The 115,343-nt window shown below is 27.1% G+C and carries 96 protein-coding genes, 2 riboswitches and 1 other annotated feature (1 of these 99 running past the window's edge); of the genes, 22 read left to right on the top strand and 74 right to left on the bottom strand.

Going from position 1 to position 115,343, the window contains the following annotated elements; all coding sequences use genetic code 11:
* Positions 1-281: 281 nt before the first annotated feature.
* The 8 genes from NG901_RS01605 to NG901_RS01570 form a co-directional block, all read right to left on the bottom strand.
* Positions 282-686, bottom strand: a complete 405-nt coding sequence (locus tag NG901_RS01605) for a hypothetical protein (RefSeq protein ID WP_252211915.1) — start codon at positions 684-686, stop codon at positions 282-284.
* Between the two features lie 14 nt (positions 687-700).
* A complete protein-coding gene (locus NG901_RS01600; protein WP_252211913.1) occupies positions 701-1,246 on the bottom strand; it encodes a rubrerythrin family protein in 546 nt (181 codons plus the stop codon).
* A 202-nt stretch (positions 1,247-1,448) separates the two neighbouring features.
* Positions 1,449-2,819, bottom strand: coding sequence for a SpoVR family protein (locus NG901_RS01595; protein ID WP_252211912.1), 1,371 nt, complete (start codon positions 2,817-2,819; stop codon positions 1,449-1,451).
* Positions 2,820-2,823: 4 nt separating this feature from the next.
* A complete protein-coding gene (locus NG901_RS01590; protein ID WP_252211910.1) occupies positions 2,824-3,999 on the bottom strand; it encodes a YeaH/YhbH family protein in 1,176 nt (391 codons plus the stop codon).
* Positions 4,000-4,007: 8 nt separating this feature from the next.
* On the bottom strand, positions 4,008-5,930 hold the full coding sequence (locus NG901_RS01585; protein ID WP_252211908.1) for a PrkA family serine protein kinase: 1,923 nt from the start codon (positions 5,928-5,930) through the stop codon (positions 4,008-4,010).
* 161 nt (positions 5,931-6,091) lie between these two features.
* Positions 6,092-7,345: a 2,3-bisphosphoglycerate-independent phosphoglycerate mutase gene (gene apgM / locus NG901_RS01580; RefSeq protein ID WP_252211907.1), complete on the bottom strand. Its 1,254-nt coding sequence runs from the start codon at positions 7,343-7,345 to the stop codon at positions 6,092-6,094.
* 21 nt (positions 7,346-7,366) lie between these two features.
* On the bottom strand, positions 7,367-8,128 hold the full coding sequence (locus tag NG901_RS01575; RefSeq protein ID WP_252211905.1) for a hypothetical protein: 762 nt from the start codon (positions 8,126-8,128) through the stop codon (positions 7,367-7,369).
* A 13-nt stretch (positions 8,129-8,141) separates the two neighbouring features.
* Positions 8,142-9,617 carry an SLC13 family permease gene (locus tag NG901_RS01570; protein ID WP_224656120.1) on the bottom strand — a complete coding sequence of 492 codons (1,476 nt, stop codon included), beginning with the start codon at positions 9,615-9,617 and terminating at the stop codon, positions 8,142-8,144.
* Positions 9,618-9,818: 201 nt separating this feature from the next.
* On the opposite strand from NG901_RS01570, the gene NG901_RS01565 reads away from it, so the two are divergent.
* Positions 9,819-10,706, top strand: a complete 888-nt coding sequence (locus tag NG901_RS01565) for a LysR family transcriptional regulator (RefSeq protein ID WP_252211904.1) — start codon at positions 9,819-9,821, stop codon at positions 10,704-10,706.
* A 187-nt stretch (positions 10,707-10,893) separates the two neighbouring features.
* Here the strand turns inward: NG901_RS01565 and recQ are convergent, their stop codons facing one another.
* The 13 genes from recQ to NG901_RS01500 all read right to left on the bottom strand — a co-directional run bounded on the left by recQ (position 10,894) and on the right by NG901_RS01500 (position 26,770).
* Positions 10,894-12,657, bottom strand: coding sequence for a DNA helicase RecQ (gene recQ / locus NG901_RS01560; protein ID WP_252211903.1), 1,764 nt, complete (start codon positions 12,655-12,657; stop codon positions 10,894-10,896).
* Between the two features lie 372 nt (positions 12,658-13,029).
* The gene (locus NG901_RS01555) at positions 13,030-13,692 is read right to left on the bottom strand and encodes a hypothetical protein (RefSeq protein ID WP_252211901.1); all 663 of its coding nucleotides are present in this window, start codon (positions 13,690-13,692) and stop codon (positions 13,030-13,032) included.
* Between the two features lie 15 nt (positions 13,693-13,707).
* Positions 13,708-14,271: a hypothetical protein gene (locus NG901_RS01550; RefSeq protein WP_252211899.1), complete on the bottom strand. Its 564-nt coding sequence runs from the start codon at positions 14,269-14,271 to the stop codon at positions 13,708-13,710.
* Between the two features lies 1 nt (position 14,272).
* Positions 14,273-14,971, bottom strand: coding sequence for a hypothetical protein (locus NG901_RS01545; protein ID WP_252211898.1), 699 nt, complete (start codon positions 14,969-14,971; stop codon positions 14,273-14,275).
* Between the two features lie 10 nt (positions 14,972-14,981).
* The gene (locus NG901_RS01540; protein ID WP_252211897.1) at positions 14,982-16,283 is read right to left on the bottom strand and encodes an SPFH domain-containing protein; all 1,302 of its coding nucleotides are present in this window, start codon (positions 16,281-16,283) and stop codon (positions 14,982-14,984) included.
* Between the two features lie 406 nt (positions 16,284-16,689).
* Positions 16,690-18,402: an ABC transporter ATP-binding protein gene (locus NG901_RS01535; protein ID WP_252211896.1), complete on the bottom strand. Its 1,713-nt coding sequence runs from the start codon at positions 18,400-18,402 to the stop codon at positions 16,690-16,692.
* The gene (locus tag NG901_RS01530; protein WP_252211894.1) at positions 18,395-20,161 is read right to left on the bottom strand and encodes an ABC transporter ATP-binding protein; all 1,767 of its coding nucleotides are present in this window, start codon (positions 20,159-20,161) and stop codon (positions 18,395-18,397) included. Before NG901_RS01530 ends, NG901_RS01535 begins: the two co-directional genes overlap by 8 nt.
* Positions 20,162-20,283: 122 nt before the next feature.
* Positions 20,284-21,246 carry a helix-turn-helix domain-containing protein gene (locus tag NG901_RS01525; RefSeq protein WP_252211892.1) on the bottom strand — a complete coding sequence of 321 codons (963 nt, stop codon included), beginning with the start codon at positions 21,244-21,246 and terminating at the stop codon, positions 20,284-20,286.
* Positions 21,247-21,412: 166 nt separating this feature from the next.
* Positions 21,413-23,389, bottom strand: coding sequence for an FtsX-like permease family protein (locus NG901_RS01520; RefSeq protein WP_252211890.1), 1,977 nt, complete (start codon positions 23,387-23,389; stop codon positions 21,413-21,415).
* The gene (locus tag NG901_RS01515; protein WP_252211889.1) at positions 23,382-24,149 is read right to left on the bottom strand and encodes an ABC transporter ATP-binding protein; all 768 of its coding nucleotides are present in this window, start codon (positions 24,147-24,149) and stop codon (positions 23,382-23,384) included. The genes NG901_RS01520 and NG901_RS01515 overlap by 8 nt, the downstream gene beginning before the upstream one ends.
* A 393-nt stretch (positions 24,150-24,542) precedes the next feature.
* Positions 24,543-25,559, bottom strand: a complete 1,017-nt coding sequence (locus NG901_RS01510; protein ID WP_252211888.1) for a sensor histidine kinase — start codon at positions 25,557-25,559, stop codon at positions 24,543-24,545.
* A gap of 1 nt (position 25,560) precedes the next feature.
* A complete protein-coding gene (locus NG901_RS01505; RefSeq protein ID WP_252211886.1) occupies positions 25,561-26,235 on the bottom strand; it encodes a response regulator transcription factor in 675 nt (224 codons plus the stop codon).
* A 178-nt stretch (positions 26,236-26,413) separates the two neighbouring features.
* The gene (locus NG901_RS01500) at positions 26,414-26,770 is read right to left on the bottom strand and encodes a hypothetical protein (protein ID WP_252211884.1); all 357 of its coding nucleotides are present in this window, start codon (positions 26,768-26,770) and stop codon (positions 26,414-26,416) included.
* A gap of 247 nt (positions 26,771-27,017) precedes the next feature.
* Between NG901_RS01500 and NG901_RS01495 the strand changes: the two genes are divergently transcribed.
* Positions 27,018-27,362 carry a hypothetical protein gene (locus NG901_RS01495; RefSeq protein WP_252211882.1) on the top strand — a complete coding sequence of 115 codons (345 nt, stop codon included), beginning with the start codon at positions 27,018-27,020 and terminating at the stop codon, positions 27,360-27,362.
* Positions 27,363-27,468: 106 nt separating this feature from the next.
* Here the strand turns inward: NG901_RS01495 and NG901_RS01490 are convergent, their stop codons facing one another.
* Entirely contained in the window at positions 27,469-27,885 is a 417-nt protein-coding gene (locus NG901_RS01490; protein ID WP_252211880.1) for a MarR family winged helix-turn-helix transcriptional regulator, read from the bottom strand.
* A 172-nt stretch (positions 27,886-28,057) separates the two neighbouring features.
* Here NG901_RS01490 and NG901_RS01485 point away from each other — a divergent pair, with 172 nt between their 5' ends.
* Complete coding sequence (locus tag NG901_RS01485; protein ID WP_252211879.1) at positions 28,058-28,516, top strand: DUF2798 domain-containing protein; 459 nt, start codon at positions 28,058-28,060, stop codon at positions 28,514-28,516.
* A gap of 67 nt (positions 28,517-28,583) precedes the next feature.
* On the opposite strand, the gene rbr is transcribed toward NG901_RS01485, so the two are convergent.
* The 11 genes from rbr to NG901_RS01430 form a co-directional block, all read right to left on the bottom strand.
* Positions 28,584-29,174, bottom strand: a complete 591-nt coding sequence (gene rbr, locus NG901_RS01480) for a rubrerythrin (RefSeq protein WP_252211878.1) — start codon at positions 29,172-29,174, stop codon at positions 28,584-28,586.
* 228 nt (positions 29,175-29,402) lie between these two features.
* Positions 29,403-30,362, bottom strand: coding sequence for a patatin-like phospholipase family protein (locus NG901_RS01475; RefSeq protein ID WP_252211877.1), 960 nt, complete (start codon positions 30,360-30,362; stop codon positions 29,403-29,405).
* A 409-nt stretch (positions 30,363-30,771) separates the two neighbouring features.
* Positions 30,772-31,134, bottom strand: coding sequence for a response regulator (locus tag NG901_RS01470; RefSeq protein ID WP_252211876.1), 363 nt, complete (start codon positions 31,132-31,134; stop codon positions 30,772-30,774).
* Between the two features lie 75 nt (positions 31,135-31,209).
* A complete protein-coding gene (locus tag NG901_RS01465; RefSeq protein ID WP_252211875.1) occupies positions 31,210-34,059 on the bottom strand; it encodes a response regulator in 2,850 nt (949 codons plus the stop codon).
* A 17-nt stretch (positions 34,060-34,076) separates the two neighbouring features.
* Complete coding sequence (locus NG901_RS01460; RefSeq protein WP_252211874.1) at positions 34,077-35,147, bottom strand: HD-GYP domain-containing protein; 1,071 nt, start codon at positions 35,145-35,147, stop codon at positions 34,077-34,079.
* 475 nt (positions 35,148-35,622) lie between these two features.
* Entirely contained in the window at positions 35,623-36,255 is a 633-nt protein-coding gene (thiE, locus tag NG901_RS01455) for a thiamine phosphate synthase (RefSeq protein ID WP_252211873.1), read from the bottom strand.
* A gap of 82 nt (positions 36,256-36,337) precedes the next feature.
* Positions 36,338-37,168: a hydroxyethylthiazole kinase gene (gene thiM / locus NG901_RS01450; RefSeq protein ID WP_252211872.1), complete on the bottom strand. Its 831-nt coding sequence runs from the start codon at positions 37,166-37,168 to the stop codon at positions 36,338-36,340.
* Between the two features lie 38 nt (positions 37,169-37,206).
* Complete coding sequence (thiD, locus tag NG901_RS01445) at positions 37,207-37,992, bottom strand: bifunctional hydroxymethylpyrimidine kinase/phosphomethylpyrimidine kinase (protein ID WP_252211871.1); 786 nt, start codon at positions 37,990-37,992, stop codon at positions 37,207-37,209.
* 76 nt (positions 37,993-38,068) lie between these two features.
* Positions 38,069-38,180: riboswitch (TPP riboswitch) on the bottom strand.
* Between the two features lie 79 nt (positions 38,181-38,259).
* Positions 38,260-39,138 (bottom strand): L-serine ammonia-lyase, iron-sulfur-dependent, subunit alpha, encoded by an 879-nt coding sequence (gene sdaAA / locus NG901_RS01440; RefSeq protein ID WP_252211870.1) that lies wholly within the window; start codon positions 39,136-39,138, stop codon positions 38,260-38,262.
* Between the two features lie 2 nt (positions 39,139-39,140).
* Positions 39,141-39,821 (bottom strand): L-serine ammonia-lyase, iron-sulfur-dependent subunit beta, encoded by a 681-nt coding sequence (gene sdaAB, locus NG901_RS01435; RefSeq protein WP_252211869.1) that lies wholly within the window; start codon positions 39,819-39,821, stop codon positions 39,141-39,143.
* A 254-nt stretch (positions 39,822-40,075) separates the two neighbouring features.
* Positions 40,076-41,722: a nucleoside kinase gene (locus NG901_RS01430; protein ID WP_252211868.1), complete on the bottom strand. Its 1,647-nt coding sequence runs from the start codon at positions 41,720-41,722 to the stop codon at positions 40,076-40,078.
* A 134-nt stretch (positions 41,723-41,856) separates the two neighbouring features.
* On the opposite strand from NG901_RS01430, the gene NG901_RS01425 reads away from it, so the two are divergent.
* The 11 genes from NG901_RS01425 to NG901_RS01375 all read left to right on the top strand — a co-directional run bounded on the left by NG901_RS01425 (position 41,857) and on the right by NG901_RS01375 (position 55,035).
* On the top strand, positions 41,857-42,555 hold the full coding sequence (locus NG901_RS01425; protein ID WP_252211867.1) for a DUF421 domain-containing protein: 699 nt from the start codon (positions 41,857-41,859) through the stop codon (positions 42,553-42,555).
* Complete coding sequence (locus tag NG901_RS01420) at positions 42,555-42,935, top strand: DUF4363 family protein (RefSeq protein ID WP_252211866.1); 381 nt, start codon at positions 42,555-42,557, stop codon at positions 42,933-42,935. Before NG901_RS01425 ends, NG901_RS01420 begins: the two co-directional genes overlap by 1 nt.
* A gap of 191 nt (positions 42,936-43,126) precedes the next feature.
* Positions 43,127-44,059 carry a class II fructose-1,6-bisphosphate aldolase gene (fba, locus tag NG901_RS01415; RefSeq protein WP_252211865.1) on the top strand — a complete coding sequence of 311 codons (933 nt, stop codon included), beginning with the start codon at positions 43,127-43,129 and terminating at the stop codon, positions 44,057-44,059.
* Positions 44,060-44,729: 670 nt separating this feature from the next.
* Positions 44,730-45,953 (top strand): argininosuccinate synthase, encoded by a 1,224-nt coding sequence (locus tag NG901_RS01410; RefSeq protein ID WP_252211864.1) that lies wholly within the window; start codon positions 44,730-44,732, stop codon positions 45,951-45,953.
* A gap of 2 nt (positions 45,954-45,955) precedes the next feature.
* Positions 45,956-47,353 (top strand): argininosuccinate lyase, encoded by a 1,398-nt coding sequence (gene argH, locus NG901_RS01405; RefSeq protein WP_252211863.1) that lies wholly within the window; start codon positions 45,956-45,958, stop codon positions 47,351-47,353.
* Positions 47,346-48,380, top strand: a complete 1,035-nt coding sequence (gene argC / locus NG901_RS01400) for an N-acetyl-gamma-glutamyl-phosphate reductase (protein WP_252211862.1) — start codon at positions 47,346-47,348, stop codon at positions 48,378-48,380. Before argH ends, argC begins: the two co-directional genes overlap by 8 nt.
* Before the next feature lie 201 nt (positions 48,381-48,581).
* On the top strand, positions 48,582-49,805 hold the full coding sequence (gene argJ, locus NG901_RS01395; protein ID WP_252211861.1) for a bifunctional glutamate N-acetyltransferase/amino-acid acetyltransferase ArgJ: 1,224 nt from the start codon (positions 48,582-48,584) through the stop codon (positions 49,803-49,805).
* Positions 49,806-49,907: 102 nt separating this feature from the next.
* Positions 49,908-50,762 (top strand): acetylglutamate kinase, encoded by an 855-nt coding sequence (gene argB / locus NG901_RS01390; protein ID WP_252211860.1) that lies wholly within the window; start codon positions 49,908-49,910, stop codon positions 50,760-50,762.
* A gap of 23 nt (positions 50,763-50,785) precedes the next feature.
* The gene (locus NG901_RS01385; protein ID WP_252211859.1) at positions 50,786-51,961 is read left to right on the top strand and encodes an aspartate aminotransferase family protein; all 1,176 of its coding nucleotides are present in this window, start codon (positions 50,786-50,788) and stop codon (positions 51,959-51,961) included.
* 140 nt (positions 51,962-52,101) lie between these two features.
* Positions 52,102-53,022: an ornithine carbamoyltransferase gene (gene argF, locus NG901_RS01380; protein ID WP_252211858.1), complete on the top strand. Its 921-nt coding sequence runs from the start codon at positions 52,102-52,104 to the stop codon at positions 53,020-53,022.
* A 297-nt stretch (positions 53,023-53,319) separates the two neighbouring features.
* Complete coding sequence (locus NG901_RS01375; RefSeq protein ID WP_252211857.1) at positions 53,320-55,035, top strand: sensor domain-containing diguanylate cyclase; 1,716 nt, start codon at positions 53,320-53,322, stop codon at positions 55,033-55,035.
* 242 nt (positions 55,036-55,277) lie between these two features.
* On the opposite strand, the gene NG901_RS01370 is transcribed toward NG901_RS01375, so the two are convergent.
* Positions 55,278-56,318 (bottom strand): nucleoid-associated protein, encoded by a 1,041-nt coding sequence (locus tag NG901_RS01370; protein ID WP_252211856.1) that lies wholly within the window; start codon positions 56,316-56,318, stop codon positions 55,278-55,280.
* Positions 56,319-56,480: 162 nt separating this feature from the next.
* On the opposite strand from NG901_RS01370, the gene NG901_RS01365 reads away from it, so the two are divergent.
* Entirely contained in the window at positions 56,481-57,041 is a 561-nt protein-coding gene (locus NG901_RS01365; protein WP_252211855.1) for a class IV adenylate cyclase, read from the top strand.
* A gap of 264 nt (positions 57,042-57,305) precedes the next feature.
* Here NG901_RS01365 and NG901_RS01360 read toward each other — a convergent pair whose 3' ends face one another.
* The 10 genes from NG901_RS01360 to NG901_RS01315 all read right to left on the bottom strand — a co-directional run bounded on the left by NG901_RS01360 (position 57,306) and on the right by NG901_RS01315 (position 66,578).
* Complete coding sequence (locus NG901_RS01360; RefSeq protein WP_252211854.1) at positions 57,306-58,283, bottom strand: type I phosphomannose isomerase catalytic subunit; 978 nt, start codon at positions 58,281-58,283, stop codon at positions 57,306-57,308.
* A 448-nt stretch (positions 58,284-58,731) separates the two neighbouring features.
* The gene (locus NG901_RS01355; protein ID WP_252211853.1) at positions 58,732-59,658 is read right to left on the bottom strand and encodes a 1-phosphofructokinase family hexose kinase; all 927 of its coding nucleotides are present in this window, start codon (positions 59,656-59,658) and stop codon (positions 58,732-58,734) included.
* Positions 59,659-60,102: 444 nt separating this feature from the next.
* Positions 60,103-60,960, bottom strand: coding sequence for a tagatose bisphosphate family class II aldolase (locus NG901_RS01350; protein ID WP_252211852.1), 858 nt, complete (start codon positions 60,958-60,960; stop codon positions 60,103-60,105).
* A 44-nt stretch (positions 60,961-61,004) separates the two neighbouring features.
* The gene (locus tag NG901_RS01345; protein ID WP_252211851.1) at positions 61,005-61,436 is read right to left on the bottom strand and encodes a PTS sugar transporter subunit IIA; all 432 of its coding nucleotides are present in this window, start codon (positions 61,434-61,436) and stop codon (positions 61,005-61,007) included.
* 174 nt (positions 61,437-61,610) lie between these two features.
* Complete coding sequence (locus NG901_RS01340; RefSeq protein WP_252211850.1) at positions 61,611-62,774, bottom strand: SIS domain-containing protein; 1,164 nt, start codon at positions 62,772-62,774, stop codon at positions 61,611-61,613.
* 52 nt (positions 62,775-62,826) lie between these two features.
* Positions 62,827-63,552 carry a GntR family transcriptional regulator gene (locus NG901_RS01335; RefSeq protein ID WP_252211849.1) on the bottom strand — a complete coding sequence of 242 codons (726 nt, stop codon included), beginning with the start codon at positions 63,550-63,552 and terminating at the stop codon, positions 62,827-62,829.
* A 202-nt stretch (positions 63,553-63,754) separates the two neighbouring features.
* A complete protein-coding gene (locus tag NG901_RS01330) occupies positions 63,755-64,603 on the bottom strand; it encodes a PTS system mannose/fructose/sorbose family transporter subunit IID (protein ID WP_252211848.1) in 849 nt (282 codons plus the stop codon).
* Entirely contained in the window at positions 64,593-65,360 is a 768-nt protein-coding gene (gene agaW, locus NG901_RS01325) for a PTS N-acetylgalactosamine transporter subunit IIC (RefSeq protein WP_252211847.1), read from the bottom strand. Before agaW ends, NG901_RS01330 begins: the two co-directional genes overlap by 11 nt.
* Positions 65,361-65,419: 59 nt before the next feature.
* A complete protein-coding gene (gene agaV / locus NG901_RS01320) occupies positions 65,420-65,896 on the bottom strand; it encodes a PTS N-acetylgalactosamine transporter subunit IIB (protein ID WP_252211846.1) in 477 nt (158 codons plus the stop codon).
* A gap of 139 nt (positions 65,897-66,035) precedes the next feature.
* Positions 66,036-66,578, bottom strand: a complete 543-nt coding sequence (locus tag NG901_RS01315; RefSeq protein ID WP_252211845.1) for a hypothetical protein — start codon at positions 66,576-66,578, stop codon at positions 66,036-66,038.
* A gap of 176 nt (positions 66,579-66,754) precedes the next feature.
* Here NG901_RS01315 and nagA point away from each other — a divergent pair, with 176 nt between their 5' ends.
* The gene (gene nagA / locus NG901_RS01310) at positions 66,755-67,894 is read left to right on the top strand and encodes an N-acetylglucosamine-6-phosphate deacetylase (RefSeq protein WP_252211844.1); all 1,140 of its coding nucleotides are present in this window, start codon (positions 66,755-66,757) and stop codon (positions 67,892-67,894) included.
* Between the two features lie 213 nt (positions 67,895-68,107).
* Here nagA and NG901_RS01305 read toward each other — a convergent pair whose 3' ends face one another.
* From NG901_RS01305 to putP, 11 genes are all read right to left on the bottom strand, one after another.
* A complete protein-coding gene (locus NG901_RS01305; protein WP_252211843.1) occupies positions 68,108-68,941 on the bottom strand; it encodes a prephenate dehydrogenase in 834 nt (277 codons plus the stop codon).
* A gap of 15 nt (positions 68,942-68,956) precedes the next feature.
* The gene (gene aroF / locus NG901_RS01300; protein ID WP_252211842.1) at positions 68,957-69,970 is read right to left on the bottom strand and encodes a 3-deoxy-7-phosphoheptulonate synthase; all 1,014 of its coding nucleotides are present in this window, start codon (positions 69,968-69,970) and stop codon (positions 68,957-68,959) included.
* 132 nt (positions 69,971-70,102) lie between these two features.
* Positions 70,103-70,600: a shikimate kinase gene (locus NG901_RS01295; RefSeq protein WP_252211841.1), complete on the bottom strand. Its 498-nt coding sequence runs from the start codon at positions 70,598-70,600 to the stop codon at positions 70,103-70,105.
* 12 nt (positions 70,601-70,612) lie between these two features.
* Positions 70,613-71,425, bottom strand: coding sequence for a shikimate dehydrogenase (aroE, locus tag NG901_RS01290; protein ID WP_252211840.1), 813 nt, complete (start codon positions 71,423-71,425; stop codon positions 70,613-70,615).
* A 25-nt stretch (positions 71,426-71,450) separates the two neighbouring features.
* Complete coding sequence (gene pheA, locus NG901_RS01285) at positions 71,451-72,593, bottom strand: prephenate dehydratase (RefSeq protein WP_252211839.1); 1,143 nt, start codon at positions 72,591-72,593, stop codon at positions 71,451-71,453.
* Positions 72,594-72,676: 83 nt separating this feature from the next.
* The gene (gene aroC / locus NG901_RS01280; RefSeq protein ID WP_252211838.1) at positions 72,677-73,750 is read right to left on the bottom strand and encodes a chorismate synthase; all 1,074 of its coding nucleotides are present in this window, start codon (positions 73,748-73,750) and stop codon (positions 72,677-72,679) included.
* The gene (gene aroA / locus NG901_RS01275) at positions 73,728-75,029 is read right to left on the bottom strand and encodes a 3-phosphoshikimate 1-carboxyvinyltransferase (RefSeq protein WP_252211837.1); all 1,302 of its coding nucleotides are present in this window, start codon (positions 75,027-75,029) and stop codon (positions 73,728-73,730) included. The genes aroC and aroA overlap by 23 nt, the downstream gene beginning before the upstream one ends.
* A 105-nt stretch (positions 75,030-75,134) precedes the next feature.
* A complete protein-coding gene (gene aroB / locus NG901_RS01270) occupies positions 75,135-76,187 on the bottom strand; it encodes a 3-dehydroquinate synthase (protein WP_252211836.1) in 1,053 nt (350 codons plus the stop codon).
* 60 nt (positions 76,188-76,247) lie between these two features.
* Positions 76,248-77,261: a 3-deoxy-7-phosphoheptulonate synthase gene (gene aroF / locus NG901_RS01265; protein WP_252211835.1), complete on the bottom strand. Its 1,014-nt coding sequence runs from the start codon at positions 77,259-77,261 to the stop codon at positions 76,248-76,250.
* A gap of 379 nt (positions 77,262-77,640) precedes the next feature.
* On the bottom strand, positions 77,641-79,074 hold the full coding sequence (gene cls / locus NG901_RS01260) for a cardiolipin synthase (protein ID WP_252211834.1): 1,434 nt from the start codon (positions 79,072-79,074) through the stop codon (positions 77,641-77,643).
* Positions 79,075-79,634: 560 nt separating this feature from the next.
* Positions 79,635-81,107 (bottom strand): sodium/proline symporter PutP, encoded by a 1,473-nt coding sequence (gene putP, locus NG901_RS01255; RefSeq protein ID WP_252211833.1) that lies wholly within the window; start codon positions 81,105-81,107, stop codon positions 79,635-79,637.
* Between the two features lie 172 nt (positions 81,108-81,279).
* Positions 81,280-81,497, top strand: a binding site (T-box leader).
* 180 nt (positions 81,498-81,677) lie between these two features.
* Here putP and leuS point away from each other — a divergent pair.
* Positions 81,678-84,128, top strand: a complete 2,451-nt coding sequence (gene leuS / locus NG901_RS01250; RefSeq protein ID WP_252211832.1) for a leucine--tRNA ligase — start codon at positions 81,678-81,680, stop codon at positions 84,126-84,128.
* 605 nt (positions 84,129-84,733) lie between these two features.
* Here leuS and NG901_RS01245 read toward each other — a convergent pair.
* The 3 genes from NG901_RS01245 to NG901_RS01235 all read right to left on the bottom strand — a co-directional run bounded on the left by NG901_RS01245 (position 84,734) and on the right by NG901_RS01235 (position 89,064).
* Positions 84,734-86,836 (bottom strand): methyl-accepting chemotaxis protein, encoded by a 2,103-nt coding sequence (locus NG901_RS01245; protein WP_252211831.1) that lies wholly within the window; start codon positions 86,834-86,836, stop codon positions 84,734-84,736.
* 58 nt (positions 86,837-86,894) lie between these two features.
* Positions 86,895-87,629: an acyltransferase gene (locus NG901_RS01240; protein WP_252211830.1), complete on the bottom strand. Its 735-nt coding sequence runs from the start codon at positions 87,627-87,629 to the stop codon at positions 86,895-86,897.
* 380 nt (positions 87,630-88,009) lie between these two features.
* Positions 88,010-88,099, bottom strand: a riboswitch (cyclic di-GMP riboswitch).
* A gap of 209 nt (positions 88,100-88,308) precedes the next feature.
* The gene (locus tag NG901_RS01235) at positions 88,309-89,064 is read right to left on the bottom strand and encodes a methyltransferase domain-containing protein (protein WP_252211829.1); all 756 of its coding nucleotides are present in this window, start codon (positions 89,062-89,064) and stop codon (positions 88,309-88,311) included.
* A 255-nt stretch (positions 89,065-89,319) separates the two neighbouring features.
* On the opposite strand from NG901_RS01235, the gene NG901_RS01230 reads away from it, so the two are divergent.
* Complete coding sequence (locus NG901_RS01230; protein WP_252211828.1) at positions 89,320-89,649, top strand: HesB-like protein; 330 nt, start codon at positions 89,320-89,322, stop codon at positions 89,647-89,649.
* 41 nt (positions 89,650-89,690) lie between these two features.
* Here the strand turns inward: NG901_RS01230 and NG901_RS01225 are convergent, their stop codons facing one another.
* The 5 genes from NG901_RS01225 to yjbM form a co-directional block, all read right to left on the bottom strand.
* Positions 89,691-90,386: a hypothetical protein gene (locus tag NG901_RS01225; protein ID WP_252211827.1), complete on the bottom strand. Its 696-nt coding sequence runs from the start codon at positions 90,384-90,386 to the stop codon at positions 89,691-89,693.
* 75 nt (positions 90,387-90,461) lie between these two features.
* Entirely contained in the window at positions 90,462-91,793 is a 1,332-nt protein-coding gene (locus NG901_RS01220) for a vWA domain-containing protein (RefSeq protein ID WP_252211826.1), read from the bottom strand.
* A gap of 117 nt (positions 91,794-91,910) precedes the next feature.
* A complete protein-coding gene (locus NG901_RS01215; RefSeq protein ID WP_252211825.1) occupies positions 91,911-92,999 on the bottom strand; it encodes an AAA family ATPase in 1,089 nt (362 codons plus the stop codon).
* Between the two features lie 83 nt (positions 93,000-93,082).
* Positions 93,083-93,862: a hypothetical protein gene (locus NG901_RS01210; RefSeq protein WP_252211824.1), complete on the bottom strand. Its 780-nt coding sequence runs from the start codon at positions 93,860-93,862 to the stop codon at positions 93,083-93,085.
* Between the two features lie 78 nt (positions 93,863-93,940).
* Positions 93,941-94,732, bottom strand: coding sequence for a GTP diphosphokinase (gene yjbM / locus NG901_RS01205; RefSeq protein ID WP_003373100.1), 792 nt, complete (start codon positions 94,730-94,732; stop codon positions 93,941-93,943).
* A gap of 186 nt (positions 94,733-94,918) precedes the next feature.
* On the opposite strand from yjbM, the gene NG901_RS01200 reads away from it, so the two are divergent.
* Together NG901_RS01200 and NG901_RS01195 are read left to right on the top strand one after the other, a co-directional pair.
* A complete protein-coding gene (locus NG901_RS01200) occupies positions 94,919-95,599 on the top strand; it encodes a DUF2225 domain-containing protein (protein WP_252211823.1) in 681 nt (226 codons plus the stop codon).
* 46 nt (positions 95,600-95,645) lie between these two features.
* Positions 95,646-96,611, top strand: coding sequence for a methyl-accepting chemotaxis protein (locus NG901_RS01195; RefSeq protein WP_252211822.1), 966 nt, complete (start codon positions 95,646-95,648; stop codon positions 96,609-96,611).
* Between the two features lie 158 nt (positions 96,612-96,769).
* Here NG901_RS01195 and NG901_RS01190 read toward each other — a convergent pair whose 3' ends face one another.
* The 7 genes from NG901_RS01190 to NG901_RS01160 all read right to left on the bottom strand — a co-directional run bounded on the left by NG901_RS01190 (position 96,770) and on the right by NG901_RS01160 (position 106,725).
* Positions 96,770-99,154 carry a peptidoglycan-binding protein gene (locus NG901_RS01190; protein WP_252211821.1) on the bottom strand — a complete coding sequence of 795 codons (2,385 nt, stop codon included), beginning with the start codon at positions 99,152-99,154 and terminating at the stop codon, positions 96,770-96,772.
* A 297-nt stretch (positions 99,155-99,451) separates the two neighbouring features.
* Positions 99,452-100,144 carry a metallophosphoesterase gene (locus NG901_RS01185; RefSeq protein WP_252211820.1) on the bottom strand — a complete coding sequence of 231 codons (693 nt, stop codon included), beginning with the start codon at positions 100,142-100,144 and terminating at the stop codon, positions 99,452-99,454.
* Between the two features lie 30 nt (positions 100,145-100,174).
* The gene (locus NG901_RS01180; RefSeq protein WP_252211819.1) at positions 100,175-100,435 is read right to left on the bottom strand and encodes an EscU/YscU/HrcU family type III secretion system export apparatus switch protein; all 261 of its coding nucleotides are present in this window, start codon (positions 100,433-100,435) and stop codon (positions 100,175-100,177) included.
* 47 nt (positions 100,436-100,482) lie between these two features.
* Positions 100,483-102,381: a flagellar hook-length control protein FliK gene (locus NG901_RS01175; protein ID WP_252211818.1), complete on the bottom strand. Its 1,899-nt coding sequence runs from the start codon at positions 102,379-102,381 to the stop codon at positions 100,483-100,485.
* Between the two features lie 272 nt (positions 102,382-102,653).
* Entirely contained in the window at positions 102,654-103,874 is a 1,221-nt protein-coding gene (gene tyrS, locus NG901_RS01170) for a tyrosine--tRNA ligase (protein WP_252211817.1), read from the bottom strand.
* A 336-nt stretch (positions 103,875-104,210) separates the two neighbouring features.
* Positions 104,211-105,329: a Ger(x)C family spore germination protein gene (locus NG901_RS01165; RefSeq protein ID WP_252211816.1), complete on the bottom strand. Its 1,119-nt coding sequence runs from the start codon at positions 105,327-105,329 to the stop codon at positions 104,211-104,213.
* Positions 105,319-106,725 (bottom strand): spore germination protein, encoded by a 1,407-nt coding sequence (locus tag NG901_RS01160; RefSeq protein ID WP_252211815.1) that lies wholly within the window; start codon positions 106,723-106,725, stop codon positions 105,319-105,321. Before NG901_RS01160 ends, NG901_RS01165 begins: the two co-directional genes overlap by 11 nt.
* A gap of 179 nt (positions 106,726-106,904) precedes the next feature.
* Here NG901_RS01160 and NG901_RS01155 point away from each other — a divergent pair, with 179 nt between their 5' ends.
* Positions 106,905-107,996: a GerAB/ArcD/ProY family transporter gene (locus NG901_RS01155; RefSeq protein ID WP_252211814.1), complete on the top strand. Its 1,092-nt coding sequence runs from the start codon at positions 106,905-106,907 to the stop codon at positions 107,994-107,996.
* A 154-nt stretch (positions 107,997-108,150) separates the two neighbouring features.
* On the opposite strand, the gene NG901_RS01150 is transcribed toward NG901_RS01155, so the two are convergent.
* On the bottom strand, positions 108,151-108,699 hold the full coding sequence (locus NG901_RS01150; protein WP_252211813.1) for an ECF transporter S component: 549 nt from the start codon (positions 108,697-108,699) through the stop codon (positions 108,151-108,153).
* Positions 108,700-108,979: 280 nt separating this feature from the next.
* Here NG901_RS01150 and trpS point away from each other — a divergent pair, with 280 nt between their 5' ends.
* The gene (gene trpS, locus NG901_RS01145) at positions 108,980-109,990 is read left to right on the top strand and encodes a tryptophan--tRNA ligase (protein WP_252211812.1); all 1,011 of its coding nucleotides are present in this window, start codon (positions 108,980-108,982) and stop codon (positions 109,988-109,990) included.
* A gap of 203 nt (positions 109,991-110,193) precedes the next feature.
* Here the strand turns inward: trpS and NG901_RS01140 are convergent, their stop codons facing one another.
* From NG901_RS01140 to galU, 3 genes are all read right to left on the bottom strand, one after another.
* A complete protein-coding gene (locus NG901_RS01140; RefSeq protein WP_252211811.1) occupies positions 110,194-112,215 on the bottom strand; it encodes a methyl-accepting chemotaxis protein in 2,022 nt (673 codons plus the stop codon).
* Between the two features lie 262 nt (positions 112,216-112,477).
* Entirely contained in the window at positions 112,478-114,487 is a 2,010-nt protein-coding gene (locus tag NG901_RS01135; RefSeq protein ID WP_252211810.1) for a methyl-accepting chemotaxis protein, read from the bottom strand.
* Positions 114,488-114,724: 237 nt separating this feature from the next.
* Positions 114,725-115,343 carry the 3' portion of a UTP--glucose-1-phosphate uridylyltransferase GalU gene (galU, locus tag NG901_RS01130; protein WP_252211809.1) on the bottom strand. The gene runs 254 nt beyond the window's last position, so only the last 619 of its 873 coding nucleotides appear in the window; the start codon falls outside the window, past its right edge; its stop codon occupies positions 114,725-114,727.

Raw genomic sequence — 115,343 nt, 5'->3', positions numbered from 1 at the left:
TAATATTTTCAAATTAATATATTATATTAATTTTATTTTTAGTAAGTATTTTTTATGTCCTTGTTGTATAAACTCAATCCTAAAAGACTGTACTACATCTCTTAATTAAAAGCGGAGAGATACAAATTTATCATTATAATTTAAACTTTGCAAATTTGCTAAAATAGTATATTTTTGAAATTTCACTTTGAATTTTTACTAGCTCTCCACTTTTTCTTTATAATTTCCTATATAACATTAAATTTTATCATATTTTTAAATTTAAACTTTTATCATTTTTACTATTTCATCAATTGACTCTCTGAATATTCTTCATCTATTTCTTCCCATATTTTTTTATTTTTAATGTCTTTTAATCCTTCTTCGATAGAAATGCCTTCTTTTCTTTCTACTTCTTCTATGATTTCTTTTTGTGTAATTTTACATTCATCTGAAAAATCACATTTACTTGCTATAAATTCACTAAATTCCTCATCATTTATTACTTCATCAATTCCTTTTAATCCACGTTTACTTAAAAGTACTTCTTCTTTTTCTTCTTTAATTTCCTCTTCTATTACTTCGTTTATCTCTTCTTCAATTTCTTCACTTTTATCTGTTCTTAAATTTTCTATATCCAAATTATCTATTAAATCACTTACTGATTTAACAGGGATTAAAAAATCATTTGGAAATTTAAAATACATAATCAATTATCCCCCTATTTTTTCACATCTTTTTCACAGATTTTCTCAAAGTATGCTCTAGGATATTTACATAATGGACATACATTTGGAGCTTCATTTCCTTCGTAAATATATCCGCAATTTAAGCATTTCCAATAACATGTCTCTTCACATTTAAACAATATACCTAATTTAACTTTTTCAGCTAATTCTAAATATCTTTTTTCATGTGATTCTTCAACCTCTCTAAGTTCTTTATAAAAGTCAGCTATTTCTAAAAATCCTTCATCTCTAGCAGCCTCTTCAAATTCCTTATAAATATTTTTATTTTCATTTGCCTCTCCAATTGCAGCTGATACTAAATTTTCTTCTGTTGTTTTTACATTACATAAATATCTCTTAAAAACTTCTCTTGAATGAGCGTATTCATTTTCAGCTGTTTCATCAAATACTTTAGCAATCCATCTGAATCCCTCTAACGTTGCTTTTTCTGCATATAAGTTATAAGTACTTCTAGCCCTACATTCTCCTGCAAAAGTCTTATATAAATTTTTTTCTGTTTTACTCCCCTTTAAATTCATGCTTATCTCCTAAATATTATTTAGACATTAATTAAATTTCTAATGTCATACCTTATATTAAAATATTCATTTTGTTTCTTTTTGTTACAACATCATTATGTTAACTAAACTTATAACATTTATAATATCTTTTACAAATTTTAATTAAATATAAAAGTAAAAGGATATAAGAAAAAATCTCATATCCTTTTTGGGGAATAATTCAACTAATTGTAATTTCTTTATCCATATTACAAGTTATAATAACATCCTTTTTGTCAGAGTCTTTAGTTATTAACTTTACTTTTTTACCCCATAACTCTTGAATGTATTTTAACGTTTCCTTTGCATAGCTCAATTCTAATTCCCTTCCATCAAATACATGCTCTAAAGTTAGTGTATAATCCTTAGTATTAAAATCAATAACTCTAATATAGGGAATTCCACCTATACCACAAGTATAACTTAAATTGTCTCTAATTGCTTTCCATCCATCTTCATCAGAAACTTCTTCAATAACAATATCAAATGTTCTTTTATTATACTCAAATAAATTAAGTTCTTCACACAATTCTCTAGTCAAATATCTTCTCAAGAATGAGCTATCTCTTTCAATTTCTCTTACTTCAAATATTTTTTCTTTTCCATACTTTTTATCTAAATCTTTAAATATCTTAAATCCCACATAATAAGGATTTAATCCACCTACTATAGGAGCTATAACGTCATTATGCCTCTTTAAGAATTCAAAATGTAATCCTTCGGGTAAGTTTAACTCTTTTAATATATTATAATGAGTATAACTTGCCCAGCCCTCATTCATTATCTTAGTTTCAATTTGTGGAAGAAAGTATTCTGTTTCTCTTTTTACAATTCTCAAAATTGTTCTTTCCCATTCTTGTAAATCTCCGTACTTTATTATAAAATCCACTACATCATCTTCTGGCTCTATAGGAATTTTGTCTAAATCCGGAAATTTAATCTCCTCACCTTGATTTAATATTCCTCTATTATCTAATTTACTTTCATAATCTTTAATCATATTTTCTTTTATTTCTTCATCTGATAACTTTTTAACCCCAATAACTCTTCCAATCTGATACCTTATAGCATGAGCTGCATCTAATATTCTCTCAACTTTTTTATATCCAATACTTGGATTATTAATATATCTTCTTATAATATCAGCATCTAGTTTAAACATTTCAATGGCATATTTTGCATTAGTTCCTTCTTTAAATAACCTATTATTCTTAAAAAAATCATTATGTCCATATACGTGAGCCATAGTTAATATTTGAAGTAATAATGTATTTTCTTTCATTAAATATGCTAAACAAGGATCAGAATTAATTACCATTTCATAAGGAAGTCCTGTAAGATTTAATGAATACAACATTTTATTTTTTTCATAGGCTTTGCCATAGCTCCAATGAGGATATTTGGATGGCATCCCTACATACGATTCATAACCTAGCATCTCATTAAAGTCTATAAACTCGAATTCTTGACTATAAAAATCTAAGCCATATTCTATTACTTTTTTCTCTATTTTATCATTCCATTCTTCAATCTCCCTTAAAGTGTAGCTCATTTTACTAATCCTCCTTTAATTCCTGTTTAAGCATAGTCTTTAAAGCTTCCCATAAATCCTTTTTCTCTTTAATAACTACAGAAATAAAATTCTTTTCATTAATGTCTTTATTGAATTTATAGTACATAGTTTGAGTATAAGTTGATGGTAAAAGCTCTGCATATCCAAACATATTACTAATCTTACAAATTTCCTTTACTGATTCTATTGCTTTTATATTATCTTCAGACCAATTATCACCATCACTGGCATAAACAGGATATATATTCCATTCACTTGGAGGATATTTTTCATCTATTAATTTTATAGCCTCTACTATTCCACTAGATATATACGTACCTCCCGATTCAGATTTGTGGAAAAATTCATATTCACTTACTCTTTTAGCAACAGTAGTATGGTATATAAATTCAAATGCTATATTGTTATATTTTCTTTTTAAAAATCTAGATAATACAAAGAAATATGATCTTGCTAAATATTTCTTTGTTGAATCCATAGATCCTGAAGCATCCATAATAAATATCATAACTGCATTACTTGCTTTTTTAGGTTGCATTTTAACTTTATAATATCTAAGATCTTCTTCTCTAAACGGAAATCTTTCAGTTTCATAATCTCTGCCTTCTTCTATTAGGGCCCTTTTTTTACTTTGCTTTCTAGATATCTTAGCCATAACTGTTCTTTTTTTAGCAAGTCTTGGCCTTATTCCATGTCTTTGATATCCTTTTTTCTTCCCGCAGCTATCAGTTATTATTTCTGAATACTTCTTCTCATCTAAATTAGGTAAATTCAATTCATCCGATATATATTCCATAAGTTCATCAAGGGTAATTTCAGTTTCATAAACCTCATCACCCTCTTCATTGCCTGCACCCTTATTACCTTTTCCCATTGCTTTTTTAGAACCTGACTCTATTTTATCGCCACGTTTTTCCTCACCTGTTCCAGTAGCTACCCCTTTAGAATTTTTACCATATACAAATTGATATTCTTTAATACTTTTTATTGGTATTTTAAATTTTTTATTTTTACTTTGACCGACTATACTCTCTTCAGATAAGATATCGCCTAAATTTTCTTTAATTGATTTTTCAACTAATTGCCTATGTCTTCTTTTATCTTCTATTGCTCTATCGTGATCTACTTGTTTATCAGTTCTATCTCTAAAAATTGCCATATGCTAACTTAGTCCTTCCATAGGTTGTTAGCCGCATATTTTAATATTACATCACAACAATGAAGACAATAGCCATTTCGTTTCATTTCATCTACCATAGAATTATATTTCTCTGCTTGCTCTTCATTTCTAACTTTTGATTTTGTTATAATTCTAGACAAATCTTTAACTGAAGCTATAAGTTTCTTTTCTATTGCATCTTTAAGTGGTTCATATGAAGTATAATCAATCTTTCCACCATTTCTAACAACATAGAACATATATGAAGTGACATCACTTCTGAATCCTTTAGATGATGCATCATAAACTCCTATTTGCTCTTCGATACTTCTCATAAACTCTTCATCCGGATTAAGCTCTTCTCCAGTAGATACATCCTTAATTTTACTCTTATTTACAAAAGCCTCAGCATTATCTATATAATTATTAAATAAGCTTTCTGCTTGTTCTCTAAATGAAACTATAAATGCTTTTGTAATTTCTTTTTCTAAAACTTTATTATATTCTTTTCTTATAGTATCTTGAATAAATCCTAGATACATCTTCTTTTCATCAGCTGATATATCCATTTCCTTAACTGATCTTATTAAACTTTCCATTATGCTTAAAGGATTTATACAATCGTATTCTGAATCAGCAAGAGCATTATCTATAACCTTTATAATAAATCTAGTGCTAATTCCTTTCATACCTTCATACTGTCCAGCTTCTTCTCTTAACTCCAATATGTCGATTCTCTTAGTACTTCCCTTTTCTACAATCTCTTCACCATTATAAATCTTTAACTTAGTTATTGGATCAACTTTAGCTGATTGAGATAATCTTGATAAAATTGCAAACATAGCTGCTATCTCAATAGTATGAGGTGCTACATGAGCTTTGAAATTACTTCTATTTAAAATTTTCTTATATATTTTTACTTCCTCATCTAATTCTAAGCAATAAGGAACTTCTATTTTTACTATTCTATCTAAAATAGCTTCATTGGTATGATCTGATTTAAATTTACTCCATTCTGCTTCATTTGAATGTGCTAATATTACTCCATCAAAATAAAGCATTGAGCCTTTTCCTGGTGAAGGTATTGATTTTTCTTGTGTTGCAGTAATAATAGTGTGAAGATATTCAACATCATTTTTGAAAACTTCTATAAATTCTACCATACCTCTATTTCCAACGTTAAATGCTCCGTTTAAAGAGAATATTCTTGGATCATCCTCAGAATATAAATCCATTTTAGATATATCAATAGATCCATTTAAAATAGAAGTATCTTGATTATTAGGATCTACTGGTGGTACAACACCTATTCCTTTTCTAGATCTTACTGAAAAGTCTGTTGTTTCAATTGGGAATTCTTCATATTTTCCTTTAAACTCATGACTTAATCTATATTTACATATAGGACATAAGTCTCCTTCAATTTGAACTCCTAACATCTCTTCAAATTTAGGCCTTAAATGCTTAGGTATAAGATGCAATGGTTCTTCATGCATAGGGCATCCCTCTAATGCATATATAGGATCACAATCTTCAAGTGCATTTTTTATACTTTCAACCAATGAAGATTTACCAGCTCCAACTGGACCTACAAGATATAATACTTGCCTTACTTCTTCACCTTTCATAGCTGCTGATTTAAAATAGTTACATATTTTCATGATTACTTTATCAATACCATAAAATTCATCCTTAAAAAATCCATATCTTCTTATTACATCATTGCCATATATTTTTCTTATTCTAGGATTTTCATCCCCTTTTAGTTCCTCTACTCCTTGTTTTAAAATCATATCATAAACTCTTTTATGTGATAGTTTAGCAATATCAGGATCACCCTTTACCAATTCTAAATAATCTAAAAAAGTTCCTGAAAATTTATTTTTACCATTCTTTTCTCTATCTATTTGTATAAATTCTTTAAAGTCCATATCCCCGCCTCCTTTTTATTAAAATATATTCAACAAAAAGGTAACAGTATGACAAATTTTTGTAAATTCATTAATATACTTAATAAAAACAAAGAACTGTATACTGAATTTTTTCAAAAAATATCCAGATACAGTTCTCTTAAACTTATATTATTTAATTTTTATGCTCCTCTTTTCTTAGTAAATCCCATAAAATCCATTTGTAACATGAAAATATCAGATGCAGTAATATTATTTAAACAACCATTATTAAAGTATTTTTCTCCAGTTAACTTAACCTCATCTTTTCTAACATCTTCTCCCCATATTATAGTTGGAACCCCGTCTCCAGTATGATCTCTTGCTTCACATGGAGTTGAATGATCTGCTGTAAAACTCACATAACATTTCGTTTTATCTATATTGTCTAATACATATCCAACCATCTTGTCTATCTTCTCTATAACCTCAACCTTTTTCATAGGTAAATTATCATGACCTGCAAGATCTGTTGCCTTGACATGAACCACAACCCAATCATAACCTTTATTTATATATTCTATTGCCTTTTCAGCTTTTTTATCTATTCTCGTATCAAAATTCGCAGTAAAATCATCTTCAGTATATTTTTCCATTCCTGCTAAATTTGCAATACCATAAACTGTTTTATCTCCAGCTATACATACTGCCTTAATTCCAAACTTTTCTGTTATCTTAGACATGAATTTCTTTTGTCCAACACCTCTGGTCAAAATTGTATTTGCAGGTTTTTCTCCCTGTTCAATTCTTTTTAAATTAACTGTATGATTTTTTAATATTTTATTCGCTTTAATTGTAAACTCAAGAAGATTTTTTGCTGTTTTTTCACTTTTAATATCATTTTTATCTATTGCTGTTGGAATTACTAACTTCTCACCTTCACAAGCTGTTCCTGGATCTGTACAAATTATTTCTTTTCCCAAACCCTCTCCTCTTAATACAACAGCTACTCTATGATCAGTTAGTTCCTTAACTAAAACCTTTGTCCCATCTTCTAATAACATTCCATTTAATGACTTTGCTAATAAATCTGTATCTTTTCTAATACGTCCAGCTCTTCTATCAATAACAATATCATTCTCATCTATAGTTCCAAAGTTACCTCTAAAAGCAATATCTCCATCATTAATTTCTATACCAGCACTTACAGCTTCAAGTGGTCCCCTACCTGGATAGACTTTACTGCTATCATATCCAAATATCTCAAGATGACCTACATCAGTACCTACTCTTATACCTGGTGCTATTGGATGTACATTTCCACACATTCCTTCACTCACTAATCTATCTAAGTTAGGAGTATTAGCTTTTTCAAGTGGAGTTAATCCATTTAATTCTTTATTAGGTCTGTCACCCAAACCATCTGCTATTATTAATATGCCTTGTCTTTTCCTCACTTTATTCACCTACTTATTATATTATATATTCTTCATTTTTAAACTTTTGTTCTTTAATTTTTCTTCTTTAGCCTTTGTTAATAAATCCTTATTCTTAACCATAAACAATATTGAAATTATTATAGCCATTCCCCAAACTATATAATTAAAAGTTTTATTTTTGTTATATATATTAATTGCAAGTTTCATATCAGATCCACTTTTAATTTTTCCAAATGCATATTTACCAAAAATTTTTCCGTCTTTTTCAAAAACTTCATATTCTTTTTCTGGATCAAAGTTAACTATATTTAAAAGTTCATATCCAATAGGAGCTGCTAAATTAATTGTGTAATTTTCAATATTTAAAGGAGAATTATTTTTATCTTTAAATTCAATCATATTTATATTTTTAGGAAATGTACTTCCTATTTTAGCTCCCTTTTCTACATAAGTTTTTTCTTGTATAATTTCAAGATCAAATGTAACTTCTGTATTTTTTTCTTTGAAGTTTAATGAGTTATATTCTATATCTCCATTTTTTATAAGCTCAACATTTCCATTTTGTGTTCCATTTTCTATTGTAATTTTATTTATTTTGCTATCTTTATAAGATGGAAAATATATATTTCCATTTGAATCAGTTATAGCTTTTATACTTTCTTTTATATTTGCATTTTCTCCGTCTTTAGTAATTACATCTTCTATAGATACAAGCTTTGCATCTTTATCTGCTGCAAAAACTGGCACTGATGATGAAGTCACTAAAGTTAATACTAATACTATAGTTAGTAGTTTTTTCATATAAATTTCCCTCCTAAACTATTCCTAATACTTTAAACCAAGTAAATGAAGCACCCATTAAAATTGCCCATTTTACTAATAATACAAGTAATCCATAGATTAATTCTTGTAATACAGTAAAGTATCCTGTGTTGTAGTATATAAGATTAACCTTACTACTTGGCGGTAATGTAATCGTATCCGCAATAGTTAATGCTGCTGGTAATGCCAATGCTATTGGATTATAACCTGATGTTTTTGCTATTGCTATTATTGTTGGTATAAGTATTATTGTTCTTACTGTTTTTGATGTAAATACTAAATGACTAAAACTTGAAATAAACATTATTGTTGCAAATAAAGCATAAAAACTTAAATTTTCAATTCCCAAAGAAGTAAATATACTATTAAGCACCCATGATGCAACGCCAGTATCATTTAATGCAACTCCACCTGCATATGCTCCACATGCAAATATTAATAAGTTCCATGATATCTTGGCCTCTTTCCATTTTAATATTCCTATATAAGGCATAAAGAATAATGCTGCTGATAATATTGCAACCATAACTAAACTTAATCTAAATCCTAATATTTTAAGTTGTCCTTTATCTAGTGCCCACATAATAACTGTGAAAGCAAAAATAATAAGTGCCTTCTTTTCTGTTATTGACATTTTTCCAAGGCTTTTATATTGATCGTTCAGTTTTTTCATGTCTTCTACAGTTACTTTTTTATTATGAACTTTAAATAATGACTTACCTATAAAAAATGAAGCTATTAATGTAAGTATAGTTATTGGAGCTGATGCCATAAACCATTCACCCCATGAAATTTCATGACCTGAAAGATCTCTTATAAAGCTGACTGCAAGTATTTGTGATGATGTAGCTGTTAAAATAGCGGCAGTTGATAAGTTATTTGATTGAATTCCTTGTAATGCTAATAATCTACCAAAGTTATTTTTAGGATCATCTAAATTAACATGAAAAGCTTCTATTACTAGCATTACTATAGGGAACATCATCGCAGCACGAGCAGTTGTTGATGGAACAACAAAAGCTATTAGAAAATTTGTTGCCATAAGTAATGCTAATATATTATTAGTACTCTTTCCAAATTTAGTAATAAGAAATAATGCTAATCTTTTAGCAAGTCCACTCTTTTCCATACCAGATGCTATTATGAAGGCTGCAAAAGTTAACCAAATAACTTCATACCCTAAAACCCCCATAACTTGAGTCTCGTTCCAAGCACCAGTTAATGGTAAAAGAACTATAGTAAGTAGTGCTGTTACATAATTAGGTATACTATTTGTTATCCATAATGTTAATGCAAATAAGAATACCCCCATTGCCATCTTTCCTGAATAAGAAAGTCCGTTTGGTGTTGGCATTGTAAAAATTATTGCAAATAATATAAGTGCTATTGGTAAACCAAAAAATTGCATTCTTATCTCAAAAGGACTTTTTTGTTTTTTTATCTTTACTTCTTTTTCTGAATTGCTCAAAATACATTCTCCTCTCATTTTTGTATTAGTTTCCTCGAGAATTATTCTAACAGTAAATCAAGTTACATATCCAATTACAAATACTTATTAAAAATTTTCTTTTTACTTTTACTATAAGCATTTTTTATAGTTACTTGTTTATTAGATTATTAATGTGTAGTATAATTTTACTAAAATAAACATATATTAAGGGGTATTGAAATGAATATTCAAAATATAAAAACATTTCTTATTCTCTCTGAAAATAAAAACTTTACCAAAACTTCCGAAGAGTTATTCTGTACTCAAGCTGCTGTGTCCCTTAGAATAAAAAGCTTAGAATCATATTTTAATACAAAGCTATTTTCACGAGATAATAAAGATGTAAAATTAACTGAAGCTGGAAAAGAATTTTTACCATATGCTAGAAAAATATTAGAATCAACAAATGAGGCTAAACTCAAGATTTCACTATTAAATGATTTAAAAGAACAGAAAATAAACATTTCATGTTCTAGCACACCAGGAACTTATATACTTCCTGATATAATATATAAATTTAATTTAAAACATCCATACATCTCTATATTAAACGATGTCAAATACGCTAAAGATGCAATACAAAATATAAAAGATAATGTATGCTCAATTGGTTTAATAAGCCAACCTGAATTTTTTGATGATGATTTAATTTGTGAAGTTATTGGTGAAGACCCATTGGTGTTATTAGTAGGTAATAACCATCCTTTTACCCAAAAAAAATCTATAAGTATAAATGATTTAAAAAACAGTACTTTCCTAATATCAAATCCTAAAAGTTCAATAACTAAATATCTTGAAAGTATAGGTAATTTTAAATTCAATTCTGAAAAGATTTACACAATAGGTAATATTGAAGCTATTAAACAAGGAGTTATTTCAAACATTGGAGTATCAGCTTTATCTTACTACTCAGTCAAAAATGAACTTAATTATGGACTAATTAAATCTATTCCATTTAAAGAAAACATAAAAATTAGTAGAAAACTTTATCTTATAAAAAATAAAAATTATAAAAAATGTATAGCTGATGAAGTATTTATTGATTTTTTAAGGCATTCTTTGAAATAATTATAATAAGATTTTCTTATACACAAGTATTATTTTATTAACGGTAATGTTATTTTCTGCTAACTGCTAAACTCTCTCATAAATCATTAGTGTAACCAACATAATATTCTAAATAAAAACAAGTGAAGTCTATACTAATTTAGTTTAGTTAAACTTCACTTTCCTTTAAATACATCGTGATATTTGTTTAAAACAAAGCGATTATTTTTAATATTTCTTCCCCATAATCATTTATTTTCTTTTCACCAATACCTCTAATATCTAATAATTTTTCTGCATTATCAGGTTTACTATTACATATATCAATTAAAGTTGTATCTGAAAAAATTATGTATGGTTTTTTATTTTCTTTAAACGCTTTTTCTTTTCTCCATTTTTTCAATGCTTCAAATAATTCTATATTTAAAATGCTTTCTTCTTTATCTAAAATTTTAAATATAACTTTTTCTTTGTTTTTTAAGACTTTATATGAACGTTGATTAAGTTTTAACATTGAATATGTTCCTTCTTTTAAATCTACATATCCTTGCTTTAATAAGCTATTAATCAAATCTTTAATTAATGAACTACCATATTCTCTCATTATTCCATAAGTTGTTACTTTATCCAAATTATTTTGTATTATCTTAGGGCCTTTAAACCCTTTTAATATATCTATAAGTACTGATATTCCATATTTTTCTCTTGTTCTAAAAACAGTTGATAAAACCATTTGACTTTCCTTTGTAAAATCTTTTAGCTCATCATCATTTAAGCAATTACTGCAATTATTGCAGTAATTTAATTTTCCATAATTTCCAAAATAATTTAATATATATTTTCTATAACATTCTTTTAAATTACAATAATCAATCATATATTGTAATTTTCTAAGATGAACTTCTCGTGTTTTAAAAGATGAACTCTTATTTATTATATATTCGACTCTTCTTATATCACTTTCATAATAGAAAAGATAACAATCGCATTTTTCTCCATCTCTTCCCCCTCTTCCTATTTCCTGATAATAACATTCTATATTTTGAGGGATAGTAAAATGTACTATAAATCTTATATTTGACTTATCAATGCCCATTCCAAATGCATTAGTTGCAATCATTACATTAAATTTTTCAAATAAAAAACCTTCTTGAAAACTTTCTTTTTCTTCATCTTTAAGCCCACCGTGATATTTTCCGACACTATAGCCTAAATCATTTAAATAGTAATAAAGATTATCTACTTCTTTTTGTGAAGCACAATATACTATTCCTGATTGTTCTTCATGACTTCTTATAATATCTTTTAATTCTTCTAATTTATCAATTTCTTTTAAAACAGTTAATTTTAAATTTTCTCTATTAATATCACCTATGTATATATATGGTTTAAATAACCCTAAAAGATTTATTACATCATCTTTTACCTCTTTTGTTGCTGTTGCTGTAAAAGCAGAAATTATTGGTTTATTCTTTAAAAGTTTATAAAACTCTAAAATTTGCAAATAGCTTTTTCTAAAGTCATGACCCCATTGAGATACACAATGAGCTTCATCAATAGCTATTTGAGAAATATCTAAATCTTTTATCATATTTCTAAATATATTTGATTCCAATCTTTCAGGTGCAATATATATTATTTTATATTCATTTATGGAAGCTTCTAATAATATGTTTTTAATCTCCTCAATACTTTGAGTGCTGTTTATGTATGCTGCTTTTATACCACTTTCAACAAGATTATCAACTTGATCTTTCATTAGAGATATTAACGGTGAAATTACAAGAGTTATACCATTAAAAATTAAGGCTGGTATTTGATAACAAATTGATTTTCCTGCACCTGTAGGCATAAGGCAAAAGGTATCTCTACAATTAAGAATACTGTTTATTATTTCATATTGTCCTCTTCTTAAAGTGCTATATCCATAATACTTCTTTAATACATAAAAAACCTTTTCTCTATTATCCATAAATTCCTCCCCCTTAATAATTAATTTAAAGTGTCTCTAAATAAAGTATATATTATTTAATCCAAATAATAAGCCAATTGTTTCATTCCTTGAACTGCTTTACTATTTACAGACATTCTATATCTAATTAACCCCAAAATAGCTATTATAATTACAATCATTAATATTAATATTTTTTTTATTTTTAAATTTCATAATTTATTCTTCTTTCTTTTATATCTCATATTCTCATTATATAGTATATACCAGAGATAATAATTCTCAAACATATCTATTCACATTTTAATTTGATTAATAAATTTTCCCGCATAAAATTTACACTAAATAATAATAAAGCTATGACTAAAAAGTCATAGCTTTATTATTATTTTACTACTCTAATATAGAACCACAAAATTCACATTCACAAACTTTATCTGAAACTACTTTATTGTTAGCTCCACAATTTTTACATTTAACAGCTCTAATTTTAGGTTTCATATCTTCTGAATTATTATGAATTTCCCTATTAGTTTGTTGCATTGCTGTTTGTGGCAAAACTATTTTTCCTGTATTTAAATCTATATGTGCTCCTCCAAAAAAACCCTTATTAATCATTTCATTTAAATCATTAAATACCTGCTCAGAATTTGTAGAAAATGATGTTGCTATATTATTAATAGATGTTTCATTTTCATTTGCTACAATTGAAATATACTTTTTACACTTCTCTGCATTTAACTTCATTTTTTTAGCAGTGTGTATCATAAAAATAGAACCTCCAGCAAAAAAAATCATTGCAAAATATATTCCAGTAGCAATGGAACCATCTTCACGTTTAGCATTTCCTCCTAATATCATAGAGAGATAAATAAATGCAAAACAAATGAAAACCCAACCAATACCTCTTAAAATTTTACTATTTCTTAATGCTAATGTTTTATCTTCCGTTAATTTTTTATAAAGAAAATATATTCCAACTGGCCAAAATATAATTAATAGTAAAATTACAAGCCACCATGGAGTTGATTTCTTCTCATTAGAATTTGATAACATATTTTTCCTCACTCCTTATCCTATCTGTGAACCACAAAATTCACACTCACAAACTGTTCCTTTTTGTACTTTATTACTAGCCCCACAGTTTTTACATGCTATTGCAACGTACTCAACATTAGATTGAGAATTCTCTTCTTTTACTTGTCCAGATTTATTAATTTTTTCTCCTAGTTTTGATGGGAAAACTATACTATTATTTTCAACATCAATATAAGCGTTAACAAAATATTTTTCATTAATCATTAATTTTAAGTTTTTTAACACTGCATCTTGAGATACTCCTAAACTAGATACTAAATTTTCTATAGAGCCAGTTGGATCATTAGACAATATTTGTGCATAACTTTTGAAATCTTCAATTAGCTTATGGCGTTTTTTACTCATAGCTATAAAGGTAATTCCTAAAGCTATAAAACAAAGTGACATTAAAATAACTCCTCTAGTTCCTTCCGTTCCTGCACTTCCAAAAATAGCCATTGAGAATATCAGTATAATAATTATTCCCATTATTAACTGTATTTTCTCAATTATTTTATTAAAAACAATAACAGATTTTTTTTTATTTCCTTGATTCATTTTAAATTCCCCCTAGTTTTGCATTTTTAACTTCTGCTTTCCTTTTATTTATTAAAATGAATATTTCCTCTATTAATTCTGTTACTTTATCACTTTTAACATCATCACTATTTAATAAAGCAATTTCTAAATTGGTAATTTTAGTTTCTAACTCAGAATCACTGGGTACAATAGTTGAAGTATCACTATACCTTAGATCGTCATAAATTTTCTCAAGTAACTTTTTATACTTATTATTATTAATATTGTTCTTAAGTAAATTAATTCTGTCAATAAAAGTATTAATGTAACCAGTTGCTTGTAATACTTTATCACTATCTTGTTTTACTTTATTAGCACCAGTTATAAGAGATATAATTAAAATAGTTTCTAAAATAATAAAAATTAACTGTAAGCTTATAAAATACTTAATAAAGTCCTTCTCTAAATTAATAAACACTAGCGAAGTTACAAAAGATATTATCCAATATCCAAACAATGTGGTACCTACACCCGCCCTAATAATAATTTGAGATGATTTTTGTGCAATATATTCAATTAATATATATCCTCCAAATAAAATTAATTCAGATAATATCATAAAAATTAAACATAACCATACTATAGATGTCCTATCTTTTGTAAGCATAAAAAACAAAAAGACGGTTAAAATTTCAATAAGAATTCCAATAATGGAAAATAACTTTACTCTATTATTCATAAGCTCCTCCTTAGATAAGATTATCCCCACATTCTGGACAGAATTTAGGGGTTCCTTCAATTACTGAATTGCACTTTGGACACCTATTAACCAAAGATTCTCCACATTCTGGGCAGAACTTAACTTTTTTAGATATCATAGCTCCACATTTACTACATTTACGTGGAAGTTCATGTCCACAAATTGGACAACTGTCACTATCAGTTGGTATATCTGCTCCACATTCCTTGCACGGATTATATTTTTTTCCACATTCTGGACAAAATTTTGTTTTTGTAGATAATTCACATCCACATTTAATACATATTATTTGCTTCTTTTTTTCAACTTCCTTATTTTCTATATCAAAGCCACATGCCCCACAAAATCGTTGGTTTCCCTCTAGCTGAGAATGACATTTAGGACATTCTTTTTTATTTCCAACATTTTTTGTATTAATCTCTCTAGACATGTTTCCAAAGGCTCCACCAAAAGCTCCACCTAAGCCAGCACCCATTCCAAGTCCTAAGCCTGCTCCCATTATGTCACTGGCAGATGAACTTTTGTTTTTAGCTGCACCTTCTAAAGTATCAAATGAACGTTCTTGCTCATAATTATAACCAATAATATTCATTTCAGCTCTTTTGGCTAATGCATCTTTTAGTTTAATTACAGCTTGATCATCTTCAGGAACGCTTATATCATTTACATAAAAATTAGCTAATTTTATTCCATATTCTTCTAATGTTGGTTCAATCTTGTCTTTCATATAATTAGAAATTTCATCAATATACGCATTAATTTCTAAAACACTTACTTGTTTATGTATCAAGTAAGAAGAAACTGCATCTTTTACTTTTGTAACATATAATCCCCTAAAAAATTTGACAAGAGTACTTTTATCAAATATTTGTAAAGCACCTACAAGCTTAATTAAAAATTTCTTTGAATCCTCTATTTGAATTCCAAACATTCCATTAGAACGTACTGGTACAAATACACCATATTTAGGATCTTGTATCTGAATAGGTGACGATGTTCCCCATTTTATGTCTAATGAATACACTTTATTAACATACCAAACTTCTGCTGTAAATGGCGAACGTCCACCAAAAGGTAAATTTACTAATTTATTAAGAAGTGGTATATTACCTGTATCTAATGTATGTCTACCACTTTCAAAAATATCTAAAACCTTTCCACCTTTAAGAATAATGGCTTGTTGTGATTCATTAACAATTAATTGTGTCCACGTACCTAATTCTTCACTTGGATATTTCCATGCAAATACGTCTGGTCCACCATTATATTTAATAACTTCTACTATAGACATCTAATCCCTCCCAAGCTAATAATTATCGTAAAATACATAAATATACATAGTATATTTTACCATTAATACTTATATTATTCAATATTTAAATTATCAGTATAATTTATAATATTATTCCTTAATAACTTGTTTTTTGTATATTATAAATCCTATGACTACATTTATAATTTTTACAATAATTCTCAAACCTAAGTTAAAGTATTTTTAGATTTCTCCTTGTTTAACTGTAAAATTATGTGTAAATTATTAGCATATAAGAACAAAAGATATACAGATAATTTTAAAGAGATAATAATAAATTTATATGAATAACTTTAAAACGTCTATGCTACAATAATTCTAAATAAAAAAGTTGTATCATAATTATTATAATTAAACTTGATACAACTCTTTTTAATACTATTTTTTATTTATAAAGTTCTTTTTCAGCATTCCACATATTATAGTATTTGCCACTATTATTAATCAATTCATCATGCTTACCCTGCTCAATAATTTTTCCATCAGACACAACGATTATTTTATCTGCATTTTGAATAATTGAAAGAGTATGAGCAATCATAATAACAGTCTTTTTATTTTTAAGAAGATTGAGAACTGCAGATTTAACAGCTATTTCATTTTCAATATCCAAAGAAGCTGTTGCTTCATCTAAAAGTAATATTGGACTATTTTTAAGAATAGCTCTTGCAATGGATAAACGTTGACGTTCACCACCTGAAAGTGCATTACCATTTTCTCCAACAAATGTATCATATCCATGTTCCATCTTTCTAATAAAACTATCACAGTTTGCTACCTTGCAAGCTTCTATTATTTCAGCATCTGTAGCATTCTGTCTTGCATGGCGAATATTATTTTTAATACTATCATTAAATAAAAATACATCCTGATCTACTATTGATATATAACTTAATACTTTTGAAGAATTAATATTATTTATTACAGTTCCTCCTATTTTAATTTGTCCAGACTGTGGTTCATAATATTTTGCAATCAAATTTAATATTGTTGATTTTCCTGAACCGGACTCTCCAATAATAGCTGTTAACTTTTCATTTTCAGCTTTAAAACTAACATTTTTAAGTATTTTTTCATTTTCTTCATAAGAAAAACATACATTGTCAAAATTTATTTCATGAGTTTTTGGTTCAAAATTTATACTAGATATTTCTTCTTCTTCTTCATCTACTACTCTTTCAATAGCTCTTCTTGAAATCATCATATTTTTATAAGAAGTAAAATCTACAAAAATTGCTGTTATAAGTTTACAGGCAAAAGTTGGTATCATAATTTCCATAATAAAATCAATTACATTTAATGTGCCATTTAATATTGATGATTGTCCTACAAGTATTATAGCTGGCATACAAAGACCAGTAATGACAGCTTGTACAGATCCAATTGGTATTACTTTTGCTTCATATTTATAACTTATATCAGAATACTTTTTCATGGACTTTGTAACTGTTTGATTTTTCGTTCCACCAAGTCCATATGCACGAAATGTTTGTATTCCTGTTATATATTCAACAACATTACTTACATTTTCACTTATAGTATTATTTTTTTCAGTACCATACTTCTTAACAACTCTTGCAGACAAGTATAATGCAGGAAACATTATTAAAGTCGCCACAAATATAATTAACCCGCCCTTAAAATACACACTACCCATAAATATAGTAAGCATACTAAGAAGTGAAATGTTTTTTATTATATCTCCTAATTTATGTGTCAAAATATTTTCATAATTGCTTACATCACTTGTTACTACATTAATATATTCTCCTGTCTTAACCTTGGTAAATTTAGAAAGTGGAATTTTTTTAATCTTATCACCTAAAAATAGCCTGATTTTTTGTGACATCTCTGCCCCTGCTATATGTCCACCCGTATATGCTATAGTATAAATAATTAATCTAAGAACAAATATGCCTATTAGTAAAGTACTATAATTCATAACTAATTCTCTACTTAAGGTTTTACCCACAAGTGATTTTATTAAAAAATATAACACTGCAAAGTTAGTTCCTGACATTAATCCTTCTACAACATTTAATATCATTGAAATATACAATTTCTTATTTTTTTTCATAACATTATTACTACTATTCATTTGAAACACCGCCCTCCATAACGTATGAAATATTACGTGCTTCATTATAATCATGCCATGATTTTTTGTAATATTTATTATTATTTAAAACCTCTTCATGTGTTCCTATAATTTCAATTGTGTTGTTTTCTACTACTGCAACACGATTGCAATTTTGCACTAATCCCAATTGATGTGCTACTATTATTACAGTTTTTCCTTCACAAAGATTGTACATAGCCTTATCAATTTCAACTTGATTTTCTGGATCTGCTGCTGAGGTTGCTTCATCAAGAATTAAAATAGGAGCATTTTTAAGAATCGCTCTTGCAATGGCTATTCTTTGTTTTTGTCCTCCTGAAAACCTTGATCCATAACCTCCAACAAGTGTATTATATCCATTTGGAAGATTAATAATAAAATCATCTATCTGTGCTTTTTTAGCTGCAGATCTCACTTCTTCTAGTGTTGACTTCTTTCCCATAGCTATATTTTCAAAGACACTTCCGCTACTTAAAAATGTCTTTTGGAAAACAATAGCTACATTTTGTAAAAGTGTTTCATAATCAATATCTTTTATATTCTTTTCACCAATTAATATTTCACCTTGATTAATATCATAAAATCTTGCAATAAGCTGTACAATAGTACTTTTGCCATTTCCAGATTTTCCAATCATTGCAATCTTCTCTCCATCTTTTATATTTAAATTTACATTTTTAAGTACATTAGTTTTTCCATCATAAGAGAAATCTACATTTTTAAGTATAATATCATGATTTTTAGGAAACTCTTTTGTACCACCTTTAAACATTGGTATATCTAAAATTTCTTTTATCTTTATTACTCCATTTAAAACTTGTGAAAAATTTGATCCTAATTCAAGCAATGGACGAAGTTCAGTTAAATATAATGATCCAACAAATGCAAATAATATAAATGTACTTGCTGTTATGTTTTCATTAAGTAACATAATTCCTCCAATTGGTGCAATTAAAATCAATCCACATTCGATTATAATTACATACATTGAAAATGGTATTCCCATTTTGCGTGACATCCTTTTCCAAACAGAACGTTGATCTTTAATTGCCTTAGCGTATTTTTCAAATGATTTACTTCCCATATTATAAGCTTTAATTAGTCTCATTCCGCTTATATACTCAATCATTGTTGAATTTAGAGATGCAAGTGAACTGTTCATTTCATCAAGTAAAGTTCCCACTCCACAAAACATAAAACATTGACAAAGTAATGCAATTGGAATTGGAGTCAATGAAATTAATGCTAATTTTAAGTTTACTGTGCAAAGATAAATGAAAACTGCTAATGGTCCACTTGCATACATTACAAGTTCTGGTAAGTGATGTGCTAAAAATAATTCTAGTTTTTCAATGTCCTCATTTAACACTTTCTTAATTTCACCAGTACTTCTTTCATTTAAATGACCTAATGGAATTTTAGCCATATGCTCATTAACCATGCATCTAACTTTAAATAATGTTTTATAAGCACCTTTATGTGACAATATTCCTGATGTCCCGAATGATATACACCTTATTATCACTGAAGCTCCAATAATAACTGCATTTTTAAATATAATTACACTTGAAATATCTTCTTTAAAAACAACATCAATTATATTGTAAATACACAAATATGGAATTATAATACATATTCCACTTATAAATGCACAAAATATAGATGAATATAAATAATATTTATCGCCTTCCGCCCATTTAAATAAGAGTGCTAGCGGCTTTTCTTTTTTTCGTTTCATTATAATTACCTTCCTTTCTTTCTGTAATTAAATGATAATGATATTCATTTAATATTTCTGCTCTTTCTTTTAGGTAATAGCCCGATTGAAAATTTTTTCAAAAATAATAGAGTGCATCAAACTTATTTTGATGCACTCATCTCTTTTCTATATTGTGTTGGTAGAACTCCAAAAGTTTCTCTAAACGCTTTTGCAAATTTACTCCCATTAGAATATCCACATAATAATGAAATTTCTAATATAGGAATCTTCTCATTTGAAATAAGCTCCTTTGCTTTCTTCATTTTATACATTTTACTATATGAAAAAATGGTATAACCATAAATGCTCTTAAATCCTTTTTCTAAATCAGTAGTATTCATTCCAACCATTCTAGAAAGACTTTTTATTGTAATAAACTGATCCACTTTGCTTAAAATAATTTTTCTAGCTTCTTTAATCTTCTCCACAGAAGTTTTAGAAAAATAAATTGTCTCATTTTTCTTATAATCTGTTCCTGATATTAAATATAGAATTAATTCAACTACTTTAATCTTCATAAGATAATTTTTATATTCATCTGGCAATACATAAAGTTCTTTAAAAATATGATGTATACTTTGGTTACCATGAGTTATGATACATCTATCAGAACAAAAAACATTTTTGAAGAAAGTATCTCCTTTAAATTCATTTGTTCCAAGCATAATATTTAGATTTTGTAAAAATTCATCTATATAAATCATAACTCTAATTCCAACAAAATGTTTTAAACTAAAGTCACATGAAATTGCCTTTGTTTGATATCCAAATAAAGATATATCACCATCTGCCATATAAGCATACTTTTCATTCCCAAATTTTATCTCAACTTGTCCTTTTAAACAGTAAGTTATTTCAACACAATTGGTTTCAACATTCATCATATTTTTAATAGGATTTTTTAGCTTTAAATCATTATATATAAGCTCTATTCCAGGCATTACTTTAAAACTTTGCATAGTTCCTTCTCCTGCCTGTGATGCAATTTTATAAATTATAGAATCTTTTTTACATATGCGTTCTCCTATAATTTGTTTAAAAAAATCTTTGTCTAAAGACCTCAAAATGATCCACCTATCACAGTAACTACTGCAAATAACGCACTAAAAATGCCTGTTATAACTAAATCTTTAACTGTTAATCTTTGATTTCTTTTAATAATTGTATTTTGCATGATATACCCCCTTTAAATTTTATTTAATTTACTATTTATCATCAAATTGTATTTAACTAATCTTCTTGTTCAACAATTTTATAATAAGTTTTTGCTGTTATCATATAAACTAATATATAAACTATAGCAAAAGTAATCATTGTTCCTAAAGTACATTGTAAAAATATACTTGTATTGCTTATTGCAAATAAAGCTAACATTTTTTTCATTACTTTGAAGGCAAAAACAATATGAATTACAGCTGTAACTAATGGTAAGAAAAATACCATTAATATTTGTTTACTAATAGTCCTTTTAACTTCTTCTTTACTCATACCAACCTTTTGCATTATCTTAAATCTTTCACTATCATCATAGCCTTCTGAAATTTGCTTATAATAGATTATTAAAACTGTAGCCATTGTAAATAATAAACCTAAAAACACACCTATAAATAAGAATCCACCATTAATTGTAAAAAGCTCTTGTCTATCAGTATAAATGCTAGTAAAGTCTCCCTTATACATTTCATTAACCTTACTACTTATATCACTACAAAAATTCATAATATAATTTTTATCACCACTGACATCAAATGAGATGTTATATTTTATACTTTCTAAATCTTCATTAGTCATATCCTTATATATATTTTTTAAAACATCACTATCCTTTACAACAATATAATAACCTTTTATTATAGCAGTATCTTGTTTATTTACGAATCTCAGACTATTAAGTTCATCTTTTATTTTATATTCCTTTTGCCCAATGTTTATAGATTCTTCATTAAAAGTTCCTTCCTGCGAAAATATTAATACCTCATTATTTTCTAAAGAACTATCTTTTCCTTCAATTTGATTGTAATCTTTTAATGTTAATAAAGTTAAACCATATAATCTACTTATATTAGACATATCTTTTTGTGCAACTTCAAAAGCATCTCCATTTTTTATTGTCATCATTTCAATATAATTAAATGTAATCTTATTATCTAAATTTATATTATTATATTTTACTTCTTCATTTATCACATAGTTAATGCTCTCTGCATTTTCATTTGCTCCATTGTCTATAGATATACTTATATCTTGAGGATATTTATCTCTAAGACTATCTTCCTGTCCAACATATAAACATACTGTAGTAGATACTGTTAATAATACTGCTGTACTAAGTATACATATATTAGCAAGTCCTATCGCATTTTGCTTCATTCTATATATCATTCCTGATACTGAAATAAAGTTATTTGTCTTATAAAAAAACTTCTTATTCTTTTTTAATAATTTTAATAAAGCTATACTTCCAGCTCTAAAAGTACTGTATGTTCCAGCCATTACTAAAAGTACAGCTATAAAAAATAATTGAAGTGCTTCTACTGGAGATTTTACTGTAATTGCTATACCATAACCTATCATCAATTCAATAATTCCTGAAATAGCCAAGAATTTTGATGTTTTAGGCACTCTTTCTCCCTTTTCCCCACCTTTTAATAATTCTATAGGATTAGATATTTTAACTTGTATAAAATTCTTAATTAATATAACTATAAAAGTTATATTAAAAATCTTAACCGTAGAAATTATTGCTGGAATTGATATTGAAAAAGATAATGTAACTTTAAATTTCATTAAATTAAGCAATATTAAAAACAATAACTTGCTTATTAGAATTCCACCTATTAATCCTAACACTAAACTTATAACTGCTACTATTAGTGTTTCAAAAAAGAGTACTTTTGCAATATGTTTTTTTTCCATTCCAAGAATATTATAAAGCCCAATTTCTTTTTTTCTACGTTTTATTAAAAAACTATTAGTATAGAATAGAAATATTATGGAAAATATAGCTATTACATATGATGTAAATCCTAATAAGGATTTTAATGCATAAGCACCTCTCATTGTGTCTAATCCTTTGTTTAATACCATAGACTTCATAGTATAAAATGTAATTACTGCACAAATTGCCGCTATAATATAAGGAAAATAAGTCTTACCATTCTTCTTCAAATTAGTCAGAGCTAATTTAAAATAAAATGAATTATTCAATTTCAGCACCTCCTGTTGTTAAAACAGTAAGACTGTCTGAAATCTTTTGATACATCTCATCATTATTCATAGCGCCACGATAAATTTGATGAAAAAGCTTTCCATCCTTTATAAATAACACACGACTTGCATGACTAGCTGCTTTAGTGCTATGAGTAACCATTACTATTGTTTGACCTGCTTTATTTATATCTGAAAATAAATTTAATAGTTCAGTAGATGATTTTGAGTCCAATGCTCCTGTTGGTTCATCTGCTAATACTAATTTAGGATTTGTTATAAGTGCTCTTGCCACTGCTGCTCTTTGCTTTTGTCCTCCGGATACTTCATATGGATACTTTTCTAATAAATCTCTAATTCCTAATTTACTAGCAATTGGTTTTAATCTTTCATTCATCTCTTTATATTCTTTTCCTGATAATACTAAAGGTAAAAATATATTATCTTTTAATGAAAATGTATCTAATAAATTAAAATCTTGAAATACAAATCCTAAATGATTTCTACGAAAAGCAGAAATTTCTTTTTCTTTTATATTCACAATATTATTTCCTTCTAATAATACTTCACCATTAGTTGGTTTATCTAATGATGCTAATATATTAAGTAATGTAGTTTTTCCTGAACCTGATTCTCCCATAATAGCAACATATTCTCCCTCTTCCACTGAAAATGAAATATCAGATAATGCCTCTACCTTATTTCCACCAAATCTTGTAGTATATATCTTCTTTAAATTTTTAACTTCTAATAATGCCATTTATTATTACCTCCAAATCTTTAGATACATAAAATAATAAACTGAACATACTTATTTATTATTTTCTTTATGTTTTAAGTAAATGTTGATATTTTAGTATAAGGGCGAACTGGCATTGGAATTTGCTTTTTAGAACTCTTAATGAAGATTTGTACAATTAATTGCTTGTCATCAATCTTTGATTGGGAACATGCATTAATTGGACTAAGCTTTATTTTAGTGTTCTTAAAGTAAATTCCTCTGTCCATGAGCTTTATACTAAAATATCAACAATGTTTTAAAACATAGTCATTATTTAATGTACCTTATTACAAATTAAGTATAATAAAAAAAGAAATGTACTGCCTTAACCTTGACTTACATTTCTCCTTTTAATCTTACAATTGTGTAAGGTTACTCTATTTCAATATTTTTTCTTGAAAAATCAATAGCCACTTTTGTTCCTTTTCCGACTTCTGAAGTAATAAATATTTTATTAGAAAGGTTGTTTAAAATTTCTTTACATAAATATAACCCTATTCCCGTAGATTTTTTATTCATTCTGCCATTATATCCTGTAAATCCTCTTTCAAATACCCTAAATATATCTTCCTCTTCTATTCCAATACCAGTATCTTTAATTATTAAAGTATCTTCTCTTTTCTTATCCATATAAATAGAAATTTTTCCTTCTCTTGTGTATTTTAATGCATTAGATAAAATTTGTTCTAATACAAAAATAAGCCACTTTTCATCAGTAATCACTTTATAATCTATTTGTTCTAAATCTAATGAAATCTTCTTATTTATAAATATCATAGAATGTTTTTTTACTACTTCATGAATAATATTTTGTAACTCATACTCTTCTAAACGTAAATCACATGACATACTTTCTAATCTAAGATAATGAAGTACCATTTCAACATATTGCTCTATTTTAAATACTTCTTGATCCATAATCTTTTTGTATTTACCAGAATCCATAGATTGCAAAATCATGTGCAATGCAGAAATAGGAGTTTTTATTTGATGAACCCACATTGTATAATAATTTATCATTTCACTACGATTGTTATTAACTTTATGTTCTAACTCTACATTATTTTTATGTAACGCTTTAATAATACTTTGATAGTCTTTTTCTATTAAACTCTTATTTCTAGGTAAATTATCTAACTTTTCTTCTACACCATTGAGAATATCTTTTAAATATATATGCTTATTATAAAACTTATGAAAATCATATACACTAAATAAAAAAGCTAATGTAAAAGTTAATAGCATTGAATATAAGACTGGTTCTAATGATACATGATACAAAAGATATACTGTAAAAAATATAAGTATAAATATAAAAAATACCAAAATAGTTTTTAACTTTTCTCTAATATAAGAACATATCATAAATAAAATAGATTCTCTCTTCATATTAATCACCCACTATATATCCAATACCTTTTTTAGTTTTAATAAAATCCTTAAGTTCTATATCTTCTAACTTTTTTCTAAGTCTAGTAACATTAACAGTTAAAGTGTTATCATCAATAAAACTATCACTATTCCAAAGATGCCTCATAATATCGTCACGCGGAACAGTTTTATTTTTATTTTCTAAAAGTATTTGCAGTATCTTAAATTCATTTTTACTTAATTCTATTTTTTTATTATTATATGTAAGAGTTGTATCACCTAAGTTAAGAACAGCTCCATTACTCTCTAAAATATTTGTCTGTCCTTGAAATGAATAAGTTCTTCTAATTAGAGCCTGTACCTTTGCAACTACTACATTTAAATCAAAAGGCTTAGCAATAAAATCGTCTGCCCCCATATTTATAGCCATAATTAAATTCATATTATCACTTGCTGATGATGCAAAAATTATTGGAACTTTAGATATTCTTCTAATCTCTGTACACCAATGAAATCCATTATAAAAAGGTAATGTAATATCTAATATTACTAATTGTGGATCATACTTAATAAAGTCTTCCATAACATTGTTAAAATCAGAAATAATTTCTGCCTCATATCCCCATTTGCATAAATAATTTTTCAAAATACTTGCTATAGTTAGGTCATCTTCTACAATTAATATCTTATACATTATGTCTACTCCTATATCTTAAATTTTTTCTATTATTATTCTGTTAAATGCTCTAATATTTCCTAATTATACCTTATTATTAATAATAAGATAACTCTTTTCTAACCTATTAAGCAATATTAAATAAGAACTAGTAACATTAAGCATAATTTAAGTTACTAGTTCTTATATAAGTTATTTATTTTCTTTTCTTTTTAAATATTTTTCCTAATGCTTCAAAACAATTTATAAAATTAATGCTCTCTTTTGCATCTTTTATAGACTGTCTAAATTCTTCATCTCTATAGTTGCATTTTTCTGCTTTATAAACATCTTTCCCATCAATAGAAACAGTAAAATTATATATATTATTCTTTCCATCTATTTTTATTGCTTCACCTTTTCTAAGTTGAATAATCAAATTAAATGTATTTACTTTCTTATTATCTTTTGTAATTTCCTTTTGTTCAGATTTTAGTATTGTTCCTATTTTAGCCCTACTTACATAGTGCTCTATATCCTTAATTACTTGTGAATTATATTTACTAAAGTCCATTGTAGCTCCCTCCAATCAATATTCTGTAAGTTATAACCTTTTTACAAATATATTCTGTTAAGTATATTTGTATTACAGATATATGATATTAAAAAACTTCAATAGAAATATCGCTTTATTTTAAATATATCTATACTTTATTTATATATAATTTTTATCTGATTTGCATAGTTATTTTAAAAATAATAGTAATAATATTATCTAAATAAAGAACACTACTAAGGAAAGGATGTGAAATATATATATAATGAAAAAATTACTTATTTTTATTTTTATTATTTTTTGTATAATCATAAATACACCTTTAAAAGCCAGTGCATATAAAAGTGAACCAGTTCCTACTGCAAAAATTTACACTGAAGGTATATATCATTTTGATAAAAGTATTGGACAAAAAGTAACATTAAGATTAATCACACCTGAGAAACCAATAACTGTAATAATAATAGAAGATTCAAATGATAAATTAAAATACTATTTTAATCTTAATAATAATATTAATTTGACAAATGTATTCTTAAATATTCCAATAGATAAACATACTGTAATATTAAAAGGTGAAGGTCAACTTTCTCTTACATTTGAAGAATAATTTTTATTAATCTAAAATAAAAAGCCGTTATGGACTAATGATATAACTCATTCCATAACAGCTTATTTTGTTTATATTACATATATATATTACTCTTATAGTATTATTATTTTATCCATCTCTTATTTAATAATTCTTTAAGCATTCTTATATTTTCCTCACCTAAAACATCAGAAATTTCTTTTTCTATACTCTCCTTTAATTCTTTGCTTCTTCTACAATAATCTTTACCTTTCTCTGTTAGATCTGTATATTTATTATTGCTTTCATCTATTACAAATTTTAAGTATCCTCTTAGCTCTAATTTTTTAGCACATTTATACATGGCTTGACGAGATATATTAGCTTGCCTAGCAACTTCAGCAATAGATATCTTACCCATTTCAATTTTAGCTAAAAAAAGTGCTTCAGTATGAGAAATCTCCTCATCTTCTACAGCTTCCCATCTATCTTCCACTTCACGTCTGAGTACAATATGTTTTTCGCTTATTAAATCTATTATATTTAAATTACTCTTCATCATTCTCACCTTATTCTTTATTTTCATATATTGTAACATATATTTTTCTGCATTTCAGATTTAATAAGTACCGCACCGAGTCAACTAAGTTGACACAACACAGAATAATTGTTATAATTCATTTTGTCAACTTAGTTGACTTTAAAAATATTTAATATGGGGGAAAATTTTTATTATGGGACAAACAAAATTACAAAAATTTATTTTTACTTTAATGATGTGCTTTGGTATGGTTTTAGGTATGACCATTTATAATATGCTATTAAATGAAGGCTTTCATAGTCAATTCTTTAATAATCTTTTAAAAGATTTTTGGCTTGGATTTATTGTTGCACTTTTATTAGATGTGTTTATTGTCGGTAAAATTGCAAAACCAATTGCACTAAAAATTGTGAAACCTAATAACGAAACTAAACCAATTAAGGTTATATTAACTATCTCATCATGTATGGTAATAGGTATGGTGCTTTGTATGTCTATGTATGGTGCTATAACAGCTGTTGGCTTTAATAGTGGAGCATTAAAAATTTATCCATTATGTATTATTAGAAACTTTATTATGGCATTACCTCTTAATATGCTTATTGTATCTCCAGTTGTAAGATTATCATTTAATAAAGTATTTTCTAATTAATCAAAAAAGACTATTACCATTTTATAATTAACAATAAATAGTAATAGCCTTTTTAGTTTAACAATCTTTATTCAAAAGGTGAATTTTTAAATGGAATAAAGAATCCTTTAGGATGCACACAAACAGGGCATACTTCTGGTGCTTCTGTTCCTTCATAAATATATCCACAATTAGTACACATCCATTGTTCATTATTAATTTTCTTAAATAGATTCCCATTTTCTAATTCATCCGCATATTTTTTGAATCTATTAGAATGAATTTTTTCGATTGAAGCTATCTTATCAAATAATGTTCCAATTTCATCAAATCCTTCTTCTCGTGCAATTTTTGCAAAACCACTATAAATATCATCATGTTCAGCTGCTTCATGCTTTTCTGCTGCTCTTAAAAGAACTAATGTACTTGTTTCTACTTCTGCTGGATACGCTGCTGTTATAGTAATGTCTTCTCCTGAAAATTCTTTTAATCTTTTCATAAATTCTTTTGCATGAGCTTTTTCTTGATTTGCTGTATAGTTAAATAAATCTTGTAAAATAGAATATCCTTCTTTCTTAGCCACTGATGCAGCAATGTTATATCTATTTCTTGCCTGACTTTCTCCCGCAAATGCTCTCATTAAGTTTTCTTTAGTTTGACTTTCGTTAAAATTATTCATAAATATATACCTCCTTGTATAATCTAGTTGTAATATTTTTAACATTCTTATTATTTGAAGATTAAAAATAATTATTCTTTACTTATGTAATAATAAAAATAAATGTATCAACAAAATTAAAATGAGCCATCTCAGCTAATGATTTGAAAAATCATTCTAAGATAGCTCCTTTTATTTTCATTGCTATTTCTTTAACTAAAATTATGCTCTAACTTCAAATACAGACTTTTATGCTGCATCTCTATAATTCTTGACATACTTTCCAAAATCCCATTCTTTTAAGAATTTTTCAGTGCTATCATATCCAGATTTATATAATGCTAAACTCTTTTCTTTTGATAAGTCAAAATCTGTTGTACTCACTCCAAGTGTTGGTATATCTATTGTTCTGACCAAATCCTTATCTCTAATATAATTATCTTCACTATTATGACTAAAAATGCAAGTGCTTAATACATCATATGAATAGTATAAGAAATTAGTCTTACCTTGTGCTGTATAACTTAACTCATTCTCATCAAGGTTAAATCCAAATGTAGGATATTCTGGTTTACCTTCTGAATCAAATATCCATATAGGATAATTAGATAAAATTCCACCATCCACAATAAAATTAGTACCTTTATCAGTATTTAATTCTACTGGCTTAAAGAAGAATGGAATACTCATACTCATTCTTACAGCTTTTGATATTTCAAATTCCATAGGATCTATTCCATATTTTTTAAGATCATCAGGCAATATTAACATAGTGCTATTAGTTATATCAGCAGCAATTATTTTTAATCTTGACTTACCATTGACACATACATCCTTAAATTTAGTTTTTAATTTTGCTTTAAGAAGCTTGTCTATCCATTTTTCAAAGTAATCTCCACTATAAAAACCTTTGTCTGTAAATAAATTGTACATATGAGATGCTTTTTCTAATATATTCCCAGTACTTAATATAGATATATTTTTATCTAAGAAATTATTATAATCTGTATTAAGCATAATCTCTTTTACTTCTGCTGCTGTATATCCTACTGCTAAAAGTGCTGATATTATAGCTCCTGCTGATGTTCCTGCACATCTTTCTATTGAATATCCTTCCTCCTCAAGTTTAGCTATGGCTCCTACGAAAGCTACACCCTTTACTCCTCCGCCTTCAAATACAGCATCAAATTTCTTGTTATCATTATTCATATTTATCATCCCTTCTTATAAATTAAGTTTATTTTTGAAGATTTTTTCAATCGATTGTGTTGTCTTCTATATACTAAAAGATCTCTTCAATTCAAAATGTAAACTTTAACTTATAAAAATTTTAAATATGAAATGTAATAACTTGTCATTTGTTTCATATACCTGATAAACTCTTTTCGCTAATAGATAAATTACAGGTTGTTATTGGTCTTGATCTTGAGATTAAACGCAAACAAAAAGATGCCCCATCCTCGCAAGATTAGCATCCTTTTTGTTAATATATTCCGTTAAATCCAATATCCCTAAAACAAAATAAGCACTATGTGAAAGCAACTAATACCAAATGTAATATTTGGATTATATGCTTTTGTTCTAAGGATTGATTAGTGTTATCATCACTAGGCTTTTTTTATTTATATTCTTCTAATGTCTTTAATATAGTCTCAGTATCGAATGGTTTCTTAATATAACTCTTAGCTCCCAATTCAATACATTCATCTTTAAAATTTTCGTATCCCGACGCTGATACAATAATTACAACTGCTTCAGGATCAATACTCATTATATCAATTAATGTATCAATACCTTCCCTCATAACCGCAGAAATATTCAAATCTAAAGTTACAATATCTGGTTTCTCAGTTTTAAACATCTCTATTGCATCATCTTTAGTTGATGCCTCAAATATCGTATACGAACCTCCTTTTTGAATAATTTTTTTTAAAAACATTCGCATATATGATGAATCATCAATGATTAATACCTTTTTCATACTAAAAACTCCCCTATATCTCTTATTTTTTTTAATTTAATTACTAAATTTTTGAGTATCACCTAATGCATCTACTTAATAAAACAACTCCTTTATTTTAATAAAAAGCCTAGCACATTCATCTATTTCTCTTTTCGTAGTTTTTTCCTCAAGCTTTATTGCTAATTCATAAATAGACGTTATTCTTAAAGTTCCAGTGGAACCTTTTAACTCATGAGTCAACTTTGCTAATTTCTTAAAATCATTACTTTCAATGGCATCATTAATACCTGCCAATAAATTTGGCAAATATTTTATATAGTCTTCAAATATTTCTCTCGCATCATCTTTTTCAAGTCCTGTGATTTCAACAAAATGATCAATATTATTATCTATTATACTAATATAATCAGCTCTAAGCTCCCTCTCTTTAATATTCACTTCTATCATATTAAACATAGTATCAAAATTAATAGGCTTGCTAATATACTCGTCCATTCCAGATTCAATACACTTTTCTGAGTCACCTTCCATGGCATTAGCAGTCATTGCAATAATTGTAGTATGCTTTTTATCTCCTTCAATCAACCTTATTTTAGATGTACATTCATATCCATCCATTATTGGCATCTGGCAATCCATAAAAACAACATCATAATCTTTTTCTGACACTGCTTTTAATGCTTCACTACCATCTACAGCCACATCACAAGTCATATTACGAGATTTAAGCATACTTATAACAATTTTACGATTCATTTCATTGTCTTCAACCAATAAAATCCTCGGTTTTAATGCATTCTTAACTTCTTTAACTACATGTTTCATTATAACTTGATGTTCTTCTTTATCTTCTTTTTTCAATCCCAATGCCATAGCAATACAAGCAAGTAAGTCGTCTCTTCTTACAGGCTTACCCAAATACGATGAAAAGCCATATTCCTTTGCAACTTTAGCCTCTACTTTTTGAGCTACTGAAGTTAAAAGTATTAGTTTAATATCCTTTGCAAAAGGTATTGTTTTTAATGTAGTTGCAAGTTCATAAGCACTCATATCAGACATTTGGTAGTTTATAATAGCAACACTTATTTTGTTTTCTGTATTTGCATTTGAAAAAATTGTGGTCATAGCACTAGTAGCATTTTGGGCTTCAAATACCTTTAAACCATTTCCTTGAATATATGAACTCATAATTTTCCTATTATTCGTATTATCATCAACAATCAAAATATTCACACCATTAAGCTTTTCAAACGCAAATTTCTGCTCTGAAGCTCTCTTAGTAATCTTCAATCTCACATTAAATTTGAAAGTAGATCCTTCCCCTAGTACACTTTCAACATGAATTTTACCACCCATCATTTTGACCAATTCATTAGATATCGCAAGTCCGAGTCCTGTTCCTCCATACTTTCTAGTTGTAGAAGAATCCCCTTGGCTAAAAGATTGAAAGATTGTATTAATATGGTCCTTATGAATTCCAATTCCAGTGTCCTTTACTTGAAAATTAAGCATGGCTGTTCCATTCTCTTCTTCTAAACAATCAACTGTAACAGAAATCTCACCACATTCAGTAAATTTTACTGCATTACTTATAAGATTATTTAATATCTGGCTAAGCCTTGCTGGATCGCCAACAACCTCTTCAGGAACACCTAGGTTAATCATAGTATAAAGTTGAACTCCTTTTTCTGCTGCCTTATGAGCAAGGAGAGAAACTGCATCTTCAATAATATTTCTTAAGTTAAAACCAATATTCTCCATAGTTAACTTTCTAGCTTCGATCTTTGAAAAATCCAATATATCATTAATAATATGTAATAATATCTCTGAAGCGGCTTTTGCTTCACGTATAAATTCTTTTTGTTCTAAAGACATATTAGTTGATTTCAACAATTCAAGAAATCCTAATATTCCATTCATTGGTGTTCTTATTTCATGAGACATATTGGCAAGGAACTGACCCTTTGCTATATTGGCTGCTTCTGCCTGTTCTTTTGCCTTGTATAGCTCAGTTTCTGCTATCCTCTGCTCTGTAATGTCGTCAGCAGTACAAATAATAAACTTAATATTACCTACTTCATCTCTCTGGGGCTTACTTTTAATTTTAAGTAACCTATTTTCACCTTTCCAATTCTTAATCTCAAGTTCTTTTTCTGCCGGCTCATTTTTTTGAAATAAATCCCAGTTATTTTCAGACAACTTATTTGCAGTATCTATATCAAATATATCGTATAAATCTTGATACTCTAAGTTCTTTTTCTTCTTTCCAAAAAATTTTGCATGAGCTTCATTAACAGTTGCATAAGAAGTAACATTCCTCAAAGCCCAAATCTGTGATTCAGAATTATTGAGTAAAATTGCTTGTCCATTAAGAGTTGATTCATACGCTTTTTCATTTATAATTCTTGCTCTTGTATATGAAAAAGCTCTTGAAATATCTCTTAATATTTTTACTTGATCCTCTTCCCATATAATAGGTTTTGACAAACTTTCATAGCCTATAAACCCAATTAATTTGTTTTCATTTTTTAATGGAATTATAAGAGAAGCTTTTATTCCTTCCTTTAAAAAGGCTTCTTCTTCAAATACCGCTTCAGCAGGAAGCTCATCCATATTATTTATTGCAACAAAATCATTATTCTTAATCTCACGTATAAGCCATGGAAGAGCATAAACTACCTCATCTTGTTGTATTTCTCTTTTTGGTTTTATATCTTTTTTATTCCATTGACATTCTATTTGCATAAAAGTAGGGTCTTCAGAAAAATAATAGATATAAATTCTATCCAATTCAAAAAGCAAACCAATTTCTTCTAATGATTTTTTTAACTCAATCTGATAATTAATACTATCTACATCTAAAAATTTCTGAAAAGTATAATTAATTAATTTTAGACAATCATATGAATGTCTAATATTTGTGTACTTATCTTCATAACTCATAAAATCCCTCCAAAAATCTAAATTTCACAAGTTTTTGTAATAAAAATAGTTAATTCTTCTAATAAATCAATTTCATAAGGTTCTAAAAGCATATTTCCTACTTTATCATATATAACTTTTACCACAGGTCGCATTGGCATTGAGTTATTTTGCCTTACAACTAAACCCTTTTCATTTGAACTTAAAATAACTCCACAACCAGTTGGAAATGCAGCTATATTACTAGTAAATTTTTCGACTATTTCTGCATCAAAATAAATGTTACTCATACCTACAAGATATTCAATAACCTCAGATATAGTTTTACTTTCCTCCATATTTCTACCTGATATCAAATTATCAAATACATCACATATAGATACTATCTTTGCAATTTGATTTATTTCATCACATTTTAATTTTAAAGGATAACCACTACCATCACTTCTTTCATGATGCATTAAGGCAACTACCTTGACAGATGCATTCCAAATATACTGCTCTCCTAAAAAATCATATCCAACCTTTGGATGCATTAATCTAATATATTTATCTAATTCTTCCTTAGTCTTAAACTCTGCTAAAAGTTTCTTATCATTCATAATTTTTATCTTACCTATATCGTGCAGTAATGCACCTGCTGCTATATCTTTAAGCTTTAACATACTGTATCCCATATGAGTTCCTATTATTGTAGACAATACACATACATTTACCGAATGCGAATATATATTGTTATCACTTGTACTTATTTCTCCAACATTTATCAAAACACTTTTATTTAATAGTACATCTTCAATAACTGAGTTAACTGAATTCATAACACTTCTATTATCAGTCTTTCCTTCACGACAATATGTTTGAATCATTTGCTTAACAGCATGTTTGCTCATTTGCCTTGTTTTTTGAGAAATGCTTTCTTCAATAATAACATCTTTTGATATATCATCATTAATGTACACTGAATTAATTCCCATTTCTTTAATTTTTTCAATATAATAAGGTTTTAATTTTACTCCAACATTAAGTAAAACCCTGCCTAATTCATCATAAATCTGCCTTCCTAGAATTTCATCTCCTTTGAGGCTCGAGACACTAACAACTCTCATATATCCCTCCAACTTAAATAATTAATTTTTTACTGAATAGTGAAAGTTTCTTATAAAAGATACCTATCTTTCACACTAAAAATATAGTAATGCTTTAATCACTAAATACAAAAGAAAAACATTATCAATAACGATTATTATTTAAATATACTAGCATACTCTTACATTTTTAACTACATAAAAAATGTATAAATTACTAATAATATTCTTTCTAACATTATTCTAAACTTTCATACAGTACATTTTATATTTCGTTCTTCTATCCTTCTCCTTGAAGCTTTTATCCTTAATTTTCAATTATTCATTGTATATTGTCAACTTTAAAACATCTAATACCAGACTCTATCAACATTTCATGGTTCAAAAGTCCTATAATTTCCTATCAATATAAAAATAGCCTTAAACAAGTATTTTAAATGTTTAAGACTACTTTTCGCATTTACTTATAGTATGATTTTACATAAATAATTCTAAACTATTTAATTTTAGAAAATTCTTCTTTTAATTCTCTTGTGGCTTTTTCAATATCTTTTTGTGCTATAATAGCCGATACTATAGCTAATCCATCTATATTTATTCCATTAAAATCTTTAATTCGTTCCTTATTTATTCCCCCTATCACAACTACAGGTATTGATACTTTTTTCATTATTTTCTTTAATTCATTCATAGTTGTTGACGTTGCATCTTTCTTAGTTCCAGTTGAATACATTGCTCCAACCCCTATATAATCTGCGCTATCTTTTTGTGCCTTTAAGGCTTCATCTAAATTACCAGCTGAAACTCCAAGAATTTTATCTTCTCCAATTATATTTCTCACAATAGTTGCTGGTAAATCGCTTTGTCCTATATGAATTCCATCTGCATCAACAGCTAAAGCTATATCAACTCTATCATTTATTATTAATGGTATATTGTATTTTTGTGTTATTTTTTTTATTTTTAATGCTGTTTCATAAAAATCATGCGATGAACATTCTTTTTCTCTTAGTTGAACTAATGTAGCTCCTCCAAGTATTGATTGTTCTACAGCCTCCTCTAAAGTTTCAGTGCTCATTAAATCCCTATCTGTAACAAGATAAATACTATAATCTATTTTATTATTCATAAACTCTCCTCATTTCAATAACATATTTTTAAATTCCACAATTGAATTTATTCCTATACTAGCAATTTTCAATTCTCACTTCTCAATTAATCTTTACCCTCGCCTTTTCCTTTATAATATTTTCATTCATCATACTAATAGCATCAATAAGTGAAATGTGGAAAGTTCCCATTCCAATTCCCTTAGATTTTTCATACGCAATTTCACCACTTATACCCATTGTTAAAACTGCACATATGGCTGCTATAAAATAATCATCACTAGCTCCAGCAAAGACCCCGCATAATGCACTACTCATGCATCCTGTCCCAGTAACATTTGCAAGCATTTTATGGCCATTAGATAAAACTACATTTCTTTTTCCATCTGAAATAATATCATCTACTCCTGTAATTGCTACTGTACAATTTAATTTTTTTGCTAACTTTTGTGCTACTATTACTTTTTTATCATTACTCATGTTCATATCACTTTCCGAAGCATCAACACCTTTTGTTTCAGAACTTAATCCGCATATAAATTTGATTTCAGAAATATTTCCCCTAATTATATCTATCTTTACTTCACTTAATATCTTTTCTGCACTTTCATTTCTAAAATTAGCAACACCTGCTCCAACAGGATCAAAAATAACTGGTACATTATTTTTATTAGCACTCTTTCCTGCAAGAATCATAGCTTCAACCATATCATCACTTATAACTCCCATATTCAAAACTACTGCTGATGAAATACTTGCAATTTCTTCAACTTCTTTAACATAATCAGCCATAGTTGGAGAACCACCAACTGCTAAAATCACATTTGCACAATCTGTAGCTGTTATATAATTAGTTATACTATGTACTAATGGTTTTTTTTCCCTAACCTCTGCTAATAAGCTTCCAATCTTATCTAATATTTCATTAATCATTAATTTTACATCTCCTTTTTAATAATAGTGTATTTATTTTAATAAAATTTATAAAAATGATGTGTTGGACCTACACCATTTCCTATTGAAAAACCATTTTCTATTGCACCTGTTATATATTCTTTTGCATTTATAACTGATCCTTTAATATCTAATCCCTTTGCTAAGTTTGCTGCAATTGCTGATGATAAAGTGCATCCTGTCCCATGAGTGTGAACTATATTTATTCTTTTTTGTGGAAGGAAAACAAACTCATCTCCATAAAGTAATAAATCAGTTGCATCATCTTCCAAGTGTCCACCTTTAACCAATACATATTTTGGCCCTAATTCCTGTAATCTCTTTGCAGCTTCCTTCATTTCATCTAAATTACTTATTTTCATTCCTAATATCTCTTCTGCTTCTGGAAGATTTGGAGTTACTAAAGTTGCTAATGGAAATAATTCCTCAATTAATGCCTCTTTAGCATTGGGAGATAATAAGTTAAATCCACTTTTCGAAATCATAACTGGATCTAAGACTACCTTAGGTAAATTTTCAATTTTTCTCAAACCTCTTGATATAGCTTTTATAGATTCAATTTTTGAAACCATACCTATCTTTATTGCATCCACAATAATGTCATCAAAAATAACATCTATTTGTGATTCAATAATTTCTGGATTTATATCTTGTATTCCAAAAACCCCCATTGTATTTTGTGCTGTTATTGCTGTAATAACGCTCATTCCATATACTCCATTGGCTGAAAAAGATTTTAAATCAGCTTGAATACCGGCTCCTCCACAACTATCTGATCCTGCTATAGTTAATGCTTTAAACATTTTTCTTCATCCTCTCTTCATTACCTATATTTAACCAAAAAAAATGTAGCCCAAGGGCTACATAATATAAACTATTTTGTCTTATATTTATCCTTCCCTCCGTTGGTACTAGCCAAATCAGGTTATAAGGGTCTAGGAAATCACTTTTTCCAATCTCAGCTGATATATCAGCACCCCTAGTTATTAATTCAATATTTTGTTTTCTATAATATTTAGATTATACCATTAATGTAAAAAAATCAAGAAAATCTATTATAATAAATTAATCTATTCCTCACCAAAAACTTGTTTTTTAAGTCTTAATGCAGTAGGTGTTGTTGCTATTCCGCCCATTGCAGTTTCTCTTAATGCTGGTGGTAAGCTTTTTCCTACCTTGTACATAGCAGTTACAGCTTCATCAAATGGTATTTTAGCTTCAATACCTGCCATAACCATATCTGCAGTGCAAAGTGCTGTTATTGCTCCTTGTGCATTTCTTTTTGCACATGGTATTTCAACTAAACCTGCAACGGGATCACATACTAATCCTAATATATTTTGAAGTATTATAGAACCAGCATCCAAGCTCATCTTTGGAGTTCCACCCATCATTTCTACAACTGCTGCTGCTCCCATGGCTGATGCTGAACCACACTCAGCTTGGCAACCTCCTTCTGCTCCAGATAATGTTGCATTAAGACCTATAATAAGCCCAACTGCTGCTGCCGCTAATAATCCTTTTATAAGTTCATCTTCATTTAATTCAAGAATTTCCCCTGCTGCTAAAATAACAGCTGGAAGTATCCCACATGATCCAGCTGTAGGACATGCTACTATTTTACCCATAGATGCATTTACTTCTGATGAAGCAAGTGCCATTGCCATAGCTATTGTAGTTGCTCTACCAGTCAATGTTTTCTTAGATTTTGAATACTCATATAACTTATGTCCATCTCCACCAATAAGACCACTAACAGAATATACTTCTTTTTCTGTTCCTTCCTTTGCTGCAGCTATCATAACATTTAAATTTTTTCTCATTTTTTCTATTACTTCTTCTCTTGTCAACCCTTTTTCTTCAACTTCACATCTTATAGCATATTCACTTAAAGATATATTATTTTCCTTACAAATTTTTAATAGCTCTTCCCCTGTTCTTGCAAGCATTTTTACTCACCTTCCTTTGCTGGACTTATTGAAATAATCCTATTTACTAACTCTAACTTTTCTATTTCTTTTATAGCTTTTTCACTAACTTTGTTATCCATTTCAAAAATCATTGTAGCATCTTTACCTTTATGGTTTCTAAAAACTTTCATAAAAGCTACATTTATATTTTCCTTTGATAAGATACTAGTTACACTATGTATAACTCCTGGTAAATCTCTTTGAGAAACTATTAATGTTTCATAATTTCCAGTAAACTCAACTGGATTACCATTAACTTCAGAAATTTGAATATTTCCACCACCAATAGATGATCCAACAACTTCACAATATGTATCCTTTACTGTATTCATTAAAAATTTAACTGTATTAGGATGTACATCACCTAAATCAGCTTCTTTAAATGAAAAATTCATTCCTCTTTCTCTTGCTATTTCCATAGAATCTCTAAGTCTTTCATCACTTGGTTCCATGCCTAAAATACCTGCAACTAAAGCCCTATCTGTTCCATGCCCTTTATATGTTTTACCAAAAGAACCATGTAATAAGAATGTTACTTCCTTTATTTCATTACCAGCTATTATTCTTGCAATTTTTCCAAGTCTTGCAGCTCCTGCCGTATGAGAACTAGATGGACCTATCATTATTGGTCCTAAAATATCAAAAACACCTAAACTTTTCATAAACATTACTTAGTAAAATATAATAACATTTTACTAAATACCCCCTCTCATTAACATTTTATTTAAAAATTTATTTATAAAAATTAAAATTCAATTTATTATCCATATATAGAATGCATAATTTAATTAATATAGTCAAGGGGTAAGAAAAAAGATATGTTTTTAAATTTAAAACATATCTTTTTAAGGTAAGGCACATTTAAATAAATAACTAGTTAGTATGATTGTTATTTATTTTCATATGCCTAATATATTTAATACTCATAGAAACAACTTCCGCCTATAAATTCCCTAAGTATTGAATTCATAGGTACATAACTAGAATCTACTTCTTTAAAGAAATTTAATATAGATTTTAATCTTGCTGCTTCTGTATATACTGGACTATCTTCCTTAACCTTATTTAATTCTTTTAATGCATAAGGTTTTAATAATCCTAATTCATACACTAATGTTGAATTAAACATGACATCAGCTTTATCTTGATAAACAAATATATTATTTTTTTCTCCTTTTTTTATTGAAGGCCACATTTTAAGGGTTGCTTCTGCATCATGCCCTCTACTTAATGAGTCTCTAACTATTCTTCTAACTTTTCGAACATCTGTTGTTGATATTCTATTATGATTATCTAAATTTAATTGAGTCAATGCTGAAATATATACTTTGAAAATTTTATTTTGATCAACGTCTGATGTTAATATAGGATTTAATCCGTGAATTCCTTCTAATATTAATACACCATTTTCATGTAATTTTATCTTATTCCCATTCCATTCTCTTTTTCCTGTTAAAAAATTATAAGTAGGAATATCAACAACTTCGCCATTCATTAAAGCTGTAAGTGATTTATTAATTAATTCTAAATCTAACGCATAAATAGATTCATAATCATAATCTCCATTTTTATCTTTAGGTGTATTTACTCGCTCTACAAAATAATCATCTAATGACAATGATTGAGGCACTAATCCATTAACTTTAAGTTGTATTGCAAGTCTATTGGCAAATGTAGTTTTTCCTGAAGATGATGGGCCTGCAATAAGAACTATTTTAGAATCTTTTTTGTTCGCTATTTGATCTGCTATATTAGCAATCTTCTTTTCATGTAATGCTTCTGAAGTTAATATTAAACTTTGTACTTCATTACTAGAAAGTTTTTCATTTAAAGTTCCTACTTCTCCAATATCTAATATACTAAGCCATTTTTCTGTTTCAAAAAATATATTTCTTAACTTTCTTTCTTCTTTATATTGTGGAAGTTCATTTAAATTTTCTTTTTCAGGGCTTCTTAATATAAATCCTGATTCATAATAAATTAAATCAAAAGCTTTTATAACTCCTGTTGAATATGCCATATGACCATAAAAGTAATCATATCTATCTTCTAATTCATATAATCTTACCTCATTAAGATTAGAATATTGTAAAAGTGAAATTTTATCCTCCATTCCATATTTCTTAAATATATTAATAGCTTCATTTTTAGAAACTTTTATGCTATTTATAGGTACATCTGTTGAAATAATTTCCTTCATTTTCCCTTTAATTAAGTTTATATCTTTGTCGCTTAAAGGATTTTCTTTGATTATTTCTCCAAATAATCCCTTACTGATTGAATGTTCTATCTTAATTTTTGAATTTGGAAATAAATCTAACGTAGCTTTAATAAATATGAATTGTAAAGTTCTCGTATATATATTTAATCCAATTTCTGTGTTAAATGGTATTACTTCTATTTTTCCACATTCGTCAATAATTTCTCTTAATTCATGATATTTTCCATTTAGTTTACATAATGCTATATTATTAACTTCTAATATATCTTTAGATAATATATCATAAAAAGTATTAGTAGAATTCAGTTCTTTATTATTGATATTATAGGCTATTGAATTCATTAATTATCTCCTCCATAAAATTCTAGTTGTCCTATATTATATTATATCTAATTTCCCATAAAAAGATAAATTTATTTTCTATTTTGCATATTCCAACGAAATATTACAAATATTATCTATGCGAGGTGTTTTATATGTTTATCATTTTTATTAGAACTACAATCTTATATTCTTTAGTAGTTGTAGTAATGCGTTTAATGGGAAAACGTCAGATAGGTGAACTTGAACCTTATGAATTTGTAATAACTATTATGATTTCAGATTTGGCCGCTTTACCAATGCAAGATTCTAGACTTCCATTATTACTTGGTATAATTCCAATTATTACATTACTATTTTTAAAAACTATGCTTAGTGTAATAGACTTAAAGTCCCAACGTGCTAGAAAAATTATTGATGGTGAGCCAACTATATTAATATATAATGGCAAAATAAATTATATTGCACTAAAAAAACAACAATTAAATATAGATGAATTATTAGAAGAATTAAGAATTGCAAATTATTTTAATCTTGATGAAATTCAATGTGCCATTTTAGAAAATGGAGGGCAACTATCAATTTTGCCTAAAGATTATAATTCACAATCTCAATCAAAATCTAGTGACAATACTGCTAAAACAAAGGAGGTAAAATTACCTAAGGTATTAGTATCTGATGGAAAAATAAATAACAATGCTTTAACAAGTATAAAAAAAGATAAAGACTGGATACTTAATGTCCTTAAAAATCATAATATAAATTCAATTAAGGATGTTTTAATAGCCATGTATGATACTGAAGGCAATTTTAAATATCAACTTTATAATGATTATGATAAGGAGGGTAATTAATGAAGAATGTTAAAGCTTCAATACTACTTTTTCTTTTTATAATGATATTTGTTTATTTTGCTAATGTCTCAATATTAAAATTATGCGATAATATTGAAAATGTTACAGAAGAAATAGAACTTAATATTATTGAAGGTAAAAATGAAGATGCTTATATAAAGTCAATAGAATTAATGGATATGATTCAAAATAAAAACTTTATAACTTCAGTATATCTTAGTCATCAAGAAGTAGATATACTTGTTACTGATTCAGCCAAACTTTCAGTGTATTTATCTCATAATGATACATCTGAGGCAAACGCTACATTACATGCATTGAAATACAGTTCTAGAAATATGAGAAAATTACAAATTCCTAATCTAGAAAATATATTATAAAATATAATTATTATGTAAATTAATTATAATAATTAAAATATATTCCAAAAAACACTGCATATATAATGATTTTTTTTAATTTTAACTCGTTAAATGTAGAAAATACAAGCAGTATAGTTTATAATTGATTTTATACGGTTAACTTTAATCGTGAACCATAATTTGAAAATTTGAAAGGTGGTACAATTAACATGGCATTAGTTACTACAAAAGAAATGTTTAAAAAAGCTTACGAAGGTGGATATTCTATCGGTGCTTTCAACATCAACGATATGGAAATAATCCAAGGTGTTATTAATGGAGCAAAAGCTAGAAATTCAGCAGTAATTCTTCAATGTTCAACTGGAGCAATTAAATATGCTGGAGCTAACTACTTAAAAGCAATGGTAGATGCTGCTATAGCTGAAACTGGAGTAGACGTTGCTCTTCACTTAGATCACGGTCCAAGTTTTGAAGCTGTTAAAGAAGTTATAGATGCTGGTTTCACATCAGTAATGTTTGACGGATCTCATTTTGATTATGAAGAAAATGTTAAGAAAACAAAGGAAGTTGTAGACTACGCTCACGCTAGAGGAGTTGTTGTTGAAGCTGAACTTGGAGTATTAGCAGGAGTTGAAGATGACGTTGTTGCTGATTCTCACGTTTATACTGATCCAGATCAAGCTGTTGATTTTGTTAACAGAACTGGAGTTGATTCATTAGCTATAGCTATCGGAACTTCACACGGAGCTGTTAAATTCCCACCAGATGCTAAACCAGAACTAAAGTTCAACATATTAGAAGAAATTCAAGCTAAATTACCTGGTTACCCAATCGTTCTTCATGGTGCATCAGCTGTTGACGCTAACACAGTTGCAACTTGTAATGAATTCGGTGGAAAAATAGCAAACGCTAAAGGTATTCCAGTTGATATGTTAAGAAAAGCTTCTTCAATGGCTGTATGTAAAATAAATATGGATACAGACTTAAGATTAGCTATGACTGCTGCAATAAGAAAAACTTTCGGAGAAAAACCAGAAGTTTTCGATCCAAGAGCTTATCTTGGTGCTGCAAGAACTGCAATCCAAGAAGTTGTTGAATCAAAGATTGATAACATCTTAGGATCAGCTGATTCTATGAAATAATAGTTTTTTTAAAAGATGAGGGTTTATACCTCATCTTTTTTTATTTGGCTCTGTTTTAGTAGAGTGTTGATATATGCATAAGCAAAGTGGGCGGAGCAATTGAACTTTTCCTATTGCATATATTAACACACATTTAAAACAGAGCCTTTTATTTTATACTATATTTTAAAGTGAATATTAATATTAATATTCACAGCAGTAATATTTTTAAATCTACTTAAGTTAAATCTTGATTCTTTAAATTCTTCATTAAAAGTTAAGTTAAATTATCCCACCTATGTAATAATAACATTATTATCATCCTCCTATTTTATATTTATGCATTTATTGTGAATATTTATATATTCCATTTGTATATTTTTACATATATCTTTATAATTATTAATTTAGTATTTTTTTCATTTTATCATTTTTATAATTACTAATTGAATTTATATTACCATTTTATATTATTTCATTAAAAAATACCCCTATTTTTTAATATTTTTATAAAATAATTAAAATAAAACTTTTTAAATGAATCTTTCTAAATAATTTTGTCATTATTTTTATGTTATTTTTATTCATAAAGCTATTGATTATTTATGCATATGATTGTATAATTATAAAAAATGTTTTTTTGAACACAATATTTAATATACATTTCAATATTAATTAAGGGGGCTTTTAAATGAGTAAATTAAATAAAGTTGTTTTAGCATATTCTGGAGGATTAGATACTTCAATAATTATTCCTTGGCTTAAGGAAAATTATAACTGTGAAGTTATCGCAGTCTGCGGAAATGTTGGCCAAAAAGATGAATTAGATGGATTAGAAGAAAAAGCAATAAAAACTGGGGCATCAAAATTATATATAGAAGATTTAACTAAAGAATTCGTTGAAGATTACATCTTCCCTACTATTCAAGCTGGAGCTATCTATGAAGGCAAATATCTTCTTGGTACTTCTTTCGCTAGACCACTAATAGGAAAAAGATTAGTAGAAATAGCAAAAGCTGAAGGTGCTGATGCAATATGTCACGGATGTACTGGAAAAGGTAATGATCAAGTAAGATTTGAATTAGCTGTTAAAGCCTTTGATCCAGATATGAAAATAATTGCACCATGGAGAACTTGGGATATTAAATCAAGAGAAGAGGAAATTGCTTATGCAGAAGCAAAAAATGTTCCTATAAAAATAAATCATGAAACTAATTATAGTAAAGATAAAAACATATGGCACCTAAGTCATGAAGGATTAGATTTAGAAGACCCTAAAAATGAACCTAAATATGATGAAATTTTAGAGCTTTCTAACTCTTTAGAAAAAGCACCTAATGAACCAACATATATTACTTTAACCTTTAAAAAAGGTAACGCCATTGCATTAAATGGAGAAAAAATGGATGCTGTTGCTTTATTAGATGAATTAAATAAAATTGGTGGCAAAAATGCTATTGGTATAACAGATATGGTTGAAAATAGACTTGTTGGTATGAAATCAAGAGGTGTATATGAAACTCCAGGAGGTACTATTCTTTATAAAGCACATAAAGATTTAGAGGAACTTTGTTTAGATAAAGAAACTTCTCATTATAAAGAACAAATATCATTAAAATTTGCTGATTTAGTTTATAACGGTCTTTGGTTTACTCCTCTTAGAGAAGCTTTATCTGAATTCGTTAAAAAGACACAAGAAACAGTAACTGGAGAAATTAAATTAAAATTATATAAAGGAAATATTGTTAATGCAGGTATGACTTCTCCTTATTCATTATACAGCGAAGAATATGCTACTTTTGGTGAAGATGCAGTTTATAATCAAAATGATTCCGCTGGATTTATAACACTATATGGTCTCCCTACTGTTGTTAGAGCTAAAATGTCTAAAATGTTAAAGAAAGAGGTTAAATAATTATGAAGCTTTGGGGTGGACGATTTAAAAAGGGTACTGATAAATTAGTTAATGATTTTAATTCGTCTATAAATGTAGATTCAAGAATGTATAGAGAAGATATTGAAGGCAGTTTAGCTCACGCTGCAATGCTTGGAGAACAAAATATAATATCAAAAGAAGCTAGTTTAAAAATCACATCAGGTCTTTTAGAAATTTTAAAAAGAATGGACAATGATGTTATTAATGTAGATTTAACCTCTGAAGATATTCATAGTTTTGTAGAAAGTACTCTAACATATTACATTGGTGAATATGGAAAAATGCTTCACACTGCAAGAAGTAGAAATGATCAAGTAACATTAGATTTAAGATTATATCTAAAAAAGGCACTTGTAAACTTAAAAAAAGATATTTTATATTTAGAAGAAGTTTTATTAGAAAAGTCTAAAGAACATATAGAAACTATAATGCCAGGATATACTCACATGCAAAAAGCACAACCAATAACATTTGCTCATCATCTTTTGGCTTATTCTGAAATGTTTAAAAGAGATATTGGTAGAATAAATGATGCTTACAAAAGGGTTGATGAAATGCCTTTGGGTAGTGGAGCTTTAGCTACTTCTACTTATCCAATTGATAGAAACATGGTTGCTAAAAATCTTGGCTTTTCTAAAATTACATTAAATAGCTTAGATTCTGTTTCAGATAGAGATTATGTAATTGAAACTTTATCTGTACTTTCTCTAATAATGATGCATTTATCTAGATTTTCTGAAGAAATTATTCTTTGGTGTACAGGAGAATTTAATTTCATTGAACTTGATGATGGTTACAGTACTGGAAGTAGTATTATGCCGCAGAAAAAAAATCCAGATGTTGCTGAATTAATAAGGGGTAAAACAGGTAGAGTTTATGGTGATCTCATAACACTTTTAACTGTAATGAAAGGTATTCCTTTAGCTTATAACAAAGATATGCAAGAAGACAAAGAAGCATTATTTGATGCTTTAGATACTGTTACCTTATCACTAAAAACTTTTTCTGGAATGATTAAAACCATGAAAGTAAATAAAGATAACATGAAAAAAAGTGCAGCATTAGGTTTTACTAATGCAACTGATTTAGCTGATTATCTTGTAAAAAAAGGATGTGCTTTTAGAGATGCACATGAAATAGTAGGAAGAATAGTTCTTCAGTGTATAAAAGATACTAAAATGATCGAAGACTTAACTCTTAAAGAATTAAAATACTACTCTCCTATTTTTGAAGACGATGTATATAAAGCTATAAATTTATATACTTGTGTAGAGGAACGAAAAGTAATAGGTGGTCCTTCTAGTGAATCAGTAAAATTTCAAATAATGGAACTAAAAAAATTTATACACCAATTCAAAGGGGATGAAATGTATGATTAAAGTTGGAATAATTGGGGCAACTGGTTATGTTGGTGTTGAATTATTAAGAATATTATTAAATCATCCTAAAATAGAAATTGGAGCTATAAGCTCCGTTTCTTTTAATGGAGAGGAAATTGACACTATATATAAAAATTTTTTAGGTAAAACTAATTTAATATGTACAAATATGGATGAAGTTATTGAAAAAAGTAAGGTTATATTTACTGCATTACCTCATGGATTAAGTGAAGGTATAGCAAAAAAAATAATAGGGAATAATAAAATTTGTATTGATATGGGAGCAGATTTTAGATTAAGTAATGAACATGAATATAAATATTGGTATGGAAAAAATTTTTCTGAGCCTGAGCTTCATAATAAAAGCATTTATGGACTTCCTGAATTAAATAAAGAAAAAATAAAAACTTCTTCATTAATTGCTAATCCTGGATGTTATCCAACAAGTATAGAACTTGGCTTGATGCCTTTATTAAAAAATTCTTTAATCGAACCAAAAGGAATAATATGTGATTCCAAATCTGGTACTACTGGTTCTGGAAGATCATTAAGTTTAAATACACATTTTCCTGAAGAAAATGAAAATTTTGCTCCATATAAAATTGGTGAACATAGACACACTCCTGAAATAGAAGAGATACTTTCAACTATTGCTAAAACTAATGTAAGCATTACTTTTACTCCTCACCTACTTCCAATAAATCGCGGAATAATATCTACAATTTATTGTACTCCTAAAGAAAAAGTTGATATTAATTCTATTCATAACTTGTATACAAATTTTTATAAAGATAAAGAGTTTATTCAAGTGTTACCTTTAGGAGATATTGCTTCAATAAAAAATGTGAAATTATCAAACAACTGCCATATTTCACTTCACTTAAATCACAGAAAAGATCAAATAATAATTATAAGTGCAATAGATAATATGATTAAAGGGGCTGCTGGGCAAGCCATTCAAAACATGAATATTGTTTTAGGCTTTAAAGAAAATGAAGGACTAAACTTAATTTCACCAGCATTTTAATAGATTAACAATATTTTTGAAAAGTATAGATATATGCATAAACAAAGTGGACTGAGTAATTGAACTTTGCATATTGCATATATCTACACAATAACAAAATATAAATTAATAATAAAATCATGATGGGCTGTAATCTTCGTTAGAATTGAATTAAGTTTTCTATCAAATATTATGGCTACATTATACAAGGGGGTTATAAAATTGGAATTTAATTATATTGATGGCGGAGTTACTTCTCCTAAAGGATTTTTAGCTTCTGGCATACATTGTGGATTAAAGAAAAGTACTATGAAGAAAGATTTAGCTTTAATTTATTCAGAGGTTGATGCTAACGGAGCTGGAGTGTATACAAAAAATAAAGTAAAAGGGGCACCACTTTATATAACTAAAGAACATTTAACTAATAAAAAAGCAAGAGCAATAATAATTAATAGTGGTAATGCTAATACATGTAATGGTGAAGATGGATTAAAAAAAGCAAAAAAAACTGCCACTCTTCAAGCCAAAGAATTAAAACTAAAAACAGATGAGGTTTTAGTTGCTTCTACTGGTGTAATTGGAGTTCCACTTAATATAGATGCAATAAAATCTGGTATTCCTCTTCTTACAGAATCATTATCTAAAGAAGGTTATCACGATGCTGCATCTGCTATTATGACAACTGATACTTTTCAAAAACAATTAGCTTTAGAATTTTATATAGATAATAAAAAAGTAACTTTAGCTGCTATGGCAAAAGGATCTGGAATGATTGAACCTAATATGGGAACTATGCTTTCATTTATAACTACTGATTTAAATATTTCCCCTAAGCTACTTGATGAAGCATTAAAAACTAGTGTAAATTTAAGTTATAACAGAGTTAGTGTAGATGGTGATACTAGCACTAATGATATGGTTCTTATTTTAGCTAACGGTCTAGCAGAAAATAAAATTATTAGAGAAAAAAATAGTAATTATGAGCTTTTCTTAAAAGCACTAAATGATTTAAATATAAAACTTGCGAGAAAAATAGCTAAAGATGGCGAGGGAGCTACTAAATTAATAGAATGTAAAATATTTGGTGCTTCTACAGAAGAAGATGCTGTAAAACTTGGTAAAAGCGTAATAAATTCTAATTTAGTTAAAACAGCTATTTTCGGTAGTGATGCTAATTGGGGACGAATTTTATGTTCCCTTGGTTATGCAAAAGTTGATTTTAATCCTGAAAAGGTAGATGTCTATTTCGAAAGTTCGTCTGGCTCTATAAAAGTTTGTGAAAATGGGTCTTCTTTGCCTTTTGATGAAGCAAAAGCAAGAGAAATTTTATTACAAGATGAAATTATAATTAAAGTAAATTTATTCTTAGGTGACTTTAATGCATGTGTTTGGGGATGCGACTTAAGTTATGATTATGTAAAAATAAATGGTGAATATAGAAGTTAAAACGTGATTGCATCATATTTTAATAAACTTAGATTGTATCACCTTTAAATCTTGAAAATTTCTATAATTTCTTGAACATTAAAATATAGGGGGCGATTTTAAGTGAATCATAATGAAAGAGCTGAAATATTAGTAAATGCATTACCTTATATCCAAAAATATTATGGAAAAACCATAGTTGTTAAATATGGTGGAAATGCAATGATAAGCGATGAACTAAGAGAAACTGTTATAAGCGATATAATTTTAATGAAATGTGTTGGTATAGATCCAGTTGTAGTTCATGGAGGCGGACCTGATATTTCAGACTTCTTAAATAGATTAGGTGAAAAAAGTGAATTCATAAATGGATTAAGATATACAGATGAAAATACAATGGAAATAGTACAAATGGTATTAGGCGGCAAAGTAAATAAAAACTTAGTTTCTTTAATTGAAAAATTTGGTGGCAAGGCCATTGGACTTTGTGGTATGGATGGCTCTCTTATAAGAGCTAAAAAAATAAAAAAAGATGTTGACTTAGGTTATGTTGGAGAAATAACAAATGTAGATACTAATATATTAAAGACTGTATTAAATGCAGGCTATATTCCTGTTGTAGGAAGTGTTGCTTTAGGCGAAGATGACAATAAGGCATATAACATAAATGCTGATATATGTGCATCAAAAATTTCTTCTACATTAAATGCTGAAAAATTAATATTACTTACAGATGTTCCTGGGGTACTTAAAGATTCTAAAGATCCTACTTCTCTACTTACTGTACTTAGGTTACATCAAATTCCAAAACTTTGTTTAGAGGGTATTGTACAAGGCGGAATGATACCTAAAATTGATTGCTGTGTTGAAGCAATAAGAATGGGAGTTCAAAGAGCTCATATAATTGATGGACGTGTTCCCCATTCACTTATTTTAGAATTATTTTCAAATGAAGGTATCGGAACAATGATTTATTAAAATTACTTTAGGGGGCTATTACTATGAATTATAATTTTAATGGAGCAAAAACTCATTTAGTAAACTCTTACAACTTTTTAGAACCTGTAATGTCTTATGGTGATGGAGTTTATCTTTATGATACAAATAATAATAAATATTTAGATTTTACAAGTGGAATTGGTGTAAATAGTTTAGGCTACAATCACAAAGATTGGGTTGAAGCTACAACTTCTCAATTAAAAACACTTCAACATAATTCAAACATATTTTATAACAATGCTACTATTAAATTAGCAAAAAAATTAACTGAAATATCTAATATGAGCAAAGTATTTTTTGCAAATTCTGGTGCAGAAGCTAATGAAGGAGCAATTAAACTTGCTAGAAAATATAGCTACGATAAATACGGTAATGGTAGGAATAAAATTCTTTCATTAGTACAATCATTTCATGGAAGAACTATAACTACATTAAAAGCTACTGGACAAGAAAAATTTCATCAGTACTTCTACCCTTTTACAGAAGGATTTGATTATGTAAAAGCTAATGATATAGAAGATTTTAAGAATCACCTTACTTCTGATGTTTGTGCCATAATGCTTGAAGCAATTCAAGGTGAAGGTGGTGTTCTTCCTCTCGATAAAGATTTTATACAAAAAGTTGTAAAAATATGCAATGAAAATGATATTTTAATTATATTTGATGAAGTTCAATGCGGAATTGCTAGAACTGGTAAAATGTTTGGATTTAATAATTTTGATGTTAAAGCAGATATAGTTACTGTTGCTAAAGGTTTAGGCGGAGGATTACCAATCGGTGCTGTTCTTTGTTCTAAAAAAGTTGAGAATGTTTTTACTCCAGGTGATCATGGTTCAACCTTTGGTGGAAACCCAGTTGTCTGTTCTGGTGCATTAGTTGTATTAGATAATCTTTGTAATAAAAATTCATTTTATGAAATATCTGAAAAAGGAAATTATGTTAAAGATATATTAAAACAATCTAATAATTCTCATATTTTATCAACTAGAGGTATTGGATTAATGATTGGAATTCAAACCGATATCTCACCTTCTTTAATTCAAAAGGAAGCTCTAAAAAAAGGGCTTCTTGTATTAACTGCTGGAAAAGATGTAATCAGATTATTACCACCTTTAGTAATCTCTAAAAGTGAATTAAAAAAAGGATTAGATATTCTGCTTGATGTATTAAATATATAACTACTTCTATATTTTAAATATGTGTTGATATATACATAATCAAAACGGACTGAGTAATTGAACTTTGCCTATTGCATATATCAACACTCTCCTGAAACATAGCCAAAAATTTATAATTATTAAACGGAGGTATATTTTATATGAAAAAAGATTTATTAAAAATGGATGATTTATCTAAAGAAGAAATTTTAGAAATTTTAAATTTAGCAGATCAATTAAAATATGAACAAAAGCATGGAATAGAACATAAGCATTTAAAAGGGAAAAGTTTAGGAATGATCTTTGAAAAATCTTCAACTAGAACTAGAGTTTCTTTTGAGGTTGGTATGTATCAATTAGGAGGAAATGCATTGTTTTTAAGTAATAGAGATTTGCAAATAGGGCGTGGGGAACCTATTGAAGATACTGCACGAGTTTTATCCAGATTTCTAAACGGAATAATGATCAGAACTTTTTCTCAAGATGGTATTGAAACTTTAGCTAAATATTCATCAATACCTATAATAAATGGCTTAACTGATAATGAACATCCATGCCAAGTATTAGCTGATTTAATGACAATTAGAGAATATAAAAATATTCTTGAAGGTTTAAATGTTGCATTTATCGGTGATGGAAACAACATGGCTAATTCTTTAATGATTGGTTGTCTAAAAGTTGGAATGAATTTTTCAATTGCTTCACCAAAAGATTATACAGTAAATGATACTTACTTATCTAGAGCTAAAGATATCGCAAAAAAAGAATATGTTAATTTAAATGTTACTACGTCTCCTTTTGAAGCTGCAAAAGATGCTGATGTAATAATTACAGATGTTTGGGCAAGTATGGGACAAGAAAATGAACAAACTTTAAGGCTAAAGGCATTTGATGGATTTCAAATTAATGATAGATTAATGAGTTTTGCTAAAAATAATGCAATTGTTCTACATTGTTTACCTGCTCATAGAGAAGAGGAAATTACAGCAGAAGTTTTAGAAAAACATTCAGCAGAAATATTTGATGAATCTGAAAATAGACTACATGCACAAAAAGCTGTACTTGTTAAATTGATGAAATAATTATTAAAAATATTTTTTACTAAAAGAGATAGTTAAGTTTTAATAAGCTTAGCTATCTCTTTTAAACATACTATTTTCTATTATTTTACATTTCCATTGCATAATTATGTACATTTGTGTATACATGTATATTACCAAATATGATATAATTTACTATATAAGTAATTTTTATAATAATCTAAGAAAAACATAACACACTAATAATATATTAAAAAATTCATACTAAATTTATATACGTTATAATAAACTACATAAGTTTATATTAATTAAATTAATGTGGTGTTAGGTGGTGATTAAATGAAAAAATTTATTAATAGGAACATTCTAAATAAAAAAGTAACTTTAAACTTAATTGTTTTTTGTTTAATTATATTTTTTTTATCAATTGTTTCATCATTGCGTTTTAAACCAGATTATAAAACTAAATACATTGATGATAATGCAATAACTTTATCAGATAATTGGAATTTAAAAACTTTACATAACAATACTAAAACTATTGTTAACTTTCCTATGAATCTTAAATATCATCACAATAATACTTATTCTTTTTCTAAAGTATTAACTGAAGATTTAGATGAAAACTTTGATACACTATGTTTACGTATAGGTTTCTCTAATGTAAATGTATTCTTAGATAATAATTTAATATATACTTCTAATTTTGGTGATTATGAAAAATTAAGCAATAAAGGCTCTAACACTATATATATCATACCTTTAGGTCGCAATCTAAAGGATAAGGAACTTAAATTTGTTGTTGAAATGAAATCAAATTTTTCATTACCTTATGATATTAAAACTCCAATAATAGGTACTAAAACTTCTATAATTCATAATTTAATTTCTTCTCAAGTATTAAATTATGTAATTATTTTTTTGCTTATAACTTTTACCTTATCAATATTTGTTATATCCGGAATTGCATTTTATAAAAGTCATAAGAATATATTTCACTTACTATATATAGGTATATTTGCATTGCTATCTTCTATATATGCAATTTCAGAAACAAATATTATGCAAATATTAATTCCAAATACTTATTTGCTTAATAATCTAACATTTATGTCTTTAATGTTAGTTGGAATTCCAATAGTCATGATAATGATAGAAACTACAAATAAAAAGTATACAAAACCATTATTAATAACTACTTATTCAATGATTATTAATTTTATTATGCAATCATTGCTTACTCTATTGGGTATATTAGATTTAAGAAGTATGCTAGTTATTTCTCATATATTAATAATGTTAAATGGTATTTTATCACTTTATATTATGATTTTATCTTGGCATGATAGATCTTTTAGTAGTAAATGTTTTACTATTTCAATAGTTCCTATGATAATTGGTACGTCAATAGATATAGTATTATTTTATGTTCATATACCACATTACTACGGTATATTATTCCAAGCAGGTGTGTTGATATTTATAGTAATACAATTATGGTATGTTATTAACAAATACTTTCATTATTATAAACTATCTATTAAATCTAATGTTTATGAAAAAATGGCTTTTACAGATACAATTACAGAACTTGAAAATAGAGCTGCTTTTGAAAAAAAGATTACTTTTATAGATAATAACATCACTGACTTTTCTTCAATTTGGTGTATATCAATGGATTTAAATAACTTAAAGTTTGTTAATGATAACTTAGGCCATGATAGTGGAGATACCGTTATAATTTCATTTGCTAAGATTTTAAAAGATACATTTAATAGTATTGGTAGTTCCTATCGTACAGGTGGAGATGAATTTATTGTTATTGTAAAGGATATTTCTCAAAGTTCCTTGGAAAATAAAATAACTGATTTATATAATTCTATTAATAAATTCAACTTAAACTCCAATTTAAAAATAAGCGTAGCTTTAGGATATGATAATTTTAAAATTAATGAAGATAATAAAATAACTGATTTGTTAACAAGAGCTGATAAATTAATGTATATAGATAAAAGAGAAACAAAAAAAATTTTATATAATAAATATTTATTTTAATATATTGTGTGAAAACAAAGTGGCTACACCACACTTTGTTAGTTGAGGGTTGAAAGTTTTGCTTAAAAGTCATCAAGACTTTCTAAAGAATATGTATTTTTTTAATCCAATTACGGAGTTTTTTCTTCAACTCCCTACTTTCCACTTTCAATTCTCAACTAAATTTCTTCTAAGCTTAAATTTGATTAGTTTTCTAAACTATAAAAATTTTATAACTTATTTTATTTCTTGTAAATTTAATATTACTTTTCTATATAATTCATAACATTTTTTACAACTAAATTTATTGTTCCATCACCATTTCTTTGAATTTCAAATTTACTTTCATCATGATATACTTCCTCATTTAAATATATATCAATTTGTTTATCTATATTTAATCTAACTCTTTTTAATTTTTTTTCTACCCAAGTCTTGTCAACTACTACTTCTCCATCTAAGCCCTTTCCTTTAACAAAGCTAGAAAAATTCACTTTTTCTTCTGAGTTTTCCTTAAAAAGCTCTTGTGATAATTCATCTATATTAATACTATCTTCTTCTTTTAGTTTACTTTTAACTGTTGTTCTAATTTCCTCTGCCTTTGATGCATCATTGGATATATTTTTTCTAGTCCAATCCTCTGTGGCTTTTAAAAATGTCTTTGTCATATCTCTTTCATTAGTAATAACTTTAGCGTATAAAAAATCATTAACAAAATAGTTTATTCCAAGTTCATTATCTTCTTTGCTTTTTCTTTGTTTATCTAATATCATTAAGTTAAATCTATCGTCATCTCTAAAAGGCTTTATGAATGCCGCTTTTTGTATTTTTTGACCGCCACCTGGAAGTCCAGCACTTTGAGGCACTATTCCTATTCCTATTTTTTCATCTATAAACTGAATTTCATGGGTGAAATTCTTTATGTAATCCAATTTAAGAACACCTATCATAGGACCTTTATCTGTAGTTATTGATACTATTATCAAATCACATGATTCTATATTTTCATCCATCTGCATAATTACAAATAGCTGTCTTGCCAATTTTTTTGATAAAGTAATAAAATCATCATCTATTCCATTTAAATAATCTTGTACAGATTCTCTAACACTATTAGTTCCTTGAATAAATACACCTGATTTTAATTCTTCATCCTTAAAACATTTTTCTAAATGCTTATATAAATATTTATATATCTCATCATTTAATTCCAATGTAAATTCATTTAGGACAGGTTCCGATGCATTTCTATCCAATATATGTATTACTGCTTCATTTATATTAATTTCATTTATATATTCCATGATTATCTACTCCCTATATAATTAATTATTAGCATAAATATCAAAATAATTCTTATGATACTAGCATTACTCAGAATTATATTATAACATTAAATTATAAAACTAGATTTTTAAAACATAAATTTTAATTTGCATTAAAATTTTAATATAGGAGGAGTATATATGCAAGAAATTGAAACTAGAATTATGGATATAGATATAGACAATATTAGAAAAATTCTTATAGACAATGGAGCAGAAAATATAAAGAAAGAAGATCAAATTAATGATATTTACGATTTTGAGGATGGAAAACTTTTAAATAATAAAGGGTATGCTCGTATAAGAACAGTAACTGACAACATAAATAATAAAGTAGTTTATTATATGACAACAAAAAAAATGCTTTCACAAGAACGCTTTAAAGTCATGGAAGAAAATGAAGTTATAGTTAATGATAAAAAAATGGCAGAAGGTATTTTTTTATCTTTAGGATTAAAATTAAAAGAATCTAATAAAAAATATAGAGAAAGCTATAAAATATTTAATTCATTAGTTGAAATAGATATAAATGAAAAGAAATTTTGCCCTTTTCCATATTTAGAAATAGAAACAACTTCTGAAGAAAATTTAGATAAAGTAGTTAAATTACTAGGTTATACTCTAGAGGATACTACTTCTCAAACAATTTACGATATTTTAGCAGAAAGAGGCTTTACACCAAATTCCCCCAAAGGAATTTAATCATAATAAAGTGTTGATATATGAATAAGCAAAGTGTACTTAATGTAAAAAGGGAAACTCGACATTTAATAGTTGTGAGTAAATTGGAGGAGCAAAATAAGTCCAAGCTGGTGACAGTCACCAGCTTGGACTTTTATTTACTGATTGTCTCAATTTCATATTGGAGCAAGCTAAAATGGGATTATACTCATTTTAGCATTCCTAAGTTTAATTACTTAGTCCATTTTACTTATGTATATATCAAAACCTTACTAAAACACAGCCTTATCTTTTTATTACGCTTAAAATTTCATTTTGTTCTTTTTCTACATCTGGTACATAGCTCTTTAATAATGTGAAGTTTCCCATTAATTCATATTCTCCCATAGTTGCAGGTATGAATATACTATCTCCCATAGCTATCTTTTCTTCACCATTTTTATATTTTATAGTTCCACAGCCATCTACGCATGTAAATAAGTAAAATCTATTTATATCACTTTCCTCTTTTACATAATTATTTATTTCATATTTTTGAATTGTGAAATAATCACTTAAGCAAAGATAAGTTTTTTTATAATTTTCTTTTTCTATTAAAATTCCTTTTGAGTTCTTTCCTTCTAAAGAAAAATCAATAACGTCTAGAGCTTTCTCTACATGTATTTCTCTGCCTCTATTATAATCATAAACTCTATATGTAATATCACTACTTTGTTGAATTTCTGCTATTAAAACACCTTCACATATAGCATGAACCAATCCACTTTGTACATAAAAAAAGTCACCTTTTTTTACAGGTATTTTATTTAAATATTTATCTAAATTTCCGCCTTTAATAGCTTTTTTAAATATTTCTTTATCGCAATCCTTTGTGCCAACTATTAAGCTTGCATTTTCTTCAGCATCAATAACATACCATGCTTCAGTTTTACCAAATTCATTTTCTACCCTATTTGCATATTCATCATTTGGATGAACTTGAACTGATAGTTTATCTCCAGATGTAATTAATTTAATTAATAAAGGGAATTTCTCTATATCAATTTTTTCGCCAATAAGTTTTTCTTTAAATTCATTAATTATCTCATCAAATTTTTTACCTTTTAAGTTTCCATTTTCTACTTCACCTACTCCATTTGGATGACATGCAACATCCCAGCTTTCCCCTATCACTCCATTTGGAATATTGTTTCTAAATTTTTTTAGAGCATTTCCGCCCCATATTCTATCATAGTATAAATTTTTAAATTTAATTGGATACATATTGTCCTCCTATCGAATATATTAGTATTTCTAATCATTATAATTATATTATATACTAACTATAATATAATAAAAATTTCTTATATATTAAAAAATGTGAATTCCGAAGAATTCACACGTTCATTATATAATTAGGCTCTGTTTTAAATGCGTGTTGATATATGCAATATGTAAGGTGGCATTGTAATTGGACTTTGAGAATTCTTAATGAGTATTGTCCTATTTACTGCTTGTCTCAATTTTATATTGGGAGCAAGCTAAAATGGGACTATACTCATTTTAGAATTCCTAAGTTCAATTACTCAGTCCACTTTGCTTATGTATATATCAACACTCTACTAAAACATAGCCTATAATTAAACTATTTTGAATTACTCAGAAACTCTTTTATTTAAGTGCAAAAGCAATTCAATCCATTTTGTATAGTAAAAAATATTTTGACATTACACTATAATTCTTTAACAATAATTTTATTAAATAATTTCTCTACTACATCCTTATTTACAAACCCTGTTTCCTTTTCCATTGCATTTGCAGTTCCACAAGCTGATGCTAATTTTAAAGTATCTATAATATCATAGCCTCTTTCAAGTGCTACTGCTATGCCACCAACATATGCATCTCCTGAACCTACAGGATTTATAACTTCTACTTTAGGAATATTTATTTTATAAATTTTATCTTCAAATCTAACAATTGATCCTTCTGCTCCCAATGAAATTGTAATAAAATTTATTCCTTTTTCACTCAAAATCCTTATTTCTTTTATAGCATCTTCTTCAGACAAAATCTTTCTACCAGTTAAATCTTCTATCTCATCTTTATTAGGTTTAACAAAATAAGGTTTTGCTTCTACACCTTCTTTTAGGGGTTCACCACTAGCATCTAATAAAAATTTTTTTCCTTTTTTATTAGCATATTCTATTAGCTCTCTATAAAATTTTTTTGGTACATTTTGGGGAAGACTACCTGATGCTACAATTATATTTGCTTTTTCTATTAATTTATTATACTTATTTATAAAATTATTTTTTTCTTCAATTGTAATCTCTGGTCCAGGTTCAAGTATTTCTGTTTGAATAAAATCATCTGTAATAAATGCCAAGCACTCTCTTGTTTCACCACTTATCTTTACAAAATCATTCTTTATTCCATAATACTTAAGCTTCTCTTCAATAAATTCTCCACTCTTTCCTCCAAGAAAACCTGTCGCAACACACTCTTCATTTAATATATTAACTATATTAGCTACATGTAATCCCTTTCCACCTGGAGTATTCTCTACATGCCTAGCCCTCATTACCTTTCCCTTTTGTATATCTGCTATCTCATATCTTTTATCTATAGAAGCATTAAGATTTATAACTAATATCATATTACAAGCTTACCTTTCTATATAATAAAATTATCAAACTATGTTTTAATTAACTGTTTATATTATAGTATAATAGCGAACTGGCATTGGAATTTGCTTTTTAGAACTCTTAAGTGAGAGTCAAAATTTTATATTTTGTTTATCGAACTTACTCAGCGAATATATATGAGTCGAGTTTCCTATTTAAGCTCTGTCCATGAGCTTTATGCTATAATATAAACACTATTTTAAAATATAAATTGATATATACAATAGGCAAAGTGGCATTATAATTTGACTTTGAGAATTCTTAATGAGTATTGTCACATTTATTGCTTGTCCTAATTTTATATTTGGAACAAGCTGAAATGGGACTATACTCATTTTAGTATTCCTAAGTTAAATTACTCTGTCCATCTTTGTTTATGTATATATCAACATTTCACTTAAAACATAGCATACACCTCAATATCTATTGGCACTTCCACAAACTTTTATTTTATTTTCTACTATCTTTTCCATTGCTTCTTTACCTGGAGTCATATACTTTCTCGGATCATTTGCATTAGGATTTTCCTTAAAATATTCTTTTACTGCATCTGAAAATGGTATTTTCAAATCTGTAGCTATATTTACTTTACATATTCCAAGTGAAATTGCTTTTTTCACTAATTCATCAGGAACATCTGATGCACCATGCAATACTAAAGGTACATTAACCTTACTTCTTATCTCTTTTAATCTTTCAAAATCTAATTTTGCTTTTCCTTTATACAATCCATGTGCTGTTCCTATAGCTACAGCTAAAGAATCTACCCCTGTTCTTTTAACAAATTCTGCTGCATCCTCTGGATTTGTATACATTGAATCTTTTTCAGATACTATTAAGTCATCTTCTTTTCCACCGAGTTTTCCAAGCTCAGCTTCAACAGTTGCATCATATTCATGGGCATATTCCACAACTTTTTTTACCTTTTCAATATTAACTTTAAATTCTTCTTTAGATGCATCAATCATACATGATCTAAATCCAATATCAATATTCTTTTTTATTTCATCTATATCCTCAAAATGATCCAAATGAATGGCTATTGGTATATCATACTTCCTAGCTGCTACTTCTGCCATTGCTTCTATATAAGCTGCCCCTGCATACTCTATGGTTGATGGTGTTCCTGCTATAATTACAGGTGATCTCATTTTCATTGCTGTATCAACAACTACTTGTAATGTCTCTAGGTTGTGTATATTAAAAGCTGGTACTGCATAACTTTCCTTTTGAGCTTTTAATAACATTTGCTTTGTTGAAAGTATTTTATGCATAAACCTATCTCCTCTCATATAATCTTAATTTAACTTTTTAGCAATTATATTCCATTATCATTTTCCACTGTTTCTTTAATTTTATTTTTCTTATACTCTTTAATTCCTATAGTAGCAGCATTTTTCACCGATTCAACTAATTCGTCCATAGTATAATTATTTCTTGATAAAGATGCCTCCAAAACCATAGGTAAATTCATACCAGAGATAACTTTAATATTCTTATCTTTTCTTTTTTCACTAATAATAACAGATACATTAAAAGGAGAACCCCCTGCTAAATCTGCCAAAATTAATACTTCATCTGTATTAAGATTATCAATTGCATTTTCAATATTTCTCTTTAAAATTTCTGATCCTTGTCCACATTCAAAATTCACGCCTATAACTTCTTGTTGTTCTCCAGCAATTAATTTTACTGAGCTAAGTATTCCTTCTGGAAAAAATCCATGTCCAACAATAACCAACCCTATCATTGTTACCCTCCTCATTATCATATTTATCTAATTTATATATTTAAAATCAGTCTCTGTTTAAAAACAATGTTGATATATAGTATAGAGCGAACTGGCATTGGAATTTGCTTTATCTATAATCTCAACATTCACTTAAAATATATGCAAAAATTATATAAATTAAAATCTTAAAAACTAAAAGTTTTCTTTATGAATGTGTACCCCTTTAACAACCCTATTAACAGTCCCATCTGGTCTTGGATTGTCTGGAGATATTTTTAGTTTTATTGAGTTAAATAACCCAAACATTTGTCCAAATAAAATATAATTAAATACTGTATAAATTTCTGGTACACTTGCTCCATTTATTTCAATGCATTTATCACATATAGCTTTTAATTTTTCATTATTTTCATAGCTTATTACTGCAAGTTTATGATTTCCCGAATCATTATATATCTCATTTATTAAATCTAAATCATAAAGATTAGTATATTTATCTGTAGAATTCATAATAATAATTAAAGTCTTATCATTAATTATTGACTTAGGACCATGCCTAAAGCCCATAACAGACTCAAATATTGTTACTATCTTTCCACTTGTAAGTTCTAATCCTTTTAATGCCATTTCCTGAGACAAAGCTTTTAGTATTCCTGAGCCTAAATAAACAACTCTATTACATTCATAATTAACTAAATCACAAACATCATTCCAATTATTTTCGAGAATATCTTCTCCTTGTTCTGACACTAAATCTACAAAAGTTTTATTATTTTCTATATTATCTATATCAAACATTAATATTGTTGCTAGAAGCATACAGCTAAAAGAACTTGTCATAGCAAATCCTTTATCATTTGATTCTGTTGGCATAAACAATACTAAATTATTATTATTTGTAATAGCCTTCTTTGCTAATTCACCGCCTTCATTACAGGTAATTACCACTTGTGATATGTTGGTGATATCTTTTTCAAATAAATCATATGCACCAACGCTTTCTGGTGAATTTCCTGATCTTGCATAGGATATTAAAATAGTTTGAGTATCTTTTTCCATATATTCCTTAGGATTTGATACTAAATCAGTAGTAGCTATAGCTTCAATTCGTGCATTTATTTTACTTCTAAGTTCTAATAAAGCTGTTTGTCCTACATAATCAGAAGTTCCAGCACCTGTTAATATTATTCTTGTATTCTTTGATATATTTTTCTTTAAAAATGATTTAATTTCATCTCTTTTATCATAAATTATCTTATATGTCTCTTTCCATAAATCAGGTTGTTGCATTATTTCTTTTGATGTGTTTATTGCTTTTAATTTTTCTAACTCTTCAACAGTTTTTCCAAAAATCATAATACCCTCCCATACTGGCTATATTGTAATTACCAGTGCATATAAATTTTTACTAATTTTTTAAACATACTCTATATTTAAATTTATCCCCTCTTGCAATACTTACTGTATATTCAATAACTTGCTTATTTTCATATGTTGTTCTTTCAATTTTTAACCCTGGTTCTCCTTGTGATACATCTAAATAAATACTTTCCAATTTATTTATTGAAACACTTTCAAGCACTTCTTCAGCCGATGTTATATGAACTTTAAAATCATTCTTAAAAATTTCATACAGAGGATTCTCCTCTAAATCTTTTTTAGTCATACCATTAAACTTATCATATGGTAAATATGTTACTTCATATATCATTGGAATATCGTCAGCTATTCTTATTCTTGTTATTTTATATACAAGCTCATTTTCTTTTAACTTTAATTTTCTTAATATTTTACTATCAGGTTCTGCAATTTCAAAGTTTAACAATTTTGAAATTGGTTTTTTCCCAAGTTTTCTCATTTCATCAGTAAATGAATAAACTTTTATCAAGTCCTGTTCCACTCTTCTTGATGATATGAAATTCCCTTTTCCGTGAACTTTATATATATATTTTTGCTTTTCTAATTCATCTAATGCCTGTCTTACAGTTGTTCTACTGACACCATATTTATCACAAATTTCTCTTTCTGAATCTAATTGATCATTTTCTTCCATATAATTTTCTATTTGATTAATAAGAATATCCATTAATTGTGCATATAATGGAATTTTAGAACTTTTATCAATTTTATTCATGTGAATATACCTCTTTCAATTTAACCTAATTTTTTCTAATTATAACATACTCTTATTAATTATAGAAACTGATTTTAGTACTCTTTAATGATTGTTATCCCTTTATTCATAATACTTTTATAGATATTTTCTATATCTAACTTAATAACTTCTAAATTTTGGACAGAGCTAATACTCCATCCAAAATTCAGAAATTTATCTATTATAATATTGGGAACTTTGTAATGTGTTCTATAAATTTTGCAATTAAACCTAAACAAATTGTAATTGTTATTAATTTAATTGGTGAATATCCCTTCTTTAATAACTTATACATTAAAAATGTATATCCTAAAGCTAACATATTAGGCATTACTTGATCTAAAACGCCTTCTTGTAATTTTATTGCTGAATCACCACTAGCAGATCCTGCTGAAATTACCATTGTTGTCTTTAAATTAACCATTGATGCTATTAATCCACCAACAACTGTTAAACCTAATATTGATGCTGCATGAGATATTTTCTTTGTTTGTTCTTTTAATGAAGAAAGTGCCTTAACTCCTGTCTTATATCCATATTTCATTAAAAAGAACCTTAAAAAGAAATGTAGTGCATTAAACATTACTAGGAAAACTATAGGTCCTGCTACATTTCCCTCCATAGCCATTGATGCACCTATACCAACGCAAATTGGTAATGCTGTTAACCAAAATAATGCATCTCCAATACCACCTAAAGGTCCCATGGTTGCAACCTTTATTGCTCTTATTGTACTTCTGTCTTCTTTATTTTCTTCCATTGCTAGTACTAATCCCATAATGAAAGTTACTAAGAATGGATGAGTATTAAAAAATTCCATATGATCTTTCATTGCTTGGGAAAGGTCTTCTTTATTTGTATGAATTTTCTTTAATCCTGGTATTAATCCATAAAGCCATCCACAACCTTGCATTCTTTCATAGTTAAAAGATGCTTGTAAAAAAAGTGAACGCCAAACCATATGATTTAAATCTTTATTAGTAATTACCTTTTTAGGGGTAGGTTCTTTATATGCTACATTAGATTCCATCTTCATATTCCTCCTCTGCAACTTTTACTACTTTCTTATTACTAGCTGAATAATAATCATATAATGCTATACTTAAGCCAACTAAAGCTAATCCTAAAATTGAAATATGACCGTATGTTACAAATAAGAAACCAATAATAAGAAATGCCATATATTCTTTCTTTAACATGATTTTTAATAACATTGCAAATCCGATTGCTGGCATTACTCCACCTGCTACTTTTAATCCATCAATAAACCATTCAGGTACTGCTCTTACAATCTCTGCTGCTTTGTCTGCACCAAAGAATATTGGTAAAAATGCAATTACAAAGTAGAATACAAATAAGCAAAGCATTCCCATATAATTAATTCTATCTATACCTTTTGTATCTGCATTTTCTGCATAAGTATCTGCCTTATGCATAAAGAATGAAAATAATGTGAAAATAAATGTTATAGCAGCTTGTACAGCTACAGCAAATGGTATTGCTACTCCAACAGCTGCTTGTGGTTCTAATTTACCTAAAATAGCTATACTTGTTCCAATAATACCTCCAATAACTACATTAGGAGGTTGTGCTCCTGCAAGCGGAACCATACCCATAAATACAAGTTCTAATGCGGCTCCAACTATAAGCCCTGTTTTTACATCGCCTAAAATTAAACCAACTACAAGTCCTGTTACTATTGGCCTGTGTATATGAAGTAATCCATCATATAAATCTATACCTGCAATACCTGCCCAAATAGCAATTAATAAAGCTTTAACAAACATAATGTTCCTCCTTCATTAATATATTTTTTGATAATAAAAATATTTTTAATTTTATGGATTTATATGTGTTTATAAATATCTTCATCTATTGCTTCATCAGGTACTCTTCTTATTTCTAGTTGAACTCCTAATTCTTTGAGTCTTCTAAAAGCTTGTCTATCACTTTCGTCTATAAAAACAGTAGAAGAAATTTGTTTCTTTCCTTCACTGAAATGTAAATTACCTATATTTATCTTTTTTATAGGAACTCCTCCCTCAACTAATCTTACTGCATCTTGTGGAGTTCTACATACCAAGAAAATTAATTGTCTTGGTGCTGCTTTGTTTATTATATTTACAGTCTTTTGTATTGAGAAAAACCTTATCCCTATAGTATCTGGAATGACCATCTCCATTAAATTTTGTTGAACAGAATCTTTAGCCACCTCATCATTTGCTACTACAAGTAAATTTGCTCCTAGGTGATTTACCCAAGTAACACCTACTTGTCCATGTACTAGTCTATTATCAATTCTAGTCATTAATATGTTTGGCATTTCTCATCCCTCCTATAAATACCAGTTTGTTTTCTAATAATTGGTAATTACCATACTTAAATATTAAACCTTTACAAAAGATGTGTCAACATGTTTAATTATATTATTTTATTTAAATAAATCTATTTTAGAAAAAATTCTAATTACTCTTAAACATAAAAAAATATAACATACTTGTAATTACAGATGAAACCATTACAATAAATATAATACCTATAATATTTAAAATGCTTAATAATACCCAATATATAATACAGCTAATCAAAAACATTAAAATAACTTTTAATATCTCTATAATTCTATGTTTTTCTCTAATTATGTTAAGCATTTGCTTTTCTGATAAATTTTTTTCTTTATATTTTCTATTAAAATAACTACTTATTGTACCAGATAAAAATGTCTTTATAATAAACTCTCCAATAAAAATTACAAACACACTTGCAAAAGACACAATGAATATTTTATAGTTAGAAATGTCAACTGGTAATGTCCAGTTTGCCAATTTTAAGAATAAACTCATAACTATAAGTATACATATAGCTATAGGAATACTAAATAACATTAATAATAAAGAAACCTTTATGCTTTCCTTTCCGGCACTTTTTAAAGCAAATATATTATAAATATATATTGTTGAAAAAGATAAAACTATTGCTAATAAAATAAAGTTAAAATATTGCATAAAAACCCCCTCCTTTTAAATTAATTATATTTTATTTTTAAAGAATTATAACCTTGTTTTACAATTTATGTAAAATAATTAAATATTAAAGGACTTTTTTATCTTTTTAGGATTCTTATTACATACATATTAAATTTTTTTCAATAATATCTTTAAGTATTTAGGAGGTTTTAAAAATGTTAATTACAAATTGTAACATTATTTATTTAGATAAAATAGAAAAAGGTTCTGTTATTATTCAAGATGGTAAGATAAAAAAAATTAATCCCTCTAGTTTTACTAATAATGAGATTAATCAGATTATAGATGCGAAAGGTTTATACCTTTCACCTGGATTTATTGATGCACATATTCATGGCGCTGGTGGATGTGATACGATGGACGGAACAATCGATTCTATAAATACAATTGCAAAAACAATAGCTAAGCATGGTACAACTTCCTTTGTGCCTACTACTATGACTGTTTCAATTAGTGATATTAATAAATCTATGAGAGCTATTAAATTATTAAAAGAAAAAGGTTCAGAAGGTGCTCATGTTTTGGGAGCTCATTTAGAAGGTCCTTTTATAAATCCAAATGCAATTGGAGCTCAAAATCCTGATTACATTTTGCCACCATCAATATTTACTTATGAATCTATGGTTAAGGATTGTGAAGACTCTGTTATTTCACTTACATTAGCACCAGAACTTTCTGGTTCTAATGATTTAATTAAATATCTTTCTGCTAATGGAATTGTATGTTCATTAGGACATACAAAAGCTACTTATGAAGAAACAATACATTCAATTAAATGTGGTGCTACTCATTCAACTCACCTTTATAATGCAATGCCTTTCTTTACTCATAGAAGTCCTGGAATTGTAGGTGCTATATTCGATAGTGATATTAAAACAGAAACTATTTCGGATGGAATTCATATCTCATATCCTGCATTGAGAATTGCTTATAAGCAAAAAGGTACCGATAATGTTTTGTTAATAACTGATGCCATGATGGCATGTTGCATGCCTGATGGAAAATACTATTTAGGTGGACAAGACGTTATTGTTAAAAATGGTGCTGCAAGAGTTAAGTCTGGCTCTCTAGCTGGTTCTGTTTTAACCCTTGATAAAGCTGTTAATAATATCTACAAAAATTCAGATTTACCATTAAATGAAATTGTAAAAATGGCTTCATATAATCCAGCTAAACATTGTAAGATAGCTGATCATAAAGGACTAATTAAGGAAGGTTACGATGCCGATCTAATATTATTCGATGATAATATAAACATAAAGAAAGTGTTTATTTCAGGAAAAGAATTTTATTAAAAAAACTATTTTGATATATGCATAAGTAAAGGTGGACTTAGTAATTAAACTTAGGAATACTAAAAATGAGTATAGTCCCATTTTAGCTTGCTCCAATATGAAATTGAGACAAGCAGTAAATGTGACAATACTCATTAAGTATTCTCAAAGTCTAATTACAATGCCACCTTACATATTGCATATATCAACATGTTGCTAAAGCACAGCCTTTAATTATAATTTTTCACGTCTCTTAGTTGATTTTATAAATAATTCTTTTAAGGATTCTTTATCATCATCTTTTATTGCATCTTTTATTTTATCTAGTTCACATTCAAATGATTCTATAGATTTTAATAGATTTTCTTTGTTTCCTAAAAAAAGTTCACTCCATAAATCTTCGTTTATATTAGCAATTCTAGTTAAGTCTCTATAACTATCACCAATAAAACTTCCAGTGTCTCTTCCCTCTAAGTCACTATTTACTAAAGCTACTGCTAGGGAATGAGGTAACTGACTAGTAAATCCTATCATTTCATCATGAAATTCTGGACTTATTCTTTTAACTCTTTTAAAACCTATTTCATATGCTAAGTTTTCTACTAACTTCAAATTATCTTCTTTATTTTTTGAAGTTGGAGTCAAAATATAGTTAGCACCTTTAAAAACATCACTGCTTGCAAAATCTATTCCCTTTTTTTCTCTTCCAGCCATTGGGTGTCCAAATACAAAATCTATATTTGAAGGTAATATCTTGACTATATCATTTATAAATAACTTCTTTATTCCAGTTGCATCAGTTATTACTGCCCCATCTTTAAAATTATCTATATTATTTTTAATAAAATCTTTAACAAGCTTAGGATATATTGATATTATAATTAAATCCGCATCTTTTAAAATTTCATTTCCATCAGTATATCCTCGTCTTATTAAGTTTAGCTTTTCAGCTTTTAATAATGTCTCTTCATTATTATCTATTCCATAAACATTTTTATAACCAGCATCTTTTAATGCCATTGCAAAAGATCCACCTATTACTCCAAGACCTACTATTACCACTTTCATATAGCCCTCCAAGAATTATATTTCTTTTCCTTCTATTTCTGCTACTGCCTTAACTTTCCCCATAAGTCCATCAAATTGGTCTGGAGTAAGTGATTGTTGACCATCACTTAGTGCATTTTCTGGATCATTATGAACTTCTATCATCAAACCATCAGCCCCTGCAATTATTGCTGCTTTTGCCATTGGCTCAACTAAGTATGCATATCCACCTGCATGACTTGGATCTATAATTATAGGTAAATGTGATAACCTCTTAACAACAGGAATTGCTTGTAAATCTAACGTATTTCTAGTTATTGTTTCAAATGTTCTAATACCTCTTTCACAAAGTATTACATTTTCATTTCCACCTGCCATTATATATTCTGCTGACATTAACCATTCCTCAATTGTTGCTGATAGACCCCTTTTTAATAATATAGGTTTCTTAGTTCTACCAATTTGTTTTAACAAATCAAAGTTTTGCATATTTCTAGCTCCAATTTGAATTACATCAACTTCTTCTACAAATGTATCAATATAATCTGTTGACATAAGCTCAGTTACTATTGGAAGTCCTGTTTCTTGCTTAGCTGCCTTTAAAAGTTTTAATCCTTCAAGCTCTAGTCCTTGGAAACTATAAGGTGAAGTTCTTGGCTTAAATGCACCACCTCTTAAAAAATTAGCACCTGCTGCCTTAACTCTTTTTGCTACTTCAATTATTTGCTCTTCAGATTCAACAGAACATGGACCAGCCATTATACCAAGCTTTCCACCTCCAACTATTGAACCATCTATATTTATTATTGTGTCATTTGGTTTAAAAATTCTATTTGCCTTTTTAAAAGGTTCTTGTACCTTCATTACTCTGTCTACACCCTTAAGTACTTGTAATTTTTTAGGATCTATTATTGCTGTATCTCCTACAATACCTACAATATAATAAGTATTTCCCTTTGAAATATGTGTTTCTAACCCCTTACTTTCAATAAAAGACTTAACCTTTCCTATTTCTTCTTCACTTGCTTTTGGTTTCATAATAATAATCATGTAAAACTCCTCCTGTACTTCAAATAAATTTTTTTAATTCTACTATTCTACTATCCTTCATAAATTTAATTTTATATTTATCAATTTTTATTTGTTAACTGATATTCTAATTTAAAATATCAATTATAAACATTAACTTTTAACTATTAATCTTTTTATCTCTTCTACTACTTCATCCATAATTCCATCATTAACAACTATATTATGTGATGCTTTTTTGTAAAGATTATATCTTTCTTTATATAATTCTACAATCCTCTTTTTTCCATCTTTTAAAAGAGGTCTTCTTGAAACATCTATATCAGAAATAATTTTTTCAACTGGTCTATCTATAAAAATTACTAATCCATTTTCTTTTAGAATATTTATATTTTTATCTATTTTTACTATTCCACCACCAGTTGCTATTACAACATTATCATACTTTATTATTTCTTTACAAGTTTCACTTTCTATATCTCTAAAATAATCTTCTCCTTGTTCAAAAAGTTTGGAAATTGTTTTTGATGTTTTTCCCTCAATATATATATCCATATCTATAAATTTTAACAATAATTCTTTAGCTATAATTTCTCCAATTGTAGACTTTCCACATCCAGGCATTCCTATTAAAAATATTTTACTTTTCATAATCTATTCTCTCTATTTAAATTCTTCATTTATATATGAATATAATTTTTCTTGAATATCAGGATTTATAGATATATCATGCCAAATTTCTGATGACTTAATTGCTTGTCCTAGAAGCATTTCTAATCCCCCACAAACTTTTTTATTTAGTCTTTTTCCACATTGAAGAAATTTAGTTTCTCTTGGATTATATATTAAGTCTATTAATACATCAAAATTATTAATAATCTTTTCATCAACAGGGTTATTATCTACATTAGGATACATTCCTACTGGAGTTGCATTTATCAATATATCACCTTTTACATTACCTATGTCCTCATAAGTTCTATATTCGATTTTAATATCCTCAACCAAAGGAATTGATTTCTTGCTTCTAGAAACCAAATATATTTTTTTTATGCCTCTATCTAATAATAAAGTAACTGCAGCTTTAGATGCTCCCCCTGTTCCTAGTATAATAGCTATTTTACCATTAACTTCTATATTGTTTCTAACTAATATACTATTAAATCCATAATAATCACTATTAAATCCATATAATTTATTATCTTTTAATAATATTGTATTTATTGCTTTTATTTTTTTTGCTTCAGGTGATATTTCATCTAAATATTTCATTATATCTTCCTTATAAGGAATTGTTACATTACAACCCTTAATTTTCAATACTTTTAATGACTCTGTAAATTTACTTAAATTATTTTTTTCCACTTCAAATATTTTATACGCCCCATCAATATTTAAAAGTGAAAAAATCTTATTATGAATCATTGGTGATATAGAATGTGATAATTTTTCACCTAGTAATCCGTAAAAATTCAATATTTCACACCCTTTCTTTGTTCATCTAACATCTATTTTTTTCATATGCCCCCAATAATTTAAAGTAAGCACTACTTTGTTCAATTAAATATAAAGCTTTTTTAACCTTTTCTGATGATAAATCACCTTCAAAATCACCATATAAAAAGTACTTCCAAGGACCATTTTTCATTGGTCTTGATTCTATTTTAATCATATTTATATTATTTTCTGCAAAATGTCTTAATAACTTATATAACGTACCAGCCTTATCTTCAAGTGAAAATACTACACTAATTTTATTGGAATTTTTATTTTCTTCTAATTCTTTAGAAATTATTATAAACCTTGTGAAATTTTCTGTTTGATTGTTTATATTTTCTTTAATAATTTTTAAATCATATATATTAGCTACTCTTTTACTACCTATTGCAGCTTTTGATTTATCCTCTAACTCTTTGATTAATTTAGCACTACTAGCTGTACTATGAAATGGTATCAACTTCCATTCATTATACTTCTTTAAAAAATCTGAACTTTGTTCAAATCCTTGAGTATGTGAATATATCTCTTTAATTTCACTTAAATTGCTTCCCTCTACCCCAATTAAATTTTGATTTATTTTTATACATACTTCTCCATTTATAAAAAATCCGTATTTATACAAAAGATCATATACACTAGAAATTGCTCCTGTTGATGAATTTTCTATTGGAAGTATTCCATAATTAATTTCATCATTTTTAATTGCTAAAAATACATCTTCAAATTCTTCATATGATTTAGAATCTCTATCTTCACCAAAATATTTAATCATCGCTTCTTCTGTAAAAGACCCTTGCGCGCCATAAAACCCTATTTTTTTGTTTTCACAAACATTAATATTATTATTTAATTTTTTCTCTTCTATCAAATCTTCTTCTATCATTTTTCTACTTTGAAGCTGTCTTGATATTTCCATTAATTTTTCAAAGAATTTCTCTGTTTCTTCAATATAATCTTGATTTTTTAGATAACCTAAGTTCTTCTTTATAACATCATCTTCTCTATTCTTATTAAATATAGGCAAATTATTTTTTTTCTTATATTCACCCACTTTAAGAACAACATCCATTCTCTGCTCAAATAATTCAGTTATCTTTTGATCTATTTCATCTATACTATTTCTATAATCATCTAAACCTGCCATATGTCACGCCCCTTATTTTTAATATTTAAGAAAGTGATTACTACACGCTCTTTTAGTTGAAAGTTATATGCACTTCTTTATATTTAAAGCATCAAATCAAGTAATCCAATTGCAGCAACACTTTCAATTACTGGTACAGCCCTTTGGATTATACATGGATCATGCCTTCCCTTAACTGTAATAACACCATTTTTTTTCTCGCTTATATTTATGCTTTTCTGCTCTTTAGATATAGATGGAGTTGGTTTTATAACAGCCTTGAATAATATTGGCATTCCATTAGATATTCCACCTAAAATACCACCATTATTATTACTATATGTTTTTACTTCATCTCCATCATAATAATATTCATCATTACATTCAGAACCTCTAAGTTTGCTCATTTCAAACCCTTTTCCAAACTCAACACCTTTTACTGCAGGTACGGAAAATAATAAATGTGCCAATGTAGATTCTATAGAATCAAAAAATGGATTTCCAACACCTGCTTTTACTCCAATAATTCCACATTCTATAATTCCACCTATAGAATCGCCATCTTTTTTAGCCTCAAGTATTTCATTTTTCATCTTTTCTTTATTTTCTTTTATTAAAACTGGCAGCTCTTCACTTCTTAAATTTTCCATAAGATCTTTAGTTAAATTTATTTTACTAAAGTCCTTATCTTCAACATTTCCTATTCTTTTAACATGAGTACCTACATATACATTTTTACTTTCTAATATTTGTTTACATATTGCACCTGCAAAAACTAATGGTGCTGTTATTCTTCCTGAAAAATGTCCTCCACCTCTATAGTCATTATAGCCCTGATATCTAATTTTACCGCTATAATCTGCATGACCTGGTCTCATTAAATCTTTTAATTCACTATAATCTTTTGAATGCATATCGCTATTTCTAATCATTGCGCATAAAGGAGCACCTGTAGTTTTCCCTTCAAAAACCCCACTAAGTATTTCTGGAATGTCGCCTTCCTTTCTAGTTGTAGAAAGTTTACTTTTTCCTGGAGCTCTTCTAGACATTTCTCTTAAGATATCTTCCATATTAATTTCAAATCCAGATGGAAGTCCATCTACAGTTATACCTATTGCATTTCCATGTGATTCACCAAATATAGAAATCTTTAATTTATTTCCCCAAATTCCACTCATGAAAGTTTCCTCCTAATGCTTTAAAGTCATCAAAAAACTCTGGATAAGATTTTGAAACACATTCATAATCTTCTAAGATAATTGGTTCTTTGCAAACTATAGAAGCTATTGCAAGCATCATAGCAATTCTATGGTCTTTATGACTCCAAACTTTTACTCCACCGTTTAAAGTTTTAACTCCATCAATTATTAAACGGTCTTCTTTTTCAATTATATTTGCCCCTAATTTATTTAGTTCACTTGCAACTGCATTTAATCTATCACATTCTTTAATTCTTAATCTTCCTACATTTATTATTTCAGTTCTACCCTTACACAAACTAGCTGCCAAAGAAATAACAGGAATTATATCTGGACATTGAGAACCATCAATAATAGTTGCATTTAAATTTTCTCTTGGAATTCCTAAAATACTATCATTAATATTTTTTATTTTCACATTCATTCTTTCAAGTATTTCTATAACTTCCTTGTCTCCTTGAAGAGATTCTAATTTCAAATCATTTATAAATACTTCACTATTAAGTGCATCAGCAACTAAAAAAAATGCTGCTTGAGAATAATCCCCTTCTATTCTATAATCTCTACTTTTATAAATTTGATTTCCTTTAATTGTAAATTCTCTATAATTATTATTTATAATTTCAATTCCAAAATCACTCATAGCACTTAATGTTAAGTCAATATATCCCTTAGATTCTAACTCAGTTGTTATTATTATTTTTGAATCTCCATCTAAAAGAGGAAGTGTAAATAGAAGGCCACTAATAAATTGAGAACTTATATCTCCTCTTAGTTTAAACTCTCCTGCTTTTAATACACCTTCAGTCCTTAAATCAAGTTTTCCTTTCTTATATGAATACTTAATTCCTTGATTCTCAAAGATTTCATAATATGTATCTAAAGGTCTTTTACCTAAATTTCCTCTTCCTATAAATCTATTACTGCCTTCAAAAACACAAGAAATTGGAACCAAAAATCTCAATGTAGAACCTGATTCATTACAATCTATCGTTCTATTCAATTCTATATTTTTTTTACACTTTTCAGATTTTATTCCAACAACATGAAGATAATCATTTTCCTTTGTTATTATAGCCCCTAATGAGCGCATTGCATCAATAGTTGCTATAATATCATCTGAATAATTAATATTTCTTATTTTACTTATTCCATCTCCCAAAGCTGCACAGATAACACCTCTATGTGCCATACTTTTAGATGGTGGAATTTTAACTTCTCCTTTTAATTTGCCAGGATAAATTTTAAAAATTCCCATTTGTGTCCCCCTTTTTAGTTATTTAATATTAATATATTAATTGAAATTCTATTTACTTTTTAATATAAATTTAAACTTAAAAATATAATTTCAAAAATGTAAAATTTACTTAAAGAAATCTATATTGCTATTTTTTAAAAATGATTTTCCAATACTCTCAAGTAATACTATCTTTAAAGCATTATTAATATTTTTTTTGTCTAAAGAAATTGTTTCTAATATTTCATCTAAATTTTCAATATCTATATCATGAGGAAGTGAATATTGAACTAATATATCTCTTATCTCATCTGAAATTCCCTTTGGTGTAAGGCCTTTTCCTTCAGACATTTTAGTTATTTTATACATTCCAATTCCTACGGCTTCACCATGAGTATATTTATTAAAATTATAGTATGCCTCTATTGCATGACCCAATGTATGACCAAAATTTAATAACATCCTCTCGCCTTTATCTTTTTCATCATTTTCAACAACTATTCTTTTAATATTACAACATATATAAATTATATCTTCTATATTATCCATAACTTCATCTTTATTTTTAAACTCTTTTAACTTATGAAAGAATTCTTTATCTTTTATACATCCATATTTTATTACTTCAGCCATTCCATCTTTAAAAAATTTATCTTCTAATGTAATTAAAACATCTGGATCAATTAAAACCACTTTAGGATGATAAAAGCTTCCTACCAAATTCTTTCCCCTATCTAAATCTACAGCAACTTTTCCTCCAACACTACTATCAACTTGAGCAAGTAATGAGGTAGGTACTTGAATAAAATCAATTCCTCTCAAAAATGTAGATGCTGCAAATCCTCCAAGATCTCCTATAACTCCTCCTCCAAGTGTAATAATTAAATCACTTCTAGTTAATTTAAAATCTAAAAACTCATTATATATCTTAGGAAGAGTATTAAAGGACTTAGTTTCCTCTCCAGGTTTTAATACCATTGTCTTAACATCATATCCATGATTAATTAACGAGTCTTTAACCTTATCTCCGTAGTGATAATTTACATTTTCATCAGTTAATACAAAAATCTTTTTCCCTTTATAAACTTTATTTATTTCATTACTAAGTTCATTAATTAATCCCTTTTTAATTATTATTGAATAACTTTTTTCCTTTAAATCTACAACTAACTCCCTCATTTTAATACTCTCCTCGTATATTTTTAATTCAGCTCTTCTGTTTAAATATATTAATTTAAACTATATTTCTCTACCTACTGCTTTTGCAATAACTTTTAATTCTTCAAAAAGTTTTGCATACTTACTTGGTTTTATTGATTGTGGTCCATCACACAAAGCATTTGCTGGATCATTATGGACTTCTATTATAAGTCCATCTGCACCAATTGCAATTGCAGCTTTAGCTAGTGGTTCTACCATCCAATACTTCCCTGTAGCATGACTTGGATCAATAATAACCGGTAAATGACTTAATTTTTTAAGAGCTGGAACTGCACTTAAATCTAATGTATTTCTGGTATATGTCTCAAATGTTCTAATTCCTCTTTCACAAAGAATTACATTTTCATTACCACCTGCCATTATATATTCAGCACTCATTAACAGCTCTTCAAGAGTTGCTGATAATCCCCTTTTTAAAAGTATTGGTTTATTTAATCCTCCCAATTCTTTAAGTAAATCAAAGTTTTGCATATTTCTTGCTCCAACTTGTATAACATCAACATTATCATTAAAAAATTCTATATCATATGGTGACATAATTTCCGTAACTATAGGTAATCCTGTATTTGCTTTTGCTTTTTTTAAAAGTTCTAAACCTTCATACTTTAATCCTTGGAATGCATATGGTGAAGTTCTAGGTTTAAATGCTCCACCTCTTAAAAAGTTTGCCCCTATTTTTTTAACATCTTTAGCTATTTGCGTTATTTGTTCTTCGCTTTCAACTGAACATGGTCCTGCAATCATAGCTATTTTATTTCCACCTATTTTTTGTCCATTCACATCAATTATTGTTGATTCTGGATGAAACATCCTATTTGCCTTTTTAAAAGGTTCTTGTACATGCATAACTTTTTCAACTATTTCATTAGCCTCAATTTGTTCTTTATCAATTTTACTCGTATCCCCTACTAAACCTAAAATGCTAATGTCAGTTCCTATAACAGGGTTTACTTTAACACCTTGATTTTCTAAAATTAAAGTTAATTTTTCTATTTTTTCTTGTTCAACTTTTTGTTTTAATATTACTATCATATTTTTTGCCCCCTTAATTTTATATAAAAAAAATAGAGCCCACATATTAATGAGCTCTATAATGTATTCACATAATAAACATCTAAAAAATTCTTATAATTTTTGAGCACTCATTAAAGTTAAATTATTTAATTTTTTGCAAAATAAATAGCTAGCGCTAAAATAAAAGCCCCAGAACATAAAATAAAAAAAGTTATAAAATTTTGCAATAAATATTTTAACTATATTCTTTTCCATAGTGCCCTCCCATTAAATAAAATTTAATCATCTTGATATATTAATCAAATAAATTATTATATTTTTAGTATAACAACTTAGAATTTTTTGTCAATATTTTTTGATACTTTTTTATTTTTTATTAATTTTTTTGATAATTCAATTATAATATTGGTGAAACTAGTCTTGCTAAAGATTCTTTTATCTTAATAGATGTACTTCTATTAGAATGAGATTCTATTGTTATTTCCTCAGAAAATTCAATATCCTTCATGAATTGTTTTTCATAATCAACAGCTACTCTATCATCAAAGATAAAAGCATTAACTTCAAAATTTAATTTGAAACTTCTTATATCCATATTAGCTGTTCCTATAGATACTACAGTGCTATCTGCAACCATAGCCTTAGCATGAATAAATCCATTTTTATAATAATATATTTTTATTCCAGCATTTAATAGTTCACCTATATAAGAACTAGCTGCCCATTGCATAAAAAAGTGATCTGGATTTCCTGGAATTATTATTCTTACATCAACACCTGACAACGCAGATATTTTTAACGCCTCTAATATTGGTAAATCTGGAACTAAATAAGGTGTCTCTAAATATAAATTATTTTTAGCATTATTTATAAGCTTAATATATGCGTTTCTAATATATTCTTCTTCATGATCTGGACCACTTGTAACTATTTGTATTCCCACATCCCCTATTTCTTCATTTGTATCTGATAAATATTTATTATAATCACGTATTTCTTCTTCTGATGCATAGCACCAATCTAATAAAAATCTTTCATTTAAATCATTTACTGCTCCACCTTTTATTCTAACGTGGGTATCTCTCCAAAATCCAACCTTAGGATCTTTATTTATATATTCCTTACCAACATTAAATCCTCCAACATATCCATATTTCCCATCTATTACAACTATTTTTCTATGGTTTCTATAATTTATACGCGTATTTATATGTGGTAAAATTCCTGGGAAAAATATTGCAAATTTTCCTCCTGATTTTAAATAATTCTTTAATGCACCTTTTGTTAAAGTATATGAACCCATACTATCTGCTAAAAGTCTTACTTCAACTCCACTTTCTGCTTTTTTTGTTAATTCTGCTATTATTTCTTTTCCTAAACAATCATTACGAAAAATATAATATTCTATATGTATATATTCTTTTGCATTCTTTATATCTTTAAGTAATTGTCTAAATTTATCTTCTCCATTAACATATACTTCAAGATCATTGTTAGTTGTATATTGACAACCTGAATGATTATAATTCATTTTTCTTAAATCAAAAAATTTATCTCCACCATCATGACAATTACTCTTATTACCATATCTACTACTTAAATTTCTTCTCTTTATTTCATCAATTTGTTTTTTTTCTTTAAAAATCTTTTGCCTACTTAAGTTTTGTCCTAACAAAATATATAATACAAATCCAAATCCCGGTAGAATAATTAGTATTAAAAGCCATGCCCATGTTGTTGTTGGATCCTTTCTTTCTATAAATATCAATGATAATGAAAAAATTATATTTAATATTAAAACTATCATGCCTATCCCTAATAATATATTCATATTTTCTCACTTCCTTTGTTTAGGTTATTATTTTGAATTAAATAATTATATTATAAATCTTCGTTTAATTTATAGGCTATATTCACTATTTTATCATAGATATATAAATTTATTATAATGAATTAACTAACATTTACTTAAATAAAGCTTTAAGTATTAATACTATATCCTTTTAATAATATATGAAAAAAATTTAATACTATTATCACATTTCAAATCTAACAACCAATTATACTGCCATTGTTATTCCTTATGGGAAATTTTTTAATTTCTTCTAATTTATAATTTCGGTTATTAATAATTTCTTAAATACCATAATTTCATAAATATGTACTCATCACACTTCTAAAATACAGTATTCTATAAGTTATCCACAAATTTTCAAGCAATATAATTTCCTAAAGAATAAAAAAATTCTCAAAATCAATATATTAATTCCGAGAATTTTCTTAATACCTTTCAATAAAAACATAGGTTAAGCAAACACTATAATTTTATTAAGCTATATTTTAAATATGTGTTAATATATCCAATAGGTGAGTTGACATTAAAAATATGTACTATTTTACTTTATGCTTTTTCATATCTAAATTACTAACAACATATATAGCAATTAAAGCTAATAAAAATCCCGGTACAATTTCATAAAGATTAAATATTGGTGCTGAAAAATAGTTTTTAAATATTGGCCAAATTGCTGATGTAATCCCACCAATTAACATACCTGCTACCGCACCATTTCTAGTGATATTTTTCCAGAATAGTGATAATAAAATTACGGGGCCAAAGGCACATCCAAACCCTGCCCATGCATATGATACCAGTTTTAAAACTGAACTATCTGGATTAAGTGAAATACAAAATGCTATAAGAGCTACAACTAATACCGACAATCTACTAATTCCTATAAGCTCTTTATCTGAAGCTTTTGGCTTAATAATAGATCTGTAAATATCCTCTGAAATTGTAGAAGATATAATTAAAAGTTGAGAATCAGCTGTACTCATAATTGCAGCTAATATTGCTGATAATAATACTCCAATAAATATTAATGGAACACATTTGTGAACTAATAAAATAAATATAGTTTCAGAATCCGCACCTGTTAAGTTAGGGAAATAATAATGTCCAACAAGACCTATACCAGTTGAAGCTAAAAGTGTTATTATAACCCAAACTGTAGCTATTCTTCTTGAAATTTTAATTTCTTCTGGATTTTCTATAGCCATAAACTTTGTAATAATATGAGGTTGCCCAAAATATCCAAGCCCCCACGCAAGAGATGAAATAATTCCTACAACTGCCATTCCTATAGTTCCACTACTTGATCCAGTTATAAAACCAATATCTAATGGATTTAAAAGTGATGGATCAAAAGTTGATAATATATTTCCTACTCCACCAGCTTCTACTATAACTATTATAGGCAATACAAGTAATGTAAAAAACATTAATAACCCTTGAATTATATCTGTATAACATACAGCCATAAATCCACCTAAAAAAGTATAACTTACAACAACTAATCCACATATTATAACAGAAACTATATACGGGGTTCCAAAAACTGTTGTAAATAATTTTCCTCCTGACACAAATCCTGAGGCAGTATATGGTATAAAAAATACAAGTATGAATAACGAAGAAATTAATTTTAATGTTCTTGATTTATCATTAAATCTATTTTCTAAATAAGATGGTACTGTTATTGAATCTGAATATTTTTGAGTATCTACTCTAAGCCTTTTAGCAACTATTTTCCAATTCAAATATGTTCCAATAGCTAGTCCTAAAGCCATCCATACAGATCCTGATAAACCTGTTAAAAAAGCTGCTCCTGGAAGTCCAAGTAATAACCAGCCACTCATGTCCGAAGCTTGTGCACTTATAGAACTTCCCCAATATCCAAGTTTTCTTCCACCTAATGTATAATCTGATAAATTATTAGTTCGACGATAAAAATGTAGGCCTATACATAACATTACTACCAAATATAATGCAAATGTACCCCCAATTATTATTTTTTCATTCATTTATATAAACCTCCTAAATATAAGTAACAATTTTGTACGAATGTAACGATTTTAACAGAAAACTCATGTGAATTCAATTTTCTTAGTCAAAATAGGATTAGTATTTTTATTTATAATTAATATGTCTTCTTGCTTTTTTACAAATTTTAATATATAATATTGCTAAATTTTATATTTTGCTGTGAATAGAAGTAGTAATAATAAAATGTATCTTTTAGAGAGCTATTGTATGGTGTGAAATAGTGTTACATTATTATGAACTTGTCTACGAGCTTACTTGTTAAAAACAAGTACGGGTAACTATCCGTTAAAAATATCAAGCGAGAAGATTAAATTATATTTTTTCTTCTAATAAGAGTGGTACCGCGGAATTTTGCTTTCGTCTCTTAATTTTAGAGATGAGAGCTTTTTTTTATACAATAAATTAATTCAATTGATAATTTACAATCTACAATTGACATTGAAAGAGAAAGCTTACAATTTTTTAATTGTACATATTTCTTAAGAAATATAATCCTTCATTGTCTATTGTTCATTGTTCATTGTCCATTGTTATTTTGGAGGTTAATTATGGAAAATTATAGTACTAAAATCGATGAAAAATGGCAAAAGATTTGGGAAGAAAATGAAACTTACAAATTTAACCCAGAAAATTTAGATAAGAAACTTTATACACTTGAAATGTTCTCTTATCCCTCAGGAGCTCAATTACATGCTGGTCACTGGTTTAACTATGGGCCAACTGATTCATGGGCAAGACTAAAAAGAATGCAAGGTTATAACGTATTCCAACCAATGGGTTTCGATGCTTTTGGGTTACCTGCTGAAAATTATGCAATAAAAACAGGTATACATCCTAAAGATTCTACATTTAAAAATATTGAAACTATGGAAAAACAATTAAAATCTATGGGTGCTATGTTTAATTGGGAAAATGAAGTTGTTACTTGTTCACCTGATTACTATAAATGGACTCAATGGTTATTCTTAAAACTTTATGAAAAAGGATTAGCTTACAGAAAAAAAGCACCTGTTAATTGGTGTCCATCTTGTAATACAGTTTTAGCTAATGAGCAAGTAGTTGATGGCTTATGTGAAAGATGTGATTCTGAAGTTAAAAAGAAAGATTTAACTCAATGGTTCTTCAAAATAACTGATTATGCTGATGAATTATTAGACAAATTAGATGGATTAGATTGGCCAGAAAAAACTAAATCTATGCAAAAACATTGGGTTGGAAGATCATATGGTGCACAAGTTACATTTAAAGTTAAGGATTCTGACTTAAAGTTTGATGTATTTACTACAAGAGTTGATACTTTAAATGGTGTAACTTATGTTGTATTAGCACCTGAAAATAAATTAGTTAACGAATTAACTCTTCCAGAATATAAGGACGCTGTTGAAGCATATAAAGAAGATGCAAGTAAACAATCTGATATAGAAAGACAATCATCATCAAAAGAAAAAACTGGTGTATTTACTGGTTCATACGCCATAAACCCTATAAATGGAAAAGAAGTTCCTGTATGGATTGCTGACTATGTATTAGCTACATATGGTACTGGTTGTGTTATGGCAGTTCCAGCACATGACGAAAGAGATTTCGCATTTGCAAGTAAATTTAATTTACCAATAGAAAGAGTTATTACTAATAAACAAGGTGATGAACCAGAACTTCCATTCTGTGAGCATGGAATACTTGTTAATTCAGGAAAATTTGATGGTTTAACTACAGATGAAGCTAAAAAAGCTATTGTTAGTGAACTTGAAAAAGATGAATTAGGACAAATGAAGGTTAACTTCAGATTAAGAGATTGGTTAGTTTCAAGACAAAGATACTGGGGAGCTCCTATTCCAGTTATATACTGTGATGAATGCGGAATAGTTCCAGTTCCTGAAAAAGACTTACCAGTAGAACTTCCTTATAATGTTGAGTTTACTCCAGATGGTAAATCACCACTTGGAAAATGTGAAGAATTTATAAATACTACTTGTCCTCACTGTGGTAAACCTGCAAAAAGAGAAGCGGATACTTTAGATACATTTGTATGTTCTTCTTGGTATTATTTAAGATACCCTGATAACAAAAATACTGATGCACCTTTTGATCCTGAATTAATAAATAAAATGTTACCTGTAGATAAATATGTTGGTGGACCAGAGCATGCTTGTATGCATTTATTATATGCAAGATTTATAACTAAAGCATTGAGAGATATGGGATACTTAAAATTTGATGAACCATTCTTAAGCTTAACTCACCAAGGATTAATCTTAGGACCAGACGGATTAAAAATGAGTAAATCAAAAGGAAATACAATCTCTCCAGATGACTATATTAAAGAATTTGGTGCTGATGTATTTAGAATGTATTTAATGTTCGGTTTCGCATATGTTGAAGGTGGTGCATGGAGTGATGATGGAGTTAAATCTGTTGCTAGATTTGTAGATAGAATTGAAAGAACTTTAGAATCATGCAGAGATATCATTAATGCTTCAGAAAATATTAAGACTACTATGGATTCTGAAGAAAAAGACTTAAACTTCTGGAGACATACAGCTATTAAAGGTGTTAGCGAAGATGCAGAAAAAATGCAATTTAATACTGCAATAGCAAGACTTATGGAATTTACAAATGCTATTCATAAATATATTCAAGCTGATACTAAAAATCCTACATTCTTAAAAGAAACTGTAGTAGATTTCTTAAAATTATTAGCACCATTTGCCCCTCACTTTACTGAAGAACATTGGAACTTATTAGGTCATAACTCAACTATATTTAATGAAAAATGGCCTGAATTTAATCCAGCTGCTTTAATTAAAGATGAAGTTGAAATAGCTATTCAAGTTAATGGTAAAATAAAAGCTAAAATTATGATACCATCAAACTTAGATGAAGAAGGCATAAAGAAAGCTTCATTAGAAAACGAAACTATAAAAGCAACTACTGAAGGTAAAAATATAATAAAAGTAATTGTTATAAAAGGCAGACTTGTTAATATAGTTGTAAAATAGAAAATTTAATTATATCCTTCTTTTTAGAATTATATAATTTCAATAAAAAAATAGTATCCTGAGAATATAACTTCTTCTGGATACTATTTTTTTATATTTGCCTTTTCCAACTTACTTAGCAACGTTAAATTTCTTTGTTAATAACCACATTTACCGCTTGTCTCAATTTTATAAAAAAATATTCTGTGTTTTAAATAAAGTTGATATTGAACTTTGAGAATAGTTAAGTGAAAATCAAAATTTTACATTTTGCTTTTTGAACTTACTCAGCGAAGTCGAGTTTCCTTTTAATAGTCACATTTACTGCTTGTCTCAATTTTACATTAGGAGCAAGCTAAAATGGGACTATACTTTGCTAATTTCATAAACAAAAATATTCTGTGTTTTAACAGAGGTAATATTATAGTATATTAGCGTAGTGGCATTGGAATTTGCTTTTTAGAATTCTTAATAAAGATTTGTTGAATTAATTGCTTGTCCCAATGTTTCATTGGGAACATGCATTAATTAGACTAAGCTTTATTTTTAGAGTTCTTAAAGTAAATTCCTTAGTCCACGAGCTTTATACTATAATATCAACTCATTATCTTAAAACACAGAATATACTAATCTTCTTTTAATTCAAATTGTGCAACCATGTAATCTAAGCTTTCTGCTTGTGCTGTTAATTCTTCACTAGCAGCCGTACTTTCTTCTGCTATTGATGAATTAGATTGAATTACATTAGCTATATCTTCTATTCTTTCATTTATCTTATTAAGAGATTCTGATTGTTCTTCTGCTAAATTAACTATATTAACAACTAATTCAGTTGCTCCTTTAGTGTGTTCTACAACTTCTTTTAATGAGCTTGCTGTATTATCTGCTATTACTTTACCTTCATTTACAGATTCTATTGAGTTCTTAATAAGTTCTGTTGTTCTCTTAACTGCTTGTGAGCTTTGTTCTGCTAGCATTCTTACTTCATCTGCAACAACTGCAAATCCTTTACCAGCTTCCCCTGCTCTTGCTGCTTCTATTGCTGCATTTAAAGCTAATAGATTAGTTTGTTCAGCTATATCAGCTATTGTTTTTATTATATTTTGTATATTTTTAGATGAAACATCAATATTGCTCATAGCACTTAACATATCTTCCATTTGTTTGTTACTATCTTCAATATATGTAACTAATTGATTTACAATTTCATTAGTTCCATTTGCATGCTTAGCTGTACCTTTTAATTGTTCATTAATATCCCCAATTGATGCTGTTAATTCATCTATTGAACTTGCTTGATCAGATGCTCCTTGTGCTAATACTTGAGCTACTGAAGCTACCTCCTGAGATCCACTAGAAACTTGTTGTGTTGCTTCTCTTATTTGAGTAAATGTATTATTTAATGATGATACTATTTTTATTAAAGATTCTTTTATACCTACAAAATCACCTTTATATTCACCTTCTACATTTACATTAATGTTTCCATTAGAAATACTTCCTAGTACTTCATCTATTTCAGAAATATAAATTTTTAAATATTGAGCTGTATTATTTAATGCTTTAGCAACTTTTCCAAATTCATCATCTGAATTAATATTTATATTTGCACTTAAATTACCAGCTGCTACTTCATCAGCAAATATACTTATATTTGTTAATGGTTTAAGCATATTAGTTGAAAACTTATATATTGTTAAAATAACTGCTATTATAATTAATATTGCTATTATTAGCATTAATATTAATAGTTTAGTACAAATTGAGAAAAGTTCACTTTCATATACTACATTCACTACCATCCAATTAGTAACAGGTACTTTATGATAAAATGCTAGCTTCTTTCCAGTGCCCATACCCAATTTAATTATACCTTTATCTTGTGATTTTATAGCAGATGATAGCTTTAGCATTTCCTTATCTTCTAGTGTATTTATATTTTCTTTCATAACGTATTCTTGATTTGGATGTGATATAAATGTCCCATTATCTGCTATTAACATTCCATATCCTTTTTTTCCATATTTTAATTCTTTTACTTTATTTTCTACTACTTCTATAGCTAAGCTAGATGCTGCCCCTATTTTAGCCTCTCCCATTTCATCCTTCTTCCAAGCAATCATCATAACAACATTTCTCTTATATGCTTCAGAATATGTAGGATTTAAAATTATATCATAAGGACCATTATTATCAGAAAACTTTTTAAAACTTTCTTCTAAAGCCGCTTTAGCCCATGGAGAAGTTTTACACTCATCTGCATTTACATTATAATATCTTGCAAAAAGCTTATTTGAATTCTCTATACTTTTCCATTCATTTGCTGAAATTCCATTTAAAATATGTAAAGCTGCATATTCATTAGGATATGTATTATTAACAAAAGTCCAACGTGATAAATTCAACTGGTCTATAAGAGCTATAGATTCATCATTATTTTCTAAGTTCAAGTCTGGATTAATCTCTAAAACACGCTCTAATATAGGACTTTGAGCTACTTCCTTTACTTCTGAAAGTCTTGAATTCAACCAAGTGTCAATATTATTTACAGCCTCTGCTTCCCTTTCTGACATAAGATTAACTAATTCTTTTTCTATCATATTTTTTGCAGAACCATATGTTATTGATGTTAGTAATAATAATCCAACAGCAACTATTGGTATGATTATTAACATTAATTTAGATTTTACAGATGTTTTCTTAAAATCAAGATTAATATTTTTCTTCATGATTACCCTCCTAATAATATCTATTTTAAAATGTAGCATTTGATTCAAAAATCACTATTTATTTTTGAAAGCTTTTATTGTGAAGCCATACATGATTTAATTCATTTTTATCTTTATTAAAAGTATTTCTTTTTCTAAATTCTTTTGCTGGAACTCCTGCAACTAACACATTTTCTCCTACATCTTTATTAACTAAAGAACATGCTGCAACTATTCCTTTTGTTTTTATTTTTACTCCTGGAAGTATTGTTGAATTAGAATATATTTTTGCATAATCTTCTATTACTACCTCGCTATATTCTCTAAAAGAATGATTATCTTCTTTATGAGAATGAGTAAGTATAGTTACCCCCTCACCTATGCCAACAAAATTTCCAACTTTAATTCCTCCTTTTGAATCTATAAAAGTTCCTCTATTAATAAATACATCATCACCAAATTCAATATTATCTGGTACATTAAATCTAACATTTTCTTCAGCTATAAAATTTTCTCCACAAGATTTAAATAATTTTTTAGCTAAAATCCTTCTATAAGGAATTGCAAAATTAGCTATAAGACACATGGGTGACTTGTCCAATACATCCCATAAAAAATGTAAATATCTTTTCTCCTCCGATATTCCATTTTCCGCAACTTTAGGTAAATAATCTCCATATAATTTAATTTCATCTAATATTTCAAATGGAATAGAACAATTTAAAATTTTTAAAATTTTTATCATTCCATCTTTATCTATTCCATATTGAATAATATCTTCTATCTGTTGTAATAGTTCATCTATTTTCTTCATAAGTATTTTCTCCTTACCCTTAAAATGATTTTCTTATTTGTAATAACAAAAAACTCTTTAAATACACCCCCTTGTAAAATTATTAGTTTTCTTTTGTATTTTTATATAAAACGTATTCTTAAAAGTTAATCATCCATTTTTTCTTTTGCATTCATTAAATTACCTTTCAATATATATTAATTTTAAGTTGCTAACACTTTAATCTACTAAAACAAAAAAATCGCTAAGAGACTGTGGAACGTCGATTTTTTAGCTATGTACTCTTTTCAAACGTAGTGCAGAAATAATGGTGCATAATATGAATTCCTAAATAATAAAAAAGTATCTATGAATTCATAGACACCAAAATTTTAAATTATACAATTGTAAATTAACTGTATTTTGGCAACCTGACGATCATAGAAAATAAATTTTCCTTAGACTCATAAGCTTTGCGACCTTATTTTTCAATAAGTGTGCTATTATCATTCATATTTTGTTAAACACTAAATATGATAACATTATATCCCTTATAATTCAACAAAATATTGCATTATAAAGATAATTATAGAAATAAATCTTACTTTATCTTTAATTTTAAAAATAAAAGTAATAAAAAAACCTATGTATAATTCATATCTTTTTAATAATGAAGTATACATAGATTTTTTTGTGATATTAAAATATATTTTTATAATAATTATATTTCTATATCGTTATTTAAAATTTTTTTAAATTCTTTAAGTACATCTCTTACTTTATCTTCCTCTAATTGTTTATAGTTCTTTATATACCCTGATGTATCAAGAGATACATATAAATTTTTACTCATTTCAATCCAATTTTCTGGAATATATACCCATAAAACTTCTTCATAATTACAACTTAAAAGAAAATGCTCCATTCCCCAAAATGAATACTCTTCTATTTCATGTAATTTATTAAATGTATTATAGTCTTCTACTACTTTTAATTCCAATTTATATTCATATATATCAACATAGAAAAAATCGAATTTTTCTGGTTTTGCTTTAAATGCATCTCCATGTATAATCTTAACTTTTTTATTTTCTCCAAAGTTTTTCTTATACATTTCTATTACTTCTTCACTAATTTCATATACTATAACTTGATTTACCTTAGTTTTTTTTGCAATCTTATCCACTACGTATCCAAGACCAAGACCTACAATTCCTACTTTACCTTTAGCAAATTTTATTGCTTGATAAGAACTTTCTATTTCTTTTGGTGTAATACGCATAAGGCTTTTATCATCTTTTAATAATTGTATTATAGGTAAATCATATTCTTCTGTATTTTCATACATATATCCTTGAAGTTTTATTCCCTTACTACTTTTCTTTTTTATACAATAACGTCCAAGGCTATACTCATTTATAAGAGAATTATATTCTTGTACTTCTTTTACTATAAAATCTTTATTATACGGTTTCATAAATTTTTCCCTTCTAAAACTAATATAAAACTTATTATATAAATTATTATTAATAATATAAACCCTTTTAATACTTAAAATTATAAATTTTAACCTTAATACTTTAAAGAGATAAATTACTGATAAATTATATCATACTTTATACCTCCAAACTATATTTTATATGATTTATAATCTTTTTATTTTGTATCTTGTATGATATACTTAATTCATTAACATTTTTGTTAATCATTTTAATTTAAGTAGGTGATTTATATGAAAAACATTACTATAAGCGAAGAAGCTTATAATGAATTCAAAGGTTTTTTAGATGATAATAACATATCTGATTTTAATATTAGAATAAATTTTGCTGGTGCTGCTTGTAGCGGTCCAATATTTAATATCTCAGTATCTCAAGCTACTGATACTGATGTTGTAGAAAAAGTAAATGATGTATCTTTCATCATGGAAAAAACTTTAATAGAAGAATTTGGTGGCTTTATAATACTTTCTACTAATGAAAATGAAGGTAGAGGTCTTACCTTAAAACCAGTTATAGCTCCTGCTGGAGGCTGTGGTGGTTCATGTAGTGGATGTCACTAATATATACAATACAACTACTTAAATTAAGTAGTTGTATTTTTTTATTTACCTTCGTTAATAATATCTATATTATTAACATTTTCAATATTACTTACACTCAATTGAATATTCGAATACTCATCACTAATGTCATATATCCCTTGTAACATATCAATCCAATAATTATTTCTAATACTTTTCTTTTCTCTATCTACTCCAGTAAAATTTGATAATTTTGTAGAATTAAACTCTTCAAAATAATGATATATTTTTTCTGCTAACTCATTCATAACAACAAAATCATCCAAATAATTTTCATTTAATATTAAACCAGATTCTCTATTTTTCATAGCTTCATTTAATACAATAAACATATATTCTTTTATTCTGCCATGTACATCATTTTGTATTATTTTTTTAGTTTCTATTTTTTTAGAAAATATTGAAAAACTGTTTGCTTTATATTCCCCATACTGTTCCCATAATTCTATTGTATCATTTGCAATAATTTCATAATTCTTATAGAGCTTTAATAATTCTTCATTTTTTATGCACCCTTGATCTATGCTCATATTAAGAATGTCCATGTTGCTTTCATTTCTTTGTCTTATATCTTCGATATTAAGTTGAGATTCCCTACCAATTCTATATTTATAATCTCTTATATTAACATAGCTAAAAATATTTATTATTAAACTAATAGCAAATAATACAGTTATAATAATGGCATAATCTCTTACTTTAAATTTTTTACTCACACTTCCCCTCCTTAATTGCTTATGCACATATCAATAATCTGCTTAAACAGGTCATTTTAATTAATTACTTACTTGTTATCTAGCCCAATCATGTATTACTGAATTAACCATACGTAACCCAATATTTCCTTCAACTTTTTCTTTCTTATCACTGCTTATTCTCTTTACTGTTCCATAATGATTTTTTAATGAAAATTCTTCTGAACCAATTAACACCCATATTATTCTTTTATTCAACGGCTTTATATCTAATTCCTTTTCTCCTACACCATCTGTAAAATAAATTAATACAGCATTTCTTAAATTATTTTCTAATATATATCTAAATACCGGAGTAAAGGCAGTTGATCCATTATTTTCACTTCTCTTTTTTATATCTTTTGGACTTCGTAATTTGTATACTCTTTTAATGGTATCATCACATTCTATTATTATTATATCATTATTTATAGTTTTACTAATCTCTAATATTTCAACCAAAATTTTATGTAAAGTATCATCACTCATACTTGCACTTATATCAATTGCAACTATTAATTCTGAGTTGTTTTTTGGTAACCTTCCTCTCAAATCTAATCTATTAGGTTGCCTCCTATTTCTTCTAGTTGTAGTTTTTTTATATCCATTTTTTACAGATGGTAATAAATTTTTTAATATTCTTTGCCAAGATATCTCTGCGTTTTCACTATAAGCTAAAATTATCTCTTCAATATCACTTGGCATATTTTTATCACATATGCTAACTGCTGTTTTCTTCGTTAAACTTTCAATGTCTTCTTGAGATACATCTATTTCTTCCCATATATCATGAGCATTCTCTAAATTAATTTCATCTAATGACTCTTCTTTGTCAATTTTAGGGTCCTTTATTCTTGACTTAATTGATTTATAAATTTCCTCTGCATATTCTTCTGCACTTCTATCTTCTTTTAAATTTAAATTATATTCCATATTTATAGAATTAATCTTTTTACTCCAAGGTGGAAGATTTTTTATATATTGATTTATCGAAATATCTAGTGCAGTATTTATAGCTTCTTTACTTAATCTTTCTTTCATTTTTCTCTCTCTAGAAAAATGTGAATACATTATATGATAAATCTCATGCTTAAATAATGCTGACATTTCTTTCTTTTCACACTGTAAAAATAATATAGGGTTAAAGTACATGTTAAATCCACTTCTTTTAGGAATAGTAGCTATAGGTGATTTCAACTCAATTCTTATTTGCCTTTTTACTCTTAACATAAATTGACCAAAAAATGAATCTTCACTTTCTAATAAATCAAGAATAACCTCTTCAACTAATTCGAAGAAACTCTTTATATACATATTATCAAATTCATCAATACTTTTTATATTATACGCTTTTTTTAAAAGTTCTTCTTTTTTATTATTAAAATCCACCTAACTCCTCCTTTCGATTGTATTCATGTCTATTTAATGCAACTATACTTAATATTTAAACTTAACTACTCTGCTAAGCTTTACCTATATACATATTAACATTTTACTGAAAATATGCTATTTGATAAATATGTTAAAAAAGCTTTCTATAAATTCATCTTGATTTAATAACAATTCATATAACCCATCTTTATGGTCTTTCTTAATTTCTTTCATTATTCCAAGTCTTAAATCTCTAGGATATAAATCTAACACCTTTGAAAATAATATTAAATTCTTTTCTGAAGAATTTCTTTCTACAAATAAGATTGCATTTTTAGCTAATATATATAATCTTGAGTGATTTTCATTTTCTAACTTTTCCTTTAAATCAAAACTTAAAATTTCATTTTCAAATAACTCTTCAACTTTGATCAGTGGTTTTCTTATATGAAGTATAAAATCAGCAAAATCATTACATATATTAGATCCAACATTTCCTCTCACTGTATTTAAAAATATATTAAAATCATATTTATCCTTGTTATTTAAATACACCTCATAAGCTTTAGATATTCTATGCCAGCTTCTTGGAGTTGCTTTTATGCTTTCCATTGAGTTTGGCGTATGTAAGTATTGAGGAAATGTAGATATAAATTCTATTATGTGTTCATGAATATTCCCATCTGTACTCATTCCCCATTTTATCCATTCCTTTACGTCAGATTGCATTTCTAACCATACAAATCTATCTTCTTGAGCTGGATCCATATCTACTACTTCATATTGACTGTCTGAAAATCCATCATATTTATTTGATGGATTCATAGCTGCAATAACTTTCACTCTTTCATCTAAAACATAACCATTTATCTCTCTGTTTAATATAAGGTTCATAAGCTCCTGTGAAACTGCGTGATCACATCTATTTAATTCATCAATAAATAATATAACCCCATTTATATCATCTTTACATAATAAATTTTTTACCTCTATCAACTTATTATGTGTTGCATACACTACCTCTCTATTTTCTACTACAGGCAAACCCCCTATTTCTCCCTCTTTTAAAAGATTTGCGTCTATAGTAACTAATGAATAATTATCATTTTTAGCTATCTCTCTAACTAATGATGTTTTTCCTATTCCACTTTCTCCAATTATTAATGGTACATCCTTTGAATTCATAACTAAATCAGCTGTTTTTAAAGTTTCTGTATAATTCAAAATATCTTCCCCCTTTATTGCATGTAATATTTTTTATTACTTAAAATTAATTATAATTCTCATCTCATTTATATAGCTTAACATTACATAGATAATTTATAATCAACTAATATTTTCTTTGCATTTTTAGATCCATATTCCCAGACAAAATTAACTTTATCCATTTCTAAGATTTCTAATTCTAAAAAATCTCTCATGTATTTTTCTTCTATATTTTCATTTTTTATCTTATCCATTAAAACTTCTATAACTAAATCTATATCTATATTTTCATAAATATATTTAACAACATTTATATTTTTATAAATAAATAATTTTACTTCATCTAAATCATAATTAGAAATATAATTTATTCCTTCCTCATGTGATGCAATAGCTGCTAATTTTGCATTTAAAGTTGGGTTTTTTATATACCTAATTGCCGAATAATAATTTTTAATAGCTGTTAATTGTACTTCTTCTGACGGATTTTCTATATATTTAATAGCATCAAAATCTCTTTCAACAGCTAAAATTCTCAATTCTTCAGATGGATTTTTTATAAATTGAATTGCCCATCCCTTAGTATTAATAGCTTCTCTTATTATTTTTTCTGTTGGATTTTTTATATATTTTAATGAATTCCATAATGCTTTTACACATATAGCTCCAACATCTTCATAGACATTATCAATATATTGTATTGATAATGGACTACCTTTTATTGCTTCTAACTGCACTTCTTTACTTGGATTTTCAATATATTTTATATTATTTGCATTATTTTTAACTATAAATAAATTAAGCTCATCATCTATATATCTAATTTCTTTAATATATTCTGGATTTTCTTTTAACTTTTTCATTAATTCTTTTCCTATCATGATTATATAATCCTTTCTTTTGAAATTTTACCTATTATTAAAGCTATGTTTGATATACTATCAAACATAGCTTTAATATTATTCTCTATATTTTTCAACATCTTTTTTAACATAAAATAACAAGTTATCCAATTCCCAAATTTCTCCGTATTGAATAAGTTTATTTAAAGTCTTTTCATGTCTTGCTGCTTCTGCTTCTTTACCTAATGAGCTTAAAGTCAATAAAGAGTTCATAATATTTGAAATTATGCTAGATTTCACTTCAAAAAGCTTTTGGGCATCTTTTATTTCATCTTTTATTTGTAGCATTTCTTCATCTAATTTAAAAGCTGCATCAGCTGAACTTTTAAGTTTTTCTTTCAACTGAGTAGGTATGTTTTGTTTATATTTATAATTAAGCGAATGTTCAATAGTAGCCCAAAAATTCATAGCCAAAGTTCTAATTTGGAACTCTGCAAGAATATCTACTGGTCCTTCTGCCATATTTACTTGATATTTTATTATCATGTGGTAGCTTCTATAACCACTTTCTTTTACATTTCTAACATAGTCTTTTTCATAAAGAATTTGCATGTCCTTTCTTCCACGCAATAATTCTACAACTTTAGTTATATCATCTACAAATTGACACATTATTCTTATTCCAGCTATGTCTTCTAATTCATATCTAACTTGATCTATAGGTATTTCAAATTTATTAGCTTTTTCTAATATACTAGAAACTTCTTTTACTCTGCCAGTAACAAACTCTATCGGTGAATATTCATTTTTTCTTCTATATTCTTTTCTTATAGACTTTAATTTTACCTTAAGTTCCTCTACTGCTTGCTCATACGGCATTAAAAAACTTTTCCAATCGTTTATTGCCATAAATACCATCCTTTTAAATATCATTCATATTTATTATATCAAAAACTTTAGATTATGTGTAATTATTTATCTAATTAGAATTATTTTTTTTAATAGTATATTGTGGTATAATTTAATGGTTAAAATTATAAATTTAATAAAAGTAAATTATAATTTGACATGTAATTTATATTGAGGTGAAATAAAGTGTGTGAGGCAGAAATAAGAAAACATTTATTTCTAAAGCAAGTGCATTGTCCTATATGTGAATTTAAATTTAAAGTTAATGCTGTGAAAGTTAATTCGCCAAGGATACTATCTAAAGATTCTGATTTTTTCATAAGATATTCTTCACCAAATCCTTATTTTTATGATATATGGATTTGTAACAATTGCGGATATGCTTCTATGAAAATAGATTTTTTTAAGATAAAAAAACATCAGAAAGAAATTGTTTTAGAAAAGATAAAACCTTTATGGAAACCTAGAGATTATCCAGATATAATTACTGCAAGTATTGCTGTTGAGCGTTATAAACTTGCATTAGTGACTTCTGTAATATTAAACTCTAATTATAGCAACAAAGCTATGATTTCTTTAAAAATTGCTTGGATGTATAGACTTTTAGGTGATATACAAAATGAATTGCATTTTTTAGAAAAAGCATTAAAAGGTTTTAATGAAGCATACATTGTAGAATCATTTCCCATGTATGGTCTTCAACGTGATTCTACAATGTATATTTTAGGAGAACTAAATAGACGACTTGGTAACGATTCAGAGGCCCTTATATGGTATTCTAAAGCTATAACAACTATTGGGGCTTCATATAAAATAAAAGAATTAGCTAGAAATGGTCGAGATTTAATAAAAGCAAACGATAATTAATATAATTAAAGACTTTAGAACTATAAATAAAGGGGGATAAAATCTTATGGGATTTTTTCAAAACAAAAGATATACAGAAGATAAGACTTTAGAAAATACACAAAATATCACTTTACCACAAACTAATGATAATTCAGAAATTAGTAAAATAGGTACAGGTCTTTCTGAATTAAAAATTGAAAGTTCTAAAATTCATAACTCTATTAACGATATTAATTCATCAGTATCACATTTAGCAAACTTATCAATGTCTGAAAATCATGAAGCAAACCATGCAACAGATTTATTACATGATTTTAGATCTAATATGGAAGAATTAGCATTAAATGTTGCTAATGTTCATGGACAAGTATTAGATACAGATAAAGTCGCTGATAATGGAATTGTATCAATTGAAAATTTAGATACATCATTAAATGAATTACAACATATGTTTACAGTTTCAACTAAAACTATAAATGCTTTAGTTAGTAAATTAGAATCTGTAAATATGATAACTGATTCTATCAGTCAAATAGCTAGTCAAACAAATCTTTTATCATTAAATGCTGCAATAGAAGCTGCAAGAGCTGGTGAAGCTGGTAAGGGATTCTCAGTTGTTGCTGGTGAAGTAAGAAAACTTGCAGAAAACTCAAAATTAGCGGTTCAAAGTATAACAGATATATTAGAAGAAATTAAAACAGATATAATTCAAGCATCAGAAGCTATGAATTCTGGAAATTCCGCTTTAGCTGTTCAACATACTTCATTAAATGCTACAAAAGGTAGTTTTAATAATATTAAATCTTCTATAGAAGAAACTATTGATGAAATTACAACTTGTATAGGAAATCTTACAACTGCTTCAAATAAAAAAGATGATGTTATTAATTGTGTTGAAAAAGTAAATGATATTGCAAGAAAAAATTCTGAATTAACTCAAGAAATTGCGTCTAAATTAGATGTTCAATCAGATTCTTTAGATAACTTTAACAATACATTAAACAACCTAAGTAAAAGTATTACTAAATAATATATTAAATTAAAGCTAACAAAAAAGAAAAGATGTAGACTACCTCTACATCTTTTCTTTTTATTATTAAAATAAATTTAAATTACAAAAAGTATATTTTAAAAATCAGAATACTTTTATTTGCAAAATATGAATACTATAAATTAAATATTTAATTTTTATTTTCTACTTCTTTTAATTCCCTTGCCAGTATATAAAATTTCATATAACGATGATGTTTTATCCCAAGTAAATTTATCAACTATTCCTGTTACTTTTAATCCAAACTTCTCCTGTAGTTCTTTAACAGCATTTTCCGTTCTTTTATCAAATACACCATTTTCTATAATTTGATTTGATAAATAATTATTTTTAGCAAGAACATTTATATACTTTTGAAAAACTGTGACATACCCGTCTCGATCTCCTAATTCTAAATCAAAACCTGGATAATCATATAATATATCAGATTTATTAATATTTTGTCCACCATCTAAACTATTGTATACTGATATTAATTTTTTCCAATCATTTACGCCAATTTTTCCATCTACATTCAATCCAAAATTTTTTTGAAAGGCTATTACGGCATTTTTAGTTTTTTTCTTAAATATTCCATCTACTTTTATCTTAGGTATCTCTTTATAAAACTCAGATATGGCATTTAAATAAGTTTGTACCCATCTAACATCATCGCCATATAAATTTTCTTTTAACACATAACCTGGATAATCAGCTGAATAAATCTTTTCTTCTACATTAGACTTTTCTGAACCTCTATAAATTTCATATATCTTATTCCAAGTATTTAATCCTACTACCCCATCTTGAGCTAATCCAAATAATCTTTGAAAAGATAACACAGCATTTCTTGTCATATCTCCAAATATTCCATCTGCATTAATACTTGGTATATTGTATGATTTAGATATAACTGAAAGATATGTCTGCATTTCTCTAACTTTTTCTCCTCTTGAGCCATAACTTAATAAATAACCCGGATATTTTCCATCAAATTCTTCATTAAGGCCTTGTTGTCCAGTTCCTTTAATCAAATCTTTATATACATAATATATTTTATTCCATGTATTTATCCCTATTATTCCATCTGGAACTAGTCCAAATAACCTTTGAAAAGCTATAACAGCATCTTTTGTCATTTGACCAAATATTCCATCTGCCTTAATACTTGGTATATTATACGATTTAGATATAACTGAAAGATAACTCTGAACTTCTTTAACTTTTTCTCCCCTTGAACCATACTTTAATAAATATCCTGGATACTCTCCCCCTGAATCTGGAGGTGGATTTTCTCCATCAATTTCTGGCTCTTGATCAAGCTCTGCTAATCTTTTTACACCAACATAAATAGATGATATTCTATACCAAGTAGCTCTTCCTACAATACCATCTTGAGTAAGATTAAAAACTTTCTGAAATACTTTTACTGCATCTTCAGTTATTTTATCAAACTTCCCATTTTCATATGGTATTTTAGGTATTGCAGGAAAATTTTTAGATATTCTATTTAATTGTTTTTGTATAACCTTAACATTATTATTTTCATCATTAAGTCTAAGAGGTGTTCCTGGATAAGATTCTGGTATTCCTTCAATCATAGTTGCTCTAACTAAAGTTTTATCATAGCCAAAATAATATTGAAGAATACCTAAAGCTTTCATACCAGCATTTGCTAAATCTACAGTTCCCCATTGAGATAACCCATCACACTTAACTGTTGTACCATTGCAATACTGTGCAAAGAATGGGGTTTTGTTCCCAATAGTTATAATATATTCACTAAAAATTTCATCTACTATTTTGCTTATGTTATCAAATATATTTCTACCTTTTATAAAATATTGATCATACGCAGTTGAATTAGTGATTTGAAATGAATATCCCTTGCTTCTATACCATTCTGTATAAATTCTATTTAATGCAAATGATATTTGACAATATATATTTGCTTTTAATGATTCTTCCGGCCATGTTGGATATATTTCACTTGAAGCAACATTTTTAATATAATCAATAAACCCTACCGTCACATTTTCAGCAGCTGAACTTGGCGTTCCTAAGTGTACAACAATAAATTCAGGTATATATGGCTTGTCTAAAACTAAAGGCTCAGCCATAGAACCTACTTGTCTATCCCTTTTTGCATTAAGTACAAGCTGTTCCGGCGAAATAATAATTTTTTCTGCTGAAGCATTAAAAGTACTCTCTTTATCTTCTTCAATTAGCTCAATATTCTGTATAGAAGTTATTTCTTCAAAAGCACTTACTCCCTCAACAATAACTTCTTTAAAATTTTCAGATAGCACATCTATATTATATACAGAATATGGGATAGTACCTTCTTCATATGGCTGCTGAGACAAACTTTTTTCAGGCGTAGTTACTTCTATTAATTCACTTCTACCACTAACATCAAATGCATTATCTTTCTCATAAACTACATTTCCATTTTCAGCATTAGTAATTATGAGTTTTCCCTCAGTTTTAGGTAAAGCTTCCTTAACCTTAAATATTCTTACTAATATATATCCCTTTCCCAAAATGTTCTCCCTATAAAATTATTACTACTTATATTAAGTTATACACCGTATATATAAATAGTTCTTAATGACTATAATTTAAAATAACTCTAAAGGTTATTAATTAAATTACAACTTATATAGAAAATCTTACAACTACTTAACATAAAAAATAGCTGTGCCACGTCCACTTAGTTGATGATATTTCATACACTTCACATCTCTCACTCCATTAATATAACTAGATTTTAAATTGAAAACATTTAATACTTTCCTAGACATAAAAAAAGATGTTGAAAAAATATTTTTTCAACATCTTTATTCTATAATCAGCTTTGGATTAAAATCAAGATAATCTGCTGATGATAATATATATTCTATTCCATCTAAATCACCATCTAATAAATTACCTTTTAATGATGGGCCGTGTAGGTGTCCATATATAACTTTCTTTACACCATATTCTTTAAATATTTCTAAAAAGGCTGATTTTTCAAACTTATCATTAGTTGGAGGATAATGAATCATAACTATAATATCTTCATATCCATTACTTTTTGCTGACTCTAAAGATAATTTCAATCTTATTTGTTCTCTACTATAAATTTTTTCATCCTTAGATGAATACTTATCTCCCCCAGGACAGATCCAACCTCTTGTACCACAAATGGCATAATTTTTATAAGTATAAAAATTATTTTGAAGAAATTTGGTATTTTCATATAGTTTATTTAATTTAGATATACTTCCCCACCAATAATCATGATTTCCTTTGCTTATAATTTTTTTACCTGGTAAAGAATCTATCCAGTCTAAATCAAACTTGCTATCGCTTTCCTTAAGTGACCATGAAATATCTCCTGCTATTAATACCATATCATCATCGTTAACTTTTTCTAGCCAATTTTTCTTTATTTTTTCACAATGCCCAACCCAATTTTCCCCAAATATATCCATTGGCTTTTCAACATTCATTGCTAAATGCAAATCTGAAATAGTATAAAGTGCCATTAATTTATCACCTTTCCGTTTTTTACACAATTATAGTGTTTTATCTATATCAGTTACAAATGCTATTACATGAGCTACTGCCTCATACAACTCTGTTGGTATTTCATCTCCAACATCAACGTTACATAACAAATTTGCTAACTCTTTATTATAAACTATGGGAACTTCATTTTCTTGTGCCTTTTCTATTATTTTATCTGCAATATGTCCCATTCCTGATGCTGCTATAATTGGAGCTTCAGTATTATTTAATTCATATTTAAGAGCTGCTGCTTTTTTTCTTTCAGTCATATATACTCACTCCATAAACAATTTACACTCAAAATATATCTACTTTATTATACCTTAATATCAATATTTGAGATACTTAAATCATTAAAAAATTTGCCACAAGTTACTAAGTTAATAGGTTCTTCTCTTAATGAAACACTAACTTCTGTAACTAGTCCTAGTGTTTCTAATCCGGATTTTAATTTACTCTTATTTTTACTTATTATATCTACATACTTATTATCACACTTTAAATTTATATCTATCCTATTATCTTTTAACGTTAAATATCCATCAACATCACCTAAATGTATAGTTTTAACATTAACAACCATTTTTACATTAGTTTTATCTATTTTCTTTCCATCTTTTCTGTTGTCTTTTATAATTAGTTTGCAAGGATATTCTTCTGCATTAACAGGAACTTGAAAATTTAAATAATAATACTGTTCACTTATAGAATTAAATACTTTAAATTCTCCAATATTACCTTTTATCATTTCCATAACCTTCTCATAACCTACTGCTTTATTATCAATATTGTTTATTATATCTTTTACAATATTTTTTACCTCATTAAATTTGTTTACCATTTCTTGTTTTATCAAATCTTTATTTGAGAAGTTTTCAATATCTTTTGAATATAAATTATTAAGATCAGGTTTTAATTGAGAAATTTGACTTTTATCAAACTTAACTGCTTCTTGTTTTATATCCTGTTCATTTATGTTAGTTTGTAATTTATATTTAATAAGATCATTAAATCTTTTAAATTCTTCATCAGTTAAATTTACTTCTTTATTTAAAATTTTTCCTAAAGTATTCTCTAATAAATTTTTACCATCTATAACTTTACTCTCTAGACCGTTAGATTTTATAGTTTCATCAGATAATCCTTTAGCTGATAATTCATTTTTGATTAAATTTACTATATCACTGTCTTCAAATTTTGATGTTAATGAAATTAATCTATTAAATTCTTTCGTTGTTAAATTCTCAGCTCTAGAATTAATTATATCCTTTAAATAATCATTTAAAATTCTCTCATTGTCACCAGTAATACTCTTTAGTAATGATACAACACTAACTTTATTCTTTGAAACATCATTTGAATCATATATTTTAGATATTAAAGAATTTTTATTATTATTTTTTAAAAATTCATTATTTATATTTTCTTTATTTATATTTTCTTTATTTAAATATTCTTTATTAGTTATTATCTCTTTATTTTGTATATCTTTTAAATTTGATTGTGAATTATCTAACTCCTGAGATAATTTATATAATAATTTTTCTATTGATAAATCACCCTTAAAAAGCTCATTAAAGCTTTTTATATTTTCTGTTGAAAATTCCATATTGTTTTCTAAAAATAATAATATTTCATCACTTGACATATTTTTAAAATTACTGAAAAATTCCACAAGATTTTGTTTTATAAATTCTCCCTTAGGAGTATTTATATCAATCCCTTTACTTTGAAGATAATTTTGTATAAAATCATCTATATTGTCTGAGCTTAAGTTTATATTTTCATTGAATTGAATTAATCCTTTAATTTTATTTATATTATCCTTAGTTAAGGGTATATTATGTTTAATCATTTTTTCTAATATATTTATATCTTCTTTAGATAAACCTTCTTTATCAATTATATCTTTAAATACTTCATTAGAGACCTCTTCACCTTTTTGTTCACTGGATACTAATTTTAATTTTAATTTTCCATCTTTAAAATCTTCTACTTGAAAATTTACTAGTTTAAGATCATCTAAGTTAACATTTCCATCAAGTTCTGCAATGAACTGCCATCCATCTGATAATCTTATAGTAACATCTTTACCTTCTCCCTTAGATACAATTCTTCCACTAAATTTTTCCCCTACTGAAAAAGTTAATTTACTAGAAAATTTTCTCGTATTACTATTATTATAGACATTATTTACATTCCAAATACCTGGCATTTATTTATTCCCCCCTTTAATCATAAATTATATATTAAACAAACCGTAAAATTATTTTTTCTAACTATCCTATTTATTTATCGTTATAATAATGAATAAATTAACATATAAGAAATATAATTATAATATATCAAAATCTTAATAACCATTAAATTACCTAAAAAAATAGGATTTGAAATAATTTTTCAAATCCTATTTTTTAATTGCAATATGTTATTTTTAAAACAAATATTGATATTTTAGTATAAGTGCACATTGGCATTATAGCTTTACTATTGTATTTCTATTTTATTATAATTTTTCTTACCTCTTTTTATTAAGGCAGATCCATCTTTAAAATCATCTTCGTTTAACGTTCTTGTTAATTCAGTGATCTTTTCTCCATTAATAGATAAACCACCTTGTTCTATTAATCTTCTTCCTTCTTTTTTAGATGGAACTATTTTAGCCTTAGCTATTACATCTAAAACTGTTGAACCTAAATCTTCTTTAGCTATAGTTACTGTTGGTACATTTGACATGTCAGCACCACCTGAGAATAAAGCATTAGCTGCTTCTTCTGCTTTCTTAGCTTCTTCATCTCCATGAACAAGTTTTGTAACTTCATAAGCAAGAATTTTCTTAGCTCCATTAATTTCAGCACCTTCTAAGGCACCTAATCTTCTCACTTCATCCATTGGTAAGAAAGTTAATAATGCTAAACATTTCTCTACATCTGCATCATCAACATTTCTCCAATATTGATAGAAGTCAAATGGAGATACCTTATCAGCATCAAGCCACAATGCTCCTCCAACAGTTTTACCCATTTTTTGTCCTTGGCTATTAGTTAATAATGTGCAAGTCATAGCCATTGCATCACCTTGTGCTTTTCTTCTTACAAGCTCAACACCAGCAATCATATTAGACCATTGATCATCTCCACCAAGTTCCATTTTACATCCGTATTTTTGATTTAAAACATAAAAATCATATCCTTGCATTAACATATAGTTAAATTCTAAGAATGATAATCCTTTTTCTAATCTTTGCTTAAAACATTCTGCACTTAACATTCTATTAACTGAGAAATGAACTCCTACTTCTCTTAAAAAATCAACATAATTAAGATCTAATAACCAATCTGCATTGTTTACTATTAAGGCTTTATCATCAGAAAAGTCTATAAATCTTTCCATTTGTTTTTTTATAGAATCAACATTATGTTGTATTTGTTCCTTAGTAAGCATTTTTCTCATATCAGTCTTACCACTTGGATCTCCAACCATTGCTGTTCCGCCGCCTAATAAAGCTATTGGTCTATGTCCTGCTCTTTGCATATGAGCCATAAACATCATCGCTATAAAGTGACCTACATGTAAACTATCTGCTGTTGGATCAAATCCTATATAAAAAGTTACTTTCTCATTTTCTAATAATTTTCTTGTTTCCTCTTCATGAGTAAATTGTTTTATGTACCCACGATCAAGTAACTCATCTAATATATTTGCCATTACTATAAACCTCCTAAATTATTGAACTAAGTTCAATTATCTACTATTATATACATTTAACTTACAATATTTATAGTATATCGTTATCCTTATATTTTGGCAACAATTCAAAAGTTAATAATTAGACTTTGTTTTATGTTAGTATTGATATATGCATAAACAAAGTGGTCTGAGTAATTAAAACAAAACCATGCTTAAAGAGAAATAACTTATAATTTCATACCTACTACAAAATCAAGTTTTAACTTAAAGCATGGTTTGATTATTGGTAATATTTTAAATAAATGTTGATATTATAGTATAAACATGTTCTTGAAATAGTCAATAAATATTTATCTATAAACTATTTTTAATTCTACCACTTCCTTTTATATCTATATCTACCTCAACATTAAGTTCTACTTTAAATAAATAGTCTTCTTCTTTTTCATATCCATATTTTTGATTTAATAAATTCACTACTTGCAATATATCTACATTTTTTTCTCTATACTCATTAAATGTATCTTTTAGATGTGTTTTTATACTTTCTTCCTCTAGTTCGCAAATACTATTTAAAAATTCCTTATCCACTATAAATTTACTTTGTGATTCAGCAATATTAGTTTTTAATTTAAGTTTTTTATTTAATATTATCTTATCATTAGAATAATCTACAGATGTTTTTATTTTAGAATTTAGTATTTTTAATGTTATAAAATTATTTTTAGAATCTGGGTTTACAACTTCTAATATTCCACTTTTAATATTATTTGTTAACAAATTATAACTTAATGTATTTAGCGTATCTATTTTTCCAATCATTCTATCATTTTGAATTATTGTTCCGCCACCTAATTCTATCTTTTTATCACGTGCATCTTCCTTTAATTTTAATGTACTCATAATAGATAAATTATTAGGTAATAGCCTTTGAAGCATATAAGCATTTGTATCCAATTTTATTACTTTTGAAGAATTTTCATTTTTTTCTACTAAATCATCTAAAAATAATCCTAAATACTCTTCATCACTACTTGACAGTTCTAAAAGTTTATCAACATCATCAAAATAAGTAAACATATTAGGGGTTATTGGAAACTCAGGATCATTATTTATTAAATCTATATATTTCTTTATTCCATTTTTAACAGCATTACCTGTAAAAATATATGCTCTATTTTGCGTAAAATTTAATTTAAAGCTAGCTGCCATATTGACATCTCTAATTGCTTCTAAAGCAGTTTTGCCTTGACCTTTATATATTAATCTTTTTCCTTTTTCAATACTCTCATTAGCATTTCTAAACGCTTTAACACAGTCTAAATACAAAACAACATTAGAATTTTCATCTTCATCAAATATAATACTTGTTACAAAAGTAACCTTATTTATATCATGATAGTTAAAACATGAAATCATAGAAAAGGATATTAAAATTACTAATAAAATTATAAAAGCTCTTTTAATTTTCATTATGTTTCTCCTTTCCTATTATTGTCTTAGAAATTTTACTTAATCTGCCTCTAAATATTGTATCTCTAAATTTATAAGTTGTATCTGTTGCAATAGGAAATAAATATGAATATCCTCCTGTTTCTAAATCTGATATATTACTTAATATAATTATAAATGACATAAAAAATCCTGGTAATCCAAATAATGCACTAAGTGTTACGACACCTATTGACCAAATAGAAATTGCTCCATATACTTTAGGAATCAAGAAGTAACTTAATGTACTTAATGCAACTATAATTATTGTTATTCTCGATGCTATACCTGCTCCTACTGCTGCATCTCCAAGTATTAATGCTGAAACTATACTCATAGCTCCACCAATTGGTTGTGGCAATCTTAATCCTGCTTCTTTAATAAGCTGAAAAGCTAGCATCATAATTATAACCTCAAAAAATGTTGGAAATGGCACTCCAGCCCTTGCAACAGCTAATCTAAATGTAAACATAGGGGTCAGCAATGAAAAATGATGTGTAACAACAGCTATATATAAGCCTGGCATAAATGTAGCTAAGAAAAAAGCAAGCCACCTTAATATTCTTAAAAAATTCACAAAAATTCTATTTAAATAATAATCATCTGGAGTTTGAAAATTTTCTAAAAAGAAATATGGAATTGTTAGAACAAATGGAGTTCCATCTACTAATACAGCTACCCTTCCTTCCATTATTTTAGCTGCTACTTCATCTGGCTTTTCAGTATATCCAACAGTATCAAATAATGAATCTTTTTTTCTCAGCTTAGCTTCTATATAATTAGTATCTAGTATAAAATCTAAATGCAAATTATTAATAGTTTCTTTTACTTCATTTATTAAATAATCTGGCGCTACTCCTTCTATATAGCATAAGCATACAACTGTTTGAGATTTTTCTCCAACATATAATGGTTCAAATTTCAAATCAGAGTTTTTAATTTTTCTTCTTATTAATGAAATACTATTAACAAATAATTCATTAAATCCTTCTCTTGGTCCCTTTACTACTGACTCTGTAACAGGAATGCTTATACCTCTAGTTGGAAACCCCTTTACCTCACAGAAAATCATTCTTTGTTCATTTTCAAATGTTAATACTATATCTCCTGATAATATATGCAATACTGCATCGTCCAAATCTTTAACATTACCTACTATATTTATTTCTAATACTTTAGTAACAATATCATCTAATGTATTACATTCATAACTATAATTTTTCAGTGGACTTACAATATAATCACTTATAAATTGTGAATTACACAATGTATCAATAAATATCAAAGTTGCTTTTCCAAGCTTAGTATCAACATCCCTATATTTTACATCAAATGCTTTCTCAAATCTTTTTTTAAAGTAATTTAAATTTTCATTCATAAATACATCACCTAAAAATATTATCTCTCTTAAGTGGTTTAATATTCATTTTTTTGTTAATACTAAAATCAAGGTATTATTTTGATAAAAATAATCAAAATATAATTTGAGTAATTATTTAATCATAATGGTAAATTTATAAATTATTATATATAGTACTTAAAAGGGGAGAATCTCGAATGAAAAATTATTTATCAACTAAACATTGCATAATTTTAATATTAGCAACTACATTAATTAGCATTAGAACTTATAGTTCATTCTTTATAAAATACGGTAAACAAGATACTTGGATATATTTATTAATATCATTATTAATTTTGATATTATTTTTTTATTTTATAATAACGACATTAAATAAATTAGATAGTCCAGATTTAGTAAAATCAATAAAAAAATATTTACCTAAACCCATAGCAAATATCTTTTTATTTTTATTTTCAATTGGACTTTTATTAAATGCTATAGAAAGCACCTCAATAGAATCTAATTTTATATATACAAATTTATTTTTAGAATCTTCTATTGGATATTATTTGTTGTTATTTTTAATTCCTAGTATTTATTTGTTAACAAGAAAATTTTCTTCAATATTAATTTTTGTTATAGTATCCTTCTCACTTTTATTATTAAGTGATGGAATTCTTGCTATTTTAATTGAACCTTATAAAAATTACAGATATATTTTCCCAATTTTACATAATAATTTAAATATAGATTCAATAAAATGTATCTTATTTTTATTAGGATCTTTATCATCAATTTGCATTGTTCTTCCTTATTTAAAACTACTAAATAGTAAAAAAGATTTAAAAAAGAATACCCTTATTTCACTACTACTTGTTTCAATCATAACAATATTTTCTACTGTTGGAGTCATCGCTACATTAGGAGCTGAAAGAGTAGCTAATATATTTTATCCTGGATTTATTCAATCAGATATAATTCAAATATTAGAATTTATAGAATTTGGTGAGTTCTTTTATATTTTTAGAATTGTTACAGGTTTTTTTATTAAATATATATTATCTGGATATGCAATATTTTTAATTTATCATGATAAAATAAAAAGTAAAAAAGTATTCTTCAGTATATTTTTGATTATCATTTTTATATTATCTTACTTAGTTTCAAACAATAACTATATACTATTTCACTTTTTAAAATATTTTCAATTAGCATCAATAGTTTTACTACTATTAATCCCACTATTCTCTTGTTTCATAATTTCAATAAAATTAAGAATTAATTCAAATAAAAAAACATTATAAACTTTCACATAGTACAATGTCATTTTGAACATACAGTTAATTAAATTAATCTTTATATTTAAAATATATTGTGATATTTGCAATAGGCAAAGTGGCATTTTAATTACTCAGCCCACTTTGCTTATGCATATATCACTAATACTTAAAATAAAGATTAATTCAACACCGCTTTTTTAGCTTTAAGCAATACCCCACTTAACGGTAATGCTATAACTACTCCAGTTGTAACTTGAATTATATTACCTACTATATCTTTTGAAGCATATATTAATCCTTGAACTACTCCTGCTTTTTCAGTTAAAAATCCTGCCATAATTGTCCCAGCAACAAAATAACCTATAATCATAAATACTCCACTAATAGCAAATGCTGTTGTATTCTTTATAAAAGAATTATTACTTTTCATTTTCTCCAAAATACATCCAGCAATATATGCCATCATTCCTTTAATAATTAATGTAAATGGAGCCCATAAATAATAACCACCTAATACATCAACAAGAAACATTCCTAATGCACTTGTTATAGCACCTTTTTTCTTTCCTAGTAATACTACAGATAAAAACACCATGCAATCCCCAATGTGAACAAAACCTCCAAGTGATGGAATTTTTATTATACTACCTGCCAGATATACTAATGCTATCATAAGCCCCATTAGCACCAATTCTTTAACATTTAAAGTTTTACTTTCACTTTGCATAATTTTTTCCCCCTAAAATAAATTTAATGAGCTTATTATATATTCCAACTCGATTCATAGCAAATGTACCCATACAATTCATAAAATAAATAAATGACTATTTAAACTTTGTTAGTTAAAATGGAGAGTTGAGAATTTCACTCACTTTGCTTATGCATATATCAACACTCTGCTAAAACAGAGCCATATTTTAAAATACTAATTATTGTAATAATTGACTTACATCTATGCAATACCTATAATATAAGTATTATTATTTACCTTAGAAAGAGGGGTTTTTATGTCAGAAAATATAGTTGAAAGTAAAAAAGTAATATTTAGTGGTATTCAACCTTCTGGTGATTTAACTTTAGGGAATTACCTTGGAGCGTTAAAAAATTGGGTGAAATTGCAAGATGAATTTGAAACTTATTATTGTGTGGTTGATTTACATGCTATAACAGTACGTCAAAAACCTGCCGATTTAAGAAGAAGAACTTTAGAATTATTATCTATATATCTTGCTGCAGGAATAGATCCAAATAAAAATACATTATTTATACAATCTCATGTACCAGCTCATACTGAAGCTGCATGGATACTTACTTGTAATACTTATATGGGTGAACTTAGTAGAATGACTCAATATAAAGATAAATCTCAAAAGTATGGTGATTCAATAGCATCTGGTTTATTTAATTATCCAGTATTAATGGCTGCAGACATACTTTTATATAATACAGATTTAGTTCCAGTTGGTGCTGATCAAAAGCAACATTTAGAATTAACAAGAGATATTGCTGCAAGATTTAATAATACTTATAGTGATACTTTTAAAATTCCTGATCCTTATATTCCAAAAGCTGGTGCAAAAATTATGAGTCTTCAAGATCCATTAAAGAAAATGTCAAAATCAGATGACAATCCTAATGGCTTTATATTAATTATGGATCCACCAGATGTTATTAAAAGAAAAATCAGTAAATCTGTAACTGATAGTCTTGGTATAGTAAACTATACTGATGATCAACCTGGAGTTAAAAATTTATTAAATATATTAGGCACTATTAAAAGTGTTGATCCTACATCTTTAGTTGCAAACTATGAAGGCAAAGGCTATGCCGAACTTAAAAATGATGTAGCTGATGCTGTAATTGAAGAATTAGTTCCAGTCCAAGAAAAAGTTAAAGAATTCTTAAAAGATAAGAAAAAACTTGAAGAAATTTATTCAGAAGGTGCTAAAAAAGCATCTTATATAGCAAATAAAACTTTAAGAAAAATGCAAAAGAAAGTTGGATTCATTCCAAGATAAAAGTTTTAAGAATTACAAAAAGCTATGATTTTTAAATCATAGCTTTTTGTTTTAAAGAAATGTTGATATCTTAGTGTAAGATTACATTTATTACTTGTCTTATTTTTATATTAGAAGCAAGCTAAATTGGACTATATTAATTTTATATCCCTAAATTTAATTACTCCGCCCAGCTTTGCTTATGAATATATCAACATAACCTTTTATTTAAGCTTAAATTGTTGTATTTCATCATTTAAGTTATTTGATAATTCTTTTAATTCACCTGCATATTTAACAAATTCATCAGTAGATGCAGACACTTCTTCAGTTGACGCTGATACCTCTTGTGATGACGCTGCTGTCTCTTCTCCTATGGCAGATAAATTTTGAACTTGATTTACAACATTATCTTTCTTTAAAGTAACTTCATTAATTCCTTCAGCTATTTCTTCAACTCTATTTGTTAAGTTGTTTATTGAAGAAATTATATTGTTAAATATACTTTCTGCATTTAATACAGATTTTTCCTGACTATTAACAGCGTCATTAGTCTTATCAACCTCATTTACTGCTTTATTAACATTTGTAGCAACTTCTCTTATTATTGAATCAATTTCTTTTGCTGATTCAGATGTTTGCTCTGCAAGTTTTCTTATCTCTTCAGCAACAACTGCAAATCCTTTACCAGATTCCCCTGCTCTTGCTGCTTCTATGGCTGCATTTAATGCTAAAAGATTTGTTTGTTCTGTTATTTTAGCTATTGCTTCATTCATTAAAGCTATATTTTGTACACTTCCTGAAACTACTTTAACAACATTGCTCACATCTAAAGTGCTTGTTTTAGTTTGACTGGACTTGTCCATTATGTCTTTTATCATATCAAGTCCTTTTTTACTTAAACCATCTGTATCTATTGCTAATTTACTTATATTTTTAACCGCATCATTTATTACATTTATTTCATTAGATACACCATCTAAATTTTCTGATAAACTTTGAAGATTTTCCGCTGACTCCATACTTCCATTTGATATTTCTCCAATAGTATTAGCAACCTGACTAATAGCTAATGATACTTCTTCACTCATATTTGCTAATCCTGATGAAGTATCGTTAACTCTATGAACTGATGTATCCACCTTCCCAATTAAATAAGAAATATTTTCAAGCATTTCATTAAAACTCTTTCCAAGTTCTTCAAGTTCATCTCCCGTTGAAATATTAATATTATCTGTAAAATCTCCATTTGCTGCATTTTTAATTACTTCTTTAATTTTATTTATATTTTTAGATAATTTAACAGCAAAATTTCTTCCTAAAATTATTACAAATATTAATAATATAATCGCTGTTATTATTAAAATTCTTTTATAACTTTGTTGTGATTTCATAAGTTCAGCTTCAGGTATTTTGAGTAATATTTTCCATCCAGTTAAATGTGAAGTCGTAAAATTTATACTATCTTTCTTATCTTTTTCACTAACTTTAGTAAAACCACTATCTGAATTTAGTATGTAATTCCATTCTTGTTTCTTAGATATATCAGAATTTCCTATTAGCTCTTTATTTGTATGTGCTATTACAATACCATTATTATCAACAATTGCTAATTCACCATTATTGCCATATTTAATATTCTCTATTGCATCTGCAAGACTTGTTAATTTAAAATCTATACATAAAGCACCTTGTACTTTACCATCTTTTATAATAGCCTTAGAAATTGTTGCTACATATTGTTTTGTTGCCATATCTACAAAAACATCTGTAAAAGCAAACTTGCCATTGGCATCTTTAGCTTTTACATACCATTCATTTTTTGTATAATCTTTATCATCAAAGTCTGCATCAGGATATATAACAAACTTTTTACTATTTCCACTATAATAATATGCATTTTCAATATCTACATTTCCATTTTTAAATAATTTCAAGTCTTCATATAAAGCATTATTGTCAATTTCACTATCATCAAAATTATGTCTAGTAATAATATGATTTAACATTGTTTCAATACTATTAATTTTTGTATTTATAGTTTCGTCTACTGCTTGTCCTAAACTCACTCCACTTTTCTTAAAATCTCTATCACTAGAAATTGAAAATCCTACTATAGATGTTATTCCTAATACAAAAATCGGAATTGCTGCAACAGTTATCATAATTGCTATTAATTTACTCTTAATAGTTTTAAAATTTAATAATGAAACTTTATTTTTAGATCTTATTTTATTATAGCGCATCAAAATCCCCCTTTATTATTTTTTATTAGAATAATATATTATGTTCTTTAGTTAATTTATATTAATATTTTCGTAAATATATATATTTTCTTGAATTTTTTGTCGTTTTTAGTTTTTTTAATTTTAGATATAAATCTTAATAAAAAAATATTAACATTTTAAAAATTAGTAAAAATAAAAAGATATGATTTAAAACTCAGTACAAAATCATTAATTTATTACTGGATTAATCATATCTTTTTATATATGTCAACGAATCCTTTTATTTAAGCTTAAATTGTTGTATTTCATCATTTAAGCTATTTGATAACTCTTTTAATTCACCTGCATATTTAACAAATTCATCAGTAGATGCTGATACTTCTTCTGATGATGCTGATACTTCTTCTGTTCCTGCTGCTGTTTCTTCTCCTATAGCTGATAAATTTTGAACTTGATTTACAATATTATCTTTCTTTAAAGTAACCTCCTCAACTCCAGATGTAATTTCTTCTAATTTATTTGTTAAATCATCTATTGATAATAATATATTATTGAAAATATTTTCTGCATTTAAAACTGATTCTTCTTGACTTTGCACTGCTTTACTAGTTTCTTTTACTTGGTAAACTGCTCTATCAACATTTGTAGAAACTGTTTTTATTGTTTTATCTATCTCTTTAGCTGATTGTGCTGTTTGCTCTGCTAATTTTCTTATTTCATCTGCTACAACTGCAAATCCTTTTCCAGCTTCGCCTGCTCTTGCTGCTTCTATTGCAGCATTTAATGCTAATAGATTAGTTTGTTCAGTAATTTTAGCTATTGCTTCATTCATAAATGCAATACTTTGTACACTTTCTGCAACGATAGAAACTACATTGCTAACATCAATTGTACTTTCTTTAGTTTGACTTGATTTATCCATAATAGTCTTTATCATATCAAGTCCTTCTTTACTTAAATTATTAGTATCTATTGCTAAATTATTTATATTTTTACTTGCAGTATTAATTGTATTTATTTCAGTTGATACATCTTCTAAATTACTTGATAAAATCTCAAGATTTTGTGCCGATTCCATACTTCCCTTAGAAATTTCACCAATAGTATCTGCTACTTGAGAAATTGCTGATGATACCTCTTCACTCATACTAGATAAATTAACCGAAGTATCATTAACCTCTTTAATAGAATTATCAATATTATAAATTAATCCTGAAACATTTTCTTGCATGTCATTAAAACTCACAGCTAATTCTTCTAATTCATCACCAGTTAAAATGCTGATTTTTTCACTAAAATCTCCAGTTGCTGTCTTTCCTATTGCTTTTTTAATCTTAATTATATTTTTAGCTAATTTAATAGAAAATACTCTTCCTAAAATTATTGCAAGTGTTAACAATATAATTGCTGTTATAAATAAAACTATTTTATAGCTTTTTTGAGCTTCTTTAAATTCTGATTCAGGAATTTCCAGCAATATTTTCCATCCAATTTTATCTAATGTTGTAAAATTAACTTTATATTCAGACCCCTCAATATTCATATCTATAAAATCTTCATTTACATTTAGTATGTTATTCCACTGTGAATTATTGGTTATATTATTATTTCCTATGTATTCACTATTTGTATGTGCAATTACTGTACCGTTTTGATCAAATATTGCTAAAATCCCATTTTCACCATATTTAATATTAGATATTGATTTTGCAATACTGCTTAAATTAAAATCTGCGCATAAAACCCCTAGAAATTTATTGTCCTTAACAACAGTTTTAGAAATAGTAACCACATACTCTTTATTACTTATATCTTCATATACATCTGTTATACCAAATTTATCCTTTGCTTCCTTTGCTTTTATATACCAATCTCTAGTTGTATAATCACTCTTAGGCATATCCTCATAAGGATACATTACAAAATTTTTACTATTTTCACTGTAATAATACGCTGTAACTATATCTTTATTTCCTTCTTTAAATAATTCAAAATCTTCATTTATCTTTCTGTTTGATTCTTCAGTATCATCAAAGGTATTATTATTTATTATGTAATCCATAACCTCTTCTACAGTATTAAATTTTGAATTTACATTTTCTTTAACAGATTGTCCTAAACTAATCCCACTTTTCTTAAATTCATTATTACTTGAAATCGTAAATCCAGTAAGTGATGAAATACCTAATACTAATATAGGAATTGCTGCAATACTTATCATTATTGCAACCAATTTATTTTTAATAGATCTAAACTTTAACTTAATATCTACTTTTTTATTAGCCTTCATTATAACTATCCCCTTTTATTGTTTTATAATATAAATATCGACAATTTTATTATCTACTTAAGCATTTATTATCCTTATATATGAAATTTATTTTTAAATTTTTAATTAAATTTAAAAATATACAACTTAATTTAACAATAAAAAGCATAAAAACTATTTAAAACTTAATAATATAAGACTCTGTTTTAAATGATTTTTATGCTTAATTACTTAATTATATTTATACTATATAATTATTTATTTTTCATCCCATGGATTACTTTTTAGATATTCTATAAAAGGTTCTCTTAGTTCTTCTCTTTTTAACGCAAATTCTACTGTTGCTTGTAAGAACCCAAGTTTATCTCCTACATCATATCTTCTTCCTTCAAAATTATACGCATACATAGCTTCTTTACTGATTAAAGTTTTTAATGCATCAGTTAATTGAATTTCCCCACCTTTTCCTGGCTTTGTATTTTCTAATATATTGAATATTTCAGGAGTTATTATATATCTTCCTAAAATTGCTACATTGCTAGGTGCTTCTTCTGTTGATGGCTTTTCAACTAAATCCTTTACTTTATAGACTCTATCTTCTATATGGATTCCATCAACTATTCCGTATTTTGATACGTTTTCTTCCGCTACAGTTTGAACACCTAAAATAGTAGTATTATATTCACTGAAACAATCTATTAATTGTTTTAAACATGGTTCTTCACTATCAACAACATCATCACCTAATAAAACTGCAAAAGGTTCATTGCCTACAAATGTTTTTGCACAATGAATTGCATGACCTAATCCTTTAGGTTCTTTTTGTCTAATATAATGTATATCAACCATATCTGAAATATTTCTTACTAATTCTAAA

Origin of the sequence: Clostridium sp. CMCC3677, from assembly GCF_023845585.1 — a bacterium.
In the GTDB taxonomy this organism is placed as follows: domain Bacteria; phylum Bacillota; class Clostridia; order Clostridiales; family Clostridiaceae; genus Clostridium; species Clostridium aquiflavi.
Note: the sequence above shows the minus strand (reverse complement) of the source record. Positions and strands in the feature narration are given on the sequence as shown.

Excerpts from the sequence above, each read along its gene's own strand:
- nagA (WP_252211844.1), top strand. The coding sequence starts at position 66,755 with ATGTTAATTACAAATTGTAACATTATTTATTTAGATAAAATAGAAAAA.
- agaV (WP_252211846.1), bottom strand. The coding sequence starts at position 65,896 with ATGCCAAACATATTAATGACTAGAATTGATAATAGACTAGTACATGGA.
- NG901_RS01485 (WP_252211879.1), top strand. The coding sequence starts at position 28,058 with ATGGGACAAACAAAATTACAAAAATTTATTTTTACTTTAATGATGTGC.
- NG901_RS01505 (WP_252211886.1), bottom strand. The coding sequence starts at position 26,235 with ATGTATAAGATATTAATTGTAGAAGATGACCTAACTATAGCAAGTATT.
- sdaAB (WP_252211869.1), bottom strand. The coding sequence starts at position 39,821 with ATGAAAAGTTTAGGTGTTTTTGATATTTTAGGACCAATAATGATAGGT.
- NG901_RS01490 (WP_252211880.1), bottom strand. The coding sequence starts at position 27,885 with ATGATGAAGAGTAATTTAAATATAATAGATTTAATAAGCGAAAAACAT.
- NG901_RS01595 (WP_252211912.1), bottom strand. The coding sequence starts at position 2,819 with ATGAGCTACACTTTAAGGGAGATTGAAGAATGGAATGATAAAATAGAG.
- NG901_RS01340 (WP_252211850.1), bottom strand. The coding sequence starts at position 62,774 with ATGATTTTTGGAAAAACTGTTGAAGAGTTAGAAAAATTAAAAGCAATA.
- agaW (WP_252211847.1), bottom strand. The coding sequence starts at position 65,360 with ATGTTTGTTAAAGCTTTATTAATTGCTATTTGGGCAGGTATTGCAGGT.
- NG901_RS01365 (WP_252211855.1), top strand. The coding sequence starts at position 56,481 with ATGCAAGAAATTGAAACTAGAATTATGGATATAGATATAGACAATATT.
- NG901_RS01350 (WP_252211852.1), bottom strand. The coding sequence starts at position 60,960 with ATGCATAAAATACTTTCAACAAAGCAAATGTTATTAAAAGCTCAAAAG.
- sdaAA (WP_252211870.1), bottom strand. The coding sequence starts at position 39,138 with ATGCTTGCAAGAACAGGGGAAGAGCTATTAAAAATTTGTAAGGAAAAT.
- NG901_RS01590 (WP_252211910.1), bottom strand. The coding sequence starts at position 3,999 with ATGGCAATTTTTAGAGATAGAACTGATAAACAAGTAGATCACGATAGA.
- argC (WP_252211862.1), top strand. The coding sequence starts at position 47,346 with ATGATTAAAGTTGGAATAATTGGGGCAACTGGTTATGTTGGTGTTGAA.
- NG901_RS01370 (WP_252211856.1), bottom strand. The coding sequence starts at position 56,318 with ATGGAATATATAAATGAAATTAATATAAATGAAGCAGTAATACATATA.
- NG901_RS01160 (WP_252211815.1), bottom strand. The coding sequence starts at position 106,725 with ATGAATGAAAATTTAAATTACTTTAAAAAAAGATTTGAGAAAGCATTT.
- NG901_RS01185 (WP_252211820.1), bottom strand. The coding sequence starts at position 100,144 with ATGGCACTTTATACTATTTCAGATTTGCATTTAGCAATGAATGTTGAA.
- NG901_RS01535 (WP_252211896.1), bottom strand. The coding sequence starts at position 18,402 with ATGAATAGTAGTAATAATGTTATGAAAAAAAATAAGAAATTGTATATT.
- NG901_RS01465 (WP_252211875.1), bottom strand. The coding sequence starts at position 34,059 with ATGAGTTATGAAGATAAGTACACAAATATTAGACATTCATATGATTGT.
- aroA (WP_252211837.1), bottom strand. The coding sequence starts at position 75,029 with ATGGGAATTTTTAAAATTTATCCTGGCAAATTAAAAGGAGAAGTTAAA.
- NG901_RS01495 (WP_252211882.1), top strand. The coding sequence starts at position 27,018 with ATGAAAAAATTACTTATTTTTATTTTTATTATTTTTTGTATAATCATA.
- NG901_RS01530 (WP_252211894.1), bottom strand. The coding sequence starts at position 20,161 with ATGAAACGAAAAAAAGAAAAGCCGCTAGCACTCTTATTTAAATGGGCG.
- NG901_RS01545 (WP_252211898.1), bottom strand. The coding sequence starts at position 14,971 with ATGAATAATAGAGTAAAGTTATTTTCCATTATTGGAATTCTTATTGAA.
- NG901_RS01180 (WP_252211819.1), bottom strand. The coding sequence starts at position 100,435 with ATGACTGAAAGAAAAAAAGCAGCAGCTCTTAAATATGAATTAAATAAT.
- NG901_RS01330 (WP_252211848.1), bottom strand. The coding sequence starts at position 64,603 with ATGGAATCTAATGTAGCATATAAAGAACCTACCCCTAAAAAGGTAATT.
- NG901_RS01460 (WP_252211874.1), bottom strand. The coding sequence starts at position 35,147 with ATGAGAGTTGTTAGTGTCTCGAGCCTCAAAGGAGATGAAATTCTAGGA.
- NG901_RS01175 (WP_252211818.1), bottom strand. The coding sequence starts at position 102,381 with ATGCCAGGTATTTGGAATGTAAATAATGTCTATAATAATAGTAATACG.
- NG901_RS01155 (WP_252211814.1), top strand. The coding sequence starts at position 106,905 with ATGAAAAATTATTTATCAACTAAACATTGCATAATTTTAATATTAGCA.
- argF (WP_252211858.1), top strand. The coding sequence starts at position 52,102 with ATGAAAAAAGATTTATTAAAAATGGATGATTTATCTAAAGAAGAAATT.
- NG901_RS01555 (WP_252211901.1), bottom strand. The coding sequence starts at position 13,692 with ATGTTATCAAATTCTAATGAGAAGAAATCAACTCCATGGTGGCTTGTA.
- NG901_RS01585 (WP_252211908.1), bottom strand. The coding sequence starts at position 5,930 with ATGGACTTTAAAGAATTTATACAAATAGATAGAGAAAAGAATGGTAAA.
- NG901_RS01510 (WP_252211888.1), bottom strand. The coding sequence starts at position 25,559 with ATGAAGAGAGAATCTATTTTATTTATGATATGTTCTTATATTAGAGAA.
- thiE (WP_252211873.1), bottom strand. The coding sequence starts at position 36,255 with ATGAATAATAAAATAGATTATAGTATTTATCTTGTTACAGATAGGGAT.
- NG901_RS01195 (WP_252211822.1), top strand. The coding sequence starts at position 95,646 with ATGGGATTTTTTCAAAACAAAAGATATACAGAAGATAAGACTTTAGAA.
- NG901_RS01420 (WP_252211866.1), top strand. The coding sequence starts at position 42,555 with ATGAAGAATGTTAAAGCTTCAATACTACTTTTTCTTTTTATAATGATA.
- thiM (WP_252211872.1), bottom strand. The coding sequence starts at position 37,168 with ATGATTAATGAAATATTAGATAAGATTGGAAGCTTATTAGCAGAGGTT.
- yjbM (WP_003373100.1), bottom strand. The coding sequence starts at position 94,732 with ATGGCAATAAACGATTGGAAAAGTTTTTTAATGCCGTATGAGCAAGCA.
- rbr (WP_252211878.1), bottom strand. The coding sequence starts at position 29,174 with ATGAATAATTTTAACGAAAGTCAAACTAAAGAAAACTTAATGAGAGCA.
- NG901_RS01360 (WP_252211854.1), bottom strand. The coding sequence starts at position 58,283 with ATGTATCCAATTAAATTTAAAAATTTATACTATGATAGAATATGGGGC.
- NG901_RS01315 (WP_252211845.1), bottom strand. The coding sequence starts at position 66,578 with ATGCAATATTTTAACTTTATTTTATTAGCAATAGTTTTATCTTTTTCA.
- NG901_RS01335 (WP_252211849.1), bottom strand. The coding sequence starts at position 63,552 with ATGAATAAAATTGATAAAAGTTCTAAAATTCCATTATATGCACAATTA.
- NG901_RS01140 (WP_252211811.1), bottom strand. The coding sequence starts at position 112,215 with ATGCGCTATAATAAAATAAGATCTAAAAATAAAGTTTCATTATTAAAT.
- trpS (WP_252211812.1), top strand. The coding sequence starts at position 108,980 with ATGTCAGAAAATATAGTTGAAAGTAAAAAAGTAATATTTAGTGGTATT.
- NG901_RS01425 (WP_252211867.1), top strand. The coding sequence starts at position 41,857 with ATGTTTATCATTTTTATTAGAACTACAATCTTATATTCTTTAGTAGTT.
- NG901_RS01240 (WP_252211830.1), bottom strand. The coding sequence starts at position 87,629 with ATGAAGAAAATAGATGAACTATTACAACAGATAGAAGATATTATTCAA.
- NG901_RS01230 (WP_252211828.1), top strand. The coding sequence starts at position 89,320 with ATGAAAAACATTACTATAAGCGAAGAAGCTTATAATGAATTCAAAGGT.
- NG901_RS01540 (WP_252211897.1), bottom strand. The coding sequence starts at position 16,283 with ATGTCTATAGTAGAAGTTATTAAATATAATGGTGGACCAGACGTATTT.
- NG901_RS01410 (WP_252211864.1), top strand. The coding sequence starts at position 44,730 with ATGAGTAAATTAAATAAAGTTGTTTTAGCATATTCTGGAGGATTAGAT.
- NG901_RS01470 (WP_252211876.1), bottom strand. The coding sequence starts at position 31,134 with ATGAAAAAGGTATTAATCATTGATGATTCATCATATATGCGAATGTTT.
- NG901_RS01150 (WP_252211813.1), bottom strand. The coding sequence starts at position 108,699 with ATGCAAAGTGAAAGTAAAACTTTAAATGTTAAAGAATTGGTGCTAATG.
- tyrS (WP_252211817.1), bottom strand. The coding sequence starts at position 103,874 with ATGGCAAATATATTAGATGAGTTACTTGATCGTGGGTACATAAAACAA.
- thiD (WP_252211871.1), bottom strand. The coding sequence starts at position 37,992 with ATGTTTAAAGCATTAACTATAGCAGGATCAGATAGTTGTGGAGGAGCC.
- NG901_RS01605 (WP_252211915.1), bottom strand. The coding sequence starts at position 686 with ATGTATTTTAAATTTCCAAATGATTTTTTAATCCCTGTTAAATCAGTA.
- NG901_RS01565 (WP_252211904.1), top strand. The coding sequence starts at position 9,819 with ATGAATATTCAAAATATAAAAACATTTCTTATTCTCTCTGAAAATAAA.
- NG901_RS01235 (WP_252211829.1), bottom strand. The coding sequence starts at position 89,064 with ATGAAACCGTATAATAAAGATTTTATAGTAAAAGAAGTACAAGAATAT.
- putP (WP_252211833.1), bottom strand. The coding sequence starts at position 81,107 with ATGAATGAAAAAATAATAATTGGGGGTACATTTGCATTATATTTGGTA.
- NG901_RS01515 (WP_252211889.1), bottom strand. The coding sequence starts at position 24,149 with ATGGCATTATTAGAAGTTAAAAATTTAAAGAAGATATATACTACAAGA.
- NG901_RS01135 (WP_252211810.1), bottom strand. The coding sequence starts at position 114,487 with ATGAAGGCTAATAAAAAAGTAGATATTAAGTTAAAGTTTAGATCTATT.
- NG901_RS01550 (WP_252211899.1), bottom strand. The coding sequence starts at position 14,271 with ATGAATCAAGGAAATAAAAAAAAATCTGTTATTGTTTTTAATAAAATA.
- NG901_RS01165 (WP_252211816.1), bottom strand. The coding sequence starts at position 105,329 with ATGAAAATTAAAAGAGCTTTTATAATTTTATTAGTAATTTTAATATCC.
- leuS (WP_252211832.1), top strand. The coding sequence starts at position 81,678 with ATGGAAAATTATAGTACTAAAATCGATGAAAAATGGCAAAAGATTTGG.
- cls (WP_252211834.1), bottom strand. The coding sequence starts at position 79,074 with ATGAATATATTATTAGGGATAGGCATGATAGTTTTAATATTAAATATA.
- NG901_RS01245 (WP_252211831.1), bottom strand. The coding sequence starts at position 86,836 with ATGAAGAAAAATATTAATCTTGATTTTAAGAAAACATCTGTAAAATCT.
- NG901_RS01600 (WP_252211913.1), bottom strand. The coding sequence starts at position 1,246 with ATGAATTTAAAGGGGAGTAAAACAGAAAAAAATTTATATAAGACTTTT.
- fba (WP_252211865.1), top strand. The coding sequence starts at position 43,127 with ATGGCATTAGTTACTACAAAAGAAATGTTTAAAAAAGCTTACGAAGGT.
- NG901_RS01475 (WP_252211877.1), bottom strand. The coding sequence starts at position 30,362 with ATGAATAATGATAACAAGAAATTTGATGCTGTATTTGAAGGCGGAGGA.
- argH (WP_252211863.1), top strand. The coding sequence starts at position 45,956 with ATGAAGCTTTGGGGTGGACGATTTAAAAAGGGTACTGATAAATTAGTT.
- NG901_RS01355 (WP_252211853.1), bottom strand. The coding sequence starts at position 59,658 with ATGATATTAGTTATAAATCTTAATGCTTCTATAGATAAAAGATATGAG.
- NG901_RS01385 (WP_252211859.1), top strand. The coding sequence starts at position 50,786 with ATGAATTATAATTTTAATGGAGCAAAAACTCATTTAGTAAACTCTTAC.
- NG901_RS01375 (WP_252211857.1), top strand. The coding sequence starts at position 53,320 with ATGAAAAAATTTATTAATAGGAACATTCTAAATAAAAAAGTAACTTTA.
- aroF (WP_252211842.1), bottom strand. The coding sequence starts at position 69,970 with ATGATTATTATTATGAAACCAAAAGCAAGTGAAGAAGAAATAGGAAAG.
- recQ (WP_252211903.1), bottom strand. The coding sequence starts at position 12,657 with ATGGATAATAGAGAAAAGGTTTTTTATGTATTAAAGAAGTATTATGGA.
- aroC (WP_252211838.1), bottom strand. The coding sequence starts at position 73,750 with ATGAGTGGAATTTGGGGAAATAAATTAAAGATTTCTATATTTGGTGAA.
- NG901_RS01295 (WP_252211841.1), bottom strand. The coding sequence starts at position 70,600 with ATGAAAAGTAAAATATTTTTAATAGGAATGCCTGGATGTGGAAAGTCT.
- NG901_RS01210 (WP_252211824.1), bottom strand. The coding sequence starts at position 93,862 with ATGATAGGAAAAGAATTAATGAAAAAGTTAAAAGAAAATCCAGAATAT.
- NG901_RS01500 (WP_252211884.1), bottom strand. The coding sequence starts at position 26,770 with ATGGACTTTAGTAAATATAATTCACAAGTAATTAAGGATATAGAGCAC.
- NG901_RS01430 (WP_252211868.1), bottom strand. The coding sequence starts at position 41,722 with ATGAATTCAATAGCCTATAATATCAATAATAAAGAACTGAATTCTACT.
- aroF (WP_252211835.1), bottom strand. The coding sequence starts at position 77,261 with ATGATAGTAATATTAAAACAAAAAGTTGAACAAGAAAAAATAGAAAAA.
- NG901_RS01575 (WP_252211905.1), bottom strand. The coding sequence starts at position 8,128 with ATGAAAAAACTACTAACTATAGTATTAGTATTAACTTTAGTGACTTCA.
- pheA (WP_252211839.1), bottom strand. The coding sequence starts at position 72,593 with ATGGCAGGTTTAGATGATTATAGAAATAGTATAGATGAAATAGATCAA.
- aroB (WP_252211836.1), bottom strand. The coding sequence starts at position 76,187 with ATGAGGGAGTTAGTTGTAGATTTAAAGGAAAAAAGTTATTCAATAATA.
- NG901_RS01305 (WP_252211843.1), bottom strand. The coding sequence starts at position 68,941 with ATGAAAGTGGTAATAGTAGGTCTTGGAGTAATAGGTGGATCTTTTGCA.
- NG901_RS01345 (WP_252211851.1), bottom strand. The coding sequence starts at position 61,436 with ATGATAGGGTTGGTTATTGTTGGACATGGATTTTTTCCAGAAGGAATA.